This is a genomic window from Sphingomonas sp. UNC305MFCol5.2, from assembly GCF_000712135.1.
In the GTDB taxonomy this organism is placed as follows: Bacteria; Pseudomonadota; Alphaproteobacteria; order Sphingomonadales; family Sphingomonadaceae; genus Sphingomonas.
The window spans coordinates 115,124-226,834 of record NZ_JOOE01000004.1; the positions used below are offsets into that span (position 1 = coordinate 115,124).

Sequence of the window (111,711 nt, forward strand, 5' to 3'; positions counted from 1 at the left end):
AAGATCGGCACGCGGCGGATTTCGCACACCGCACTCTCGGCGCTGATCCTGTTCGCCGCGATCCATCTCGCCATCGCCTTTTCGGGGCACGAGACTCTGTGGACCTTCGCGATCCTGCAGGCGCTGATGATGGCGAGCTTCGGCCTCGCCACCTCGAACTTCTCGGCGATGGCGATGGAGCGGATGGGCGAGATCGCCGGCACCGCCTCGAGCCTGCAGGGCTTCGTCGCGACCCTGGGCGGGGCGCTGATCGGCGCGCAGATCGGCCAGTCGTTCGACGGCACCACCGTGCCGCTCTACATCGGTTTCCTCGTAATGGGCGTGCTCGCCTTCGTCGCGATCGCGATCGCCGAGAAAGGCCGGCTTTTTCGCCCGAGCTGAACGGTTCGTTCCGCGATCACGGAACGGATATGGCATGATTCCCGTTCGACTGGTGATCGGAGGACATTCCCGCGTCCCCGAAGCGAAAGAGGACAGGCAATGGGTGGTCATCAGGTTCCGGCACAGGGTCCCAACGACGACGGCTTCGATGAGGACGGCTATGACGAAAGCCAGCGCGCCGAGATCATCGAGGCGACCAACGACGCACCCAGCGACGGCAACATCCTGACCGACATTCCGATCGACCTCGGCGACGATGGCGACGACGATACCGACACGCTCGACATGATCGACGACGAGCTCGGCGAAGAGGATGACGATGCCGACCAGGACGAAGACGATATCCGTGAGGACGAGATACAGGATGATCTCGACGACGAGGATGTCGATGCGGAGGATCTGGAGGAGGAACTCGACGACGGCGAAGACATCGCGCTCGAACCCTGACGCTGCTTGACGCGGCGACGGCACGAACCCAGCATGCCGCCGGTCAATTGGAGGGTCGTCATGCTGCGGGATACGCGCGTCGATACCTATATCGCCGGCAAGGCCGAATTCGCCCAGCCGATCCTCGCCTGGATGCGTGAGCGCGTCCATGCCGCGTGTCCGGAGGTCGAGGAGTCGATCAAATGGTCGATGCCGGCCTTCACCTACAGGGGCAAGCCGCTGGCCAACATGGCCGCGTTCAAGGCGCATGCGAGCTTCGGCTTCTGGGATCGCCAGGCGCTGGCGACGGGCAAGGAAGGTGAGGCGATGGGCCAGTACGGCCGGATCGAGAGCCTCGACGATTTGCCTTCGGCACAGATATTCGAGGCGCAGGTCCGCGAGGCCGTGGGACGGATCGATGCCGGGCAGAAGCCGGTACGCGCGGTGAGAGCGCCCAGGCCCGAGGCCGAAGTGCCCGCCGAGCTCGCCGAGGCGCTTGCGGGTGACGTAAAGGCGGCGGAGACCTTCGCCGGTTTCCCGCCCGGATGCCGCCGCGAATATTGCGAATGGATCGCCGAGGCCAAGCGCCCCGAGACGAAGGCGAAGCGCGTCGCCGAAGCAGTCGAATGGATGCGCGAAGGCAAGAGGCGCAACTGGAAATACGAGAATTGCTGACGGTCGGAGCGGGCCGTCGCGAACAGGCAGGATCAGAAAACAGCCGCTTGCGCTCCCTTCTTCGAATGATATGTTACATCATCATCAGAAGGAGAGGTGCCATGGTCAAGGCCGCGCGTGTCCCCGAGCCCGTTCCCTTCAGCGCGATCAACGTCACGCCGTTCATCGACGTGATGCTCGTGCTGCTGATCGTGATGATCCTCAGCATTCCGGTCGCCACGCACAAGGTGCCGATCGATCTGCCCGGCCAGCCCGGTCCCGTCAGCGAAGAGCGGCCGCATCAGCTCGCCATCGATCGCGGCGGCGCGCTGTTCTGGGACGGCCGCCGCATCGCCGATGCCGAATTGCCCGGACTGCTGACGGCGATGCAGCGTGATGCCGTGGCGGTGCTTCACATGAACACCGATCCCGAGGCGCGCTACGACCGGTTCGATTCCGTGCTCGCGGTGGTCAAGCGTGCCGGCGTCGATCGGCTCGGCTTTATCGGGAACCGTCCTTTCCCGGACTGAGGAACCGGCGCAGCGGCGGGCGCGTTCGTCGCCCGCCGCTCAACACGGATCCTGTTCATGCGCCTGTCCTTGCCGTTGCTTCTCACGCTTGCCGCCTGCTCTTCCCAACCCGCCGAGAATGTCGCCACGCCCGCTAACGACCTCGCGGCGCTTCCGGACGAAGCGACGCCCTCGGCTCCGCCAGTGGCGACACCCGCTTCGCTCAATCCTCCGGCCCCTGGTGAGCCGGGCGGGCTCGACGACGACAGGACGCCGGTCAGCGAAGCGCCGTTCACCGAGGACAGCGCACAAGGCGCGGCCAATGTCGTGCAGACCTATTATGGGCTGCTCGAACAGGGGAAATACGGTCAGGCGTATCGGCTGTGGGAGCCGGGCGCGGCGGGAATGGACGCCAAGGCCTTCGCGGCGAGCTTCGCCCGCTATTCCGAATATCATGCCAGTATCGGCGCGCCGGGCAGGATCGATGCCGGCGCGGGCCAGCGTTACGTGACGGTGCCGGTGCAAGTCTATGGCCGGCTGAAGCAGGGCGCGCGGCCGTTCAACCTGCGAGGATCGGTGACATTGCACCGTACCGGCGATATCGACGGCGCCACCGCGGAGCAGCGCCGCTGGCGCATCCGCGGTGCCGACATCAAGCCGGGGCTGGGCGAGGCGACGCCTTCGCCGGTGCCGACCGAGGATAATCGCTCGACCGCGCGCTATCGCTGCATGGACGGATCGCGCCTCGTCGCGCGCTTCGATCCCGACAATGACCGCGTCACCGTCTCGCGCGGCGGCAAGGCGCTCGCAACATTGCACGGACAGCGCGTCGCTTCCGGGATTCGCTACACGGCCAAGGGGTACGAACTTCGCGGCAAGGGCGACGACATGACCTTTACGGCACCCGGCCAGCCGCCGATCGCGTGCACGGCCATTCGCTGACCGAGGCTGACCTTCGCCGGTCAGTTGCGCTAAGGGTCGGCCATGACGCCCTACACCACCAGGATCACTGCGGGTCCCGAGGACATCGACATCCTCGGCCATGTCAACAATGCCGTCTGGGTCAAGTGGATCCAGGACGTCGCGGTGGCGCATTGGCACGCGATCGCTGCTCCCGAGCATCATGATGCCTATATCTGGGTCGTGACTCGCCACGAGATCGACTATCGCGGCAGCGTCCTGGAAGGCGAGACGGTGACCGCCGAGACCTGGGTCCCCGAACCGCCGAAGGGTGCGCGGTTCAACCGGTACATGAAGTTCACCGGCGCCGATGGGAAGGTCCGCGTCGAGGCGAAGACGACCTGGGCGATCCTCGACCGCGCCACCGGCCGGCTGGTGCGCGTTCCGCCGGAAGTGGCGGCGCCGTTTCTGGCGTGATCTAATCCTTCCCTGCTGCGCGAGGGAGGATTTTCGATCAGCCGCTGTTCCTGAGCGCCGTCGCGATCGCGTTGATCGAGAGGAGGATGCCCTCGCCGATCCGCGCATCCTCCTCGCCGGCGCGATGGCGCTTGAGCAACTCGATCTGGAGCAGGTTCAACGGCTCGATATAGGGCGTGCGCAGCCGGATCGAGGTCTCGAGGCCCGGATGTTTGTCCAGCAATCGCGTCTGGCGAGTCACCGTCAGCAGGCCGTCATGCGTGGCGTTCCAGCCGTCGCGGATGCGGCCGAAGATGCCGTCGCGCAGGTCCTTGTCCTCGACCAGGGCGGCATAATGCCGGGCCACGTCCATGTCGGACTTGGCGAGCACCATTTCCATGTTCGCCAGCGTCGCGGCGAAGAGCGGCCAACCCGTGGCCATCTCGCGCAGCAGTCCCTTGTCCTCGAACGCCTCGATCGCGGCGCCGACGCCGTACCAGCCGGGCAGCATCACGCGCGCCTGCGCCCAGCTGAACACCCAGGGAATCGCGCGCAGATCCTCGATCGCGTCCGATTTCTTGCGGCTGGCGGGGCGCGAGCCGATCTTGAGCCCCGCGATCTCGGCGATCGGCGTGGCCTGACGGAAGAAGGTGGTGAAACCCTGGGTCTCGTAGACCAGCCCGCGATACGCCTTGAACGCCGTCGCCGAGAGTTCGTCCATCGCCGTCGCGAAGCGTTCGGAGTCGGCGGGAGCGAGCTGCTCGGGCTCGAGGCTGGCGAGCAGAGTTGCCGAGGCCATCGCCTCGAGATTGGTCATCGCGCTCGCCCGCGTGCCGTATTTGGCGGCGATCACTTCGCCCTGCTCGGTGATGCGGATCCGGCCTTGCACCGTTCCCGGCGGCTGGGCGAGGATCGCCGAGAAGCTCGAGCCGCCGCCACGCCCGACCGCGCCGCCGCGGCCGTGGAAGAGCTGCATCGCGAGGTCGGCCTTTTCGAACACCGGCTTCAACGCGGTCGAGCCGCGTGAGAGCTGCCAGGTCGAAGTGAGATACCCGCCGTCCTTGTTCGAATCGGAGTAGCCGATCATCACTTCCTGGTGCCCGCGCTCGGCGGCGATCGCGGCGATTTCGGGAAGGCCAAGCCAGGCTTCCATGATCGCCGGCGCGCCTTCGAGATCGGCGATCGTCTCGAACAGGGGGATCGCCATGATGTGCGCCTGCGGCGCCTCGCCGGGAGTGTAGAGCCCGGCTTCCTTGAGCAGCACATGGACCTCGAGCAGGTCCGACACCGACTGCGCCATCGAGACGATATAATGCGTGATGCATTCGCGCCCATATTTGGCATGCGCTTCGGCCGCGGCCCGGACGATCGCCAGCTCGGACGCGGTCTCCTCCGAATAATCGGCATAGGGACTGGTGATCAGCCGCGGACTTTCCAGCTCGGTGCGGAGCAGCGCCACGCGCGCGTCCTCGTCGAGCGCGGCATAATCGTCACAGACGCCGCCGGCCTTGAGCAACTCGGCGATCACGCGTTCGTGGACCGCGCTGTTCTGGCGCATGTCGAGCGTGGCGAGGTGAAAGCCGAACGTCTCGACCGCGCGGATCAGCCGGCCGAGCGCCCCACCGCTGGCGAGTGGCCCGGCGCCCTCTGCCGCGAGCCCGCGTGCAATGGAGGCGAGCTCCTCGCGCAGTTGGGCAGGTTCGGCATAGGGTTCACCCTGAAGCGGCGCCGGGCGGCCGGGGCGCTTGCCGGTGAGCTTCTCGTGCGTTGCCGATAGTCGCGCATAGATGCCGGTGAGCGCGCGACGATAGGGCTCGTCCTCGCGGCTGCGGCCGGTGTCATGGCTCGCTTCGGCGAGCTTGAGCACTGCCTCGCTGACGCTGGCATGTTCGGTCGAGATCGACAGCTCGGCCCCGAGCGCGTGGACGGCGTCCATATAATAAGCGAGCACCGTCTCGGCCGCGCGGGCGAGCGCGAGCTTCATCGAGTCGGCAGTGACGAACGGGTTGCCGTCGCGGTCGCCGCCGATCCAGCTTCCGGCGCGCAGGAACGAAGGCGCGCGTTCGCCGAGCGCCCGGTCCCAGCGCGCGTAGAGCGCGGGGAGCACCGGCAGGAACACGTCGCGCAGATAGGAGAGTGCGGTCTCGACTTCGTCGGCGACGCCGAGCTTCTCGCGGCGCAGCACCCGCGTCTGCCAGAGCAAGGCGATCTGGCGCAGGATCGCCTCGTCGACCTTGTCGCCGTCCTCGGTCTCCTCGAGCCCGAGATCCTTGAGCGACATCAGCTCGGCGATCCGGTTCTTGTGGTCGATCATCGACTTGCGCCGCACCTCGGTCGGATGCGCGGTCAGCACCGGAGCGACCAGAGCATGACCGAGCAGCGCCATCACTGCGTCATGGCCGATGCCCTGCTCTTTCAGCCGCGCGAGCGCCGAGGCCATGTCGGTGTCCTCTTCGGTCGCGACGCCCTGCCGGTCTTCGGCGAGGTTGGCGAGCATCGAGAAGAGCATGAAGCCGCGGACGAAATCGAGCGTTTCGTCGAGGCTCAGCCGGTCGAGCCCCGAATCGATCGCGCCCGCGCCGGCGACGCCGCGGTGCCGATCGACCGAAGTGGCGCGGATATATTCGATGCGCTTGAACAGCTCTTCGCCGCCATAAGCGCGGATCACGTCGCCGAGGAGCCGACCCAGAAAGCGGATATCGGGGTTGTTTGCGATCGCCAGGCTAGCCATGGCAGCGGTTGCTGCACTGCAAAAGGCGCGCGGTCAACGCCCTCCGGTCATGCCGTCATCGGCCAGCCATTCTTCGATCAGTTCTTCGTCGCCGGACAATTGCCGCGGCGCGGGCATTGCGCCGATCCCGGCGGCGAGACTCTCGGGCGTCACCAGCATCGTCGCGCCCGGTCCGACGACCGTAGCCAGTGCGCGCTGGAAGGGATCGCCCGCTTCCGCATCGCCGGTATCGGCAACCGCGAAGGGGATGCGCGGTGTGACGTGTTCGCCCGGCAGCGTCACGCGGGTCCAGCCGCTGTCGGCGCGCAGCACATAGGCCTGAGGACGCTCGACAACCCCGTCGAACGCGGCGGGCGCCGATCCTATCTGCACGCCGTCGCGCAACACGATCATCCGCCGATCCGCCCCGCTGACGACGATCGTCACCGGTCCGCGCGTCGCGAGGCCGGAGCGCCACCAGGCCGGGCCGGTCACGGGCCGGCTGCGGATGGAGGGCCGCTGACCAACCACCATAACGGTCATCCCCGTCCGCGTCTGCGCGAAGAGCTTCCGGGCGAAATCGTGCGGCAGCCGGATGCAGCCATGCGAGGCGGGATAGCCGGGCAGGTTGCCGGCATGCAGCGCCACGCCGGCCCAGGTCAGCCGCTGCATGAACGGCATCGGCGCGTCGCTGTAGAGATTGGAGCGATGGAAGCTCTTCTTCTGGAGGATCGTGAACACGCCACGCGGCGTGCCATATCCCGGCTTGCCGGTGGAGACGGGAGATGTCGCGACGGGTTCGCCGTCGCGATAGGCGACGAGACGCTGGCTGGCGAGATCCACGACCACCAGCATGGGATCCTCGCTCTTGGCGGGGGCGATTCGCGCCGCGTTTTCGATCGGGGCGGAATCAGTGCCGACCGCGCGTCCGGCCGTGGCGAGCAATATCAGAGCGGCAAGCGACACTGCGCAGAGGGGCCTGAAGTTCAGCAAGGCCGCGTGTTCCCCGACATGGTTAACGCGAGCCTATCAGCGATACCGGGGATGTGGAACCGGCAACGCGGGTTGCGGCCGCGCCGCGAACCCCTAGCTTGGGAAGCGATGACTCCAGCCGCTCCTGTCGCCCGCACGCTCAAGCGCGTCCTGATCGGCCAGGTGCGCGCGGTCTTCAACGATCAGGCGAGAGGCGAGAAGCCGGTCCAGCGCAAGCCCGAGGAAAGCCTGTTCGGGCCCCAATCGGTGGTGTGGCGCGTGCATGGCGACGTCACCACGATGATGGTCGGCGGAGTCGCGGCGTTGCTGCTCCAGATGCTCCACCCCGCCGTGCTCGCCGGCGTCTGGGATCATTCGACCTTTCGCGGCGACATGCTCGGGCGCCTGCGCCGCACCGCGCGGTTCATCGCCGTCACCACTTATGGCTCGGCACAAGAGGCCGAGGCGATGATCGAGAAGGTGCGCGACGTGCACACGCGCGTGAAGGGCAATCTGCCCAACGGGACATTCTATGCGGCGGACGATCCGCGGCTGCTCGCCTGGGTGCACGTGACCGAGGCAGTGAGCTTCCTCGACGCGTGGATCCGCTATGCCGAGCCCGGCATGCCGCTTGCCGACCAGGACCGGTATTTCGCCGATTTCGCGCGGATCGCAGAGGCGCTGGGCGCCGATCCGATCCCGCGCAGCCGCGCCGAAGCCACGGCGCTGATCGACGGGATGCGGCGCGAGCTGGTGGCCGACGCGCGGACGCGCGAAGTGGCGCGGATGGTGCTCGATCAGCCGGCGCCGAGCCTTGCGGTGAAGCCCTTCCAGGCGCTGACCTTCGGCGCGGCGGTGGACCTGCTGCCGGCCTGGGCACGCGCGATGCACGGACTGCACGGGCCGGGATTGGCGACGCCGGCGGTGCGGATGGGCACGCGCAGCGTCGCCGGCGCCCTGCGCTGGGCGTTCGGCCAGGCCCGGCTTTCCGGACAATAAGGCAGGATCGCTGGCACGCTGCGCACGACGACGGGAATCGATTTCACGCCAGGGCCGTTCTGCCGTTGATCGACCAAAAGACCCTCGCTATAGGCCTCGGGTTCGGGGCCCTTTCCGGAGACGTGGGTGAGTGGCTGAAACCAGCGGTTTGCTAAACCGCCGTACGGGGATTACTCGTACCGAGGGTTCGAATCCCTCCGTCTCCGCCAGGGCTTTGCCTCTCTAAATATCCCATAATTCAAATATTTGCCCGCCGGGCAGACCCCGTTGCGGCGACTGGCCCTGCCGCGATTGCGTGGGGCGACCAAGGCTGACCAGACGGCACGGCGTCGGGTCGCCCCCGACGCCGCGCGCGCCGATCAGAAGCGGAACCGCGCGTCGAGGACCGCGCGATCGTCGCGATAGAGCGTGCGGCCGATTCGCCGCTCGATGCCGGCCCCGAACTCGAGCGGGCCGTTGACGAGCCGCAGCCCGCCGCGGACTTCACCCCATGCCGCGTCGCCGTTGAGCATCGGCAGCAACATCGCCGCCTCGGGCGCCGAGGCGAAGCGCACCACCAGCGATCCGCGATCGCCCGCCAGCGTGCGGACATAGTCGCCGGTCAGCTGGGGAACGAGCGTCCAGCTTCCCATCCGCGCCGAACCGGCGACCTGCACCCCGGCCCGGCCTTCGAAGGTCGCGGCGCGCATCCGATCGATCTGCAGCGCCAGCTCTCCGCCCGATTCGCGAAACGGCTTGAACGCATAGGACGAATAGCCGAGCGACACGCGCGGCGTGAGGCTGAGCTGCTTCGCCACCGGCAGGTTGACGCCCATCTCGGCCCGCGCCGCATAGCGGCTGACCCGGGCGTTGCCGGCGAGGCTGTATGCCATGTCGCCGGTGCTCGCCTCGCGCCGCAGCCCGGTGCGGCTCTGCTCGGCCATGCCCAGACCGGCGAGATAGACTCCGCCGCCGAGGCGGTGCGAGCCATAGACGGCGATTTGGGAGACGCGGGTATCGGCCTCGGCGCGATCGACGCCTGGCCGGCTGGTGCCCTCCGAAAAGCCGACTGCGGTGCCCAGGGTCGTATAGGGCGCGACGTCCATCTCCATGCCCATCCCGACATACCAGCTATGCTGGCCATTGGCTTGGCCGGTGACGCCGTAGCTCGATTGTCCGCCGATGAAGCCGCCCGAGATGAACCCTGAGATATTCTCAGGCAGCCGGCCGATGCTCGTGGTGCTCGGCAGCATCGAACGCACCGCACTCGATCGCGCCGCGGATTCGCCGCGATCGAGACCGGTAAGCCCGCCGAGCGCGTCGGGCGTGCCGACGATGCTCAATTGGCCGCCGGTCCGGCCGGTCCCCAGCATCGACAGGCGATCGGTGACTGCGTTGAGCATGATCGTCGACTGCCGCTCCTGCAGCGAACGCGATTCGCCGACGATGCCGGGATTGAGGCCTCTGAGCGTCGATGCCAGCCGGTCGGGCTCCATGAGATCGATCGAACCGTACAGGTTGGACAGGTTCGAATAGCTGCGATCCCGCAGGGCATCGAGAGCGTTGGCGAAAACGCCCACCAACTCGCCGGCATTGCGCAGATAGTCGAAGATCGATCCGGCCTTGAGGTTCACCCGAACCGCATTCGGATCATAGACGACTTCCGCCCTGAGCAGGCCGAGCGTGCTCGCCACATGTGCGAAGGTGCCGTCCACGCCACCGCTGGCGGTGAGGAAGGTGAAGCTTTGGCCGTGCCGCGGCGTCGAGAGCAGGCTGCCGCGATTGAACAGCACGGTGCCGTCGAGCGCCGCGATTCCGGGGTTTAACGCATCACCGGTGACGACGAGCTTGTCCGACGCGGTTCGGCTGAGATCGATGCTGAGCAAAGCCCCCGAGGACAAGATCAGATCGCCTTGGATCGTCAGCGTGCCGATGCCGCTGCCGCCCGGTGCGACCAATGCCTTGCCGATCGTCAGATAGGTCGGATCCACCGTCCCTGAGCCCGACAGAATCCCGGACGCGACCAACGCCTCGCGCGAGCGCAGCAGCCCGTCCACATTGGTCCAGCCCGCCCATTGGGTGAAGTCGGTGAGCACCTGAAGCTGCCCGGTCTTGCGAACGTCGAGCAGGTGTGTGCCGTCCACTGTCAGCCGGTCGATCGTGACGTTGCTACCCAGGCTGGTCGCGCCGATCGCCGAGAGCGTGACGTCGTAATAACGCGCCTTCACGCCGGCGGTCGGGTTGGCCACGACATTGTTGGGCACGAAATTGCGCGTGCCGGGCCCCCCGGGAATGTAGACTGGCGTGCCGTTGCCCGTCGCCGGCGGAGTCGCCTCGGGATCGTCGGCGAGGTCGGTGCAATCGCTCAGGAAGCAGATCGAACCGAATTTCGGCGTGTTGCCGCTCACGCCCAGCGCCGGCGTGTCCGGCAGCCCGTTCACCAGCTCGCCGTTGACGATGATCCCGTAGTTCGGATCCATCGTCTGCACCCAGTGATTGGGGTCGGTCCAGTCGCGGATGCCGGCGCGGTTGCTGGCATAGACATAGCTGTTGTTGGCGACGATCGCATCCCAGAACAGGAACAGCGGCTGATAGAAGCTGTGCGTGCCGTAGGTTGAGAATTTCTGGTTCGCGAAGAAGCGCGACCCGCCCGAGAGGACGCCGACGACCACCGGCTTGTCGAATGCCTGGTCGACGATCAGCGGGCCGCCCGAATCGCCGCCGCCCGTCGTTCCTTCGCGAGGAAGCGCACCGCCGTCGAAGAGGTCGAAGTCGTAATTGCCGGTCGCGGTGTTGAACGCGCCTTCGCCCGCCGGGCTGTCGAAATCGAGCATGTAGAGGCTCTGCGGATTCTCGGCGGGCGCCGGGCCGAACAGCCAGTCGTTGCGATCGTCGAGCGAGCCGAGCACCGAGAGCATGTTCTCGGCGACGCGGCGGCGGAAATCGATTCCCGCCTCGCCGGTCGCGCTGGTGCCGCGGTTGCCATAGCCGGTGACGACTGCGTGGGTTTCCTCGGTCAGCGGCGAGAACAGCATCGTCCAGGTGGGGATGCCCGTGGCCGGCGTGTCGAGCGTCGCCAGCGCGACATCGCCTTCGAGGAAGCTGGCTGCGCTCGGCGTCGTCGAACGCGGATCGTACCAGACCTGCTCGACATTATAGAGTGCGTTGGCGGTGTTGGTGGCATGGCCCGAATTGAGCCAGCTGATCAGCGCCGGCCGGTTGTCCATCTTGAAGCCGACGCTGATCCCGGTGCCGCCGGTTGCCGATCCATAGCTTGCGGCGGGCGCGTCGTTCACGCAGTGCGCGGCAAGGATCACCGTCCGGGGATTGATCAGCGTGCCCGTGCACAGCCCGACGAAACCGCCGCCCTGGTCCACCGTCACCTGGCCGACGCCGGTGATGTCGACGGGATCGAGCACCCCGGTCGGCGGCAGCGTGTTGGGATTGAGATCGTTGCGGACGACGATCCCCGGCGCGTCGATGACGCCGGTCGGTCGAGGAGCTTCCTGCGCGAGGGCGGAGTTCCCCAATGCGAGCGCGCCGAGCGCAGCCGTTCCTTGCAGCACGCGCCGCAGCGCCGTGCGAGCCGGTATCGAAGCCATGTCGTTACTCCCTGTTCGAGAGCGACAGCCCGTGCACGCCAGCCGCCGTCGCTCCCGATCGGGATCGACGAATCCCCACCCGGGATTCGGCAATCCCGGCGACTCGCAATGCGGAGGCTAACAGCGATCGAGAACTTGGGAAGGCCTTGCTTTCATTTTAGTCATCTTTCCCAACTCGGAAGTTTTTACTGCGTATCCATGCAGATATCTTCGTCTATTTTCCGCGGCACGCGTCCGGCGACGGCCTTCCGGCCGCGGCCAAATGGGGCTAAAGACCGCGACCAGCCTTATCTCATGGCCGGGCGGTTTCCGTTCCGGCCAGCACGTCAGCCAGGAGCCGATGGCCACCGCGCAGCCCCCATCCCAGCCCGACGCCAAGCCGAAGCGCGTGCGTCGGCGGCCGCCGCGGCCGCGTTCGCTGCGGTTGCACGGCACGGTGGCGCGCGACCTGGGCATCCGCATCGTTTCTGGCGCGCTCCGGCCCGGCGAGATCCTCGAGGGCGAGATTGCGGCGAGTGTGCAGTTCAACGTCTCACGTACCGCCTATCGCGAAGCGATCCGCATCCTCGCCGCCAAGGGCCTCGTCAATGCGCGCCCCAAGATCGGGACTCAGGTGAGTCCGCGCCGTGAATGGCATCTGCTCGACCCCGACGTGCTGAGCTGGATTTTCGCCGGCGAGCCCGACAAAGGCCTGATCGCCAATCTGTTCGAGCTGCGCCGCATCGTCGAACCCGATGCAGCGCGCCTCGCCGCCACCCGCCGCACCCCCGAGCAACTCATGCGGATGAAGGCAGGGCTCGATGGCGTCGCGGAGCACGGCTTCGCCACCGAGATCGGCCGGCGCTGCGACGAGGAATTTCACTCTGCATTGCTCGAGGCCTCGGCCAACGACTTCATCGTTTCGCTGACCAGCGGCGTCGCCGCGGCGATCGCGATCACCACGGCATTCAAGCAGCACCGGCTGCCCGCGCCGCATGACGCGCTGCCGGTCCACCTCGCAGTGTACGAGGCGATCGAGGCGCAGGACGCCGAGGGCGCACACGACGCGATGGCCCGATTGGTTGATCGCGGCTACTCCGACACGATGGAAGCGCGCGATCCGGACGCCGGCCGCGGGCCGATCGCCGTGTGTTGCTGACGCGTGCGGGATTGAACCGGGGCCTGCGCATGCCTAAGTCGCCCCGGAAGCATTGTTACCGCTAACTTCATTTTGATATCGGGAGAGTTCGCATGGCCCTGACTGGGGAATTGTTCGTCGCTTCGAAGCGCGTGCGTCGGGACGGCCCCGGCTTCAAGGCAGTCGCCGCGGCGACCGGCAGCGAGATCGAGCCGAGCTTCAGCATCGCCACCACCGACGATGTCGAAACCGCCGCTGCCGCCGCCGAGGCCGCCTTCCCGATCTATGCCAATCTGCCGCGCGAGGAGCGCGCCAAGTTTCTCGAGGCGATCGCCGAGGAGATCGAGGCGCTGGGCGACGAACTGGTCGAGCGTGCGATGCAGGAGAGCGGCCTGCCGCAGGCGCGGCTGATCGGCGAGCGCGGCCGCACCGCGGGCCAGCTCCGCCTGTTCGCGAAGGAATTGCGGCTCGGCGATTATCTGCGCGCGCGCATCGATCATGCCATCCCCGATCGCCAGCCCGCGCCCAAGCCCGACCTGCGGCTGCGCATGGTGCCGCTCGGACCGGTCACCGTGTTCGGCGCATCGAACTTCCCGCTCGCCTTCTCGGTCGCGGGCGGCGATACCGCCTCGGCGCTCGCCGCCGGTTGCCCGGTGATCGTCAAGGGTCATTCGGCGCATCCCGGCACTTCGGAACTGGTCGCCGGCGCGATCACCCGCGCCGCCGCCAAGACCGGCATGCCCGAGGGCGTGTTCTCGCTGATCAACGGCGCGGGCAATTCGGTCGGTTCGGCTTTGGTCACCGATCCGCGAATCAAGGCAGTGGGTTTCACCGGCTCGCGCGGCGGCGGCACCGCGCTGATGAAGCTCGCACAGAGCCGTCCGGTGCCGATCCCCGTCTATGCCGAGATGAGCAGCATCAACCCGGTCTTCCTGCTGCCCGGCGCGCTGGCGGCGAAGGCCGAAGCGCTGGGCACCGGCTTCATCGCCTCGCTGACGATGGGCGCGGGCCAGTTCTGCACCAATCCCGGCCTCGTGCTCGCGCTCGAAGGTCCGGATCTCGATCGCTTCGTGACCGCGGCATCGGACGCGATGTGCGGCGCGCCGTCGCAGGTGATGCTCACCCCGGGCATTCACAAGGCCTATGAGAGCGGCGTCGCGCGCTGGGCCTCGGCACCGGCGCTCAAACTGGTCGCACAGGGCCAGGAGCCGAGCGGCCCCACGTCGGGCCGCGGTGCGTTGTTCACGATGACCGGCGCCGATTTCATCGCCGATCCCAGCCATGCCGAAGAAGTATTCGGCGCGGCATCCTTGCTGGTGCGTTGCGCGAGCATCGACGAACTGATTCAGGTCGTCGGACTGCTCGAAGGCCAGCTCACCGCGACGCTGCATTTGACCGACGAGGACACCGCGACCGCGCAGAAGCTGCTGCCCGTGCTCGAGCGGCTCGCGGGCCGTATCCTCGCCAATGGCTGGCCGACCGGCGTCGAAGTGACCGATGCGCAGGTCCATGGCGGGCCGTTCCCGTCGACTTCGGACGGCCGCAGCACTTCGGTGGGCACGCTGGCGATCGATCGCTTCCTGCGTCCGGTGGCGTACCAGGACCTGCCTGCCGCGCTGCTCCCGGCCGAGCTGCGCGACGGCGATGCGGGCATTCCCCGGCGCATCGACGGCAAGCCGACGCTCTGACGTTCGTCCCACCGGCGCAATGTTCGGCCCGCCGGGCGTTGCGCTGGGTTCAAGACGCCCTAGGCTGGGCTCCTCAACCGGGAGGAGCCCAGCTTATGCGTAGCCTGTTGTTGCTCGCAGCATTGACGATCGCCGCGCCAGCCTTTGCGCAGGAAAAGGACGAGGCCGGCGCGCGCGCCGCTGTGAACCATTATCTCGCCGGCCACGCCACCGGCAGCCCCGACGAGTTCCGCGCGGCCTTCCATCCCAAGGCGATGCTCTACTGGAACCGCGACGGTGCCTTCGCCGAGCGGACCAGCGCCGACTATATCGCCGGCGCCCCCGGCAAGCCCGCCGCCGACGAGCCCCAGCGCCGTCGCGCGATCGAGAGCCTTGATGTCACCGGCAATGCCGCGATGGCCAAGGTCGTGCTCGATTATCCGAGCGTGAAGTTCACCGACTATCTCTCGCTGGTGAAGGCAGACGGCGAGTGGCGCATCGTCAACAAGATCTTCAATGTGGAACGGAAGGGGCCGTGAAGGTCGAAAATCGCGCATTGACGATGATCTGATCATCGTCTGAAAGCTGACCTTCGCGGTTCCGGGCGTGGGGGCACGACTTGCCAGCTAGCCAGGGCCGATCCGCAAGGCAGAGCAGGCGATGCGCAATCCGGGACGGATACGAAATCTGACATTGGCCGCAGGGTTGCTGGGGCTGTTGTCGGCAAGCGTTCCGTTCGTCGCCGCCGATCGCGCCGGACAGGGGGCGTGGGTCTTGCTGGGCGGCATGGTGGCGGCGATCGGCCTTGGGACCGCCTTCACGCTGACCTTGAACATGCGGCGGATGCGGAGCCTCAACGTGGGAAAGGGCGTCATTGCCCGCTGGCACGTCGATCCCACGATCTGGTCGCGCTTCGCCGTCGATGACCGCAATGCCGAGCGGGACGGGCGAAAGCTGAACAATGCGATCAGCCTGAGGCACAAGCAGGGAAACGCTGTCGAAGTGATCGTTGGCGATGACTGCCTTCAGGTCGGAGGCGATTTCCATCGAGTACCCCTCGCCGAACTAAAAGGGGTGGGAATGAGCGCCGGCCCGCCGTCGATCCTCGAGCTGCGCTTCGTTACGCCGCGCCCGCAGCAATCCGACATGCACTATGCGTTTCGCTTTCCCGTCGCCATCGATGCGGAAGCCGCCGCACAGGGAGTGATCGATCATTATGATCGCCGCTATCGCGCCAAATACGGGGCACGCTGACCGGCGAAAGCGCGCATTTGGAAGGGCGTTCCCGCCCTATCCAAACGCCCCCGCCACATCCTTCGCGGTCCGGAACCGGAATGCCATGTCGTGGCGATATTCCTGCCCCGGATCGAGCCGCGCCGAGGGGAAGTTGGGCTTGTTGGGGCTGTCGGGGAATTTCTGTGGTTCGAGGCACAATCCGGCGCGCGTGGGGTAAATGCCGCCGCCGGTACCGGGTGCCCCGTTCGCGAGATGGTTGCCGGTGTAGAATTGCACGCCCGGCTCGGTCGAATGCACGTCCATCACCCGGCCCGATTTCGGATCGAACAGGGTCGCGATGCGGCGGATCTTGCCGGCAGTGCCGTCCAGCACGAAATTATGATCATAGCCGCGGCCGAACTTGAGCTGGGTGTCGGCCGCCTCGATATCGCGGCCGACCTGCTTGGCCGTGCGGAAATCGAAGGGCGTGCCTTCGACCGGCTTGAATTCCCCGGTCGGAATCATTGCCGCGTCGGTGGGCGTGATCTGGCTTGCCGGGATCTGCAGCACGTGATCGAGGATCGTCGTCCCGCTGCTTTCGCCCGCGAGATTGAAATAGGCGTGGTGGGTGAGGTTGACGACCGTCGCATGGTCGGTGACCGCGTGGAAGCTGATTGTGAGTCCGCCCGCCTCGATCGCATAGCGCACCTGGACGTGCAGGTTGCCGGGAAAGCCGCGATCCAGATGCGGGCTCAGCAAGGTGAAGATCACCGAATGCGCGTCGCGCACAGCGACTTTCCAGTTCTGAACGTCGAATCCGCCCGGTCCCGAATGCAGGTTGTTCGCGCCGTCATTGGCCGGCAGCCGATATTCGGTTCCGTCGAGGCTGAAGCGCGCGCCGCCGATCCGATTGGCATAGCGCCCCGCAACCACGCCGTAGAAGCGCGGATGCGCCCGATATTCGGCAAGGTCGCGATAGCCGAGCACGACATTGGCGGACTTGCCGTCGCGCCCCGCTACTTCGAGCCGGCGCAAGGTTGCGCCAAGCGTCAAAAGCTCGGCGCGAACCCCGTCGCGGGCGATCACGATCTTCTCGATCGGTGCGTCCTTGCTCATGGCTTCACGCCCGGGCAGATCGAGTTGTTGGGATCGGAGACGATCCGCACATCGGCGATGCTGAGCCCGAACGGGCCGGATGCCTCCAGCACCAGCGGCGCCTTGACCTTGGTCAGATCGATGCCGTTCTGCTGATAGCATTTGAGGAACACCTTGGCGGTGCGCCAGCTGCCGGTCTGGCCGGAAAAGAGGCTGGTCGCGTCGATCGCTCCCTTGTTGACGCCGCCTTCCATCGAAAGCTGCACCTTGCCCGCCGGCGCGCGATCGACGCGGTAGCTGATCTGGAGCGACAGATCGCCATTCGCCTCGCGGCTGAGATCGAGCTCGCTCCCCCCGATCCGTAAGGTCGCGGGGCCGTTCGGCCAGACGAGCTGCTGTGCGCCTTCCTGGGTCTGCGGCCCGTCGACGGTCTTCCGGGTGATCCGGCTGTCGGTCGCGAACGAGAAGGGCGCGGGCGTGACGCCCTTGGCGAAATAGGTGCTGGTGTTGCCGAGCGACGGATCGAGGCCGGCCTCCTCGCTGAGCGCCGGCACCGCGCCGCTTTTGGCATAGGTCAGGCCGTAACCGAGCGCGAACAGCGGATCATAGCCGGGCTTGCCCTTGTTGTTCGCGAACTGCCCTGCGGTCTTCGGCCAGCTGAACGACAGGCGGCCCTTGAAGTCGGTGCGCGGCTTGCCAGCGGCATCGCCGATCAGCACGTCGGCCACGCCGCCGCCTTCGCTGCCCGGCAGCCATGCCGCGACGAAGGCGTCGGAGGCGTTGATTTCGGGATTGGTCCACAGCGGGCGGCCCGAGAGGAACACCGACACCACCGGCACGCCGGCGCTCTTGAGCTTCTTGAGCAATCCCAGCGCCTGCTTGTCGCCGGGCTGGAATTCGAGCGTGCGGATGTCGCCGCGCATCTCGGCATAAGGCTGCTCTCCGAACACGACGATCGCGACATCGGGCCGGGCAGTGAAAGCGCCGTCCTCGGACAGAGTTGCGGTGCCGCCGGCCGCCTCGACGGCCTTCTTCACGCCCGAGAAGATCGTCTCGCCATTGGGGAACAGGTCGTTGCCATTGCCGTCGCCCTGCCAGCTCAGCGTCCAGCCGCCGGTCTGCATTCCCATCGAATCGGCGCCGGGGCCGGTGACGAGCACTCTGGCGCTCGCCTTCACCGGCAGCACGCCATTGTTCTTGAGCAGCACCAGCGACTTGGCGGCCGCCTCGCGCGCGATTGCCCGATGTTCGGGGGCGCCGAGCACGCCGGCTTTGCCCTCGATCGGGCGCGCCGGATCGAACAGCCCGAGCTTGAACTTGACGCGCAGGATACGGCGCACCGCGTCGTCGACGCGCGCCATCGGGATCGTGCCGTCCTTGACGTGTTTCACTGTCGATTCGAACAAGCCCTTCCAGCTGTCCGGCGCCATCGCCATGTCGAGCCCGGCATTGAAGGTCGCGGCGCAATCGGTGTTGGTGCAGCCCGGGATCTGGCCATGGCCGTTCCAATCGCCGACGATGAAGCCCTGAAAGCCCATCTTGCCCTTGAGCACGCCGGTCAGCAGCGACTTGTTGCCGTGCATCTTCTGGCCGTTCCAGCTGTTGTACGACGCCATCACGGTGAGCGTGCCGGCATCGACCGCCGGCGGATAGCCCGCGCTGTGGATCGCGATCAGCTCGTCCTCGCTGACTCGCGTATCGCCCTGGTCGACCCCGTTGAAGGTGCCGCCGTCGCCGAGGAAATGCTTCGCCGACGCGGCGACCTTGCCCTTCTGGATGCGGCCGGTGGTGCCCGGCTCGCCCTGCAGCCCGCGAATCATCTCCCCCGCAAAAGATCGGACGATCGTCGGATCCTCCGAATAGCCTTCATAGCTGCGTCCCCAGCGATCGTCTTGCGGCACTGCGAGCGTCGGTCCGAACGCCCAGTCGGGTCCGGTGGCGGCGGTCTCGGCGGCGGTGGCCGCGCCGATCCGGCGGATCAGCGCGGGGTCGTTCGCGGCACCGAGCCCGATATTGTGCGGGAAGATCGTCGCGCCGATCACGTTGTTGTTGCCGTGGACGGCGTCCACTCCGAAGATCAGCGGGATCGCGACATGGCCGGGATGCGGCGCCATCGCGACGGCGCGGAATGCGCGCGTGGTCGCCACCCAATCGGCCTGCGGCGAGCGGTCATTGCCCGAGAGCGGCGGCGAGTTGCCGCCCGCCAGGATCGAGCCGAGCGGATATTTGCGCAGGTCCTCGGGCTTGATGCTGGCGATGTCGGCCTGGATCATCTGCCCGACCTTCTGCTCGAGCGTCATCTTCGCCAGCAGCGCGGAGACGCGCTTCTCGGTGGCGGGATCGACCAGCCCCTGGCTCGCGGCCTTGGGCCATTTGGCGGGATCGGCGATGGTCGGCCCTCCCGACAACGCTGTCGGCGCCTGTTGCGCAAGAGCCGGCGCGGCCCACAAAATCGTGGTCGCAAGCAACAGCTTCGTTCCAGGCCGCATCTCAACTCCTCCCTATATTCTTTGTGTTAGCGATAACACCGATTCAGCGCCCGAGTCCACGCCCCAACCATCGGGCGGCGGCATCGGGGCTCTGCTTGTCCCTGTCCCGATCGACCAGATAATTGGCCTCGCGCATCTTCTCCACTGGAATCGTGCCGATCAGCGGACGCAAGGCCGCCTGGAACCGCAGGTCCCCGGCGCGGCGCGGGGCGAGCAGCAGGATCGCGTCGTAACCGGGTATCGCGCCCTTCGGATCCTTGAGGACAGCGAGGTGATCGGCGGCGATGCGCCCGTCGGACGAGAAAGCGGGGATCACGTCCGCCTCGCCGCTGGCCAATGCGCGGTACATGAAGGTCGGCTGATACGGGCGCGCGGATTTGAAGTTGAGGCCATAAGCGCGGCGCACCGCCGCCCATTCGGGCCGTTCGAGAAATTCGACGTCGGTGGCGAAATCGAGTTCGCCGGCCTGGGGCGCGAGTTCGCTCAGGCTGGCGATCCCGCGCCGCTTGGCGTCGTCGCCGCGCATCGCAAAGGCATAGGCATTCTCGAAGCCGAGCGATCCGAGCAGAGTCACGCCATGCGTCGCCTTGGCCCAGCCGGCGACCCCGTCGACGATCGCCGCGCGCGGCGGCACGTCGGTGCGCTTCATCTGGTTGGTCCAGATCGTTCCCGAATAATCGACATAGACATCGACATCGTTCGCCGCGAGCGCGCCGAACGCCACTGCCGATCCGAGTCCCTCGCGATAGCGCACCTTGTAGCCCGCCGCCTCGAGCCGGTGCCCGATCAGCCGCGCGAGGATATACTGCTCGGAAAAACCCTTGGCGCCGATCGTGACGGTGCCGCGCGACGCGGGCCATGCCGGCGCCAGCGCGATCGCTGCCGCGGCGAGCAACACGGCGAGACTCGCCCAGACCAAACCGCGCCGCCGCCGCGCGATGCCATATTCGGCCAGTCCGAGCAGTGCGTCGACTGCCAGTGCGAGACCGGCGGCGACGATGCAGCCGGCGAGCACCAAAATCCAGTTCTGGGTCTGAAGCCCCGCGAATATCAAGTCCCCCAGGCTCGGCTGGCCGACGGTGGTCGAAAGCGTCGCCGCGCCGATCGTCCATACCGCGGCGGTGCGGATCCCCGCCATCAGCACCGGCGCGACCAAGGGCGCCTCGACCAGCCAAAGCTTCTGGCCGCGCGTCATCCCCATACCGTCCGCTGCCTCGATCACCGCGGGATCGAGATTGGCGAGCCCGGTCACCCCGTTCCGCAGGATCGGCAGTAGCGCGTAGAGCGACAATGCGAGCAGCGATGGCAAGAACCCCAATGCCGGAATGCCGCCGCCGACCAATGCCGAGAGCCAGAGCAGGATCGGATAGAAGAGCGCGAGCAATGCGAGGCTGGGGATCGTCTGGACGAGACTGGCGAAGCCGAGCGCGATGCGGCCGACGGTCTTGTTGCGTGAAGAAAACACCGCGAGCGGCAGGCTGACGACCAGCCCGAGCAGCAGCGCCGAGAAAGCGAGCAGCAGATGCTGCGCCAGCAGCTCGGGCACGCGCGCGAAGGCGGCGGTCACTTCTCCAGCTCCGCCAGCCGATGCGCCTGTTCGCGCGGCACGGCGACCAATGCGTCGGCAACCGCGCCCGCCTTGCCCGCAAGCAGGTCGCGCGGCGTGGAATCGGCGACGATCCGCCCGGCTTCCATAACCAGCACACGATCGGCGAGCAGCAGTGCTTCCGCCATGTCGTGGGTGACGAGGATCGTGGTGAGCCCCATCCCGTCATGAAGCGCGCGGATCGCCTTGCCGAGTCCGTCGCGGGTCACCGGGTCGAGCGCGCCGAAGGGCTCGTCCATCAGCAGCAGCCCGGGCTTGCACGCGAGCGCGCGGGCGACGCCGACGCGCTGGCGCTGCCCGCCCGAGAGCGCGTCGGGCATGCGCTCCGCCAGCTCCGGCGCAAGCTCGACCAGTTCGAGCAATTCGGCGACGCGGGGGCGTGTATCGTGTTCGCCCGCCAGCTTCAGCCCGATCGCGACATTCTCGCCCACGTTCATGTGCGGGAAGAGTCCGATATTCTGGAAGACATAGCCTATCCGGCGGCGCAGCAGATACGCGGGCTCCGCAGCCACGGGCTCGTCGCCTATCCGCACTTCGCCGTCGCTCGGCTCGATCAGCCGATTGACTGTCTTGAGCAGAGTCGATTTGCCCGAACCCGAGGCGCCGACCAGGGCGACGAAGCTGCCGCCCGCTACCTCCAGCGACACGCCGTCCACGGCCTTCACGCTGCCCGCATAGACCTTACTGACATTTTTGAAGGTAACGCTGCGCGATTGCTCTGGCATCGTCCGCGGTTGTGCGGGATGAAGTCGCAAAGGTCAAAAGAACAGGAGGGGCAGATGGCGGGCGAGAAGGCGATCTTCATCACCGGCGGAGGATCGGGGATCGGCCAGGCAGTCGCAAAGCTGTTCGCGGCGCGCGGCTGGCGCGTCGGGCTGGCCGACGTCAACGCCGCCGGGCTCGAGGCGACCAAAGCGATGCTGCCTCCCGGAATGGCGACAACTTATGTCATGGACGTGCGCGATCGCGACGAGTGGCGCGAGGCGCTTACCGCGTTCGCGGCGACCACCGGCGGACGGATCGACATGCTCTTCAACAATGCCGGCATCGCGGTCGGCGGGCCGTTCGCCAATGCCACCGACGACGAGATCGACCGGATCGTCGGCATCAACCTGGTCGGCGTGATCAACGGCGCGCGCGCCGCATATCCTTTCCTCAAGGCGACGCCGGGATCGAGCCTCGTCAACACCGCTTCCGCCGCGGCGATCTACGGATCGAGCGGCCTCGCGCTCTATGCCGCGGTCAAATTCGGGGTGCGTGGGCTATCCGAGGCGCTGGACGCCGAATGGGCAGCGGACGGGATCAAGGTCCGCGTGGTGATGCCGAGCTTCATCGATACGCCGCTGCTCGACTCGACCGTAGCGGGGACCAACCGCACCGCGCGCGATTCGGTGCGGGCCGCGGGGCTCGAATTCACGCCGATCGAACAAGTCGCCGAGGAAATCTGGGCGGGAATCGAGCGCGACAAGGTGCACGTCATCATCGGCAAGACAGCGCGCCGATTGGCCTTCGCCTCGCGCTGGATGCCGGGCGCGCTCCGTAAGCAGATGCGCCGCGGCGCGATCGCCTAACGGAGCAAGGCGTCGATCGCGTGCGCCATCGCAATGTCGCGCTGCGAAAGCCCGTCGGCATCATGCGTGGTAAGCAATATGTCGACGCGGTTCCACACGTTCGACCATTCGGGATGATGATCGGCCTTTTCGGCGATCAGCGCGACTCGGGTCATGAAGCCGAACGCCTGGTTGAAATCGTCGAAGGTGAAGCGCCGGGTGATCGCGTCGCGGGCTTCGTCATAAGCCCAGTCGGGAATCGCGGCGAGCGATTCGCGCCGGTGTCCCTCGGTCAATCGCACCACCATGATCGCCTCCTTGCCCAGCCTTCGTCCCACCGCCTATGGGTTCGGGCATGAGCGGGCAAGCGCCTTCCCACGCGCCGGATGCGGCAGCGATCGAGGCAATGGCCCGCGATGCACTCGCGCGCATCCCCGAGCCCTTCGCCACGCATCTCGCCGACGTCGTGCTGATCGTCGAGGAATTCGCCGACGACGAGACGCTCGACGCGATGGGGATTGAGGATCCGTTCGATCTGACCGGCCTCTATCACGGGCGTCCGGTCGGCGAGAAATCCCTGTTCGATTCGGGCGGGCTGCCCGATCGCATCCACCTCTATCGCCGCCCGATCCTCGACGAATGGTGCGATACCGGGGTGCCGCTGCAGACGCTGGTGACGCACATCGTCGTGCACGAAGTCGGGCATCATTTCGGACTGTCCGACGACGATATGCACGCGCTGGAAGACGCCGCCGGGTGAGCGGCGGCCTGTCTTTCGCGAATGTCACCTGCATCCGCGGCGGCAACCTGCTGTTCGAAGGGCTGAGCTTCGCACTCGGCCCCTGCGACGCGGCCTTGGTCATCGGCCCCAACGGTACCGGCAAGTCGAGTCTGATCCGTATCGCTGCGGGGTTGCTCCCGCCCGCTGCCGGGCGCGTGGAAGGCGAGGGCGCGCGCGCGCTGCTCGCCGAAACCGCTGCGTTGGATCCCGAACTCGGCCTAGCCGTGGCGCTGCGTTTCTGGGCGCGAATCGACGGGCGCGGGGCGGAAGTCGAAGATGCGCTCGCCGCGGTAGGACTCGGCGAACTCGCGCAAGTGCCGGTGCGGCTGCTGTCGACCGGCCAGCGGCGGCGCGCGGCGCTGGCGCGCGTGGTCGCGAGCGGCGCGCCGGTCTGGCTGCTCGACGAGCCCGCCAACGGGCTCGACGCGGAATCGGTGCGGAGGCTGGAGGCTCTGATCGCCGAACATCGCGCAGGCGGCGGCATCGCCCTGGTCGCGACGCATCTGCCGATCGCGCTGCCGGACGCACAGGAGCTGCGACTGTGAGCGTCTTCGCCGCGATCGTGTGGCGTGAGCTCCGGCGGGCATGGAGCACCGGCGGGCTGCTGATGCCGATCGCCTTCTTCCTGCTCGTCGCGATCCTTTTCCCCTTCGCGATCGGCCCCGACGGCAAGCTGCTGGCCCTGGTCGGCGGCGGGGTGATCTGGGCGGCGGCTCTGCTCGCGGCCTTGCTGCCCGTCGAGCGGTTGGTGACGCCGGACGCGGAGAGCGGCGTGCTCGATCAGTTCGCGGCGCGCGGGCTCTCCGACGCCTTCGTGGCTGCGGCCAAGATGATCGGCCATTGGCTCGGCTTCGCGCCGGCCTTGCTCGCGGCGACGCTGGCGGCGGCGGCACTGCTGCATCTGCCGGTCAGCGCGCTGCTGCCGCTGCTCGCGGGCCTCGCGATTGGCACCCCGGGCCTCGCCGCGCTCGGCATCGCCACTGCCGCTTTGGTCGCGGGATTGCGCGGTGCCGGCGCACTGGCGGGGCTGGTGATGCTGCCCTTCGCCGTGCCCTTGCTCATCTTCGGTGCCGGCGCGACTGGCGATCAGCCGGGCGCCTTCAAGCTGCTCGCGGCGGTGAGCCTGTTGCTGGTGGCGGGCTGCCCGTTCGTCGCCGGGGCAGCGATCCGGATGGGGCGGAGCTAGCGGCTCCAGCGCGCGAAGATCGCGGTCGGCAGCATCAAGCCGCGCGCTTCCTCGCGCACCGTCAGCTCGCCGGCCTCGACCTTGCCTCCGAGATCGCCGAATGATTGCCGGACCAGCTCGCCGATCGCCAGTGCCGACATGCGTACCGCGTAGACGGTGAGGAACAGGAAGCGCGATTCCGCGTCGAGCAGCTTCCTTGTGTCGGCGATCAGGCCCGGCAGGCCTTCCTCGAGCTTCCACACTTCGCCGTTCGGGCCGCGGCCCCATTTGGGGGGATCGAGGATGATCCCGTCATAGCGGCGGCCGCGGCGTACTTCGCGCGCGACGAACTTGCCGGCGTCGTCGATCATCCAGCGGATCGGCAAGTCCTCCATTCCGGACAGAGCGGCATTGGTCTTGCCCTCGGCGACCGACTTCTTCGAGGCGTCGACATGGGTCATCCGCGCGCCCTTGGCGGCCAACGCCAGCGTGCCGACGCCGGTATAGCCGAACAGGTTCATGCACTCGGCTTCGGGCTTGTCGGCGATCTGGGCGCGCATCCAGCTCCACACCGGCGCCATGTCCGGAAAGAAGCCGAGATGGCGGAACGGCGTGGTCTGCGCAGTGAAGCGCGCCTCGTGCCAGGCGAGCGGCCAGCCTTCGCGCGGGATCGGCCTTTGGAATACCCAGCGGCCGCCGCCTTCCTCGTCCGAGCCGGGGAGAAACTCGCCATGCGCGTCCCAATCGGCAGAGGCGGGCGCCCACAAGGCCTGCGGTTCGGGACGAATGAAGCGGTATTTGCCGTAGCGCTCGAGCTTGCGGCCATGGCCGCTGTCGATCAGCCCGTAATCGGTCCAGGGCTCGCCGGTGAGAGTGATGAGGTCCATGCGTGCCCCATTATCGAGGCTGATGGCGCTTGTCGAAACCCCCCGTGCATCACTTCTTCGGCGTCGCGCGCTCGGCGATATAGGCAGTCACTGCCTCGAAGGTGGCCGGGAGCACGTCGTAGCGCTCCTGCCGCTCGTGGAGATCGCCGACCCGCGCCGGAACCGGCGGGCGCAGGCCGGTGGCGCGCTCGACTGCTTCGGCGAACTTGGCGGGGTGCGCGGTGGCGAGCGTCACCACGGGAATCTCGGCCGGCAACTCGGCGCGGCGGGCGGCGGCGAGACCGATCGCGCTATGCGGGTCGAGCACTTCGCCGGCCTCGGTAAAGCTCCAGCGCATCGCCTCGTTCATCGCGTCGGCGTCGATCCGATCGCTGGCGAACAGCGACGCGGCGCCTTCGCGCTGCGCGTTGGTGAGCCGCATCGCGCGTTCGGCTTCGAACCCGCGCATCTGATCGGCGATCGGACCGCCGGCGAGATCGGACAGCAGCCGCTCGAAGTTCGAGCTGACCTGGATGTCCATCGAAGGGGCGGCGGTGGGAGTCACCGTGCCGGTCGAATAATCGCCCGACGAAAGCGCGCGGTGGAGGATGTCGTTGACGTTGGTCGCGACGATCAGCTTCGCGACCGGAAGCCCCATCTTCGCGGCGACATAACCGGCGAACACGTCGCCGAAATTGCCGGTGGGGACTGCGAAGGCGGCTGGCTTGTCGGGCGCGCCGAGCCGGACCGCGGCGTAGAAATAATAGACCACCTGTGCCATCAGCCGCGCCCAGTTGATCGAATTGACCGCAGTCACCTGAAAGCGCCCGGCGAAGTCCGCGTCGTTGAACATCGCCTTCACCAGCGCCTGCGCATCGTCGAAGCTGCCTTCGATCGCGATGTTGTGGACGTTGGGCGCCAGCACCGTCGTCATCTGGCGGCGCTGGACCTCCGAGACGCGGCCCTTTGGGTGGAGCATGAAGATGTCGATGCCCGCACGCCCGGCGACCGCGTCGATCGCGGCGCTGCCGGTGTCGCCCGAAGTGGCGCCGACGATGGTCAGGTGATCGCCGGTACCGGCAAGGAACTTCTCGAACAGCAGCCCGAGCAGCTGGAGCGCGACGTCCTTGAAGGCGAGGGTGGGGCCGTGGAACAGTTCGAGCAGCCAATGCTGGTGGTCGAGCTGGACGAGCGGTGTCACCGCGGCGTGCGCGAAGCGGCCATAGGCCTGGGTGCACAGAGCGCGCAGCTCGTCTTCGCTCAGGTCCGGCCCGACGAACGGCAGCATCACGCGAACCGCGGTCTCGACATAAGAGAGTCCGGCGAGTCCGGCGATCTCGTCGCGGCTCAGGCTCGGCCATGCTTCGGGGACGTAGAGCCCGCCATCGCTCGCCAGTCCGGCGAGCGTGACGTCGCGAAAGCCGAGCAAAGGCGCGGCGCCTCGGGTGCTTTGGTAGCGCATGGCGGCGGGGTTAGCGGCAGGTTCCGGCAGCGGCAAGCCAAGCAAAACTCCCCTCCCTGAAAGGGAGGGGTCGGGGGGTGGGTAGCGTCGCGCGAGGCTCGATGCCCCGCGCGACGCTTGTTCCCCTGGCGAAGGAGGCTCGCTTCGCTCGCCACCCACCCCTAGCCCCTCCCTAAGAGGGAGGGGAAGAAGCCTTCCGGCCGCGCCAGCGCCAGCGCAGCGCGAGCACATAGATCACGCTCGCAACCGCTGCGAACAGGAACCATTGCACGCTGTAGGCGAGATGGTTGTTGGGCACGGAGGACAGGTCCGGCGTGCCGTTTGGTGCGAGGCCGGGCGCCGGCTTGTCCGCCACCAGCATCAGCCGCTTCGGCGTGCGATCGAACAGCGAGGCGAGCATCGAGCGACCGTCGGGAGCGTGGCTGATCGTGCCGCGCACCTCGCCGCCCTTCCACTCGGGTTTGGCCATCGGATCGCGCGTGGTGCCGAGCTGGACCAGCATGCCCGGGCCCTCGGCACCGCCGGTGCGGCATTCGACGATGAAGCGGAACCCGGCATTGCCCGCTCCGGTGAGTTTGCCCGATACCGGCTCGACGCAATAGCCGTGCGCGCGGCGGAACAGCAAAGCGTCGTCGGGCAAAAGCGGGAAGGCGATCTCGGGCTTGGCGGGATTGGCGGCGAGCTGCGCGAGCATCGCCTCTTTCTGCGGCAGGCGGATCATGAGCTGCCACAGCCCCAGCCCGATCATCGCGGCGACGGCCAGCGTGACGATCGCGGTGGGGATGAAGGGAATGCGCCGGATCATGGATCCTCCGCGATCCGGCCTTCGCCGGCGCGGTTGCGATATTCGAGCGCGAGCAGCCAGCCCTTGCCGATGCGCAGGAATCCCACGGTGAGCGCCGCCGTCAGCGGCACCCAAAGCAGGATGTGGATCAGCAGGCCGGGCTCGAACGTGAACTCGACCCAGAGGGCCAATGCCGTGATCAGCGCGCCGATGCCGAGCGTCAGGAACACCACCGGCCCGTCGCCGACATTGAACTGGCAGTAGTCGAGCCCGCAGCCGGGACAGCGATCGGCGAAGGCGACGAAGTTGCGGAACAAGGTCTTCGCGCCGCAGCGCGGACAGCAGCCATGGAGCCCCGAATCGAAAGCGGGACGCTCGCTCACGCCGTGCCGACGCACCATGGATCGGGCTGCATGTCGGTCGGCAGGCTGGCCTCGCCCGGCGCCGGGAAGCGGGCCTTGAACGTGAAAGCTTGCGCGCTCGGGCCGAAGCGATCGAGCAGCCACAGCTTCGACAGGCCCTCTGCCACGGTGGGGAGATGCCCTGCCTCGATCCACCACAATGCCTGATAGGCGCCGTCGAACGGCGCGAACCACTGGCGGCGCTGCGCCATCACCGGCGTGTGCGCGCTGCGATAGACAAAGGCGAACAGCGCGTCGGCATCCTCCCAAACGCTCATATTGGGGATCAGCAACGGATCCGGCGTCGCCTGGATGTCGGTGGCGTTGTTGCCTTCGCCCTGCAATCGCCAGACGAAGCCCGGGCTCGCCTCGGCGAGCGCGTTGACGCGGTCGAGCGCGGCGAAGAAGCCGGCGACCTGCGGGTCATCGGCCGGCGCTGCGAGCCGGCCGATATTGATCTGCGCAAGATGCCAGCGGGCCATGCCTGCCTGTCAGCCGGCGTGGACGGGTGCGCCCCAGCCGCCCCAGACATAGATCGAGGCGAAGAGGAACAGCCACACCACGTCGACGAAGTGCCAGTACCAGGCGGCGGCTTCGAAGCCGAAATGCTGGCGCGGGGTGAAGTGGCCCTTGTAGACGCGGACGAGGTTCACGATCAGGAAGATCGTGCCGACCAGCACGTGGAAGCCGTGGAAGCCGGTCGCCATGAAGAAGGCGCCGCCATAGCTCGATCCGCCCTCGCTCGCGCCCTTGAAGGGGAACGGCGCGTGGACATACTCATATGCCTGGATGGAGCTGAAGAGCAGGCCGAGGATGATCGTCAGCCACAGGCCCTTCTTGACGCCGTCATTCTCGCCGACGCCGAGCAGGCCCCACAGGCCCTTCAGTTCGCCGCCGCGCTGATTGTGGAGCAATGCGTGGTGCGCCCAGGTGACGGTGCAGCCCGAGCAGAGCAGGATCAGCGTGTTGAGCAGCGGGAATTCCCACGCGTTCAGCACTTCCATGCCCTTGGGCGGCCACTGCCCGCCGACCGCCTCGACCGTCGAGGGGAAGAGCGAAAAATCGAACCACGCCCAGAACCAGCCGACGAAGAACATCACTTCGGAGGCGATGAACAGGATCATGCCGTAGCGCAGGTGAAGCTGGACGATCGGCGTGTGATCGCCCTGATGCGCTTCCTTGATCACGTCCGACCACCAGCCGAAAAAGGTGATCAGGATGCCCGCGACGCCGGCGAAGAACACGAGGTTCGCCGACGGCATGCTGTGCATCCACATGATGCCGCCCGATGCGAGCACCAGAGCCGCCATTGCGCCGAAAAGCGGCCAGATGCTGGGCGGAAGGATATGGTATTGATGGTTCTTGGCACCGGCCATCGGCTCGTCCCTGTTCCTTGGTTTGCGGCGTCTCTAGCTTGCAGCTTTACCGGAATCCACCGGGTAAAACGTATAGGAGAGCGTGATCTCCTGAATGTCCTTCGCATCGGGATCGCTCAGCATCGCCGGATCGACATAGAAAATCACCGGCATGCGGACTTCCTCGCCCGGCTGGAGGGTCTGCTGGGTGAAGCAGAAGCACTGGATCTTGGTGAAATATTTGCCCGCCGCCGCGGGAGTCACATTGAACGTCGCGGTGCCGGTGACTGGCTTGTCCGACAGGTTCTTCGCCTTGAAGAACGCCATGTCGCGGCCGCCCACGTCGATCGTGTCGGCGCGGCGCTCCGGCTCGAACTTCCACGGTAATTTGCTGCTGACGTTGCTGTCGAACGCTACCGTCACTTTCTGGCCCGTCGTGCCGGGCGCGCGCAGGCCGCGCTGGGTGGTGCCGTTGAGCCCGGTCGCTTCGCAGAACATCCGGTAGAGCGGGACGCTGGCGAAGCCGACCCCGGTCATCGTGCAGACGCCGAGCCCGGCGAGCAACGCGGTGCGCAGGTTGCGCGTCATGGGCCATAACCTTGCGTGATCTTCACGATCGAGATCGCGAAGACGAGGACGACGAACACTGCGAGCAGCACGCCCATGATCCGCGCACGCGAACGCTGGCGGGCACGGATCAGATTGGTCTGGTCGATATCGCTCATGCAAACCACCTATCGGCGACCAAGGCGCCGAACATCAGGAAAAGATACAGAATCGAATATTTGAACAGCCGCTTCTCGGGCGCCATCGTGTCGTCCGGGACCGAGTTGCGGAAGGTCACCTGCGCGACGAGGCCGAGGAAGATCGCGTTGAGCAGAACCGCCGACCAGCCATAGAGTGCGCCGGTGAGGCCCAACGGCCAGGGCGCGATCGCCGCGGCGACCATCGGCAGCGTGTAGAGCCCGATCTGGGTGCGGGTGGTGCGTTCGCCCGCCACCACCGGCAGCATCGGCACCCCGGCATTGGCGTAATCGGTCTTCACGAACAGAGCGAGCGCCCAGAAATGCGGCGGCGTCCACAGGAAGATCAACGCGAACAGCAAAACCGGCAGCAAGGTCAAATTGCCCGTCGCCGCGGCCCAGCCGATCATCGGCGGGAACGCGCCGGCGGCGCCGCCGATGACGATGTTCTGCGGCGTGCGGCGCTTGAGCCAGATCGTGTAGACGAACACGTAGAACAGGATCGAGACGGCGAGGATCACCGTCGCGGCGAGATTGATCGCGAAATACATCAAGGCGAGGCTGAAACAGGCGAGCCCGACGCCGAAATGCAGCGCCGACTGCCGGTCCATCCGCCCCGCCGGCAGCGGCCGGCCCTGGGTACGCCGCATCTTCGAATCGAGATCGGCTTCGTACCATTGGTTGAGCGCCCCCGCGGCGCCAGCACCCAGCGCGATACACAGGATCGCGGTGAAGCCCAGGATCGGATGGATCGGCGCCGGTGCCGCTAGCATTCCGCAGAGCCCGGTGAACACGACGAGCGTCATCACACGCGGCTTGGTGAGCGCAAGGAAGTCGCGCCAGTCGGCGGGAAGGGTGATGGAGGCGGCGGTGGTGGTCATGACTCGCGAGGCGCTATAAGCCCCGCTTGCAAAAGGCGAAAGGGCCGCGATCTAGGCGCCGGGCTTCGCCAGCACGAGCCTGGCGATCCCGCGGGCGATCTCGCCGGGTACGGCGCCGTTGTTGTTGGTCAGCACGATGATGGCGAGGTTCGCCTCCGGATAGCGCAGATAATAGGAACGAAAGCCGGGCAGGCTGCCGCCATGGTTGATCTCGGCATGGCCGTCGACGGTTTCGAGCCGCCAGCCGAAGCCGTAGGGCGCCGTTTCGCCGCTGGAGAGCTTCGCGGGCGTCCACATCTCCGCGCGCGGCGCGCCGCCGGTGAGGCCGCCCTGGGCCAGCACCTTCTCCCATTTGGCGAGGTCGGCGACGGTCGAGGTGAAGGCGCCGCTGGGGCGAAGCGCCAGATAGGACTGGGCGTTGCGGAAGCGCCCCTCCTCCCAGGCATAGCCGCGCGCGCGATTCGGGATCAGATCGACGAGGCTGGTCGGCCGCGTCGCGTTCATGCCGAGCGGACCGAAGACGCGCTCGGCGAAGAAGGCGGGCCAGGGCTTGCCCGACGTACGGCTGATCACTTCGGCGAGGATGAAATAGCCGAGATTGCTATATTCGAACCGCGTGCCCGCCGGGGCGTTCAGCGGCACGCCATAGGCCGAGCGGATGACGTCGATGTCGCTCTGCACCTTGGCGCCGTCGAATCCCGGCGCCTCGCGGACGAGCCCGCCGGTATGGCTGAGCAGATGGCGGATCGTGATCGCCGACCAGCTGGACGGCGCATCGGGCAGATAGCGCGACACCGGCGCATCGAGCGCGACCTTGCCCTCCTGGACCAGCAGCAGGATTCCTTCGGCGAGGAACTGCTTGCTGAGCGAGCCGATGTTGAACGCGGTGTCGGGGCGGACGGGCAGGTCCTGCTCAAGATCGGCGATGCCGTAGCCCGCCTGGTGGACGACCTTGCCGTCGCGCAGGACGACGAGCGCGACGCCGGGGATGTTCTGCTTGCGCATCGCATCGCGAACCACGCCGTCGGCAGCGGCGGAAAGGCCGGCCTGACTCCTCCCTGTGGTTGGAACCGGACGCACCGGCGTCGCGCCAGCCCCCGGTGCGGCGACCGCGACCAGCGCGGCGATCGAGCTGAGCAATAGGACGCGCATTCTGCCTCCCCCCGGGAGTCCAGCGATCTCATGGAATCGCAGCGCCGAGGCTATCGCGCCGCCTTGTGCCTTACAAGAGCAATACAGCCTGGACCCCAAAGCAAAACGCCCCGGAGTTTCCCCCGGGGCGCCTGCGTCCGCCTTTCGGCAGATGGCTTAGTGGTGATCGCCGCCGTCGATCACCGGCAGCGTCTCGAACTGGTGGAACGGCGGCGGGCTGGACAGCGTCCACTCCAGCGTCGTCGCGCCTTCGCCCCACGGATTGGCTTCCGCCTTCTTGCCGGCGAACAGCGACCAGAGGATGTTGACGAAGAAGATCGCCACGCCCGCGAACATGAGCAGATAACCATAGCTCGCGACCAGGTTCCAATGCGCATAGGCGTCGGGATAGTCCGGATAGCGGCGCGGCATGCCCTGCAGGCCGAGGAAGTGCATCGGGAAGAACATCACGTTCACCCCGATGAAGAACACCCAGAAGTGCAGCTGGCCGAGCAGCTCGTTGTACATCCGACCCGAGATCTTCGGGAACCAGTAATAGAAGCCGGCGAACAGCGAGAACACCGCGCCGAGCGAGAGCACATAGTGGAAGTGCGCGACGACGTAATAGGTGTCCTGCATGTAATCGTCGACGCCGCCGTTCGCGAGCACCACGCCGGTCACGCCGCCGACGGTGAACATGAAGATGAAGCCGAGCGACCAGACCATCGGGGTCTTGAAGCTCAGCGAGCCGCCCCACATCGTCGCGATCCACGAGAAGATCTTCACGCCCGTGGGCACCGCGATCACCATCGTCGCCGCAGTGAAGTACATCTTCACGGTGACGCTGAGGCCGGTGGTGAACATGTGGTGCGCCCAGACGACGAAGCCGACCAGGCCGATCGCGACCATGGCATAGGCCATGCCGAGATAGCCGAACACCGGCTTGCGGCTGAAGGTGGAGACGATCTGGCTGACCATGCCGAAGCCCGGCAGGATCATGATGTACACTTCGGGATGGCCGAAGAACCAGAACAGGTGCTGGTAGAGGATCGGATCGCCGCCGTAGGCGGGATCGTAGAATGCCGTGCCGAAATTGCGGTCGGTCAGCAGCATGGTGATCGCCGCGGCGAGCACGGGAAGCGCCAGCAGCAGCAGGAACGCGGTGATCAGCACCGACCAGACGAACAGCGGCATCTTGTGCAGGGTCATGCCCGGCGCGCGCATGTTGAAGATGGTGGTGATGAAATTGATCGCGCCGAGGATTGAGCTGGCGCCCGCGAGGTGGAGCGACAGGATTGCCATGTCCACCGAGGGCCCGGGCTCGCCATAAGTCGAGAGCGGGGCATAGACCGTCCAGCCGGTGCCCGCGCCGACGCCGACGAACGGCGAGGCGAGCAGCAGCGTGAAGGCCGGGATCAGCAGCCAGAACGAGATGTTGTTCATCCGCGGGAACGCCATGTCGGGCGCCCCGATCATGATCGGTACGAACCAGTTGCCGAAGCCGCCGATCATCGCCGGCATGACCATGAAGAAGACCATGATCAGGCCGTGCGCGGTGATCAGCACGTTCCAGAAGTGGAGCGCGTCGTCGAGCGAATGCCCGCCGCCGTGCAGATAGGTCAGCCAGGTCGGCAGCCACTGAATGCCCGGTTCCGCCAGCTCGAGCCGCATCAGGCCCGAGATGCCGCCGCCGATGATGCCGGCGACGATCGCGAAGATCAGATAGAGCGTGCCGATGTCCTTGTGATTGGTGGACATGAACCAGCGGGCGAAAAAGCCCGGCTTGTGGTCGGCATCGTGATGGTCATGCGCATGATCGGCATGCGCGGCATAGGGAACGGCGGTGTCGGTCATGGTCTCAGTTGCCCGTCGTGTTGCCGGCGGCGGCGTTGTCGGCCGCGGCTTCGTTGGTGGCTGCCGGCTCGGCGGCGTTGGTTTCGGCAGGAGCCGCCTCGTTGCCGGGTGCCGGCGCAGCGGCGGCTCCCTTCGGAGTCGGCATCTTGCCGCCCTTCGATGCGACCCAGCGCGCAAACACTTCGGGGCTCACTGCCTCGACTGCGATCGGCATGTACGCATGGCGCGCGCCGCACAGCTCCGAGCACTGGCCGAAATAGAGGCCCGGCTTCTCGATGACGAAGCTGGTCTCGTTGAGGCGGCCGGGAACGGCGTCGAGCTTGATCCAGAAGGCGGGGACCGCCCAGCTGTGGATCACGTCCTGCGCAGTGGTGATCAGGCGGATCGGCACGCCGACCGGCAGCACGACACGCTGGTCGGTCGCGAGCAGGCGGGGACCGTCGACATCGGTGCGGTAGCGCTGGCCGGCGGGAACGTCGGCCTGCTCCTTGAGCATGTTCGCGGTCAGCTTGATGTCGCCGTGATCGGGATATTCATAGCTCCAGAACCACTGGTTGCCGATCGCCTTGAGCGTCACGGCATTGTCGGGCGCGGGCTTGAACTGCGCGGCGAGCAGCTTGATCGAGGGGACCGCGATCGCGATCAGGATCAGCACCGGCAGCAAGGTCCACACGATCTCGATCGCGGTGTTGTGGCTGGTGCGCGACGGCGTCGGGTTGGCGCCGCGGCGATAGCGGAACATCACCCAAAGCAGCAGGACGAGCACGAACAGCGAGATGATCGTGATCAGCGGCACGAGGATCACGTTGTGGAACCAATGCGCCTCGCGGCCATTGGGCGTGACCTGCTCCTGCAGCCCGAACAGGCTGTCCTGCGGCTGGCCGACCGTCTTGGACGGGCCGAGCAGCGGCTTGCCCGACGCGTCGAGCGTAGGATCGGCGACTGCGGGTGTCGCAGCCGCTGCGGGCGTGGCGGTCGCCTCAGCTGTGGCGGCGGCGGGCGCCGTGGCGTTTGCCGCAGGCGCGGCGGCGGGTTCCTGGGCATGGCCGGGCGCCCCAAGCGCCAGCCCCGCTGCCAGGACAATCGAAGTCAACCCAAGCATGCGCATCTTGTATATTCACCCTGTTCGCGTGGCTGCGCCGTAGGCGAGAGAAAAAAGGAAAAGGACCCGAGTCAGGGGCCTATACCCCGCTCGACCCCATTCTCAACCCTTTTTGCATGGCCGTTGCGGTGGCGGGGTGCCCCCCTTAAGAGTTGCCGCCGCTCGAAGCTGAAGGAGTGCATGGTTTGACCCGAGACGAGATTCTGGAGGAGTTCCGCGCCGCCGACGCGCTGCTCGAGGGTCATTTCATCCTCTCCTCGGGGCTCAGGAGCTCGCGTTATCTGCAGTGCGCACGCGTGCTGATGGATCCGGCACGCGGGAGCCGGCTGGCCGAGGCGCTTGCCGCCCAGATCCCCGCAGAGCTTCGCGCGCAGATCACCGCGGTGGTATCGCCGGCGATGGGCGGCGTGATCGCGGGTCACGAGATGGCGCGCGCGCTGGGTGTCGAGGCGATGTTCGTCGAACGCCCCACCGGCACCTTCGAGCTGCGCCGCGGTTTCCGACTCGAAGCCGGCCAGAAAGTGCTGATGATGGAGGACGTCGTCACCACCGGCCTTTCGTCGCGCGAAGCGATCAGGGCGATCGAGGAAGCCGGCGGCCAGGTGATCGCGATGGCCTCGCTGGTCGATCGCTCGGGCGGCAAGGCGGCATTCGACGTGCCGTTCTTCTCGCTGCTCCAGCTCGACGTCCCCACCTACGAACCCGACGCGCTGCCGCCCGAGCTGGCGGAGATCCCCGCGATCAAGCCCGGGAGTCGTGCGGCGGCATGAGCAAACTTCGCCTCGGCCTCAATATCGATCACGTGGCCACCGTGCGGAACGCGCGCGGTTCGGGCTATCCCGATCCGGTACGCGCGGCCCTGCTCGCCGCCGCGGCGGGCGCTGACGGCATCACCGCGCATCTGCGCGAGGATCGCCGCCACATCACCGACGACGACATCGCCAGGCTCTCCGCCGAGCTGACCGTCCCGCTCAACCTCGAAATGGCGGCGACCGAGGAAATGCTCGCGATCGCGCTGCGCCATCGCCCGCACGCCGTCTGCATCGTCCCCGAGAAGCGCGAGGAGCGCACCACCGAAGGCGGGCTCGACGCGGCGGGGCAGCACAATCACCTCGCGCCGATGGTGGCGAAACTTCGCGACGCCGGTTGCCGCGTGTCGCTGTTCATCGAGCCCGACGAGCGCCAGATCGACGCCGCGCTCCGCCTCGGCGCGCCGGTGGTCGAGCTGCATACCGGCCGCTATTGCGAATTGGCCGAGGACGCCCGCGCCGACGAACTGCGTCGTATCGCCGACGCCGCCGCGCTCGCGGTCAAGGCGGGGCTCGAGCCGCATGCGGGTCACGGCCTGACCTTCGACAATGTCGTCCCGATCGCCGCGATCCCGCAGGTGATGGAACTCAATATCGGCCATTTCCTGATCGGCGAGGCGATCTTCGACGGGCTGGTTCCGGTGGTGCTGCGCATGCGCGCGCTGATGGATTCGGCGCGGTGATCCTCGGCCTTGGCTCCGACCTCTGCAACATCGAGCGCATCCAGTCCTCGCTCGACCGATTCGGCACGCGCTTCGAGCAGCGCGCCTTCACCGAGATCGAGCTGAAAAAGGCCGCCCGCCGGCCGCACAATTATGCCGCGACCTTGGCCAAGCGTTTCGCCGCCAAGGAGGCGTTTTCGAAGGCGGTCGGAACCGGGTTCAAGAACGGCGTGTTCCTCAAGGACATCGGTGTCGTCAATGCGCCTTCGGGGGCGCCGACGCTGGCGTTGACCGGCGGGGCGAAGGCGAGGCTTGACGCCCTCACTCCCGACGGCCACGTGGCGAGGGTGCATCTCACCCTGACCGACGATCATCCCTGGGCCTATGCCATGGTGATGATCGAAGCGATCGCGGTCGGGAAGGACGATACATGACCTTGGTCGCGGATGAGTTGGCGTTGACGCACGAAGAGGGTTTGCACGAGGGCGCGGCCGAAACCCGCCGGGGCACCGACTGGTGGGCCGAATTGCGCGGCATATTCTGGCTGGTGCTGGCCGTGCTCGGCTTCCACAGCCTCGTCGCCAAGCCCTTCTATATCCCGTCCGAATCGATGATGCCGGGGCTGCTGGTGGGCGATCGGCTGGTCGTCACCAAATATCCTTATGGCTACAGCTTCGTCACGCCGACCTTCCACTTGCTGCCCTTCATGTCCGGCCGGCTGTTCGGCAGCCTGCCGAAGCGCGGCGACGTGGTGATCGTGACCCCGCCGGGGACCGAGACCGACTATATCAAGCGCGTGATCGGCTTGCCGGGCGACACGATCGCAGTGCGCGACGGCGTGGTCTATTTGAACGGCAAGGCGATTCCGCGCCGCGCCGCCGGCACCCGCGACGTTCCGGTCGACGCCAACACCCGCTGCGACCCCGACCATTATCGCGATCGGCTGGTCAGCGACGCCAGCGGCAACAAGGTCTGCCGCCTGCCGATCTATCGCGAGACGCTTCCCAATGGCCGGTCGTACGACACGGTCGACCTCGGCTGGAGCCCAGGCGATAATTTCGCCGAGATCCGCGTGCCAAAGGATCGCGTCTTCCTGATGGGCGACAATCGCGACAACAGCGCCGACAGCCGCTTCACGCTTGCACAGAACGGGCTCGGCGGTCCGGTGCCGTGGGAGAATATCGGCGGCCGCGCCGAATTCATCACTTTCTCGCTGGACGGCAGCGCAAGCTGGAATCCGCTGAGCTGGCCTGCCTCGTTCCGCTCGGGCCGTGCCGGCACTTCGCTCCATCCGACGCAGGAAGCCAAATGAGCGCCGAATCGCCGCACAGTGAGGGTATTCGGGTCGTTCAGGAGCCCGGCCCCAACGAGCTGCGCGATCCGATCGTGCGCGCCGAGCTGAAGCGCGCTTCGGTATGGTTCGGGCTGGGTATCGGCGTGGCGCTGATCGTGTTGCTGATCCAGCCGCTGCTGATCATCTTCGGCGGGCTCGTCGTCGCTTCGATGCTGGATGGCGGTGTGCGGCTGCTCGGCCGCGTGCTCCCGATCCCGCGCGGGCTGCGGCTGCTGATCGTCGTCTTGTTCGTGCTCGGCTTCATCGGCAGCGTCTTCTATCTGACCGGGGTCCAGATCGCGCTGCAGGCCGAACAGCTCCGCACCACGCTGGAGGTTCAGGGCAACCGCGTCGTCGAGTGGATATCGAGCCTCGGGCTCATGCCCGGGCGCGCCGACATCACCAGCATGGCGCAACAGGCGCTTGGCTCGATCGGGCGGCTGACCTCCGCGGTGGGATCGGTGCTCGGTGCCGGTGCGAGCCTGTTGATGGTGCTTTCGATCGGCCTGTTCGTCGCAATCGAGCCGCGCATCTATGAGCGCGGGCTGCAATGGATGGTGCCGGTCGCCGCGCGCGACGATTTCTCGGTGACGATCGGCCGGATGGCGCGGATGCTGCGCGTGCTGCTGGCGGGGCGCCTGCTCGGCATGGTGTTCGAAGGCGTGGTGACCTGGATCCTGTTGTCGATCGCCGGCGTGCCGATGGCGCTGTTGCTCGGCATCATCACCGGCATCCTCGCCTTCATCCCCAATATCGGCGCGTTCGTCAGCGGCGTGCTGATGATCTCGGTGGGGTTCAGCGCGGGGACCGACACCGGCTTCTGGGCGATCGCAGTCTATTTCGGCGTGCAGACTTTCGATGGCTATGTGCTGATTCCGCTGGTCGCCAAGAAGACGGTCGATCTGCCGCCCGCGCTAACGCTCTCGGCGCAGATCCTCGCCAGCACCTTGTTCGGTTTCATGGGGCTGGCGCTCGCCGATCCGATCGTCGCGATGATCAAGGTGGCGCTCGAAAGCGAGGCAGAACGCGCCGCGAAGGCGCAAGACAAGGAGCCTCGCGGCTTCCATTGGCGCGTGCGCCACCGCGACACCGTCGCCGCTGCCGCGACGATCGCGGAACCGCCGGGCAACCCCCACTGACCTGAGCCACCGGGGAGATCCCATGCTGCTCCATGACTATTTCCGCTCTTCCGCGGCCTATCGCGTCCGGATCGCACTCAATCTGAAGGGCATCGCGTACGAGCGGCGCGACGTGATGCTGCTCGAGAACCAGCAGCGCAGCCCCGAACATCTCGCGCTGAACCCGCAGGGCTTCGTTCCCGCGCTGGAGGTCGATGGCAAGGTGCTGACCCAGAGCCTCGCGATCATCGACTGGCTTGATGTGCGTTATCCCGAGCCGCGGCTGATCCCTCTCGACCCCGATGCCCGCGCCGCGGCGATGGCGCAGGCGCTGGTGATCGCCGCCGATACCCATCCGCTGAACAATCTCCGGGTGATGCGGCGACTCAAGGCGATGGGCGTCGACGACGATGCGCGCGACGAATGGACGCGCCACTGGATCGCGGAGGGATTCGCTGCATTGGAGGCGATGGCGGGCGAGGGTCCCTTCCTTGGGGGCACTGCGCCCAATATCGCGGACGTCTTTCTGGTCCCCCAGATGTTCAACGCCCGCCGCTTCGCCACCCCGCTCGACGCCTATCCCAAGCTGGTCCGCGCCGATGCGGCGGCGATGGAGCTCGAAGCCTTCGCCGCCGCGCATCCCGACCGCGTGGCGACGAAGTGAATCGCCCTTTCTTAAGCCCCTCCCCTTCAGGGGAGGGGTTGGGGGTGGGGCAATGCCGCGAGCTGCGTCGCCTGAGGACAAGCCCCACCCCAACCTCTCCCCTGAAGGGAAGCGGCTTATTATTGCTGTCGCTCCTGCTCCCTTTCCCCGCCCTCGCCCAGACCGACCCCAACGAAATAATCGTCACCGGCCGCGGCCTCGATGCCCCGCCCGGCGAGGCCGCATATGATGTGGTCACGATTCCCCGCGAGCGGCTGACTTCCACTGCCGGCAATCGGCTCGAGGACGCGCTGCGCGACGCCGCCGGGGTGGCGCAGTTCCGCCGCTCGGACTCGCGCTCGGCGCACCCGACCAGCCAGGGTGTGACGCTGCGCGGACTGGGCGGCAATGCCTCGAGCCGGGCGCTGGTGATGCTCGACGGCGTGCCGCAGGCCGACCCCTTCGGCGGCTGGGTGGCGTTCCCCGCTTATCTGCCCGAGCGGCTTGCGTCGGTGCGTATCACGCGCGGCGGCGGCAGCGGCTATGCCGGGCCGGGGGCGCTCGCCGGCACGATCGACCTGACCAGCGGCACGCCCGCCGATCTTGGTGCGCTCCAGCTCCGCGCCGCTTATGGCAGCCGCGACAGCGTCGATGCGACGGCGGTGGCCTCGGCAATGCTGGGAAGCGGCTTCGTCACGCTTGCCGGACAATATGGCCGGGGCGACGGCTTCGTCCCCGTGGTCGAGGAGGATCGCGGCCCCGCCGATCGCGCCGCGCCGTACGAGCAAGCGAGCCTCGCGCTGCGCGGCGTCGTCGATATGGGCAGCGGCACCGAGCTCCAGGTCAATGTCTCGGGTTTTACCGACCGGCGCGATCGCGGCGTGGATTTCACCCGTATCACCAGCGACGGTGCCGATGCCAGCATCCGGCTGGTCAAGCGCGGCGGCTGGGGCTGGTCGGCGCTCGGCTATGTCCAGACCCGCCAATTCGCGAGCGGTTTCGCCAGCGTCGACGACGCGCGCACCACGGCGACGGCGACGCTCGACCAATATAATGTCCCGGCGACCGGCGTGGGGGGACGCATCGAGATCCAGCCGCCGATCGGCGGCGGCGTGACGCTCCGGCTGGGCGGCGACGTGCGCCATGTCTCGGGCCGCACCCAGGAGCGCTATACGTATGTCGCGGGCGCGCCCACGCGCCGCCGCGTCGCGGGCGGCGAAAGCACTACGATCGGCAGCTTCGCCGATCTGAGCTACGAAGCGGGGGCGCTCACGCTCAATGCCGGCGGGCGGCTCGATCATTGGACGATCGCCGAGGGTTTGCTGATCGAACGCCCGCTCGCCGGCGGGGCCGCGCTCACCGATCTGGCCTTCGCCGATCGCAGCGGTACCGAAGCGACGGGGCGGGTGGGGGTGGCGTTCGCGGCCGGACCCGTGACCTTGCGTGCCGCGGCGTATCGGGGCTGGCGGCTGCCGACGCTCAACGAACTCTATCGCCCGTTCCGCGTCGGCGCCGACGCCACCGCGGCCAATGCCGCGCTCGATCCCGAGCGGCTGACGGGGGCCGAAATGGGGCTCGACTGGCGCCCGGCGCCTTCGCTGACACTACGCGCCACCGGCTATTGGAACCGGCTCGACGATGCGATCACCAATGTCACGCTCGCCAGCGGCCCGGGCACCTTTCCCGGGGTCGGCTTCGTCTCGGCGGCGGGCGTCTATCGCCAGCGCCAGAATCTCGACGCGGTCGAAGCGCGCGGGATCGAGCTCGACGGCAGGTTCGAACGCGGGCCGCTCAGCATCGGCGCCTCCTACGCGTTCGTCGACGCGCGCGTCCGTGCCTCGGGAGTTGCCGCAGCGCTCGACGATCTCCGCCCGGCGCAGACCGCGGCGCATCAGGCCTCGGCGACACTGGCATGGCGGCGCGGTGATCTCGGTGCATCGCTCATTGCCCGGTACACCTCGCCGCAATATGAGGACGACCAGAACAGCCGCGAGCTCGCCGATGCGCTCACTTTCGATGCGGCCGCCGCACTGCCGCTCACGCGAAGCCTGAGCGTGGAGGCGCGCGCCGAGAATCTTGCCGATGCGCGGGTGGAAGCGGGGATCAGCGGCCCAGGCGTAGTCGAGCGGGCGACGCCGCGGACCCTGTGGCTGGGGATGCGCTACCGGATGCGCTGATGCCGTGCTCCGGCGCAGGCCGGAGCACAAATCAGGTGTGACGGGCTACAACCAAGCGATCGAACAACGCCAGATAATCGGCGATCGGATCGCCTGCCGCCACAACCGGGGCCGGGCGCGCGCGTTCAGGATCGAGTAGCTGGTTCAGCGCCGCCACAAGCGCATCAGGGTTTTCGCGGGGAACGACGATCCCCTGCTCCGGCAAGGTAACGATCTCGCGGACGGCAACGCTCGACTCGGTCGAGACGACCGGGGTTCCCACCGACAAGGCTTCGCGGAGTACGCCGGGAACGCCTTCATAATCCGAAGTGAGCGCCGCCACCGCCGCTCCGGCAAGAGCGGGTAGCGGGTCGCCGACGTGGCCGGGCATCCACACTCGCGCCGCAAGGCCGAGCGACGCCATTTGGGCCTCCAGCGCTCCGCGCGCGCTGCCTTCGCCGAGGATCAGGAGCTTGACCTCCTTGTCGGCGATATGCGGGAGCGCGGCGATCAGGCGGTCCCAGCGTTTCTGTGGCTCGAGCCGCCCGACCCCGACGATATAGCGGCCCTCGGGCAGCGTCACTGGCGCGGCATCGGGGCGCGTGGTCGCTGGTGGATTCGCGATGACGCTCACCCGATCGGCCGGCATCCCCATCTCCGTCCTCGCCTCAGCCGCCATCGCCGGCGTCATCGCCACGACATGATCGAGGAAGCGCGGGTGGAGGCGGAGCCAGCGCCGATAGGCCCAGGCGGCGATACGGCTCTGCTCGGGCCGGACCAGTGCGTTGGATATCTTGGCGACGATCGGTGGCGATGCGTGGCCGAGCCGCAGCCGCGCCATCGCCGCGGCTGCGCTATAATGATTGCCCGGACAGAAGATCAGGTCCGGCGCCGTCGCCCGGACATGCCTGGCGAGCGCGAACAGCGCCGAATAACGCGCATCGTCGAGCCGTATCAGCTCGATGCCCGCAGGGATCTCGGCGGCCAGTGGCCCCTCGTCGCTGCCGAGCACCAGGGTCACGCGCCGACCCGCGCGAAGCCAGCCTTCCGCCATGCGCAGCATCGCGCGCTCGACCCCGCCGCCGCGCATGCTTTGGGCGCAGGTGAGGATGTGCTGGGCAGTTTCGGAATAGGTGCGGTGCAACATATGCCCTTGCGGATTGCCACTCTTAGGCCCAAATCGCCCCCGCAATAAACCGCAATCTGCTGTCAATCGGCCATCTCCGCACGGGCGCGCATATCGGGGAGGCGATGCAAGACGCGGAAACAAAGCGAAATTTGTTTTGACGTGTCTGCATCGGAAATGACCCAGTGAACAAACCAGCAGTGGAGGCTTCGGTGAACACCAGCGCTGTCGAAGCCTCCTTGGGGAGCGCGCCGGACCTTGCGGGCCTCGAACCCGTCGAAAAAATCACGCGCCGCTGGCCGATGTTGCTGGGTGGCGCGCTGACGCTGCTGATGATCGGCGCGCTGGCGCATGAATTGTTCGATTCGGGTCTTGCGGGCCTGTCGCGGCGGCTGCCGACCAGCCCGTTCTTCTATCTGGCCTTCGCGCTTTATTATCTCGGCCCGCCGACCTTCGACTATGTGATCTTCAAGCGGCTGTGGAACATCCCGCTCGCCGGCATGGCGGCGCTCCACAAGAAGCGCATCTCGAACGAAGTGCTGGTCGGCTATTCGGGCGAGGCCTATTTCTACGCCTGGGCGCGCCAGCGCACCCAGATGGTCGCGGCGCCTTTCGGCGCGGTCAAGGATGTGACGATCCTGTCGGCGATCGCCGGCAATGCCGTCACGCTGGCGATGATCCTGCTCGCCGCGCCGTTCGGCATGGGCCTGCTCACCCATGTCCAGCAGAACTGGGTATGGGGGTCGATCGCGATCATCGTCGCCACGTCGCTGCCGTTCATGATCTTCTCGCGGCGTGTCTTCTCGCTGCCGCGCGGCACGCTCTGGTGGATCTTCGGCGTCCATTGCGCGCGTATCCTCACCGGATCGACGCTGATCGCCATCGCGTGGCACTTCGCATTGCCCCAGGTATCGGTGGGTTTCTGGCTGCTGATGGCCGCCGGGCGCCTGCTCGTGTGGCGCCTGCCGCTCGTCCCCAACAAGGAAGTCGCCTTCGCGACGATCGCCGGCGTGGTGATCGGGCAGGGCGAGGCGCTGTCGGAGCTGATGGCGCTGATCGCGGCGCTCACTCTGCTCGCTCATGTCGCGCTGATCGCGGGCTTCAGCGCGCACGCCCTGATCACGAGGAACAAGCAATGATCCGCCCCGCTTTTCTCTCCTTTGCACTGGCCGCGCTGGCGCTGCCGGGCAGCGCGCGGGCACAGGATCCGCTCGACGGATCGTGCGCGCACGGCGTCGGCCCCAAGCTCTATGTCAATGTGACCGGGCTCAAGGATCGCGGCGGCCGGCTCAAGCTCGAACTCTATCCGGGCAACGAGGCCGATTTCCTCAAGGACGATCGCACGATCAAGGCGGAGGGCAAGCAGATGCGCCGCATCTGGGCGGCCACGCCCGCCTCCGGGCCGGTCACCTTGTGCATCCGCGCGCCGAGCGCCGGGCAATGGGCGTTGCTGTTCACGCACGACCGCGACGGCAAGAACAAGTTCAACTTCTGGCAGGACGGCGCCGGCTTCCCGAGCAACCAGCGGCTCGGCCGCAGCCGCCCAAAGGTCCGCCAGGCGCTGGTCAACATTCCGCCTGCCGGGGGTCAGATCACGGTGCGCGCGCAATATCTGAAGGGGTTGGGCGGCTTCGGCCCGCTCGACTAGGATTCAGGAGGCGGCAATGCGCATCGTCGACGTCAACGAATTCTACTCGCCCACCGGCGGCGGGGTGCGCACCTATATCGATCGCAAAATCGGCATCATGGCCGATCTGGGCCATGAGCTGACCGTGGTGGCGCCCGCGCTGGAGGACGGCGTCGAGGACCGTCCCGGCGGCGGCCGCATCCGCTGGGTCAAGTCGCCGGCTCTGGTGCTCGATCGCAATTACTGCATCTTCGTCAAGGACGAGCCGGTCTGGGCGGTGCTCGATGAACTCCAGGCCGACATCGTCGAATGCAGCTCGCCCTGGCTGCCTGCCTGGACCGTCGCCAATTGGAAGGGCGATGCGCTCAAGGTGTTCTTCGCGCATGGTGACCAGATCGGCGCCTATCCGCAGCGCTGGCTCGACAGCGTCGCCAGCCCGATCCAGGTCGAGAACGCCTTCGCCTGGTACACGCGCTACATGAACCGCTTCCTCGGCCATTATGACGCGTTCGTCACCAACGGCCCCGCGCTCGCCAAGCGTTTCCGCCGTCGGGGCATGCATGTCGATGCGTCGATGCCGCTCGGGATCGAACGCAGCTGGTTCTCGCCCGATCTGCGCGACGAGAAGCTCCGCGTCGCCCTGCTCGAGCAATGCGGCCTGCCGCCCGAGGGGCATTTGCTGCTCGGGCTCGGGCGGCACCACAAGGAAAAGCGCTGGCCTTTGGTGATCGACGCCGTCGAGGCGGCGGCGACCGACATTCCGGTCGGGCTGATCCTGATCGGCGACGGGCCCGAGCGCCGCCACCTCGAGACTCGCATCGCCGGCAGCCCGCATATCCGTATCTTCCGTCCGGTCTATGATCGCGTTCGCCTCTCGCGGATCATGGCGAGTTGCGACGCGCTGATCCACGGTTCGGATGCCGAACCGTTCGGGCTGGTCGCGTCGGAGGCGCTGGCGTCGGGTCTGCCGCTGATCGGGCCCGATGAGGGCGGATTCGCCGAGCTGGCCGACCCCTTGTTCGCGGAGACCTATGCCGCGCGCGATGCGCTGTCGGCGGCCGATGCGATCCGCCGCATGTTCGCGCGCGAGCCCGCGATCCTGCGCGCCGCTGCGCGTGTCGCCGCGGGCAAGGTGCGCAGCGACCGCGACCACACGGTCGAGCTGATGGCCTATTATGAAGGGCTTCTCGCTGCGAGACGCGGTGGCGCCACCCCCGCCGTGCTGCCCGGCGCGGCATAGACTTCCAGCAGCGACTTGCCGAGCGGGTAGCGCCCGCGCAGCGCGTACTTGCCCTCGCGCAGCCGAGTGATCGTCAGCGCCCGTGATTCGGCGCGTTCGCCGGAAAATGCCGGGCCCATCACGACCACCTCGGGCCGTTTTGCGAAGATTCGCCCGATCTCGGCGAGCTGATCGACGCCGACCGCGCCATTCTCGCGCTCGCGCGACAAATGGCTGGGATACACCCAGGGGCTCAGCGTGCAGCGTCCGGTGTGCGAATAGAGGCTCGTATTGCCCGAATAGACGTACATGCAGCCCGGGCCATGGCCGATCGTCTCGGCCAGCGTCTCGAGCTGCGTGGCATTGCCGCGATGCCAGCTCGCGCTCCACACGGTATATTCGCCGCCCAGCCCGGCGGCGAGCAACAGCAGCGGCGCCACGATCCGTCGCCCGGTCGGATGGCTGCCGAGGAACCCCGCGCAGCACAGGCATGCCGGCAGCATCACCGGCAACGCATAATGGTTGAACCAGGTGCCGAAGACGATCAGCCCGAACACCGACGCGATCAGCCAGCCGAAATAGAGCGCGCGGATCGGATGCTCGCTCTCATGGTTGACCGGCACGTGGCGCGAAAGCCCGCTGACGATCAACAAGGGCGCGAGGATCAGCGCGACCTTGAGGAATGCACCGAGCAGCACGAGCGGGGGATCGCTGTTGCGGTCGAAGATCGAGCCCAGATTGGCATAGAACCACGCGTTGCCATGCCCGATCGCCGCATAGGTGCCCCAGGCGAGCAAGGTCGGCACCATCGCCACTGCGACCAAAGCCGCGCCGAACCGCGCGGTACGGTGCGTCGGACAGCCCAGCCGACGCTCGCGCCACAGCAGCCAGAGGCCGAGGAACATCCCTTCGAACAGCACCGAATATTTGACCTGCATCGCGACGCCGATCAGCGCCATCGCCACGACCGCCTTGCCCTTGCGCAGCCGTTCCGAATCGGCCGAGGCGGTGCAGGGCAAGGCGAGCAGCATCGCGGAGGCAGTGATCAGATTGTAGAAGACCGGCGCCTGCCCGCTCTGGCCGTCGCCGAAGCCGAGCATGAAGAGATAGAGCAAGGCCGCGACCAGCCCGCCTCTGCCCCAGCCGGCATGTCCGGCGAGACGCACGATCACCAGCGCCGTCAGCACCACGCTGGCCAGCGCCATCGCCTGATAGATCCAGAGCCCCGCCACGGGGCCGAACGCCGCCGCGGGAAGATAGATCAGGAACAGCCCGATCGGCTTGCGGTCCCAGATATCGACATAGGGAAGCGCGCCGTCGAGTATCCGCTGCGCGGTGTAGAAATAGAATTCCTCGTCGACGTGCACGACCGGATTGCCGAAGGCGATGGCGCGCACGGCAATCGCAGCCAGCAGCAAGATCGACCAGTTCGGAAATGCCTCGAGGACGGCAGCAAGCGAAGGCAGGCGCGCCGCGCGCACGGCGACGGCGCTGTTGCCCGCCATCAGTTCAGGATACCACGTTCGGAGTCCGGCTTCCGGAACGAGACCATGCTATTTCTGCCTTGTTTGCGACCCACTTAGCTGCTGCTTAGCGAAGGCGGGGTCCGGTGTCACGAACCCGCCAAGTTTTCCGGGCAAGCCTTGCGACGAAAAGGGGTATCCGCGCCATGAACATCGATCGCCGTCGCCTGCTGCTCACCGGCACCTTCGGGCTCGCCGCACTTTCGATCCCCGGTTTCGCGTTCGGCCAGGCCGCGAGCGGGTTCACTCATTCGGTCGCCAGCGGCGAGCCGGGGACCGACACGATGCTGTTGTGGACGCGCTACGTACCCGTCGGCGGCGGTGCGGCCAAGCTGCGCGCCGAAGTCTCCGCCACCGAGGATTTCGCGCGGGTGGTGAACGGCGGCGAGATGATCACCGGGCCGTGGCGCGATCACACCGCCAAGATCACCGTGCAGGGGCTCGCGCCGGCGACGCGCTATTTCTACCGCTTCGTCGCGCCCGATGGCAGCTTTTCCCCGGTGGGCCGGACGCAGACTTTGCCAGAGGGCAATGTCCGCCGTTTCGGCATCGCGGTCTTCTCCTGCACGAACCTGCCGTTCGGCTGGTTCAATGCCTATGGCCATGCCGCGGCGCGCGACGATATCGACCTCTGGGTCCATCTCGGTGATTATCTCTACGAATATGCGAAGGGAGGATATGCGCCCGAGGGTGGCGCAGTGGCGGGGCGCTGGCCCGAACCGGTGACCGAGATGATCCATCTCACCGATTATCGCCTCCGTTATGCCAGCTATCGCAGCGATCCCGATTTGCAGGAGCTGCACCGGCTCAAGCCGATGCTCGTCCAGATGGACGATCACGAATCGGCCAATAACAGCCGCGAGATGAGCGCGCAGAACAACCAGCCCGAATATGAAGGGCTGTGGAGCGATCGCAAGGCGGCGGCGCTGCAGGTGTTCAAGGAATGGATGCCGGTCTCGGAGACGCCGTGGGGCGCCTATGACATTGGCGGCCTCGCGACCCTGTTCCGCACCGAGAGCCGCTTGATCGCGCGCAGCGACGAGCCCGATATCGACGCCTTGTTCAAGGCCGCCAATCCGGCCGCCGCGCTCGCCCAGTTTCGCGACGGGCCGCTGCAGGATCCCGCGCGGACGATGCTGGGAACCGAGCAGGAGGCGTGGCTGGCGCATGCGATGGCGGGTTCGGTACGCAGCGGTCGCAAATGGCAGATCGTCCAGTTCGGCACGATCCTCGGCCAGCAGCGCACCCCTGATCAGGCGATGGAATGGCTCAAGCCCGACGCGCCCGAACGGACCAGAACATGGGTCCGCAACGGTCTGATGGCGAGCAAGGCGGGACTGCCGTCCGATCTCGACAATTGGGGCGGTTTCCCCGCCGCCCGTGCGCGGTTCCTGCGATCGGCGCAGCGGACGGGGGCCAATCTGCTCGTATTGTGCGGCGACAGCCATAATGCCTGGGCGTTCGACCTCGGACAGGACGGCAAGCCCGCCGGGGTCGAGTTCGCCGGACACAGCGTCACTTCGCCGGGCTATGAGAGTGCGACCGGCGCGGATCCCAAGGTGGTCGCCGCCGGGCTGGTTGCCGCCAATCCCGAGCTCAAATGGTGCGACACGAGCCGCCGCGGCTATATGGCGCTGACGCTCACGCCCGAGCGGGCGAGCAACGACTGGGTGTTCGTCGATACGATCCTGACGCGGTCGACCAAGGCGAGCGTCGGCCACACCGCCGTGGTGCAGCCCGGGCGCAATGTGATGGCGTGAGCCCTCCCGTTCAGGGGAGGGGCTAGAGCGTTAGTCCAGCGACTTCGACGCCTGCTCGAACATGTCCTTGCTCAACCCCGGAGTCGCGACGATCCGTTCGAGCTCGGCGCGCATCCGGGCGGCGCGGGCGGCGTCGAAACGCTTCCAGCGGCCAAGCGGCGGGATCAATTTGGCCGCGGTTTGCGGGTTGAGCTTGTCCAATGCGATCAGCTGGTCCGCGACGAAGCGATAGCCGCGGCCCGACGCGTCGTGGAAGGCGCGCTGGTTGACGCTGAACGCGCCGATCAGCGAGCGCGCGCGATTGGGATTGGAGAGCGTGAAGTCGCGGTGCGCGACCAGCCGCTCGACCATTTCCGCGGTGTCCTCGCGCGTCGACAGCGCCTGGGTCTGGAACCATTTGTCGAGGACGAGCCCGTTGCCGGCATAACGCTGGTAGAAGGCGTCGAGCGCCTGCTCGCGCAGCGGCGAATCGCCGTTGACGAGCGTGGTCAGCGCGCCCTGCCGGTCGGTCATGTTATCGGCGCCGCTGAACTGGTCGAACGCCAGCGTGTCGGCATCGGGCGCGCCGCTCGCCGCGATATAGCCGAGCGACACCGTCTTGAGCCGCCGCGCGCCCTTGGCGGCAGGCGAATATTCGAAGCGGTTGGCGAGGCTGCCTTCATAGGCCGCGCGCCATTCGCTCGCGAGTGCAGCGCCGAGGTCCCGGCGCAGCGCCTCGCGGGCGCGGAAGATCGCCTCGGGCTCGACCACCGCCATCTGGTCGCCGATGAAGCTGTCCGAGGGGAGCAGAACCGCCTCGGCGATAAAGGCGCGGTCGAGCCTGGCATCGGTCAGCGTGTTGCGCACCGCCTCGATCACGGCAGTGTGATCGGTGCCTTCGTTGGCCACCGAGGCCACGAGCGTGTCGAGCATCAGTTGCTGCATCGCCTCATAGCGCGCGAACGGATCGTCGTCGTGCGCCGAAAGGAAAGCGAGGTCTTTCGCGGTGCGGTTGGTCTCGACCACCACCGGCGCGGAAAACCCGCGATTGATCGACAGCACTGGCTGTTCGGCGAGATTCTCGAACACCATTTCGTGCGTCTCGTCTTCGAGCAGCACGAGCTGCTCGTCGGACACCGGCTTCCCGCTGATCGCGCCGAACAGCTTGAGCTTCAACGGCAGGACCATCGGCTCCTTGACCGGCTGGCCCGGGGTCGGCGGTACCATCTGGCGCAGCTGCAATCGCGCGCGGCCGCCCTCCTGCGCCAGCGTCGCCGAGACGCGCGGCGTGCCGGCCTGGGTGTACCAGCGGCGGAACCTGGTGAGATCGACCTCGCCGCCCTGCTCCATGCACTGGACGAAATCCTCGCAAGTCGCGGCGGTGCCGTCGAAGCGATCGAAGTACAGATCGGTCGCTGCGCGGAATTTCTTCGCTCCGAGGATCGTCGCCATCATCCGGATGACCTCGGCGCCCTTGTTGTAGATCGTCGCGGTGTAGAAGTTCGAGATCTCCATATATTCGTCGGGGCGCACCGGATGCGCGAGCGGACCGGCATCTTCCGGGAACTGGCTGGCGCGCAAGCCTCGGACATCCTCGATCCTCTTGACTGCGGCGCTGCCCTGATCGGCCGAGAAGCTCTGGTCGCGGAAGACCGTGAAGCCTTCCTTCAGCGAGAGCTGGAACCAGTCGCGGCAAGTGACGCGGTTGCCCGACCAGTTGTGGAAATATTCGTGCGCGACCACCGCGGCGATCGCGTCGTAATCATAGTCGGTGGCGGTGTCGGGATCGGCGAGGATGTAGCGGCTGTTGAAGACGTTCAGCCCCTTATTCTCCATCGCGCCGAAATTGAAATCGTCGACCGCGACGATGTTGAACACGTCGAGATCATATTCGCGGCCATAGACTTTCTCGTCCCACGCCATCGACAGCTTGAGCGCGTGGAGCGCGTGGTCGGTCTTGGGCAGATCAGGCGCGCGCACCCAGATGCCGAGCTGCACCTCGCGGCCCGACATCGTTATGAAGGTGCCGCGATTGGCGACGAGATCGCCCGCCACCAAGGCGAACAGATAGCTCGGCTTGGGAAAGGGATCGTGCCATTCGGCCCAGTGGCGGCCACCTTCCAGATCGCCCTGCGCGATCGGATCGCCGTTCGCCAGCAGCACCGGGAAGCGAACCTTGTCGGCGGTCAGCTTGACCTTGTACTTCGACAGCACGTCGGGGCGATCGGGGAAGAAGGTGATGCGGCGGAAACCCTCGGCCTCACACTGGGTGCAGAGGATCCCGCCCGAGGCATAGAGCCCCTGTAGCTGGGTGTTGCGCTCGGGCGCGATCTCGACTTCGGTCTCGATCTCGTGCGCGGCGCCGGTCAGCGGCACCACGAGGCTGGCGCCGTCCATGCTCCAATCCGAGACCTGGGCGCCATCGACCTTGACGCCGAGCGCAGTCAGCCCGTCGCCATCGAGGCGCAGCGGCCGGTCGTGCGTGCCGTTGCGCTCGACCCGCAAGGTCGTGCGAACGCGCGTCGCCGCGGGATCGAGGTCGAAATCCATCGCGATCTCGGGCACGCGCCAATCGGGCTCGCGATAATCCTCGCGGCGCGTCACTTTGGGCGCCTGGGTTGCGGTCTGAGCGTCTGCCATGATTGCCCGGATATAGGGTCAACCCGCCGCACCGCCACAACAAACTGCCGCTTGCCTATGAGTGGCGCGATGCTACCGATACGGCATTCCAGAGACACCGAGGTTTCTCCCTTATGCTTCGACTGACATCGCCGCTCGGCCTGATCGCGCTCGTCGCCACTTCGGCGATGGCGCAGGAGGCCCCTGCGCCCGCTCCGACCGCCGCCCAGAGCAACGCATTGCTCAATGCCGAGCTTCCCGCCGACCAGGCGGCGCTCAAGAGCCACATCATGTTCCTCGCGTCGGACCAGATGCGCGGCCGTGACGCAGGCAGTGCCGAATATGACATCGCCGCGCAGTACGTCGCGTCGCAATTCTACGAGCAGGGCCTGCGCCCGGCGGGCGACGAAGGCTCGTACCTCCAGAAGGTGCCGCTGATCAGCTACAAGCCCGCCGACAAGGGCAGCATGGCGCTCGCTGCCAAGGGCGGCCAGCCGGTGAGCCTCGTCTTCGGCGAGGATTATCTTCCCGCCGGCAACCCCGACAAGACCGCCTTCCAGCTCACCGCGCCAGTGGTGTTCGTCGGCTACGGCATCTCCGGGCTCGGCCGCGACGACTACAAGGGCGTCGACGTGAAGGGCAAGATCGTCGCCTTTTTCGGCGGCGCGCCGTCGAGCTTCCCGGCCGAGGAGCGCGCGCATTTCAGCAGCCCGGCGTCGAAGGCCGAAATCGCGATGAAGAAGGGCGCGGTCGGCTATATCACGCTCGAATCGCCGCGCGCCGGCCGCGGCAGTTATCCGTTCAAGACGATCGCGGCGAACTGGGACCGCGCGCGCTTCACCTGGGCCGAGGCCGACGGTTCGGGCCATATCCCGACGCCCACCGCCCCCGGTCTCGGCATGCTCAGCACTGCGGGCGCCGCCAAATTGTTCGAAGGCGCGAAGGTCAAGTGGGACGACGTCGCGAAGCTGTCGCAGGACGACGGCGCCACGTTCAAGGCGATACAGCTGCCGAGGACGCTGTCGGTGACGCTCAACACCGCCAATACCGCGATCACCAGCTACAATGTCGCGGGCCTGCTCCCCGGCAGCGATCCGGCGCTCGGCAAGGAAGTCGTCGTGCTCTCGGCGCATCTCGATCACGTCGGTGTCGGCAAGCCCGATGCCAAGGGCGACACGATCTACAACGGCGCGATGGACAATGCCGTCGGCATCGCTTCGCTGATCGAGGAGGCGCGCCGCTTCAAGGCATCGGGCAAGCCGCCGCGCCGTTCGGTGCTGTTCCTCGCGGTCACCGCCGAAGAGAAGGGGCTGATCGGCTCGGATTATTACGCGCACAATCCGACGGTGCCGAAGGCGAACCTGGTCGCCGACGTCAATCTCGACATGCCGATCATCACCTACAAGTTCGAGGACGTGACGCCGTTCGGCGCGGCGCATTCGACTCTGGGCGAGACGGTGGCGCGTGCCGCCGCGCAGATCGGCGTCGGCATGGGCGGCGATCCGCGCCCCGACGAAGCCTTCTTCGTCCGCTCGGACCATTATCGCTTCGTCCAGCAGGGCATCCCCTCGGTCTTCCTGTGGCCGGGCGAAAAGGGTCCGGGCAAGGCTGCGACCGATGCCTTCCTGAGCAGCCATTATCACCAGCCCTCGGACGATCTGGTCCAGCAGCCGGCGATCGATTGGGAATCGGGCGCGCGCTTCGTCGACGTGAACTATCGCATCGCCCGCGAGATCGCCGATGCCGATCAGAAGCCGATGTGGAAGAAGGGCGACTTTTTCGGCACCCTCTTCGGCGGACCGATGGAGAAGTGATGATGCGCAAGTCCCTGATCCTCCTCCCCCTGCTCTTCGCAGCCCCGGCACTTGCGCAGGACCTCACTCACGCCGAGGCGGCGCTCAAGGCGCATGTCGCCTTCCTCGCCTCGGATGCGATGCGCGGGCGCGACACGGGTTCGCCCGAGCTCGCCATCGCCGAGCAATATGTCGCGGCGCAGATGCTCGCGGCGGGGCTCGCGCCGGGCGGGCCGAACGGCACGTGGCTGCAGCCGGTGCCGCTCGTTTCGTTCAGGGGTGCCGATCACGGGACGCTGACGCTCACGCGCGGCACGACGGTGACACCGCTCGAATGGGGCAAGGACTTCGTCGCCCGCTCGAACGCCCGCGAGGCGAAGGTCGCGGTGTCGGGGCCGGTGGTGTTCGCCGGTTACGGCGTGACCGATCGCGCCACCGGCCATGACGATTACAAGGGCCTCGACGTGAAGGGGAAGATCGTCGCGATCCTGCGCGACGCCCCGCAATCGCTGCCCAGCGAAGTGCGCGCGCATCTCAGCCAGCCCGAAGAGCAGGCAAAGAACGCGGCGGAACATGGTGCCTCGGGCGTGATCCTGATCGAGGGCAACACCCGCCACGCGATCTTCCCGTTCGAGGCGAGCGTGGGGTATTGGAACAGCAACGGCATGACCTGGGCCGATCCCGACGGCCGCGCGCACAGCGAGGGGCCGAGCGCCCCTGCCTTCGCGTATGTCGGCATGGTCGGCGCCGAGAAATTGTTCGCCGGTTCGAAGACCAAATGGGCCGATGTCCTCGCCGCCGACAAGGCGGGCAAGAAACTCCCCACCGGCCCGCTCGGCGTCACCGCGGAGGGGACGGCGAACACCGAGATCAAGACGCTCTCCGCCAACAATGTCGTCGGCCTGCTCGAAGGTTCGGATCCGGCGCTCAAGGGCCAATATGTCGTGATCTCGGCGCATCTCGATCATGTCGGCGTCGGCAAGCCCGATGCGAAGGGCGACACGATCTACAACGGCGCGATGGACAATGCCGTCGGCACTGCGTCGATGCTCGAAGTGGCCAGGGCGTTCACGGCATCGGGCAAGCGCCCCCGCCGCTCGATCCTGTTCGTCGCGGTCACCGCTGAGGAGAAGGGGTTGGTCGGCTCCGACTATTTCGCCGCCAACCCGGTTGTGCCCAAGGGCAGCATCGTCGCCGACGTCAATCTCGACATGCCGGTGCTCACCTACAAGTTCGAGGATCTGGTGGTGTACGGCGCCGATCGCACCAGCATCGGCCCGACGGTGGCGGCGGTCGCCAAGGCCGAGGGGCTGGCGCTCACCCCCGATCCCGCACCCGAGCAAGCCAGCTTCGTGCGTTCGGACCATTACAGCTTCGTCCGCGCGGGCATTCCGGCGGTGTCGCTCGAGCCCGGCCCCGCCGGTCCCGGCAAGGCCGCGGTCGAGGAATTCGGCGAGAAACATTATCACCAGCCTTCGGACGAAGTGACCTTGATCGATTTCGGCCAGGGCGTGCGCTTCGTGAAGCTCAATTACGCGATCGCCCGCGCGCTGGCGGATGCCGATCAGCGTCCCTTGTGGAACAAGGGCGATTTCTTCGGAACACTGTACGGAGGCCCCGGCGCGAAGTAGGCGCCGACCAGCCCCTCCCGGCGGGGAGAGCCCTGAGGAGTTTCGATGTTGCGTAGCCTGCTCCTTCTCCCCCTGATCCTGCTGGCGCCGCTCGCCCAGGCGCAGCAGCTTCCGCCCGATCAGGCGGCGCTCGAGGCGCATGTCCGGTTCCTCGCCGCCGACGCGCTGCGCGGGCGCGAGGCGGGGACGCACGAATACGACATCGCCGCGCAATATGTCGCCGCGCAGATGCTCGGTGCCGGATTGAAGCCTGCCGGGGAGGACGGCTGGCTCCAGTCGGTCGGGCTCGTCACCTATCGGCCTGCCGCCAAAGCGAAATGGACGCTCACCCGCGGCGGCGCGGCGATCCCGCTCCAGTTCGGGATCGACTTCGTCAACTCCGGCATCCCGACCACGCCCGATTTCGCGGCGGCGGGACAGGTCGTCTTCGCGGGCTACGGGCTCGTCTATCCCGAGGGCAAGCGTGACGATTATCGAGGGCTCGACGTGCGCGGCAAGATCGTCGCGATCTATGCCGGGGTGCCTGAAGGCCTGCCGGGCGAAGTTGCGGCGCATCTGGGAGACGACGACCAGAAGGCGCGGCTGGCGCAGGCGCGCGGCGCCAAGGCAGTGATCATCGTGGAATCGCTCGAACGGCGCGCCGAATTCCCGCTCGAGGCGATGGCGCCTTATTACGATTATGAGCGCACCACCTGGGTCGGGCCCGATGGCAAGGCGCACATCATCGCGCCCGGCGCGCCGGTGGTCGGCACGGTCGGCCAGGCAGGCGCCGAGAAATTGTTCGCCGGTTCGCGGATCAAATGGCGCGACGTGCTCGCCGCCGATCGCCGCGGCATTCGGATGCCCAGCGGGCCGCTGGTTGGCACGCTCAGGGTAGCGGCCAGCACCCGCGTCGCCACCACGCGCAGCAGCAACGTCGTCGGCGTGCTCGAAGGCTCGGATCCAGCGCTCAGGAACCAATATGTCGTGGTCTCGGCACATCTCGATCATGTCGGGGTGGGCGAGCCCGAAAAGGGCGACGACATCTATAACGGCGCGATGGACAATGCCGCGGGCGTCGCGACGATGCTCGAAGTGGCGCGCGCGTTCGAGGCATCGGGCAAGCGTCCGCGCCGCTCGATCCTGTTCGTCGCGCTGACTGCCGAAGAGAAGGGGCTGGTCGGCTCGGACTATTTCGCCGCGCACCCCGGGGTGCCCGCCGGAGGCACGCTCGTCGCCGACATCAATCTCGACATGCCGATCCTCACCTTCGCGATGCAGGACATGGTCGTGCTGGGCGGCGAACGCTCGAGCCTCGGCGCGACTTATGCGGCGGCGGCTGCCGCGGAGGGACTCAAGGTCGTGCCCGATCCCGCGCCCGAAGAGATGTTCTTCGTCCGCTCGGACCATTACAGCTTCGTCCAGGCGGGTATTCCCGCGGTCTCGGTCGACAGCGGTCCCGGCGGGCCCGGCGAGGCGGCGCAGCGGGACTTCCTCGCCAATCACTACCACAAGCCTTCGGACGACATCACCTTGCCGATCGATTGGGCGGCGGCGGCGAAGTTCACGCGCGTCAACTACGCCGCCGCACGCGCGCTCGCCGATGACGATGCGCGGCCGAGCTGGAACAAAGGCGATTTCTTCGGAGTCCAGTTCGGCGGTTACGGTGCGAAGTGAACACAACCGTCACCCCGGCCGAAGTGCCGGGGTCCACCACGCAACTGGGCGAGAAGCACAGGTCGCTTGCCCTTCCCGCGCGGGTAAATGGACCCCCGCACTTCGGCCCGGGTGACGAGGTGATGAGAGCGCCATGCGCCTCCTGATCTTCGGTCTTGGCTATACCGGAACTGCGCTGGCGCAGCACCTCGCGCAACGTGATTCGCGCATCGCCACAGTCACGCGCGAAGGCCGTGACGACAGCATCGCGTTCGCCGACACCGATCGCGTCGCCTTCGAAATCGCCCACGCCACGCACATCGTCTCTACCGTCGCGCCCGATGAGACCGATCCGATCCTCGCCGCCTACGGCCCGCAGCTTGCCACCGCGCGCGGCTGGCTCGGCTATCTCTCCTCGACCGGAGTCTATGGCGACACGCGCGGCGCGTGGGTGGATGAAACCGCGCCCACCGGCACCGGCCGTCGCGCCGCGCGTGCCGAAGCCGATGCAGCCTGGCTGGCGCTCGGTGCACGCGTGTTCCGGCTGCCCGGCATCTACGGGCCCGGCCGCTCGCCGTTGGAGCGCGCCGCGCGCGGCGAGGCAGCGCGGATCCTAGTGCCCGGCCAGGTCTTCAGCCGCATCCATCTCGCCGACATCCTCTCGGGCATCACGGCGGGTTTCGACGCGCCCCGGGGTGCCTACAACCTCGCCGACGATCTGCCCGCGCCGCAGAGCCACGTCGTCGCCTACGCCTGTGCGCTGCTCGGCATCGCGCCGCCGCCACTGGTGCCGCTCGAAGCCGCGAACCTCAGCCCGCAGGCCCGGGCTTTTTATTCGGAGAACCGCCGCGTCGCGAATGGCAAGGCGAAGCGCGTGCTGCGTTGGCGGCCGCTTTTCCCGGATTACCGGTTGGGCCTGCGCGCCTTGAGCGCCAGCACCAGCCCGACGATCACCAGCACCGCGCCCGACACGGCGAGCAGCGACCAGCGATAGCCTTCGAAGATCGTCGAGAGCAGCATGGCGATCACCGGGATCAGCACGCTGGTATAGGCCGCCTTGGCCGGGCCGATCGTGCGGATCAGCTGGAAATAGATGGTGAAGGCGAGCGCCGAACCGAACACGCCGAGATAGAGCGTCCCCGCGACATAGCCCCAGCGCGGTTCGATCACCGGCGGCCCGACGGTCGCCCACGCCCAGACCGCGTCGATCGCCGCGCCGGTCAGCATCGCCCAGCCGAGCGTCGTCGCCATCGGATAGGCTTTGGCGGTCTTCATCGCCTGCATGACATTGGCGACCGAAGCCGAGAGCACGCCCAACAGGGCGATGCCGATGCCGATCATCGCCTGTTCGGGCCCCGCGTCGCTCAGCCGCGCCTCGTGGAGGAACAGCAAGGCCACCCCGGCCATCGCCACCGCCGATCCGATCAGCAATTGACGTCCCATCAGCTGGCCGAGGAAGATCCGCGCGAGGATCGCGTTGGGCACCAGCAGCAAAGCATAGACGATCGCCACCACGCCCGAGGTGATGTGCTGCTCGGCGCGGTAGACGAAGTTGAAGTTGAGCACGAACTGCGCGAATCCCAAGGCGATCGCGAAGGCCCAGCCGCGCAGGTCGAGCCGCAGCGAATCGCGCCGCAGCAGCGCCCAGCCGAGGATCACGATCCCCGCGATCGTGAAGCGATAGGTTACCGACCAGCTCGGCGGTACCATGGCGAGCTGGTCGCGGATCACGATCCAGGTCGATCCCCAGATCAATGTCACCACGAGGAACGGGAGCAGCACGACGAGGTGCGCCGAGCGCGGTGGAACCGGCTCGACCGGCGGCTCGATGATCGGCGCCTTGTAGGAGGTGAACCGTCTCACAGCTTCGCGATGGCCTCCGCCAGGGGCCGGATCGCGTCCTCGCTCTGGTCCCAGGACGTCACCAGCCGGATTTCGCCGGGTGCCCAGTCGTAGAAATCGAAGCCCAATGCGCGCAGCGACGCGGCCTCGTCTGGACTGGCCTTGAGGAACACTTCATTGGCCTCGACCAGATGGACCAGCCGGTCGCCGGCGGCGTCGGCGAGCAGTCGCGCGCCTGCGTTTGCGGCGCGCGCATTCGCCAGCCACAGATCGCCGTCGAGCATCGCGAGCAGCTGCGCCGCGAGATAGCGGCCCTTGGAGAGCAGCAATCCCGCGCGCTTGCGGCGATAGAGCGTCGCGTCGGCGAGCTCGGGCTTGAAGAAGATCAGTGCCTCGGCGCTCATCCCGCCATTCTTGACGAAGCCGAAGCTCAGCACATCGACGCCCGCCCGCCACGTCACGTCGGCCGGAGCGCAGCCGAGATGCGCCACCGCATTTGCAAAGCGCGCACCGTCCATATGCAAACCAAGCCCGCGCGCCTTTGCCATGTCGCCGATCGCGGCGACCTGATCGGGGGTGTAGACGAGGCCATATTCGCTCGCATTGGTGATCGAGATTGCGTGCGGCTGGACCCAGTGGACGCCGCTCTGGACACGATCCAGCACTGCCATGATGCTTTCCGGCGTGACCTTCGCGCCAATGCCCTCGGCCAGTGCGAGCTTGGCGCCGTGGGTATAGAATTCGGGCGCGCCGCATTCGTCGTTCTGGATATGCGCGTCGCGGTGGCAGACCACGCTGCCGTGCGGCGGGCAGAGCGCGGCGAGCGCCAGCGCATTGGCCGAGGTCCCCGAGGGGACCCAGAGCGCGCGCACCGGCGTGCCGAACAGATCCGAGAAGGCGCCGTCGAGCTGCTGCGACCAGCGATCGCCGTCATAGGCGGTGTCGACTATATTCACCCGGGCCAGTGCCTCCAGCACCTGGTTGCAGACCGGGGCGGCATTGTCGGAGAAGAAGCGCATGCGGCTGCCATCGCGGCCCCCGCGCTTCAGGTCAATTCCCTCTATTCCTCGTTGCGTTCGTCGGTGCCGCGCGGCGGCGGGCCCGGCTGGTCTCCCGGAATCCCTTCATCGTCGGGCGGCATCCGGTCGCGCGAGGGTGCCACCTCGGTCTCGATGCCGGAGCCTTCGACGAAATCACCGACGGCGTTGAACACGTCGTCCAGCGTCATCTCGTTGTCGAGTTCGTCCTCGACCACCGGGGCCGGCGGCAGCGAGACGCCCAATGCGCGGACCATGAAGTCGCGCCATACCCGCGCCGGGATGCCGCTGCCCGACAGGCCCGGGCTCGGCGAATTGTCGTCGTTGCCGATCCACACCGCTGCGACCAGATCGCCGGCATAGCCGATGAACCAGGCGTCGCGATTGTCCTGCGTCGTCCCGGTCTTGCCGAAGGCGGGGATCGACAACGCGGCGCTGCGCCCGGTGCCCGAAGTCACCACCGATCCCAGCAGCGAGCGCATGTCGTCGAGCTCGCCGCTGCGGAAAGGCGTCGCCGAGCCTAGCCGCGCCGCCAGCCAGTCGTCGGCGGATTCGGCGTCGTCGAGCCCGCGCGGGCGCACCGGATAGCTCCCGTTCGCCACTGCGGCATAGGCTGCGGTCAGTTCGAGCAGCGACACCGTCGAGGTGCCCAGCCCGATCGAGACGTCACTGGCGATCGGCGTCGAAATGCCCAGGTCGCGCGCGGCGCGAGTCACCTTGGCCACGCCGATCTCGTTGGTCAGCCGCGCGGCCACCACGTTGCTCGACTTGGCGAAGGCCTGGCGCAGCGTGATCTTGCCGGCATAACGCCCATTGCTGTTGGTCGGCGACCAATCGCCGATCGTCACCGGGGAATCGTCGACGATGCTGTCGGGAGTCATCCCCGAACGCAGCGCCGCCAGATAGACGAACAGCTTGAAGGTCGATCCCGGCTGGCGCCGCGCCTGGGTCGCGCGGTTGAACGGGCTGTCGCGATAACTCCTGCCGCCGACCATCGCGACGACGCGCCCGTCGGGCCGCATCGCCACCAGTGCGATCTGGGTATTCCTCAGGCCGGCCCCACGCACTGCGCGTTCGGCCGCGGCCTGGATGTTGGTCTCCAGCGTGGTCTTGACGGTCTGCTCGGTCGCCACGCCGCCGGCGCGATCGCGTGCCTCGGGGAGCACCCAGTCGGCGAAATAGGTGCCGTTGGGCAGTTCCTTCTCCTTGCTCACCCGGAGCACCGCCGGTCGCACCCGCGCGGCCTCGTCCTTGTCGAGCAGCCCCGCCGCGACCATCGCGCCGATCACCAGTTTCTGCCGCTCGCGCGCGCCCTTGAGGTTCCCCGTCGGCGCCAGCCGGCTCGGCGCCTTGACGAGCCCCGCGAGCAGAGTCGCCTGGCTCAGCGTCAATTGCTCGGGCTCGATGCTGAAATAATGCTGCGCGGCGGCGCGCAGGCCATAGACGTTGTCGCCGAAATAGACGTTCGAGAGATAGCGCGAGAGGATCTCGTCCTTGGTCAGCCACGCCTCGAGCCAGAAGGCGATCATCACTTCGCGCAGTTTCCGCGTCACCGTCCGGTCGGAGGTCAGGAACGCGTTCTTGGCGAGCTGCTGGGTGATCGTGCTGCCGCCCTGCGATCCGCCGCTGCTGGTCGCATTGTGGAGGAAGGCGCGCAGGATGCCGCGCGGATCGACGCCCATATGGCCGAAGAAGCGCCGGTCCTCGATCGCGATGAACGCGCCGGCGACGTGCTTGGGCAATTTGGTGACGTCGACCGGTGCGGCGATGTCCGCCCCGCGCCGCGCGATCGGCTTGCCCTCGGCCGAGAGCAAAGTGATCGACGGCGGTGCCGGCGGCTGGAGCGACTTGGACAAGGGCGCGGTCAGCGCGAGCCAGGCGACCGCGAGCACGAACAACAGGATGAACCCGGCAATGCCCCAGCTCACCCAGCGCCAGCGGAAGCGGAAGCGCCTGGCGGGAACGGGGAGGTTCGGCGTCTCGCCTTCGCCGGAAGGCGGTCCGCCTTCGGGCGGCGGCGGAGGTGGAGGCGTCGCGGCACGCCAGAACGGGTCGGGCGTCAGTCCCGGCAGCGGCGTTGGGGGCGCGACCGGACCAACCTTCACATCCAGCGGGGCGGGATCGGCGCGCGAGGGCCGCCACGCGCGGACCGGTGCCGCCGCCGAGTCCTCGCCGGTTTCAGCAGGTCGCCGTAGCGGAAAGCGGACATCGCCGGAGCCGGGTTCGCGGGCCATCAGGGCCTCTTATCGCCCTCAGGCCATTGGGAAAAGCACAACGCCACGGTGTGTTGTTATTATAAGACAGCTCGCGAGGCAAGTTTGGAAATGTGCAGGTGTTCCCGCCTCAGGCCTCCAGCTCGACATCCCAGTAGAGCCAGTCGCGCCAGGTCTGGTGAAGGTAGTTGGGCGGAAAGCGCCGGCCATGCTCCTGGAGCTGCCAGCTGGTCGGGCGGATCGGCTCGATATGGAGCGGCATCGCGGCCTGTTTCGGGGTGCGCCCGCCCTTTTTGAGGTTGCACGGCGCGCAGGCGGTGGCGACATTCTCCCAGGTGGTGCGCCCGCCCTGGGCCCGGGGGATGACATGGTCGAAGGTGAGGTCGCGCTGGGTCCCGCAATATTGGCAGGAGAACTTGTCGCGGAGGAACAGGTTGAAGCGCGTGAAGGCAGGGAATTGGGAAGGTCTGACATATTGTTTGAGCGCGATGACCGAAGGAAGCTTCAGCCTCGCGCTGGGACTTCGGACCTCGCGTTCATAGAAGGAGACCACGTCGACCCGGTCGAGGAACAATGCCTTGATCGCGGTCTGCCACGGCCACACGCTGAGCGGATAATAGCTCAGCGGCGTGTAATCGGCGTTGAGCACGAGCGCGGGGCAACTGTCCGGATGGCGGATCAGATCGGGATGGTACATGCGCTCCCTCACCCGTTTTGCTCGGTCAGCACTCCCTGGCGGGGAATGGTGACGGGCACATGACAGCATATGCCGCGACTCGCGGTCAAGGGCCGGTTTGATGGTTATCCACACGCGATTCGCGCCGAGCCCGACCGGGCGGCTCCATCTCGGCCACGCATATTCGGCGATCCAAGCGCATGATTTCGCGCGGGCGCAAAGCGGGCGTTTCAGCCTGCGCATCGAGGATATCGACGGCACCCGCAGCCGGCCCGAACATGTCGAGGCGGTGCTCCGCGATCTCGAATGGCTGGGGCTGGCGTGGGACGGGGAGGTGACGTTCCAGTCGCAGCGGCTGGAACTGTATCAGGCTGCGCTCGATCGGCTGAAAGCGATGGATTTGCTCTATCCGTGCTTCTGCACCCGCGCCGATATCGCCGCGAGCCTGTCGGCGCCGCATGGACCCGAGGGCGCGATCTACCCCGGGACCTGCCGGGGACTCGACGCGCCCGACCTGTCGCGACCGCACAGCTGGCGGCTGGATGTGGAGCGCGCCCTGAAATTCCCTCTCCCCTTGTGGGAGAGGGAGCTTTATTGGCACGATGCCTTTGCCGGCTGGATCCGCGCCGATCCGCTGTCGCATGGCGACGTGATCCTCGCACGCAAGGATGCGCCGGCCAGCTATCACCTCGCGGTCACCGTCGACGACGCCGCGCAGGGTATCACCCATATCGTTCGCGGTATGGACCTGTTCGCCGCCACGCATGTCCACCGCCTGCTCCAGGCGCTGCTCGACTTGCCCACTCCCGAATATCGCCACCACCCGCTGTTGCTCGGCCCCGACGGCACGCGCCTCGCCAAGCGCCACGGCGCGCCGAGCCTCGAGGCGATGCGTCTGGCGGGCGAGGACGGGCGCGCGCTCGCCGATCGGCTGCGTCAGGGTTTGCTCCCGGTTGGATTCGCCTCGGCAAAGGCGTAGACCCGCGTCATGACCTTCTTCCTCGCCGTCCTGCTCATCGCCGCCATGCTCGCGGTCGTCTTCGTCCTCATCAAGGGGCTGGTGAACATGGCGCAGACCACCACCAAGGATCTGGAAGGCGAGGGGCCCAGCGATCGCGCGCTCAAGTCGAACAAGCTGATGCAGCAGCGCATCCTGCTACAGGGCGTGGCGATCGCGATCATCGCGTTGCTGCTGCTGATTCTTTCGGCCAAGGGCTGACCGGCACGCCGCTCAACCGTTCAGGATAATCAGGCACCACGCCAGCGCGATCAGCATCAGGCCGATCAGCACCGCCAGTCCAAGGTCGAGCAACCGCGGGCGGCGCATCCCCTTTCAGAGAAATCCGAGGTGCGTCACCGTCGATTGATGGAGCGGATTCTTGAACCTGAGCCCGACCACGCCTTCGCGCGACCAGACCACCGTCGCCGGCATCGGCGAGAGGTGTGCGATCGCCACCCACACTTCGTCACTTTCGTGCAGGCCCCAGGTGAAGACCTTGCAGCCCTCGGCCGAGACGTCGGCGACTTCGCCCTTGATCCGGCGTACTTCGCCGCTCGCGCGGATCGTCGCCGTCAGGGCGGTGGGCGTGCGCGGAGTCGTGCGCCGATCGGCCAGCGCGAAGCGGTCGATGGGTGCGTCGTCGGTTCCGTGATCAATCGGGTTCATGCGGATTTCCCCTGTCTGACGGGATACGCCGTCAGCGGTTTACATGCAGTGCCCAAACGGGGTTAGCGGCGCATAAAATCGCAGCGGGCCGCGGCGCGGAACAGGAAGCCCGACACCAGCCACATGCCGACGAAGAATATCGCGATTCCCACCGGCAGATCCATGCGCGCGATCAGCGCGACCGCGCTCACCAGCAATTGCGCGAAGGCCGTCGCGAACAGCGCACGCGCCATTCCTTCCGCCTGCAGCCGCGCGACAAAGGCGCCAGCGATCGCGATGGCAAGGACGCCGAAGAACGCCAGATTGGCGGGATTGCCCTCGTTGCCGATGATGCCGACGGCAAGGTTGCTCCAGACGATCAGGAACCCCGTCGCGAGCGCGACGCCGACCGCGGCGCGATACGCCGCATTGCCTGTCATCCGCACCACCAGTTCATAGGCCACGCCGACGCTGCCGATCAGCAGAATCGCGAACACGAAGTCGGACAGGGTCCACGCCACTTCGTCGGTGAACCGCATCGCGATCAGCGGCAGCAGGATCAGTGCCACGGCGGTGCCCCAGCCCGCCACGCGCCATAGGTTCACGTGACGATTTACGTCTGCAGTCATGGTTTCGTCTCCGATATTTGATCGGTCGATACCTAGACCGGGCGGGGGTGAGCGGCATGAGCGAGGCGTGAGGATTTCCTGAGCAATGCGCCGGGCTTCCGCACCGGCTGCTCCGGGCGTAGGACAGGCGCGGATGGTAAAGCTCAACAAGATCTACACGCGCACCGGTGACGACGGCACCACGGGGCTGGTCGATGGATCGCGCGTGTCCAAGGCCGATCCGCGCATGGCGGCGATCGGCGATGTCGACGAGGCCAATAGCGCGATCGGCGTGGCGCGCGCGGCGCTGGGTCCCGGCAGCGTCAGCGAAATGCTCGCGCGCATCCAGAACGACCTGTTCGATCTCGGCGCCGATCTCGCCACGCCGGTCGAAATCGAAGGTGCGCTGCGCATCGTGCCGGCGCAGATCGAGTGGCTCGAGGAACGCATCGATCATTTGAACGGCGCGCTCGATCCGCTGACCAGCTTCATCCTCCCCGCCGGCGAGCCGGCCGCGGCGGCGCTCCACCTCGCACGCGCGGTCGTCCGTCGCGCTGAGCGGACAATCGTCGCCGCTGCGGCGCAGAGGGTGTTGTCTCCGGCTACGACCACCTATCTAAATCGCCTGTCCGATCTGCTGTTCGTCGCCGCACGCGCAATGAACCGGAACGGGGCCGGCGACGTTTTATGGGTGCCGGGCGCCTCGCGCTGACGCAGTTTGTTTCGGGTTGACGCTACGGCGTGCCCGACGTACTGGGAACATTATGAGAACGGAGCGCGATGTAAACCCGGCTTCCTCCGCACTCGCGTCGCGTTTCGTCGCGGTTCGGGCGCTCAGCGCCGATCTCGTCGCGCCGCTTTCGGATGCCGATGCGACGATCCAGTCGATGGACGATGCGTCGCCCGCCAAATGGCATCTCGCCCACACGACCTGGTTTTTCGAGACGTTCGTGCTGCGCGATCATGTGCCGGGTTACCGGCTGTTCGACGAACGCTGGCCGTTCCTGTTCAACAGCTATTACGAGGCCGAGGGTGCCCGCCATGCACGGCCGCGCCGGGGGATGCTGTCGCGGCCGTCGCTCGACGAGATCCTGCGCTATCGCGCCGCGGTGGACGCGGCGTTGCTGGCGGCGCTCCCCGATCTTTCCGACGTGGCGCGGACCCTGGTCGATCTCGGCTGCCATCATGAGGAGCAGCACCAGGAACTCCTGCTCACCGACATCCTTCACCATTTCTCGGTAAATCCCCTGGAATCAGCTATTTGGCCCGGGGACCCCAAGGTCCCCGTCGCCTTGCCGGGCCCGATCGCCTGGCTCGAGGGCCGCACCGGCACGGTCGAGATCGGCGCATATGCGCAATCTTCGCAAAGTTTCGCCTTCGATTGCGAAGGCCCGCGCCACACCCAGCTTCTCCACCCGCACGCACTCGCCGACCGCACCGTGACCAACGGCGAATGGGCCGCCTTCATCGCCGATGGCGGTTATCGTGACCCGCGCCACTGGCTGTCCGACGGCTGGGCGTGGGCGCAGGCCGAAGGCGTGGTTGCCCCGCTCTACTGGGAGCAGCGTGACGGCGTCTGGACCCGTTTCGGTCTCGATGGCCGCCGCCCGATCGACTCCGCCGCGCCGGTCACGCATGTCAGCTTTTTCGAGGCCGACGCTTACGCCAGCTGGGCCGGCGCGCGGCTGCCGACCGAATTCGAATGGGAAGCCGCGGCGAGCGGGCATGACCCGTTGTCGGGCAACCAGCTCGATGCGGCGGGGGCCGTGGAGCCGCGTCCGTCGGCGGGCGGCCCCGCTTTCTTCGGCGATGTCTGGGAATGGACCGGCAGCGCCTTTCGTCCCTATCCGGGCTTCCGCGCAGCCGAGGGCGCAGTCGGCGAATATAACGGCAAGTTCATGAGCGGGCAGTTCGTGCTGCGCGGCGGCAGCTGCGCCACGCCGCGCGGGCATGTCCGTGCGAGCTACCGCAACTTCTTCTATCCACACCAGCGCTGGCAGTTCACCGGCGTACGCCTGGCCAAGGATCTGTAGCAATGCTCAAGCAGGAGCCCCAGGACGGCGAGCAGAGTCTCGCCGATCCCAATTTCCGCGCCGATGTGCTGAGCGGCCTTGGCGGGCAGCCGCGCGCGATTCCCGCGCGGTGGTTCTACGATCGCCGCGGTTCGGAGCTGTTCGAGGCGATCACCGATCTCCCCGAATACTATCCCACCCGCACCGAGACTGCGTTGCTGATGCAGATCGGTCCCCAGCTCGGCGCGCTCGCCGCGCCCAATGCCGCGGTGGTCGAGTTCGGGTCGGGTTCCTCGACCAAGACGCCGATCCTGCTCCGCGCGATCGATCCCGCCGCTTATGTGCCGATCGATATCTCGGGCGAGTTCCTGCGCCATTCGGCGGATGCGCTGTCGCAGGCCTTTCCGGGCTTGCCGGTGCACCCCGTAGAGGCCGATTTCCTGCGGCCGGTTCCGCTTCCAGTTCAGGTCGCCCGTCTGCCCAAGCTGGGCTTTTTTCCCGGCTCGACGATCGGCAATATGAATGCCTTCCACGCAGTCGATCTGCTCCGCGCGATGCGCGAATGGCTGGGGGAAGGCGCGCGACTGCTGATCGGGATGGACCGGATCAAGTCGCCCGATATCCTCGTACCCGCTTATGACGACGCGCAGGGCGTCACCGCCGCGTTCAACCTCAATCTGCTCGAGCGGATCAATCGCGAGCTTGCCGGTACGATCTCGGTCGATGCCTTCCGCCACCGCGCGCTCTGGAACGCGGACGCAGCGCGGATCGAGATGCATCTCGAAGCGCAGCGCGACATGGAGTTCACTGTCGACGGCCGTACGTTCGCGATGGATGCGGGTGAGACGATCCACACCGAGAACAGCCACAAATACGGCCCCAATGGCGCTCGCATGCTGCTGCGCGCCGGCGGCTGGACGCCGATCCGCGAATGGACCGATCCGCAGGACTGGTTCGCATTGGTGCTGTGCGAGGCGCAGCCGTTGCGGATGGCGCCCTAACGGGCCGGCACCGCCTCGGCCTTCCAGGTGCGCAGCCAGTTCATCGAGCCGCGGCACTCGCCCATCGCCCGCGCTTCCACCAGCCGGAACATCGCGCCGTCCCAGACATAGGTTTCAGAGGCGCCGCAATCGCCGATCCCGCGGCCCTTTGTATAGCTGCCGAGCTCGGCTTTGGCGGGATCGAAATCCGCGTTGACCAAAGTCGCGATGCCTTCGGCCTCGGTCCAGCCAGGCACCTGATCGAAGCGCGCGACCACCGCCTTGCCCTTCTCGATCACGAAAGGGAGGCTCGAGAAATTATACGCGCCGCTGCCGCACGGGATCAGCGCGAGCGTCTTGCCGCCGCCGAGCGCCCACGTCTCGACCTTCGGCTTCTCGCCCTCGCCGCCTTCATACACCGAATCGCAGTCGGATTGCTTGCCCATCGCGCTGCGCAGCGCCGATGAAAACGCCGCCGGCTTGCCCGTCGGCCGCACGAAGGTCACGCGCGGTGCAGGTGGCACAGGCGACACTGCGCTCGCGGGCTTTGGGCCCTTGGCGACCAGCGCCGTCGTGGTTCCCGCCCGGCCCTGCCCGGCGTCGAAATAGCGCAAAGTCGCCGAAAGGCCCTTGAGCGAAGCCTGGCTCAGCACCTTGCCGCCGCCACGGAGCACCATCGCCTGCCCCTTGAGCATGGCGTCGGCCAATTGCGCGGCCTGCGCTCCGGTCAGGACCAGGCTGGCCGCGGTGAGATTTCCGGTCAGCACCGTCTTCCCGTCGACTTCGATCCGCCAGCTTCCGCGATATTCGGCGTCGGGAGAAATCTCGATCGCCAGCGCCCCCGCCGGCCCGCCCTCGCGGGTGATTGCGATCTGCGGCACATTGTCGAGATTCTCGTCGGCCATCAGCGATGCCGCCTCACAGAATCGCAGATTGTCGCAGGCGACCGCCCAGTCGCCGAACGACTTGACTTCGGAAGGGGCGGGTGCGGTCTGTGCCGCGGCGAGGAGCGCGAGGATCAGCATGGCATCGGTCTAGCCGAAGCGCTTCCACGGCGGTAGGTGGCGCGAAAGGAGACGGGCGATGCAGACCATAGGCGTGATCGGTGCGGGGCAGATGGGCGCGGGGATCGCGCAGGTGTCGGCGCAGGCGGGCTACGCCGTCCTTCTCTCCGACATGGATTTAGCCCGCGCCGAAGCGGGCAAGGCGGGGATCGGCAAACAGCTCGCCCGGCTGGTCGAGAAGGAAAAGATCGCCACCGCCGATGCCGAAGCCGCGCTGGGCCGGATTCAGCCGGTCGCCGATGTCTCCGCCATGGCGCCGTGCGAGCTCGTGATCGAGGCCGCGACCGAGCGCGAGGCGATCAAGCGGACGATCTTCGAGACCGTCGGCAAAATGCTGGGCCCGGACGCGATCCTTGCCAGCAACACCTCGTCGATCCCGATCACGCGGCTCGCGCAAGCCGCACCCGATCCCGCTCGCTTCATGGGCGTCCACTTCTTCAATCCCGTCCCCGTGATGGGCCTGATCGAGCTGATCCGCGGGCTGGCCACGTCGGACGCTACCGTCGCCGCGGTCGAGAAGTTCGGCCAGTCGCTCGGCAAGCGCATCGTCCACGCCAACGACGCGCCCGGCTTCATCGTCAATCGCGTGCTGATGCCGATGCTCAACGAGGCTTGCTTCGCATTGGGCGAGGGCGTCGCGACGATTCCGGACATCGACGCCGCCTGCCAGCTCGGACTCAATCACCCGATGGGCCCGTTCACGCTCGCCGACTTCATCGGGCTCGACACCTGCCTCGAAATCACGCGTGTGCTGTTCGAAGGCACCGGCGATCCCAAGTTCCGCCCTGCGCCGTTGCTGGTGAAGTACGTCGAGGCCGGCTGGTACGGCCGCAAGACCAAACGCGGTTTCTACGATTATACCGGCGCCGAGCCGGTGCCGACACGATGAGCCCCGACGCACTCGTCGCGCTCGGGCGGGTCCTGCTCGCGAGCCTCTTCGTCGTCGGCGGCATCCGCCATTTCTGGATCCTGCCGCCGGTGACCGAGGCGCTGCGCGCCCGCGGCCTGCCGTGGCCGCGCCTCGCGCTGATCGTCGCGTCGCTGTTCGAAGTCGGTGCGGGACTGTTGCTCGCGCTCGGGCTGTTCGTCTTCTGGGCGGCGCTCGGGCTCGTCGGCTTCACGATCGTCGCCGGGCTGCTGCTGCTCAATTTCTGGGATCAGCAGGGCGAGCAGCGCGCCGCCTCGATCATGTCCTGGCGGTCGAACATCGCGCTGATCGGCGGCCTGATCGTCGCAGCGGCGAGCGCCTAGGGCAGCAGCAACCCCGCCAGCGCCGCCGACATCAGGTTCGCGAGGCTCCCCGCGATCAGCGCGCGGATGCCGAGCTTGGCGATCATCGGCCGCTGGTTGGGAGCGAGGCTGCCGGTGGCCGCCATCTGGATCGCGATCGAGCTGAAATTGGCGAAGCCGCAGAGCGCGAAGGTGATGATCGCCACGGTGCGCGGGGCGAGGTCCTTCATCTCGCCCAGCTGGATGAACGCGACGAACTCGTTGAGCACGACCTTGGTGCCGAACAACCCGCCCGCCTGCACCGCCTCGTGCCACGAGATGCCGAGCAGGAACATCACCGGCGCGAAGATCGTGCCGATGATCTTCTGGAAGCTCAGATCGGCGAGCGGCTGCGCCCAGGCGGCGTTGCCGCTGACCTGGACGATCCAGTTGCCGAAGCCGCCGAGCAGCCCGTTGGCGAGCGCCACCAGTGCCACGAAGGCGAGCACCATCGCGCCCACGGCGACTGCGATCTTGACGCCGGTCGAGGCGCCGGTCGCCGCCGCCATGATCAGGTTTGCGGCGCGCTCCTCCTCGAGGTCGTGCTCGGCGACCTTGATCAGTTCGTCCTCGGCAGCGTCGCCCAGCGGCAGCTCGCCGTTCGCCGGGGCGATATCGTCGGGCATGATGATCTTGGCCATCAGCAGTCCGCCCGGCGCCGCCATGAACGATGCGGCGAGCAAATAGGGGAGCGCCTGCGGCCCGAGCAGGCTGGCATAGGCTGCGAGGATCGTCCCCGCGACGCCGGCCATGCCGACGGTCATCACCGCGAAGAGCTGCGAGGGCGTGAGCCGCGCAAGATAGGGCCGGATCACCAACGGCGATTCGCTCTGGCCGACGAAGATGTTGGCGGCGGCGCACAGGGATTCGACCTTGGTCGTCCCCACCACCTTCTCGATCGCGCCACCGATCCAGCGGATCACGAACTGCATCACGCCGAGATGGTAGAGGATCGAAACCAGAGCGGCGAAGAAGATGATCACCGGCAGCGCCGCGATCGCGAAGCTCTGGCCGCCCAATTCGGGCTTGGCCAGCGGGCCGAACAGGAAGCTGGTGCCCGCGCCGGCATAGCCGAGCAGCGCCGAGACCCCGTTCGAGAGCCCGTGCAGTGCCGCCTGTCCCCAACTGGTACGCAGCACGAGCACGGCGACGCCGGCCTGCAGCGCGAACGCCGCGCCGACCACCCGCAACTGGATCCCCCGCTTGTTGCTCGAAAGAAGCCAGGCGATACCGAGGATCGCCACGACGCCGAAAATGCCAATCGGAAACTGATTCATGCCGCTTGCGCGCCCCCCGGGCCGGCCCCGAATTTGGCCAGCGAAAGCGGGAGCATACACGCTGCGCACCGGTGTGCCAGAGGGGGCGGCGCTGCATCTTTCGCAGCTGCTTCTTTCCCGCTAGCGTCCCTGGATGGAAATTCGGCCCAACATCACGCGCTCGCTCTTCTTCCTCTCGATCTTCTACGGCGGCATGGTCTGCATTGCCGGAGTGCTCGGCAACAAGCAGGTGTCGCTAGGGCCGATCTCGCAGCTCGGCAACCTGGTCGGAGTCGGCCCGCTGGCGGTGGAGGCGGGGATTTTCGCCTTCCTGCTGCTCGTCTCGGTGTCGAGCGCCGTCGCCGAGCTCAACGGCCCGGATACCGCGCGCCGGCTGGTGCTCTGGGGCTTCGTTCCGCTGATCACTTCGGTGCTGTTGTCCCTGCTCGTGCTGACGCTGCCCGCCTCGCCCAGCATGGAACCCGATCGGCTTCACGCCTTCGAACTGATGATGTCGGGCACCCCGCGCATCTGGCTCGGCGGGATCGTCGCTTACGGAATCTCGCAGATCCTCAACGTCACGATCTTCAGCGCGCTCAAGCAGGGTGGCGGCAAGCTCCTCTGGCTGCGCGCCGCGATCGCCAGCATGCTCAGCCAGATCGCCGATACTTTGATCTTCATCAGCATCGCCTTTTACGGCGTCTTCCCGATCGGCGAGTTGCTCGTCGGGCAGATGCTCACCAAGGTCGTGCTCAGCCTCGTGCTGGTCCCGCCGCTCATTTATTTCTTCGTCGGGCTCGGCCGTTTCCTCGATGGTCGCCGTTCGCTCTGACGGGCTTGGGCTAACCGCGACTTTGCCCTAAGGGCGCGCCATGACCGATCACGCACCCGATCCCGCGCTGCTCGCCAAGGCCGAGACCCTCACCGAGGCTTTGCCCTATCTCCAGCGTTATGCCGGCGCGACCTTCGTCGTGAAATATGGCGGCCACGCTATGGGCGATCCCGAGCTGGCGCGCGACTTCGCCGAGGACGTCGTGCTGTTGAAGGCTGTCGGGATCAACCCGATCGTCGTCCATGGCGGTGGCCCGCAGATCGGCGCGATGCTCAAGCGGCTCGGAGTCGAATCGCAGTTCGTCGGGGGCTTGCGCGTCACCGATGCCGAGACCGCGCGGATCGCCGAGATGGTCCTGGCGGGTTCGATCAACAAGGAGATCGTTGGCTGGATCGGCCAGGCCGGCGGCAAGGCCGTCGGGATCTCGGGCAAAGACGCCGCCCTGGTCACTGCCGAGAAGGTCCAGGGCCGCGATCCCAATCCGCTGAGCGGGATCGAGCGCCATGTCGATCTCGGCTTCGTCGGCGAGCCGGTCGCGGTCGATCCCTCGATCCTGCGCTCGCTCGCCGCGCAGGGCTTCATTCCGGTGGTCGCGCCGATCGCGCTCGGCGCCGACGGCCACACCTACAACATCAATGCCGATACCATGGCCGGCGCGATCGCCGGGGCGTGCGGCGCCAAGCGCTTCTTCCTGCTCACCGATGTCGCCGGCGTGCTCGACAAATCGGGCGAGCTGATGACCGATCTCGATCCCGCGGGGATCGCCGCGCTCAAGGCTGACGGCACGATTTCGGGTGGCATGATCCCCAAGGTCGAGACCTGCGTTGCCGCGGTCGAGGCGGGAGTCGACGCTGCGGTGATCCTCGACGGGCGGGTGCCCCATGCCATGCTGCTCGAGATCTTTACCCGGCGCGGCGCGGGCACGCTCGTCCACGCCTGAGCAAGGCTTGTCCGCGGGCGCGGCTTTCCTGTATCCAACGCTCAACACGACCCTTCGGAGACGCATTTGACCTCGTTCCTGATCATGCTCCTGCAGATCGTGCAGCTCCTGCTGACGGTCTTCACCTTCATCATCGTCGCGCAGGCGATCCTGTCATGGCTGATCGCGTTCAACGTGATCAACACCCATAACGAATTCGTGCGCGCGCTGTGGAACGGGCTCCAGACGGTCACCGAGCCGGTCTATCGCCCGATTCGGCGCGTCCTCCCCGATTTCGGTGCGCTCGACATCTCGCCTCTGGTCGTGCTGCTCGTCCTCTACATCCTCAACAATTACTTCATCCCCTGGCTGATCGTGCAGATCGCCACCGCAGGCTATGCCGGCTGAGTGCCGGCGTGGCGCCGCGCAGCTGAGGGACTGGAGATTGCCGTACGCGTGACGCCGCGCGCGTCACGCGATGCGTTCGCGGCAGGCACCGACGAACATTTCACTGCGCGGCTGGCGGCGCCGCCGGTCGAAGGCGCGGCGAACGCGGCGCTGGTGCCGCTGGTCGCCAGGGCATTCGGCGTGCCGAAACGGGCAGTGACGCTGATTGCGGGCGACACCGCCCGGCGCAAGCGGCTCGCCATCGCCGGGGACGCGGACGCGCTGGCGAAGATCGCCGCCAGCCTCTATGGAACCGGGCCATGAGCGCAGCACTGATCGACGGCAAGGCATTCGCGGCGGGCCTCCGCGCCCGCGTGGCGGAACGAGTCCCCGCATTTCGCGAGGCGACGGGCCGCGCGCCCGGGCTAGCGGTGGTGCTGGTCGGTGAGGATCCCGCTTCGGCGGTCTATGTCCGGTCCAAGGGCAAGATGACCCGCGAGGCGGGGATGGAAAGCTTCGAGCACAGGCTCCCCGCCGATACTGATCAGGCGACGTTGCTTACTTTGGTCGAGCAGCTCAATGCCGACCCTGCGGTCGACGGCATCCTCGTCCAGCTGCCTTTGCCCAGGCATCTCGACGCCGACGAAGTGCTGCTTCGGATCGATCCCGACAAGGATGTCGACGGCTTCCACCCGGTCAATGCCGGCCGGCTCGCGACCGGGCTGCCGGGGTTCGTGCCGTGCACCCCACTCGGCTGCCTGATGCTGCTCGAGGATCGGCTAGGCGACCTTTCGGGGCTCGATGCCGTGGTCGTCGGCCGCTCGAACATCGTCGGCAAGCCGATGGCCGCCTTGCTGACCGCGAAAAGCTGCACAGTCACGATCGCGCATTCGCGCACGAAGAACCTGCCGCATTATCTCCAGCACGCCGACATCGTCGTCGCCGCGGTTGGCCGCGCGCATTTCGTCAAGGGCGAGTGGCTCAAGCCCGGCGCCACGGTGATCGACGTGGGGATCAACCGAACCGAAAACGGACTCACTGGCGACGTGGATTTCGACAGCGCCGCGAGCGTGGCAGACGCGATCACGCCTGTGCCCGGCGGCGTCGGCCCGATGACGATCGCGGTCCTGCTCCGCAACACCTTGGTGGCGGCACACCGTCGCGAAGGCGTGACGCTCGACGAGGCCGGGATTTGATCCTGCTGGCGCTCGCGGTTCAGGCTGCCGCTCCGCAGACGGCGGTGGAGGCCGAGCACGCGTTCCGCCGCGCAGCGCAGGCCGAGGGGCAATGGACCGCGTTCCGGAAGTTCGCGACCGACGACGCGATCGTGTTCACGCCCCAGCCTGAAAAGGCGCAGGAGGCACTGCCGACCAAGAACCCGCCGATTGCCGTGCAATGGTGGCCGGCGGAGAGCTATATCTCGTGCGACGGCACCACGGCGATCAACACCGGTCCTTGGGTGCGGCCGAAAGGCTCCGGCTATTTCACCACCGTCTGGCACAAGCAGGCTGACGGCGGCTGGAAATGGTCCCTCGACGAGGGCGATGCGCTGAGCACGCCACGCGCGCTTCCGGATAAGCCGCGAGTTCGCACCGCGTCCTGCGCCTCGATCAGCGAACCGACCGCCGATCCCGTGCCGCCTTTGGGCGACAAGGGCGGCGACGGGACGTCGAAGGACGGAACGCTGCGCTGGCACTGGCAGGTCGATCCTGCTGGCGCGCGCGAATTCGATGCATGGATCTGGAACGGCAAGACGTTCGTAACGATCGTTTCGGACAAGGTCGCCGCATCCAAATGATCGAACTCTTCCTCTCCGCCTTCGTCACTTTCTTCGTGGTGATCGATCCGCCCGGCTGCGCGCCGATCTTCGCCGGGCTCACCACCGGCGCCAGTGCGGTGCATCGCCGCGCGATGGCGATCCGTGCGGTGCTCGTCGCCTCGGCGATACTGTTCGGTTTCGCATTGTTCGGCGAAGCGTTGCTTCGCGCGCTCGGCATCAGCCTCAACGCCTTTCGCATCGCCGGCGGGATCATGCTGTTCCTGATCGCGCTCGAAATGGTGTTCGAACGGCGCACCGAGCGCCGCGAGGACCGTGCCGAGAAGGTCAAGGCCACCGAAGTCGCCGACATTTCGACCTTCCCGATGGCGATGCCGATGATCGCCGGGCCCGGTTCGATCGCGTCGGTGATGCTGCTGATGTCGCAGAACGAAGGGATCGAGCGCTCCGCCGTGGTGCTCGCGGCGATGGCGTCGATCCTCGCGCTCACGCTCGTCGCGTTGTTGATCGCCGGGCCGATCATGCGCGTGGTCGGCGCCAAGATCGAGGCGGTGGTGTCGCGGCTGCTCGGCGTGCTGCTCGCCGCGCTCGCCGCGCAGTTCGTGATCGACGGGCTCCGCGCCAGCTTTGGGGCCTAGCGCCGGGGCGGCGCTTTCGGGGCACTGACCGGCGCATCGGGCAGATCGTAGCGGATCCGCCACAGCCGGAACGGCGATTTGGCCGGCAGCGCCACCGGCTCGAGCCAGTTGGGCACCTGCCCGCGATGCAATTGCCCGTAAAAGCCGTTGGGGCTGCGCGAGCGATAGAGCGTGGTCTCGGCCATGTCGGGGCAGATCAGCAGATATTGTGCCTTGTGCCGCGCCGCGATCGGCCGGAAGCCGCTGGCCGGGCCGGTAAACGCGTGGTGAACGTCGAGGATCGCATTGCCGTTGCGGTGATAGGGCCCGGCGACACCGTCATGGTGCGTGATCGTGATCAGACGCGGCCCCATGTCGACATGGCTGAACAGGATCGCCTTGGGGATCGCGTCGAGCGGCCGCAGCGATGTGACCCGCGCGCACGCGGCATTGGCCTGCGCCACCCGGTCGGGGCCGCTCTTGCCGCCTTTGCCTTTGTCTGCGGGCAGCCAGGGCAGAACCAATCCGGCAAAGAGCCCGGAGACGATCAGAAACGCGAATACCGATCCGAACACGCGGACCAGTATCGACGAGCGGCCGAGGAACCATGGCACCACCAGCCATGCCAGCGCCGTTGCGCCGGGAACGCTCAGCATCTGTGCTGCGGGTCCGGCGCGGATCTGCCAGAGCAGCATCGCCGCCGCGAACGCAGTGAACAAGGCGATCGCCGCCCAAGCCACCGCCGCTTCGTTCCGCCGCGCGCACCATGTCGCGACCAATGCGCCGATGATCCCGATCACCGGCAACGCCGCGATCGGGAAGCCGGTCTTGAACGGGTGACGGTAGATCGGCCGTGCTTCACGGACATTGTTGAGCCAGGTCCACGCCAGTTCGTCCGAAACCTGCTCGGGGCGCCCCAGGCATTGCGGGAACAGCAATATGAATCCCGCCACGATCGCGCCGCCCGCCGCCGCGGCCAGCGCGAGCCGCAGCCAGCGATTGTCCGGGTTGAGCAGCGTGAGCGCGAACAACAGGGTTCCCGCCGCGATCATCACCGTCAGCCAGACCGGAGTCAGCGCGTCACAGCGCAGCACCTGGTTGGCATTCGAGGCGAACAGCGCGAAGCCCAATGCGGAGCCGCCTGCGAGGCTGAGGCCATAGACCTGCATCCGCCGCGCATCGTCGCGGTCCCATACCCAGCGCAGCGCGATGATCGCCCCCGCCATCGCGCAATAGGGCAGCATCTCGAGCCCGATCGTCAGCGACAGCGCGCTTGACAGCCCGACGGTGGCGCCGCCCCGTGCTCGGCGGGTATCGGCCAGCCCGGCCACGGTCAGCGCGAGGCAGGCGAGCTGCCAGCCATGATGGTCGATGCGCATCGGCGCATACATCAGCATGGTCGAGGTGCAGCCCATCAGGATGATCAGCGCCAGCGGCCATGCGTGCGGCGCCACCAGCCGGCGGACGGTGAGGCTGAGCCCGGTCATCGTCACCGCCAGCGGGATCAGCGGCGCGAGCCCGCACGCCCATTTCTCCGCCTCGGCCGTGCCGATGAACGGCTTGAGCAGCAGGATCAGCCCCGCGATCGGCAGATCGACGATGCGCGACCAATGGATGTCGAACCCGCCCATCGCCGGATCGAGCCGATACTGGCGCAGATCGTACCAGCCTTGCCCGGCGAGCCAGGCGCGAACCTGCATCAGCCGCATATTGTCGTCGGTGTCGCCGAGCGCGAGCCAATGGATGTTGCCCTGGCGCTGCCACAGATACCAGGCGACCACGCCCAGCCAGAAGACCAGCATCCCCGTCACCCAATGGCGATCGAGTTCCTTGTCGACGCGCAAATCGCTCAGCTTCAAAATCGCTTCCCTCGCTCCGCGCTCCGCATTAGGGCGGCGCCCTGCGCGAGGGCAAGCTAGACTAGTGACGGTATTCCTGCATCGGATGGAATCCTTGATGGCCAGCGGCGTGCTGGGCCAGCTGATCCGCTTCGGCATCGCTGGCGGAATCTCGACCGTGATCTATTCGGCGGTCTATCTGCCGCTCGCATATTTCGTGCTGCCCAAGAGTTGGGCAGTGCTCGCGGTGCCGCCGGCGTTCCTCGTCGCGGTGGTATGCGGCTTCTTTCTCCACAGCTATTGGAGCTTCAAGGGGCACGGCACGCGCGATTCGAGCGGACGCCAGCACTTCAAGTTCTTCGTCGTGCAGGGCTTCGGGCTGCTGCTCAACGCGGTGTTCACCTGGGGGATCACCGGGCCGCTGCACGGTCCGCAATGGCTGCCGCTGGTGCCGATCGTGCTGATCACTCCGTTCGCGACTTTCGCGCTCAACCGCCAATGGGTATTCGGGTAAAATGGATCGTATCGTCTACGAGCGCATGGCCGCGCACGACACCACCCATTGGTGGTACCGAGCCCGCCGCGACATCCTCGCCGATTACCTGACCCGCTGGGGGGGCCTTCCGAAGGACGCCCGCATCCTCGAGATCGGCTGCGGCACGGGCCACAACCTGCCGATGCTGGCGCAGTTCGGCGAGATCGATGCGATCGAGATCGACGAGACCGCGCGCGCCAAGGCCAGCGAGCGGCTCGGCAAGCCGGTCGGCACGTCGCCGCTCCCGGAGCTGGTGGGGGTCGAACCCGGCAGCTACGATCTCGTCGCGGTGCTCGACGTGATCGAGCATGTCGAGGACGATGTCGCAGCGCTCAAGGCGATCACCGCTGCGCTCAAGCCTGGCGGCCGGATCCTGATCACTGTTCCCGCGCACCAATGGATGTGGAGCGCACACGACGTGGTCAACCACCATAAGCGCCGCTATTCCAAAGCGGGCTTCGAGGCGCTGCTGGCGAAGTCGGGGCTGCAGGGCCGCAAGCTCGGCTATTTCAATTCCTTGCTCTTCCCGGTCGCGGTCGCAGCGCGCTTCGCCGGGAAGCTGATGGGCAAGGACGACAGCGACGATTCGCCCCCGCCCAAGCCGCTCAACACCTTGTTCGAAGGCATCTTCCGGCTCGAACGCCACATGGTCGGCCGCGTGCCGCTCCCGCCCGGCCTCTCGCTGATCGCGCTGGCTTCGGTGAAATAAAAATCCTTCCCAGCTGCGCGGGGGGATTTGATTACTCCGGCCCTTCGCTCCGCGCCGTCTGCGGAGAGACGCTGACTTCGCCCGAATCCTCGAAGCGATAGCCGAGCGACGCGTGCCCCAGCACGGGCCCTGCGACATCGGCGACCAGATACAAGGGGCGCCGCTTGGACTCGACATAGAGCCGCCCGAGATACTCCCCGATCATCCCCAGCACGAACATCTGCACCGCGCCGAGCACCACCACGACCAGCATCAACGAGGTCCAGCCGGGGATCGCCCGGCCGAACAGCCAGCCGATCAGGATGTAGAGCACGAGCAGCGCCGACGCGCCGGTCAGCAGCAGCCCGACATGGCTGGCGAAGCGCAGGGGCGCGGTCGAGAAGCCGGTGATCGCGTCGAGCGCGAAGCGGATCATCTTGCCGAGCGGATATTTGCTCTCGCCGGCGTGCCGTTCGTGCCGGTCATAGGGGAAAGGCACTTGCTTGAACCCGATCCACGCCACCATCCCGCGAATGAAGCGCGCCTGTTCGGGGAGCGACAGGAACGCATCGAGCGCGCGCCGGCTCATCAGCCGGAAGTCGCCGGTGTCGAGCGGGATCGGCGTGTCGGTGATCCGGTCGAGCATGCGGTAGAAGAAGGCCGCGGTGATCTTCTTGAAGATCGTCTCGCCGTCGCGCTTGCGCCGCACCGCATAGACCACGTCGGCGCCCTGGCTCTTCATCGCCGCGCGCATGTCGGTCAGCAGTTCGGGCGGATCCTGCAGATCGGCGTCGATGATCAGGATCTCCTCGCCTGCGCACAGATCGAGGCCGGCGGTGAGCGCAAGCTGATGCCCATGGTTGCGCGAGAGATTGATCGCGACCAGCCGCGGATCGCCTTCGGAAAGCCGCTGCATCACTTTCCAGCTCGCGTCGCGCGAGCCGTCGTTGATCAGCACGATCTCGTAATCCTGGCCCACGCTCGCCTGCGCCGCGGCCGAGATGCGCCCGTGGAGCATCTCGAGGCACGCCTCTTCATTGTAGCAGGGGACGACGATGGAAAGCTTGGGCCTCTTCATGACCGGCCGCTGTAACGCCGTGTTGCTCTGGCGTCACATGAAAATCCAAGGGAGTGGAGTTAGACCCGCTCGGCCGAATTCACTGCGTCCGCCGCGCGCAGCGCCGCGAGCAGCCGCATCAGATGCGCGGCGTTGCGGACCTCGAGGTCGATCGTGTTGGTGTGGAACGTCGTGTCGCGATTATCCATCCTGAGCCCCAGGATATTGGCCTTTTGCGCGCCGATCAGCGTCGCCACCGCCCCCAGTGCGCCGGGCTCGTTCTTGAGCGTGACTGCGATCCGCGCGGTGCCGCCCTCGGCCTTGTCGCCCCAGGTCAGGTCGACCCAATCCTCCTCGTCAGTATCGCCGAGGCTCGCGCAATCGATGCGGTGAACCTCGATCGGCTCGCCGGGGCGGCGCACGCCGACGATCCTGTCGCCAGGGACCGGGCGGCAATCCTCGGAGAAATGGAAGGCGACGCCGGGGGTCAGCCCCTTGATCTCGATCGCCTGCGCCTGGGTGGGCAATTCATGTTCGGTGCCTTCGGTCGAGCCGGGCATCACCGCTTCCATCACTTGCGTATCGGTCAGCTTGCGCCGCGCGATCGCCTCCATCAGCACTTCCTCGTCGGAGAGCTTGAGCCGCTTGAGCGCGTCGGTGAGGGCGCTCTCGCCCGGCAGTGTGGGCAAGCGGCGCACAATGTCGTCATAGAGCTTGCGCCCCAGCGCCACGGTCTCGTCGCGCTCCTTGTGGCGGATATGGCGGCGGATCGCGGCGCGGGCCTTGCCGGTGATCGCGAAGTTGAGCCAATTGGCCTGCGGCTCCTGCGCCTTGGAGCGCAAGATCGCGACCTGGTCGCCCTGCTGGATCTCGGTGCGCAGCGGGACGACCTTGCCGTTGACCTTGGCGCCCACCGCCTGATCGCCGAGATCGGTGTGCACGGCATAAGCGAAGTCGATCGGCGTCGCCCCCTTGGGCAGCTGGATCAGCTCGCCCTTGGGCGTGAAAGCGAAGATCCGGTCCTGGTACATCGCCATCCGGGTATGTTCGAGCAGCTCCTCGGGGCTCTCGGCATGCTCCAGGATCTCGATCAGGTCGCGGATCCAGCTCACCTGCGTGTCGGGGCGCACCGAATCCTGCTTGTACGCCCAGTGGGCGGCAAGGCCGAACTCGGCCTGGGCATGCATGTCGCGCGTGCGGATCTGGATTTCGACGCGGGTGTCGCCGGCATGCATGATCGTCGTGTGGAGCGAGCGATAGCCATTGCGCTTGGGCGTCGAGATGTAATCCTTGAACCGCCCCGGCACCATCGGCCAGCGGCGATGGATCACGCCCAGCGCGCGATAGCACTCCTCCTCGGTCTCGACGATCGCGCGGAACGCCATGATGTCGCTGAGCCGCTCGAGCGACACGTGCCGCTCGGACATCTTCTTCCAGATCGAATAAGGATGCTTCTCGCGCCCCGAGATCTCCGCCTCGACACCGCCGCGCGCGAGCAGCAGCTTCAGCCCCGATGCGATCTTGGCGATCCGGTCCTCACCTTCCACCGACAGGCTGTCGAGCCTTTTGGAGATGCTCTCATATGCCTCGGGCTCGAGCTCGCGGAAGGCGAGCGTCTGCATCTCCTTCATGAACTCGTACATGCCGATCCGTTCGGCGAGCGGGGCATAGATGTCCATCGTCTCGCGGGCGATGCGCTTGCGCTTGTCCGGGTTCTTGATGTGGTGGAGCGTGCGCATATTGTGCAGCCGGTCGGCCAGCTTGACCAGCAGCACGCGGATGTCGTCGGACATCGCCAGCAGGAATTTGCGCAGATTCTCCGCGGCGCGCTCGCTCTCGGTCTGCGCCTCGATCTTGGAGAGCTTGGTCACGCCGTCGACCATCCGCGCGACATTGTCGCCGAACAGCCGCTGGATCTCCTCGGGCGTGGCGACCGTATCCTCGATCGTGTCGTGGAGGATGGCGGTGGCGATCGTCTCCGCATCGAGATGCAGGTCGGTCAAAATGCCCGCGACTTCGATCGGATGGCTGAAATAGGGATCGCCGCTGGCGCGCTTCTGGCTGCCATGCGCGTTGACCGAGAACACATAGGCGCGGTTGAGCAGCGCCTCATCGGCTTGGGGGTCGTAGGAGAGGACCCGGTCTACAAGTTCATATTGACGCAACACGGAACCTAGATGGCGTCCCGTGCTGCGGCATTGCAACGAAATAGTTGTTTTGGCCCGCCTTCATCGTTCGGCGCCGGCCTGCTCCCCCACCGGCCACCCAATGGCAGTATATTCCGGGTGGCCGAGTGGGGAGCGGGCGAGCACCGTTCAGATCAACGTGCCTTCGTGTTGCACTTGGCCAGCGCGTCGGCGTCGAAGTCGGCGCCATTGGCGCGAAACGACGAGAGTTGGCCCACTTCGCGGGCGACGAGTTCGCAGACGATATTGTCGCGCGCATTGGCCTTCGAAGCCACGCACACGCCTTCACCGCACTTCCAGATCGTCGAACGCGTGACGAGGCTGGTCTTCTCGGGCGAAGCCACCGGGGTGGCGGCATAATAGCCGCGGGGGGTCTGGGCGAAGCCGGTCGCGGGGGTAAGCGCCAGCGTGGCCGCGGCAGCTGCCGCGACGGCAAGATAACGGTTCATGTTTTCCTCCTGGGGAACCTCTGTTCGCAACATCAGTTGCGAATCAATACCTAATTGACATAGAAGTAAGTTGCAAGCAGAAACTCTTGCTGCGTTGCAATGCGTTATGCCGTTTCCCAGGGTCCGCGATTTGGAGTAAGGTGTTCAGTCATGGGTGGTGCGATCCGAGAGTCGCTGCGCGAGCTGGCGAAAGAGTGCAGCCTTCCGGCGGCACTGGAGGCGATGGGCGAACGCTGGTCGTTTCTGATCCTGCGCGGCTCGTTCAACGGGCTCTATCATTTCGAGGAGTTCCAATCCGAACTCGGCATCGCGCGCAACATCCTTGCCAATCGCCTCGCCCGGCTGGTCGACAAGGGCATTCTCGAGCGGCGCCCGTGCCCCGAGGATCGCCGCAAGATCGAATATCGCCTCACCGACAAGGGCTATGCCCTGCTTCCGACGATGATCGCGCTGCGCCAATGGGGCGAGCGCTGGGAGACGTGCGTGCCTGCCTTCCCGGTGCTGGTCGACACGCGCGACCGCAAGCCGATCGCCCAGGTCACCGTCCAGTCGCACGACGGCCGCGTGCTCCAGAAGGGCGATCTCGTCTGGGCGCTTCCCGAGGATGTCGCCGAAGACGAACCCGAGGCGCGCGCCGCCGAATAGGCGCTTTGTGTACCTGGGTTCGGAAAGCGTGGCTTTGGCGCCACAGTTTCGCCGCCGTTACGATATTTTTCGTTTGCGGTGCAACAAACGAGCCGCTCATCGATTCAGCGTATCACCGATGCCGTGCGTGCCCTGCGTATCCGGGTTGCGGCATCGGGAGTATGCATGTCGCCGCGTGCTGCACCGCAAACAAAATCAGTGCGCCGTTTACCTTTCGTTAACGTGTGGCGTTCATCTTTCGATAACGGTTTTCGACAATTCCGGACGTGGATCGGAGGGTGGCCAGTGTATCGGCGCATCGTCAGTTTTGCCTTGTGTTCCCTGCTCGCCGCCTGCGCGGCACAGCAGCCGCCGACACGTGTCGTGTTGGTCAGCACCGTGCCGGTCGAGGAGCCGCCCGAGTGGCGCAAGTCGATCACCCCTGAGGATGACCTCCGGCTCGAGAGCCTCCGCACCGATTGGGGCAAGCTCCACGCCAAGCTGCCGCCCCGCGTCCGCACCGCGCAGGGCAGACTGGTCGATCCCGGCGCCGGCCTCGACATGCCGTCGCTCAGCCCCGGCTCCTATCGCTGCCGCGTCGTCCGGCTGCGCAGCCCGGCGCGCGGCGCGGCGAGCGCCCGCAGCTCGGCGAACGACTTTTGCTTCGTCTCCGCCACCGAGGAAGGTGTCGCCTTCGTCAAGCAGACCGGCAGCGATCCCGCGGCCGGCTATTTCTACCCCGATGGCAAGCGTTACGTCTTTCTCGGCGCGCGCCAGCGCCGCGCCGGCGAAAATTCGCTCGGCTATGGCAATGAGCCCGCGCGCGACATGGTGGGTATGGTCGAGCGGGTCGGCAGCTTCCGCTGGCGCTTGGCGGTGGCGGGTAGCGATGATCGTCAGCTCGACATCTACGAACTCACCCCCGTCCCCGCCGACCAGCAGCCGCGCGGCTGATCCTCAGCCCGGGCGGCGCTCCTCCTGCTTGCGATAGCTGTCATGGCACGCGCCGCAGGTCTTGCCGACGGCACCCAGCTGCGCCGCGAAGCCGGCGTTGTCGCCCGCTTTGGCGAATTCGGCGAGCTTGTCGGTGGCCGCGGCATAGTCCGCTGCGCGCGCCTCGAACGTCGCCCGGTCGCTCCAGATCGCGGGCAGGGCAGCCGAATTTGCCGCCGTGCTGCCGGCCGGGAACATGCCGGGAAGCGCCTTGGCCCAGCCGGCGAGCGCGCGTGCCGCGAAGGCCTGCGTCTTCACGTCGCCGCCGCTCTTGGCGACCGCGCTCATGCTGCCCATCAATGCTCCGGACATCCGGAATGCCGCCTGGCGTCCCGCGATCACGTCGGTTTTGGCGTCGGGCGCCGCCGCACGGCCGCCTGCCGATGCCGCGACCGATCCCGCCAGCACCAAAGCCGCCGCCGCCAGCCCGATTGTCGTACCCCGCATATCCGTCCTCCCGCTGGTTCGGGCCAAGGCTATCGCGCGACCGGCGCCGCGGCAATCGCCGGCCCAGACTTCTCCGTTTCGGAGACACTTTCGTCCGAAGCGGACCCGAACCGTGCCACCATGCGCGCGTGGCGGAAGGCAGAACTCCTCGGGTAGAATATGCGTGCGAACGCTGCGGCAGCGTGGCCGTTACGCGCGACGCATGGGCCGAATGGAATCTGGAAAGCCAGGCCTGGGTGCTCAGCGAGATATTCGACTTCGCCTTCTGCCACACCTGCCACCGCGAGAGCCGATTGACCGAGCGGACGCCGCGTTAGGTAACATCAAATCCTCCCCCAGAGGGGGAGGATTGAGGTCGCCGCTATTCCTCCACTCCCAATTGCCACAATACGAACGCCATCTCGTCCGCGGCCTCTTTCAGACTCTCCCAGCGGCCCGATTTGCCGCCGTGCCCCGCGCCCATATTGGTCTTGAGCACCAGCACATTGTCGTCGGTCTTGGTCGCGCGCAGCTTGGCAGCCCATTTGGCCGGCTCCCAATAGGTCACCCGCGGATCGTTGAGCCCGCCCGAGATGAACATCGGCGGATAGGCCTGCGGCTTCACATTGTCATAGGGCGAGTAAGAGCGGATCAGCTCGAACGCCTTGGGATCCTCCACCGGATTGCCCCATTCGGGCCATTCGCCAGGAGTCAGCGGCAGTCTCTCGTCGAGCATCGTGTTGAGCACATCGACGAACGGCACGTCCGCCACCACCGCGCCCCACAAATCAGGATCCGAATTGACCACCGCGCCCATCAGCTCGCCGCCGGCGCTCCGTCCGGCGATTGCGATCCCGCCCTGATGCGTGAAGCCCTGCGCGATCAGTCCCTTCGCCACATCGACGAAATCGTTGAAGGTGTTCTCCCGTTTGTCGAGCTTGCCGTCTAGATACCATTGCTGGCCCAGATCGTCGCCGCCGCGGATATGCGCGATCGCGAACGCCATGCCGCGGTCGAGGAACGACATCCGGCTGGTCGAGAAGCCCGGCGGGATCGCATAGCCATAGGCGCCATAGGCATAGAGATAGAGCTTGCCGCTGCCGTCGCGCGGAAAGTCTTTCGGATAGACGATCGAGACCGGCACCTGCGTCCCGTCGCGGGCGGTGATGTTCAGGCGCTCCGTCCGGTATTTCGACGCGTCATAGCCGCTGGGGATCTCCTGGACCTTGAGCGTCGTGATCGCGCCGGTAGCGACGTCATAGTCCTGCACCGTCCCCGGCGTGACCATCGATTCGTAGCTCAGCCGCAGTTTGTCGACGGCATATTCGGGATTGTCGCCCAGCCCCGCGACATAGCTCGCCTCGGGGAATTTGAGCCGCACCGGCGCGATCGCCGGGTCGTAGCGATGCAGCTCGATCTGATCGAGCCCGTCGTCGCGCCCCTCGACGATGAAGAAGTCGGCGAAGCAGTCCACCCCGGTCATGTAGAAATGCTTCGACGGGCCGATCCGCTCGACCCACTCGCCGGGATTGTCGATGCTCGCGGTCACCAGCCGGAATTGCGGATCCACGTCGTTGGTGTGGATGAACAGGGTCCCGTCATGCTCGTCGACATCATATTCGCGGCCCGGCTTGCGCGGGCTCACGCAGAGCAAAGGCGCCGAGGGATCGTCGGCGGGAAGCAGATAGACTTCGCTGGTCACATGGTCGCCGGTCGCGACCACCAGCCATTTGCGCGAGCTGGTCTCGCCCACCGCGACGCGATAGCCCTCATCGGCTTCCTTGAAGAGCTCGACATCGCTCTCGACCGGCTCGCCGAGCCTGTGCCAGCGGGCATTGTCGGTGCGCCAGTTCTCGTTGGCGACGCCGTAGAGGAAGCCCGCGGAATCGGCGGTCCAGACGATCTCGGAGAGCATGCCCGGGATCGTGTCGGGCAGCAGGTCGCCGGTATCGAGGTCCTTGACCCGTACCTCGAACCGCTCCGATCCATTGTCGTCGATTGCGTAGGCGAGATACCGGCCGTCGGGGCTGACGCTGAACGCCCCCAGCCGGAAATATTCCTTGCCCGCGGCCAAAGCCGGCTCGTCGAGGATCAACGCGTCGTCACCGCCCGCCACCGGCTTGCGCCACCAGCGCGGATATTCGCCGCCGGTCTCGAAATCGGTCCAGTAGAGCCAGTCGCCGTCCTTTTGCGGCACGGTCGATTCGTCTTCCTTGATCCGCCCGCGCATCTCCTTGAACAACCGCTCGCTGAGCGGCTTGAGCGGCGCGATCACCTTCTCGAAATAGGCATTCTCTTCCTCGAGATAGGCGAGCACGTCCTTGTCGGTGACTTGCGGGTAATTCGGGTCCTTCAGCCACGCCCAGGGATCGTCGATGCGAACGCCATGGACGGAGAAACTGTGTGGGCGAGTGGCCGCGACGGGCGGCTTGGGAAGATCGGTCATGCTCCGCCTTATCGCGCGGCTCAGGCGAGCGGCAACAATATCTGTCCGGGGCGGCTCGCGCACGCCACGCGGGCCCGGCCCGCGCCCTTCGCCTCGAGGAGCGCGTTTTCCGCGCCGAGGATCGTCGCGTCGATCCCTTCGCCGCCGAAACGGCAGACGCCGGCGGAGAAGGTCAGCGCTTCCCCGTCGAGCACGATCAGCGGGTTGGCGATCAGCCGCCGAGTCACACGGCCGAGCACGCCCGCCGCCTCGTCCTCGGTAGCGCCGCGAAACAGCACTGCGAATTCCTCGCCGTCCCAGCGCGCGACCAGATCGCCGCGGCGCAGCTCGGACGAGAGCCGCCCGGCGAAATCGCGCAGCACGCGGTCGCCCACTTCATGGCCGAACTGGTCGTTGATCTGCCGGAACCGGTCGAGATCGAGCAGCGCGACGGTGCCGCGCCGCTCGGCGGGCAGGAAGTCCTCGATATCCGCCAGGAAGCCGCGACGGTTGCGCGCACCGGTGAGCAGATCCTCCTTCGCCGCGAGATCGAGCTCGCGCATGCGCTGATCGGCGGCGCTCGCCGCGCGGTTGACGCTGGCGAGAAGGTCGCCGATCGGATCCGCGCTCCGTTGCGGCAGCGGCGTCACCGTGGCGCGGCGTTCCTGCGCGACGGGGAGACCCGCCAGCAAACTGCCGATTCCGTGCAGGGCGATTGCCGTACCCACCAGGCTCGCCAGCGCCAGCACCGCAAATTGGCCCGGCGCTACGTCGCCGGTCGCCGCGCTCCAGCCGAGCCAGGCGAGCAGCGGCAGATTCGTCGCCGCGACGCAGATCGCCGCGAGCCGGAACCTGCGGGCGCGCGGAAAGGCGGGCGAGACGGCAAGATAGAAGCGCATGGATTCCTTCGGGCTCGTGGCTGCAGCGCCCCTGTCTCCACCATGGCCGTCAAAATATTCGAAACGGTCAAGCTTAACGCCGGACGAAGCGCGTGCTTGGGCACAGATCGTTTGCCACCGCCGTCACCCCGGACTTGTTCCGGGGTCCACCAAGCCCCACCGGCTGACCTCCAGTCTCTTCCCCAAGACTCGCCTCCCGGTAGACCCCGGAACAAGTCCGGGGTGACGGAAGAGGAGGAGGCCGCTCCGAAGCTGAATGTCGATACGGTCTAGGTCGATCGGCCGCGCGCGGTCACCGGCCAGGTTTCGGCGACCATGTCGCCGTCGAGCACATGATAGAGGTCGTAGAGATTGACCGTCGGATCGCAGTGCGGCGGCATCAGCGTAACCCGCGCGCCGAGGCCGGGCAGGCCCTCGCCCAGCAAGGCGCCGTGTTCGTCGCCGGTAAAGGCGTAGCGGGCTCCTTCCGGTGCGCCGCCGAGCACTACCGGTACGCCGGCATCGGTCGCGAAGGCCTTGAGCCCCGAATCGATCGTCACCATGCCGGGCGTGTTCGCGCTCACTACCGTGGCGTCGACGAACAGCGCCGGCTCGAAGCGCGGCCCGGCGAGCTCGCAATCCAGATATTCGCGATCGAGGAAGACATAGGATCCCACCTGCAGCTCGGTGAACACCCCCAGCGACGCATCGATCGCGAAGGTCCCCGTGCCCCCGCCGGTCACCACCGGAATCGCGAATCCTGCGTCACGCAGCGCAGCCAGCACGCCGCGCAGATAGTCGGTCCGCTCGACGATCGCCGCGCGCCGCTCGGCGAGGTTCTGGATATGTTGGTGCGACCCGCAATAAAATTGCACCCCGCCCAGCTTCAACGTCCCCGTCGCGGCGATCGCCCGCGCCAGCTCGACCGCCGCCGTCGCCGAGGTCACGCCGGTGCGGTGGCTTCCGGGGTCGACGTCGACATACGCTGTCAGCCCGTCCACCGCGCCCAGCGCCTGGGCATTGTCGGGATGGTCCACCACTACCGACAGCGCGATCCGCGCATGGAGCGCCGCTAGTCTTTCGATCGCCTCCGTCGTCACCACCGGCGAAGTGAGGTGGATGTTCGCCACGCCGTCCTCGGCCAGCGCCTCGGCTTCGGCCAGCTTGGCGCAGCAGATCCCCGCCGCGCCCGCGGCAATCTGCCGCCGCGCGATCTCGCCGCTCTTGTGCGTCTTGGCATGCGGCCGCAGCGCGACGCCCTGTGCCTCGGCAAAGCCAGCCATCGCGGCGATGTTGCGCTCCAGCGCCGCGCGATCGAGAAGCAGCGCGGGCGTGGGCAGGTCGCGGCGGGGCAGGGGGAAAAGGTGCATGCCGCCTGATAGCGCGACTTAGCGCTTTCAAAGTAGGATTTCCTCTGCAATTCCGATCGCATGTCCGTTCGTGCTATCCGCAACTGCACGTCGCCCGGTCCGCGCCTCTCCCGTGCGCGCGTATGGACTGGTAAACTTCGTCAACTTGATTGCCCGCGCCGGGCAAGGATGCGCTGAAATGTCCACCTATGCCGATCGCCTCTCCGCCCTTCGCGAACAGCTGAAGCGAGACCGTCTCGACGGCTTCGTCGTGCCGCTCACCGATGAGCATATGTCCGAATATGTCGGCGCCTATGCCCAGCGTCTCGCGTGGCTGACGGGATTCCAGGGCAGTGCAGGCAGCGCGGTGGTGCTCTCCAGCGAAGCCGCGATCTTCACCGACGGGCGCTATACGCTGCAGGTCCGCCAGCAGGTCTCGGCCGACGATTGGCAATATGTCCCGGTTCCGCAGGTGAGCATGGCCGGCTGGCTCGGCGAGCATGCACCCGATGGTGGCCGTATCGGCTATGATCCGTGGCTGCACACGCGCGCCTGGGTGGAAGAAGCGAAGAAGGCCCTCGCCGAGAAAGGCGCCGAGCTGGTCGCGGTCGACACCAATCCGGTCGACGCCGTCTGGCCCGATCGCCCTGCGCCTTCGGACGCGACGCTGGCGGTGCAGGACGATGCCGCCGCCGGGCGTACCTCCGCCGCCAAGCGCGCCGAGATCGCCGAATGGCTCTCCGCGCGGAAAGCCGACGCGGTCGTGCTCTCCGCGCTCGATTCGATCGCCTGGGCGTTCAATATCCGCGGCAACGACGTCAGCCACACGCCCGTCGCTCTGGCCTATGCGATCGTCAATGCCGACGGCACCGCCGACCTGTTCGTCGCGCCTGAGAAGATCACCGACGCCGTCCGCCAGCACCTCGGCAATGCCATCCGGTTGCATGACCGCGCTGCCTTCGCTCCTGCGCTCAAAGGGTTCGCCGGCAAGCGCGTCGCCGTCGATCCCGAGCGCGCGGTCGCCGCGATCTTCGATTCGCTCGATGCCGGCGGCGCGAAGATCCTCAGCCTGCGCGACCCGGTCGTCCTCGCCAAGGCACTCAAGAATCCCGCCGAGATCGCCGGGCACAAGTCGGCGCAGGCCCGCGACGGCGCCGCTCTGGTCCGCTTCCTCAAATGGTTCGAGGAGACCGCACCCGCCGGCCAGCTCACCGAAATGTCGGCGGCTGACAAGCTCCGTGAATTCCGTGACGCGACCGGCGTGCTCAAGGATCTGAGCTTCGACACCATCTCCGCCACTGGCCCCAACGGCGCGATCCCGCACTATAAAGTCACCGCGGAATCGAGCCTGCCGATCGAACGCGGCCAGCTCTACCTCGTCGATTCGGGCGGCCAATATGCCGACGGCACCACCGACGTGACGCGCGTCATGCCGGTCGGCGAACCGAGCCCCGAAATGAAGGACCGCTTCACGCGCGTCCTCAAAGGCCATATCGGCATCGCCACCGCGCTTTTCCCCGAAGGCACCACCGGCGCCCAGCTCGACAGCTTCGCCCGCGCGCCGCTCTGGGAAGTCGGGCTCGATTACGGCCACGGCACCGGCCACGGCGTCGGCGCCTATCTCTCGGTGCACGAAGGCCCGCAGCGAATCGCGCAACCCTTTTATCCCGGCGGCCAGAGCCTCGAGCCGCTGCGTGCCGGCATGTTCCTCTCGAACGAGCCCGGTTATTACAAGGCCGGCGAATACGGCATCCGCATCGAGAATCTCGTCCTCGTCGTGCCCGCTTCGATCGCCGGCGCCGAACAGCCCATGCTCGGTTTCGAGACGCTCACCTTCGCGCCGATCGAGCGTACGCTGATCGCGCCGTCGCTGTTAACCTCTAAGGAACTTCAGTGGCTTAATAGCTATCACGCGCGGGTGCTTGAAGTGGTCGGCCCGCAACTGACTGAGGATGAACGGCAATGGTTGGAAGCGAAGGTCGCGCCAATCGGGTAATGTGGTTCATGGCGGGTGCCGTCACCATGGCGATGTACCTGATGGGTCCATATGCGATCGCGGACAAGGCCTATGACTTCAGCGCGTTCGCCGCGGGCTGGGTGAATTCGCTCTGAGGCGTGGGCTCGGCGTGCTGCGCGCGCGCCTGCGCCTTGCGTTTCCGCAGATTCGCCCTAAGCGCTTCGGCGAGTCGCGCCTTCTTCTCCGCATCGTTCATGGCGACAGTCGATAAACCGGTCTGCTTCGGGTTGACAATCGGTCGGCCCCAAGCACATAGGCCCCTCCCGCCCGGTCCCGGACCGGCGAGTGCTGCCGTAGCTCAGTGGTAGAGCGCATCCTTGGTAAGGCTGAGGTCGTGAGTTCAATCCTCACCGGCAGCACCATTTTTCCTTCTTGCAATGTAGGATAATCTCCGCTTCCCCTGTGGGGGAGCGGTGACGCGCCGGCTGCGCAATATTGTTGCGAGATCCGTTGCGTTTTCGCCAATTGAGTCAATTTAAGCGCCTTGCCAGCGTCTCTCGCATCTTCGATCAGGCGCGGAAGCAAGGAGATTGCCGATGAAGACCCGCGCCGCCGTCGCGTTTGAGGCGAAGAGACCGCTCGAGATCGTCGAGCTCGACCTCGAAGGCCCCAAGGCCGGCGAGGTGCTGGTCGAGATCATGGCGACGGGCATCTGCCACACCGATGCCTATACGCTCGACGGGCTCGACAGCGAGGGGCTGTTCCCCAGCGTCCTCGGCCACGAAGGCGCCGGCATCGTCCGCGAAGTCGGGGCAGGGGTGACCAGCGTGAAGCCCGGCGATCACGTCATCCCGCTCTACACGCCCGAATGCCGCCAATGTAAGTCGTGCCTCAGCGGCAAGACCAATCTCTGCACTGCGATCCGCGCGACTCAGGGCAAGGGGCTGATGCCCGACGGCACCTCGCGCTTCAGTTACAAGGGCCAGGCCATCTTTCATTACATGGGCTGCTCGACCTTCTCGAATTTCACTGTGCTGCCCGAGATCGCCGTCGCGAAGATCCGCGAGGACGCGCCGTTCCAAACAAGCTGCTATATCGGCTGCGGGGTGACCACGGGGGTCGGCGCGGTGGTCAACACCGCCAAGGTCCAGGTCGGCGACAACGTGGTCGTGTTCGGTCTGGGCGGGATTGGGCTCAACGTGCTGCAGGGCGCGAAGATGGCGGGCGCGAACCGGATCATCGGCGTCGACATCAACCCTGACCGCGAGGAATGGGGCCGCAGGTTCGGGATGACCGATTTCATCGACGGGCGCGGCAAATCGCGGGAGGAGACGATCGCCGAGATCCTGACGCTCACCGACGGCGGTGCCGACTATACCTTCGATTGCACCGGCAACACCGAAGTGATGCGGACTGCATTGGAGGCGTGCCATCGCGGCTGGGGCACCAGCATCATCATCGGGGTGGCCGAAGCGGGCAAGGAGATCGGCACGCGCCCGTTCCAGCTCGTCACCGGACGCAACTGGCGTGGTACCGCGTTCGGCGGCGCCAAGGGCCGGACCGACGTGCCGAAGATCGTCGACTGGTACATGAACGGCAAGATCCAGATCGATCCGATGATAACGCACGTGCTCACCCTGGACGAGATCAACAAGGGGTTCGACCTGATGCACGCCGGCGAGAGCATCCGCTCCGTCGTGGTATATTGAGCAAAGGGGGACGGCACATGTTCAGCCATATCATGGTCGGCAGCAACGATATCGCCCGATCCAAGGACTTTTACGACGCGGTGCTCGGCACGCTCGGCGTCGGTGAACCGTTCCGCCATGTGAACGCTACCGGCCAGGTCCGGTTGTTCTACAGGCAGGACGGCGGCAGCTTCGGCATCAGCGAGCCGATCGATGGCGAACCCGCGACCTGCGCCAACGGCGCGACGATCGGCTTCAAGTGCAACTCGCCCGAGCAGGTGGCGGCATTCCATGCGGCGGGTCTCGCCCATGGCGGCACCGCTATCGAGGACCCGCCGGGCGTGCGCGAGGGCGGCTCGCTCGGGCCGATGTACCTCGCCTATCTGCGCGATCCCGATGGCAACAAGCTCTGTGCCCTGTGGCGCGTGCCGGCATGAACGGCGCCGTCAACCTGGCGGAGAAATTCGCGACCTTCACCGAGCATTGGGCACCCCGCCGCGTCGCCAGCTACAACGGCAACGACGTGCGTATCGTGAAGGTGGAAGGCGAGTTCGTCTGGCATGTCCATGACGACACCGACGACTTCTTCCTCGTTATCGACGGCCTGCTCGACATCGAATTGCGCGACCGCACCGTCACGTTGGGGCCGGCCGAGCTCTTCGTCGTCCCGCGCGGAGTCGAGCATCGCCCGGTCGCCCGCCACGGCGAAGTACGGCTGATCAACATCGAACCCGGCGGCACGCACAATCTGGGCGAAGGATCGCCGCAGAGCCCTGTAGTGGACGCTTGATGGAGACGGTCTCCACCAATCGGGCCCATGGCGGCGTGCAGGGCGTGTACCGCCACGCATCGCTGGCCACGGGCACCGACATGACCTTCTCGGTCTATGTCCCGCCGCACGAGGCCGGGGCGAAGCTGCCGGTGCTCTGGTATCTCTCGGGCCTCACTTGCACCCACGCCAATGTCACCGACAAGGGCGAGTATCGCCGGGCCTGCGCCGAGAACGGCGTGATCTTCGTCGTGCCCGACACCTCGCCGCGCGGCGAAGGCGTCGCTGACGATGCCGCTTATGATTTCGGTCAGGGCGCGGGCTTCTATGTCGACGCGACTCAGGCTCCCTGGGCCTCGCATTTCCACATGCGCGCCTATGTCGAGCAGGAGTTGCCCGCGCTGATCGCCGCCGAATTCCCCGCCGACATGGCACGACAGGGCATCACCGGCCATTCGATGGGCGGCCACGGCGCGCTCACCGTTGCGCTCCGCAATCCCGATCGCTTCCGCAGCGTCTCCGCCTTCGCCCCGATCGTCGCGCCCAGCGTCGTGCCATGGGGCGAGAAGGCGCTCGCCGGCTATCTCGGCGAGGATCGCGACGGGTGGCGCCCCTATGATACCTGCGCGCTGATCCTCGACGGCGCGCGCGTACGCGAATTGCTCGTCGATGTCGGCGATGCCGATCCGTTCCTCCACGAACAGCTTCGCCCCGAACTGCTGCGTGCCGCGTGCGATGCCGCGGGCATCCCGCTGACGCTGCGGATCCAGCCGGGCTACGATCACAGCTATTATTTCATCTCCAGCTTCATGGCCGGTCATGTCGCCTGGCATGCCGAACAGCTGCGTACATGAGCCGCTATGATGTCCTGATCGTCGGTGCCGGCCATGCCGGCGCGCAGGCCGCGATCGCGCTTCGCCAGAACAAGTTCGCGGGGTCGATCTGCCTGCTCGGCGACGAGCCCGAGCTGCCTTATGAGCGCCCACCGCTCTCCAAGGAATATCTCGCCGGCGACAAGCCGTTCGAGCGGCTGCTGATCCGCAACGCCGCTTTCTGGCAAGAGCGTGACGTGACGATGCTCGCCGGCCGTTCGGTGACGCGAGTCGATCCGGTCGGCCATAATGTGACCACCACGGATGGCGAGACGATCGGCTATGGCAGCCTGATCTGGGCCGCCGGCGGCAAGCCGCGCCGGCTCGCCTGCGCGGGCGGCGACCTTGTCGGCGTCCACACTGTCCGCACCCGGGCCGATGTCGACCGGATGATCGCCGAGCTTCCGCACGTGCGCCGCGTCGCGGTGATCGGCGGCGGCTATATCGGGCTCGAGGCCGCGGCGGTGCTGACCAAGCTCGGGCGGCAGGTCGTTGTGCTCGAGGCACAGGATCGCGTTCTCGCCCGCGTCGCCGGCGAACCGCTCTCGCGCTTCTTCGAGGACGAGCATCGCGCACACGGTGTCGAGATCCGGCTCGGCGTCACGGTTGAGGCCATTCTCGGCGAAGATCGTGTCACCGGGGTGCAACTGGCCCGCGGCGAAACCGTGCCCGCCGAAATGGCGATCGTGGGCATCGGTATCGATCCCGCGGTCGCACCGCTGCTCGATGCGGGCGCGAACGGTGGAAACGGAGTCGCGATCGACGGCCAATGCCGCACCTCGCTGCCCGATATATTCGCGGTGGGCGATTGCGCGCTCCATGCCAACAATTTCGCCGGCGATCGCCTCATCCGGCTCGAATCGGTCCAGAACGCAAATGATCAGGCGACTGTCGCGGCAAAGACGATCCTCGGGATCGATGCGATTTATGATGCCGTCCCGTGGTTCTGGTCGAACCAGTACGACCTGAAGCTCCAAACCGTCGGCATCTCCGCGGGATATGATAGCACGGTAATGCGTGGCGATCCGGCGGCGCGCAGCTTCTCGCTGATCTATCTCCGCGCCGGACGGGTGATCGCGCTCGACTGCGTCAACGCGACGAAGGATTATGTTCAGGGACGCAAGCTAGTGATCGAGGCCGCGGCGATCGATCCGGCGCGGCTGGCCGATGCGGCCATGCCGCTCAAGGATTTGCCGAGCAGTTGAATAATCGAAAAGTCTCACGCCGGAGTATGAACCAGATGCTGAAGCAGACCCTCGCCGCGCTCGCGCTGCTCTTCGCCCCAGCGGCCCAGGCGCAGGCGGTCAAGGACGCCGATCCCGCTTTGTGGGTAGTGAAGGATGCCGACACCACCATCTATCTCTTCGGCACTGTCCACGTCCTCAAGCCCGGCCTCAGCTGGTTCGACGAGGGCGTGAAGGCGGCGTTCGACAAGAGCGACGAGCTGGTGCTCGAGATGGTCGAGCCCGACACCGCGACGATGCAGGGCCTGATCATGAAGACCGCGCTCAATCCCACAGGGCCGACGCTCACCGAAAAGCTCCCCGCCGACAAGCGCGAAGCCTATGCCAAGGCGATGACCGATGTCGGCGTTCCCGCCGCGGCGCTCGATCGCTTCGATCCCTGGTTCGCCGCAGTGACGCTCAGCCTCGCCGGCTTGCCAAAGCTCGGCTACAATCCCGAGAGCGGCGCCGAGCGCACGCTCAGCGCCGCCGCCAAAGCCGCCAGCAAGCGGATCGTCGGGCTCGAGACTGCGGAGCAGCAGCTCGGCTATTTCGACAATCTGCCCGAGCCGCTCCAGGTCAAGTTCCTCGTCTCAACCGTCGATGATTATCCCAAAATGGCGGCCGAGCTCGACAAGATGATCGCGAGCTGGTCGGCGGGCGATCCCGAAACGCTGGGCAAGACGATGAACGAGGAGCTGGCCGACACGCCCGAGCTCGCCAAGGTGCTGCTGGCCGATCGCAACGCCCGCTGGGCCGATTGGATCGACCAGCGCCTGCAGAAGCCCGGCACCGTTTTCATCGCAGTGGGGGCGGGGCATCTCGCCGGTGCCGAGAGCGTCCAGGCGCAACTCGCGAAGCACAAGCTCACCGTCACGCGCGTCGCCTATTGATGGCGCGTCCGCGACCCTTTGTCGGGCTGCTCGCCGGTGTCGCCGCGGGGCTGGTCGCGTCGGCGGCGATGGCGGTGTTCCAGGCGCAGGCGCAGAAACTGCTGCCCGATCCGGACGAGGACGATCCGGCGACCGTCAAGGCCGCCGATGCGGCGAGCGAGGCGGTGATCGGCGATCCCGTCCCTGAGCCGTATCGCGAGCCGGCGGGGCAGATGGTCCATTATGTCGCCGGCGCGGTGATCGGCGGCATCTATGGCGTCCTCACCGAATATCGGCCCGAAGCGCGTTCGGGCTTCGGCAGTGCCTATGGCATCGCGACGGCGGCGTTGCTCGACGAGGCGGCGATGCCGGCAGCGGGATTGGCGTCCGCGTCGGAGGATACGCCGCTGGCCGTCCATGCCTATGGCGCCGCGTCGCATCTCGTCTACGGCTGGGTGCTCGAAGGCGTCCGCGCGCTGATCGCCGGGCGGCGCTAGAGCAGCAGGTCCTGGTTGGCCGAATTGCGGCCGACCGCCCCGCCGCCGGTGCGGCGGATATGCTCTTGCTGCGCGGTGTGGCGGACATCGACGTCGCGGTCGTTGAGGAACGCCGCGAGCGATTCGTCGTCGATCTCGCTCCACTCCTTGCCGCGATCGGGGCCGTAGCGGACGCGCGGCAGCAACCCCGGCTCCTTCGACCATTGGATCAATTGCTCGACACTGGCTTCGTTGAGCATGTCGCGCAGATGGAACGCAGTCACATAAGCGTCGGGGAAGGCCCGGTGCGCGGGCAGCCCGCGCTCGTGCACCAGCCCTTCGGGCTTGCGCCAGTAACGCAGCATCTGGTTCGAGAAGCCAGGCGAGCTCGGCCAGAGCCGCATCGCGCACTTCCACGTGCAGATCCAGTCGTTGCCGCGAGTCAGCGATGCGGTGCAGAATTGCTGCTCGAAATCCGCACGATGCGCCGCGAGGGCCACGCGCCGCGGCCAGGGATCGAGCACCGGCCGCGCGACGTCATGCCACCACGGGGCGTCGGCGACATCCTCGTCGCGGATATGGTGGACCGCCATGGTCAGCGGCGGGATCTGCCGGCCCGGATTGACCATCCGACTGCCGCCTTCGCCGTGGATCTCCCAGCGGCCGTCGCGCTGCAACGCGACATCCTGCCAGCCGATCTCGCACACGCCATGCGCGGGCGGCGCCTGGCCGGTGGTTTCGAGATCAATGACGCGAATGATGGAAGGGGCGGGTGAGGCCATGCGGCCTAGGTGGGGCTGGAAAGCACGAAATGCCAGCCGAAACTTGCGGTTGCGGGATCAACATCCGATTCGCGGGCGCTCACCGTGCGTCGGAGTTTTGCCGCTCGGCCCGCGCCTTGCATCTCTGCAGCAGATATTCGGCGCGCTCGGACAATTCCTTGGTCGCTTCGATGCTTTCGCGCAGCGCAGCTTGCGCGTCCTCGATTTCGGTGATGTCGTTGATGTCTTGCTCAGTCACAACCCGATCCCACTCGGGCGGATAAACCCTTGATCCAGATCAAGGGTTCCCTCCGCCCGAACGGCTCGCCGCATTTAATGGGCGGCTTGCGGACCGCGTTCGAGGCCGCTTGCGGCGAGCTGGGCGTCGATCATCGCCATCAGCCGATCAAGGCCTTCCTGGCTCTTAGCCTCGGCGCGGGCGACGAGTACGTCCTGCGTATTCGATGCGCGCAGCAGCCACCAGCCGTCGGGGGTGTTGACCCGCGCGCCGTCGGTGCGGTTGACGTCGGCGCCCTCGGCCTCGAGCCGATCGAGCACCTCGTCGATCACTGCGAACTTCCGCGATTCGTCGACCTGGAAGCGCATTTCCGGCGTGTTGATCATCGCCGGCATCTCGTCCTTGATCTGCGTGAGCGACTTGCCGATCACATGGACCGCCTGGATCAGCCGCACCGCGGCATATTGCGCATCGTCGAAGCCGTAATAATTGTGCGCGAAGAAGATGTGGCCGCTCATCTCGCCCGCCAGCGGCGCGCCGGTTTCCTTCATCTTGGTCTTGATCAGGCTGTGGCCGGTCTTCCACATCAGCGGCGTGCCGCCCAGCTCGGCGACGCGGTCATACAGGGCCTGGCTCGCCTTGACGTCCGCGATGATCGTCGCGCCGGGAAGTTCGCGCAGCACAGGTTCGGCCAAAACGGAGAGAAGCTGATCGCCCCAGACGACGCGGCCCTGGCCGTCGATCGCGCCCAGTCGATCGCCGTCGCCGTCGAATGCCAGTCCGAAATCGAGGTTCTTCTCCGCGACAAGCCGCTTCAGGTCGGCGAGGTTCTTCTCGTCGGTAGGATCGGGATGATGGTTAGGGAAATGACCGTCCACTTCGGTGAACAACGTGTGATGCTCACCCGGCAGCAGCTTGACCAGCTTCTCGATCACCGGCCCGGCGGCGCCATTGCCCGTATCCCATCCGACGCGATAGGCGCCGCCGGCATAACCCGCCATCAGGCGCCCGACATAATCGTCAAGGATGTAATAGTCGCTGACGGTCCCTTCGTCGCCGGGCTCGACCGATTCCCAATCGCCTTCGGCGGCTATCCGGCCGAGTTTCTGGATATCCTCACCGAAGAACGGCAGATGCTGGAACACCATCTTGAAGCCGTTGTAATTGCCGGGATTATGGCTGCCGGTTATCTGGATGCCGCCATCCACCTCCAGCGTGGCCTCGGCATAATATAGCATCGGCGTGGGTCCGAGACCGACGCGCACTACGTCGCAGCCCGATGCCGTCAGCCCCTCGACCAAGGCAGCCTCGAGTTCGGGCGACGACACGCGGCCGTCGCGGCCCACCACCACGCGGTGCCCGCCGGCGCGGCGGAGCAGGGTCGCGAAGCCGCGTCCGATCGCGCGTGCGTCGTCGGTGCCAAGTGCCTCCCCCACGATTCCGCGAATGTCATATTCGCGCAGCGAAGTGGGGTCGAAACGGTGCGTCATGATGCCTCCCGGGAAGGTGTTTGCCGGCCTAGGGCCCGAGTACAGGCCCCAAATCTCGAGCACCGCGAAAGTTCAAATGCGGCAGTGCAACAAGATCGAAGCGGTGATCTGTGTCCGCTATGCGCTACGGCGAAGCAACGTGTCGCGCGCGGCGTTGATCCGGCGGGTCAGTTCCTCGGATCCGCCCTTGTCGGGATGTACCGCACTCACCAGCCGGCGATGCGCGCTGCGGATCGCCTCTTCGTCGGCATTGGCACTCACGCCCAGGATCGCGCGCGCCTCATCCTGCGGCATTCTTGGCGCGCGGGGTTTGGGCCGAGGCTTGAGGAACAGATAATAGACTGCCGCGATGATCAGCGCCGCGAGGATCGCCTTGCCCATCAGGCGAACAGCGGCATCGCGACTTCGGGAAGCGCGAGGCCGGCCATCATCTCGCGCAGTTCCTGGCGCGCGGCGACGTGGCTGAGACCCATCTCTCCGAATTCGCGGCTGTCGAGCATCGTCAGCCCCTGCGGGAACAACTCGCGATAGATCACGCGCTCCGACAAACCCGAGATCACGCGGAAGCCGACCCGCTTCGAAAGCTGATCGATCGCCTCCGAGACGCGGCGCATGTTGCGCGCCTCGATATGCTGCATGCGGTTGCGCAGGACGACCCAGTCGATCGTTTCGCCATCGGCCTTGGCGCGGCGTTTGCGCGATTCCCAGATCAGTTCGGAATAGAAGCTGGGTCGCGTCACTTTGTAGGTATCGGGATCGACATGGCCGATCAGGTCGAAATCGACGAAGCTGTCGTTCATCGGCGTGACGAGGGTGTCGGCATTGGTGACGGCGATCCGCGCGAACTTGTCGTCGCGGCCGGGGGTATCGATGACCAGGAAGTCGGCATCGGCGCCGAGATGCTCGAGCGTTTCCGAGAAAAAGTCCATGCTCTCGCCGTCATGCGTCTCGTAGACCGGCGTGGGCAGATCACGGCCGGTGCGTTTTACGGTTGCGAGGCGATTGTCGAGATAGCGGCCCATCGTGCGTTGACGATGGTCGAGATCGAAGCATGCGACCCGCGCGCCCTTGGCGGCCAGCGCGATCGCGGCGTGAACCGCAGTCGTCGACTTGCCGGTGCCGCCCTTCTCATTGGCAAAAACGAGCACGTGCAAGCGCTTAGCTCCGTCGGTCAAGCCCACAACTTCCTTTATTGATCCCGCCGCCCGCGCCCCATAGAAGGCCGCGCTCCTGTCTTATCGAAAGTGTCCAAGCGTGCAAACCGTCCGTCAGCTTGCTCCTCTTCGCTCGGGCGTAGCCGCCTGGCGTGCGGCGGGCGAACGCGTCGCGTTGGTGCCGACCATGGGGGCGCTGCATGACGGGCATATGGCGCTGGTCGAGGCCGCCAAACGGGCTGCCGAGCGCGTCGTCGTGTCGATCTTCGTCAATCCGAAACAGTTCGGACCGAATGAGGACCTCGCCAAATATCCCCGGAAAGAGCTGGCGGATTCGCGGATGCTGGCGGCCGCGGGAGTCGACTTGCTGTGGATGCCGCCGGCGGAGGTCATGTATCCGGAGGGTTTCGCCACCAACATCTCGGTAAGCGGGATCAGCGAGGTGCTCGACGGCGTGCACCGGCCGGGCCATTTCGATGGCGTGGCGACGGTGGTGACCAAGCTGTTCAACCAGGTTCGTCCGGATATCGCATTGTTCGGCGAGAAGGACTGGCAGCAGCTAGCCGTGATCCGGCGGCTGGTCGTGGATCTCGATCTCGACATCGAGATCCACGGCGTTCCAACCCAGCGCGAGGATGACGGACTCGCGCTGTCGTCGCGCAACGCGTATCTGATTCCCGAGGACCGCGCGCGCGCCGTGGCGCTGCCGCGCGCGCTGGGCGTCGCGGAACGTGCGATCGCCAGGGGCGGCGATCCAGAGGCGGCATTGGCGCAGGCGCGCGAGATGCTCGCTGCCGCCGAGTTCGAGATCGATTATGTCACGCTCGCCGATGCCGAGACGCTGGGTGCGCCGATGGAGGGCCGGCCGATGCGCCTGCTCGCCGCCGCGCGGATCGGTGGCACGCGGTTGATCGACAATATCCCGGTGAATACGAACGAATACGGTTAACCTCGTTAACCTTTTGTTTGCCGCTTACCTGCCAATCCTTGCAGCAAGAGGGATCAGCAATAGGGGTAACGGCAATGGGCAACAGCCTCAAGAGCGCGCGTTTCCTGGTAGAGAGCCGTCTTCGTGATGCCGCACGCGGCGACGCCAAGGCCTGTTTCGACCTGGGTATCGTCTATTCGAGCGGCGCGGAGGGGATCGATGTCGATCTCGTCGAAGCGCACAAATGGTTCAACATCGCTGCTGTCTCGGGAAGCGAGCGCGCACAGGAATGCCGCGCCGAAATCTCCGAGGATATGACCGCGCGCGAGATCATCGAAGCGCAGAAGGCCGCCCGCGCCTGGCTGCGCGGGCTCGAGATGCGAGCGGCCTGATTTCACGGCGAAAGCCGTCTCCAATCCTCCCCGCCAGGGGGAGGATTTCTACTTCTTCGCCGCCGCTTTCCTGGGCGCAGCCTTCTTCTTCGGCGCAGCCTTTCTCTTGCCCTTGCCCTTGCCCTTTGCCGGACCCGCTGCGGCGCGTGCGTCGATCAGCTGCGCGGCCTCCTCGAGCGTCAGCTGGTCCTTGTCGATCGACTTGGGCAAGGTCGCGTTGGTCTCGCCGTCGGTGACATAGGCGCCGTAACGCCCTTCCATCAGCTTGATCTCGGCCTCGGTGCGCGGATGCTTGCCGAGCATTTTGAGCGGCTCGCGTGATGCGCCGCGCGCCGGTCGGCCGCCATTGGCCGCGGCTTCGGCGAGCTTCACCACCGCGGCGTTCATGCCGGTTTCGAACACTTCGGCGGTCGACTGGAGCCGGGCATATTTGCCGTCATGCGCCAGATACGGCCCATAGCGCCCGATCGAGGCAGTGATCGGGTTGCCGGTCTCGGGGTGATTGCCGATCGTGCGCGGAAGCTTGAGCAGCTTCAGCGCCCATTCGAGATCAAGATCCACATCCTTGGGGATCGAGGCCCGCGCCGCTTCCTTGCCCTCGCCGAGCTGGATGTACGGTCCGAACCTGCCCGACTTGCGCTCGACATTGAGCCCGGTCTCGGGATCCTGGCCGAGCACCTCGGGTCCGGTGTCCTCGCTGCCCTCGCCGCCGGGCTGGCCGAAGCGGCGAGTGAATTTGCACTCGGGATAGTTCGAGCACGCCACGAACGCGCCGAACTTGCCGCCGCGCAGCGCGAGCCGGCCATTGCCGCAATTGGGGCAGAGCCGGGGATCGCTGCCATCGGCCTTGGCCGGGAAGAGATACGGCTCGAGGAACAGATCGAGCGCGGCAGTGACCTCGCTCGGCTTCTGCTCCATCACTTGCGCCGTGCGCGGCTTGAAGTCCTTCCAGAAGGACTCGAGCACCGCCTGCCATTCGGCGCGGCCGCCGGAGACGTCGTCGAGCTCTTCCTCGAGCCCGGCGGTGAAATCATAGCCGACATATTTCTCGAAGAAACGTTCGAGGAACGCCGTCACCAGCCGTCCGCTCTCCTCGGCGAAGAAGCGGTTCTTCTCGATCTTTACGTAAGCGCGGTCCTTGAGCGTCTGGATGATCGAGGCATAGGTCGACGGGCGGCCGATGCCGAGTTCCTCGAGGCGTTTGACCAAAGATGCTTCCGAGAAGCGCGGCGGCGGCTGGGTGAAATGCTGCTCGGCATTCACTGCCTTCTTGGCCGGAGCGTCGCCAGCGGACATGCGCGGCAGGCGGCGGCTGTCCTCGTCGGCATCCGCGTCGGCCTGTTGGCCAGAGCGGCCAACGGGGTCGTCGCGGCCCTCCTCGTACAATGCGAGATAGCCGGGGAATAGCACGACCTGGCCGGTGGCGCGCAGGCCATGCTGGCCGGTGCCGTCCTCGAGATCGATCGTGGTCCGCTCCATGCGCGCCGACGCCATCTGGCTGGCGAGCGCGCGCTTCCAGATCAGGTCGTAGAGCCGGCCATGGTCGCCCGAGCCCGCCTTGTCCTTCGAGAAGTCGGTCGGGCGAATTGCCTCGTGCGCTTCCTGCGCGTTCTTGGCCTTGGTCTGGTATTGGCGCGGTTTGTCCGGAACATAAGACCCGTCATAGCGTGTCGCGATGGCTTTCCGCGCTTCCTGGATCGCGCCGCCGTCCATCTGGACGCCGTCGGTCCGCATATAGGTGATCGCGCCGTCCTCGTAGAGGCCCTGCGCGATCCGCATCGTGTGGCTGGCCGAGAAGCCAAGCTTGCGGGCCGCCTCCTGCTGGAGGGTCGAGGTGGTGAAGGGCGGCGGCGGGTTGCGCATCGCCGGCTTGGTCTCGACGCTGGAGACCGAGAAGCGGCCCTCCTCGACAGCCTTTTTGGCGGCGAGCGCCGTGCCCTGATCGCCGATCGAGAGCCGGTCGAGCTTGTCGCCCTTGTACTTGACCAGCCGCGCCTGGAACGGGGTGCCATCCTGCTCCATATCGGCGGTGACCGACCAATATTCCTGGGGGGTGAAGCCTTCGATCTCGCGCTCGCGCTCGACGATCAACCGCAGCGCGACCGATTGGACGCGCCCCGCCGACTTGGCGCCGGGCAGCTTGCGCCACAGCACCGGCGAGAGCGTGAAGCCGACGAGATAATCGAGCGCGCGGCGAGCGCGATAGGCATCGATCAGGTCGGTATCGAGCTCGCGCGGCGCCTTCATCGCCTCGAGGATCGCCGGCTTGGTGATCGCGTTGAAGGTCACGCGCTCGACTTCCTTGGGAAGCGCCTTCTTGTTGCGTAAGACTTCCTGGACGTGCCAGCTGATCGCCTCGCCTTCGCGATCAGGGTCGGTCGCGAGGATCAGGCGGTCTGCCTTCTTGGCCTCGTCGGTGATCGCCTTCAGCTGCTTCGACTTGTCCGCATAGGTCTCCCAGTCCATCGCGAACCCCTCATCGGGATTCACCGATCCGTCGCGTGCCGGCAAGTCGCGGACATGGCCGTAGGAAGCGAGGACGCGATAGTCCTTGCCGAGATACTTCTCGATGGTCTTCGCCTTGGCCGGCGATTCTACGATGACAAGCTGCATGGGGGTTAAGCGTTCCTCACGTGTACGCGTGTAAGGTGGGGAGATTGGACCGAGCCCGTCAAGCCGGGGAACGGCGTGCCGGGCGGCAAGTTCTAGCTACATGCTCGATCACACCGGCATTGTCGTCACCGATCTCGCCGAAGCGCGGCGCTTCTACCACGCGATAGCGACGGCGCTGGATTTGACCACCGCCGACAATGGCGAAGGCTCCTTCGTGCTCGGCAAGAGCGCCGGAGAGCCGATCCCCTATCTGTGGATCGGGAGCTTGATTCCCTCTTACTGGATCGAGGGCTCGCGGCCCGGGATCAACCAGACCCATTTCGCCTTCCGCGCCGCGAGCGAGGCGATGGTGCGCGCATTCCACGAAGCCGGGCTCGCGGCCGGCGGACGGGACCACGGCGCACCGGGACCGCGGGAAGGCGTGGAGAATTACTACGGCGCCTTCCTGCTCGATCCCGACGGCAACAACATCGAGGCCTGTTACCGCGGCACCTAGGCTGCCGCTGCCTTCATCCGTGCGCGGATCGCGTCGATGTCGGCGGCGGTGTGGCGTTCGGCGAGGCGGAACTCCTCGGGCCCCGTGCCGCGATTGACCAGCCGGCCGCGCTGCACCGGCTCGCGCACGGCGACTTCCTCGGCCCAGCGGTTGAAATGCCTGTACTCGGCAGTGTTCAGGAACTCGGCCGCGCCGGTATAGCCGTCGCCGCGCGCCACGCCGCCATACCAGGGCCAGACCGCCATGTCGGCGATGGTATAGTCGTCGCCCGCCAGATAACGGTGCTCGGCGAGGTGCGTATCGAGCACGTGGTACTGACGCTTTACTTCCATCGCGTAGCGATTGATCGCATATTCGATCTTGAACGGCGCATAGACGTAGAAATGACCAAAGCCGCCGCCGAGGAACGGCGCCGAGCCCATCTGCCACATCAGCCAGCTCAACGTCGCGGCGCGCTTGGCCGGATCGGTGGGGAGGAAGGCGCCGAACTTCTCGGCGAGATAGATCAGGATCGCGCCGCTCTCGAACACGCGGAGCGCGGGATCGACCGAGCGATCGACCAAAGCGGGGATCTTCGAATTGGGATTGATCGCGACGAAGCCGCTGCCGAACTGGTCGCCCTCGCCGATGTCGATCTTCCACGCGTCATATTCCGCACCCGCATGCCCGGCGGCGAGCAGTTCCTCGAGCAGGATCGTCACCTTCTGGCCGTTGGGCGTACCGAGCGAATAGAGCTGGAGCGGGTGCTCGCCGACGGGCAGCGCCTTGTCGTGCGTCGCGCCCGAGATCGGCCGGTTGATGTTGGCGAACTGGCCGCCGCTGGGCTGTTCCCACGTCCAGACCCTGGGAGGCACATAGCCGGCAGGCTGGTTGCTGGCGGGATCGGGGGCATCGGCCATGTGGAGTCTCCCTGGGAGGACAGTCGTCGCGGCGATGTAGGGCGCCACACGCGACTTGCCAGAGCCGTAACGATGGTTTTGCTTTACCCGACCAAACTCGTTCTGCCGCCGGCGTGACGTTCGAGGCGGCCGGCGAGCTCGAGCTCGAGCAGCACGGTCTGGACGATTGCGGGGCTGAGGCCGCTCTGCCGCACCAGCTCGTCGACGGCGACCGGCACGGGCCCCAGCAGCCCGGTCACCTTGCGCCGGTCGGCATCGCTCGCATCCTCGGGCGGCGGTCCATCGAACTTTCCGGTCGGGGAGCGTACCGCCCGCGAATCGATCGGGCGAATCGCCTCGAGGATATCGTCCACCGACTGCACCAGAGTCGCGCCCTCGCGGATCAGCAGATTGCAGCCCTGGGCGCGCGGGTCGAGGGGCGAGCCGGGGACCGCCATGACCTCGCGCCCCGCCTCGGCGGCGATACGGGCGGTGATCAGCGAGCCCGACCGCGGCGCCGCCTCGACCACCACGGTGCCGAGCGTGAGCCCGGCGATGATGCGGTTGCGCGAGGGGAAGAAGCGCGCGAGCGGCTCGGTGCCCGGCGGTTGCTCGGCGACGAGCAGGCCCTGGCGCGCGACGCGCTCCTGGAGCTCGGCATTTTCGGGCGGGAAGGCGATGTCGATGCCGCTGGCGATCACGCCGACCGTCCCGGCTTCGATCGATCCCATATGCGCGGCGGTATCGATTCCGCGGGCGAGACCCGACACGATCGTCGCGCCGGCCTCGCTCAGGCCGATCGCGAGCTGACGCGCGAAGCGGCACGCCGCGGCCGAGGCATTGCGCGCGCCGACCATCGCGACGCAGGTGCGATCGAGCAAGTCCAGCCTGCCGCGCAGGATCAGCGCGGGCGGGGCGCTCTCCAGCTCCGCGAGCAGCGAGGGATAATCGGGATCGTCGAGGAACAGGTATCGCGCGCCGAGCTTCTCGACCGCGATGATCTCGCGGCGGACGGATACGAGGTCGGCGATCCTCGGGGCGCGTCCGCCGCCGCGCGCAGCGAGCATCGGCAGCGCTTCGAGTGCCCCATCGGCGGTGCCGAAGCGCGCGATGAGCTGACGCCAGGTGATCGGGCCGATATTCGCCGAGCGCAGCAGCCGCAGCCGCGCTTCGCGGCTGTCAGTCACGCTTCTTGCCGATGCGCGGTTCGGTGCCGCTCAACAGCCGGTCGATATTGTCGCGGTGCTTCCACAGCACCACCAGCGCCAGCGCGAGGAACAGCAATACCAGATCGATGCGCGCCCAGAAGGCAGCGCTGACCGGTGCGCTGATCGCGGCGGTGATGCCCGCCAGCGAGGAAATGCGGAGCGCCGCGAGCAGCCCGAGCCATATTGCAGCGTAGACGAGGCCGGAGGGCCAGTGGAGCGCGACGACGATTCCCATCAAGGTCGCGACGCCCTTGCCGCCCCGGAAACGCAGCCAAACCGGGTAACAATGGCCGAAAAAGGCGCCCAGCCCGGCGAGCACCGCCGTCCCGGGCAGCAGCCAGTCGGCGAGCAGCACTGCTGCCGCACCCTTGGCGAGATCGAGCAGCAATGTCGCCGCCGCCAGACCCTTGCGTCCGGTGCGCAGCACGTTGGTGGCGCCGATATTGCCCGAACCGATCTGACGCAGATCGCCGGCGCCAGCCATGCGCGTGAGCAGCACGCCGAACGGAATCGAGCCGAGCAGATAGCCGAGCAGGATCGCGGCAGCAGGAGGCATCCAGATTATTTCGGTCGGCAATGGCTTCCCCCTGACGTGATCAACATAATCGCTGTCCGGCGCGCTGCAACCTCGGCGTGGTTGACGCGCGCCGGGCGGAGCTCCATTCGCCCGGCATGGCCGACAGACGACCGATCCTGTTCTTCGATTCCGGCGTGGGCGGGCTTTCGGTGCTGGCGCCGACCACGAAGCTGCTTCCCCGTGCGCCCCTGGTCTATGTCGCCGATTCGGCTGGATTTCCCTATGGCACCCGCAGCGAGGCCGAGATCGCCGCGCGGGTGCCTGCGTTGCTCGGGCGGCTGGCGGAGCGCTACGATCCGCGGCTGATCGTGATCGCGTGCAACACCGCCTCGACGATCGCGCTACAGCATGTCCGCGCCGCGCTCGACCTGCCGATCGTCGGTACCGTCCCCGCGATCAAGCCGGCCGCCGAACTGAGCCGCACCCGCGTCATCGGCGTGCTCGGCACCGAGGCGACGGTGCGCCAACCTTATGTCGACGATCTCGCCGCCCGCTTCGCGGCCGATTGCACGGTGCTCCGCCACGGCTCCGCCGAGCTGGTCGAGATGGCGGAAGCTGCGCTGGGCGGGGACCCGCCGTCGCAGGCGTCGATTCGCGCCGCACTCGATGGCCTGTTGGCACAGGACCGCGGCGACGCGATCGACGTTATCGTCAATGCCTGCACCCATTTCCCGCTGCTGGAGGACGCGCTCGTCGCCGCCACCGGTGGAAAGATCCGCTTCATCGATGGTGGCCCGGGGATCGCCCGGCGTGTCGCGCATTTGACCGAGGGACAGCAATGGCCGGAGGTGCCTGGCCCCGGCCGCGCCGTCTTCACCGCCGCGAACGCACGGACCGGAAAGCTCGCTCCCGCGCTGGCGCGTTTCGGGCTGACCGAAATCGAGGAACTCTAAGCCTGCGCCGTGCTCATGGTCGCGGGGCTCTGCATCAAGGTGGAATAGCGCTCCGCCAGCTCGAGATGGACTCGCCGCGCGGTCGTGTCGTCTGCACGCGCAGCCCGCTCGCGCTCCTGTCGTTCGCGCCGCTGGTAATATTCCAGGTCGAGGCTGCTCATGTTGCCGTTCATATCGTCGCTCCATAGCGCAAGCGGGAGCACGAACCGTCTCTCTGCCACGGACTTGCTTGATGCCGAGTCGCCCGCGATGTCTGAATTCCTATCATTTCGCCGAGTGCCACGTGCTGATCCGGATCAGGATTCGAGCATTTTCCAATGATTTTAGAACATTTCTATCGCTTTAGCTTCGAAATGGGCATGGCGGCTGCGCATATCCCCCGCGATATTCGCTTGTGCCGGATGGCTGGAAATGCGCAGATTTTGGGGGTAGGGAGCAGGCCCATGCACACGAAGGACAGCCCTGCGCCCGCCATCGACTATTCGCGGGTCTTCAATCAGGCGATCGATCGCCTGCATGCCGAGGGCCGCTACCGCGTGTTCATCGACGTTCTGCGCAACAAGGGCGCCTATCCCAATGCGCGCTGCTTCGCGGGGCATAATGGACCCAAGCCGATCGTCGTGTGGTGCTCGAACGACTATCTGGCGATGGGCCAGCACCCCAAGGTGATCGCCGCGATGGAGGAAGCCCTTCACGACGTCGGCGCCGGATCGGGCGGCACGCGCAACATCGGCGGCAACACCCATTACCATATCGAGCTCGAGCATGAACTGGCCGACCTGCACGGCAAGGAAGGCGCACTGCTGTTCACTTCGGGCTATGTCTCGAACGAAGCGACGCTCTCGACGCTCGCCAGGCTGATGCCCGGCTGCATCGTCTATTCGGACGAATTGAACCACGCGTCCATGATCGCGGGCATCCGCAATTCGGGCTGCGAGAAGCGCGTGTTCCGCCACAACGATCTCGCGCATCTCGAGGAATTGCTCGCCGCCGATGATCCCGGCGCGCCCAAGCTGATCGCGTTCGAGAGCGTCTATTCGATGGACGCCGATATCGCGCCCATCGCCGCGATCTGCGACCTTGCCGACAAATATAACGCGCTGACCTATCTCGACGAAGTCCATGCCGTGGGCATGTACGGCGCGCGGGGCGGCGGCATCTCCGAGCGCGACGGCGTGGCGGAGCGGATCACGATCATCGAGGGGACGCTGGGCAAGGCGTTCGGCGTAATGGGCGGGTATATCGCCGCCGATCAGGTGATCATCGACGTGATCCGCAGCTATGCGCCGGGCTTCATCTTCACGACATCGCTGTCGCCGGTACTGGTCGCGGGGGCGCTGGCGAGCGTGAAGCACCTCAAGGCATCCACCACCGAACGTGAGGGGCAGCAGGAAGCAGCCGCGAAGCTCAAGGCGCTGATGACCGAGGCCGGGCTGCCGGTACTCCCCTCGACCACGCATATCGTGCCGCTGATGGTCGGCGATCCGGTCAAGGCCAAGAAGATCAGCGACGTGCTGCTCGCCGAGTATGGCGTCTACGTCCAGCCGATCAATTATCCGACGGTGCCGCGCGGCACCGAGCGGCTGCGCTTCACCCCCGGCCCCGCGCACGACGAGGCGATGATGCGCGAGCTCACGCAAGCGCTGGTCGAGATATGGGGCCGGCTGGAGCTCCGGCTGGCAGCCTGACACCTTGGCTGCGCATCCGCCCGGCCCCGAACTCACCCACGACCTCTACCTCCATATCCGCGTGATCATCAGCATCGTGCTGGGGATCGCGATCACGCGCGTGCTTTCGGGGCTGGCGAAGTTCGTCCAGCATCCGGGCAAGCTCAAGGTCTATCCGGTTCACCTGCTGTGGGCGCTGATCGTCCTGATCTCGTCGATCCATTTCTGGTGGTGGGAGTTCGGCCTGGCTGCGATCACCAGCTGGCGATTCGAATTGTTCCTGTTCGTCCTGTTCTACGCCTTCCTGTTCGCGCTGATGGCGAACATCCTGTTTCCCGACGAACTCGAGGAATATGCGGGCTATCAGGATTATTTCCAGTCGCGGCGGGGCTGGTTCTTCGGCCTGCTGATCGTGTCGATGCTCACCGACTGGTTCGACAGCGCGATCAAAGGGCATGCCTATCTGGCGAGCTTCGGCATCGAATATCCCGTGCGGATCGTGGCGACCATCGCGCTGGCGCTGACGGCGATGCGCACCCGCAACGCCCGCTTCCACCTTGTCTTCGCGCTGGCCTACCTCGTTTATTATGTCTCGTGGATCATTCGCGTCTATGATCCGGGGCGCGGCTAGGGCCGGCCGAGCACGGCGCTCCACGCATAGCCGCGATATAGAGGGGTGAATTGGAGGGTGAGCCCGCGCGCCTCGGCCACGCGCCTGAGCACGGCAGGCAATTCGCGGCGCGGATAGACGTGGAAGTCGTTGAGCGACTTGAAGTGGAGCCGCTTCACCAGGGCGGGCAGCCGCTCATATTGGCCAAAGTCTACGATGTGGAGCCCGCCGCCCGGCGCGAGGCTCGCCGCGCTCCGCTCGATCGCTTCCTGCCAGGGCGGGATCATCGACAGCGTGTAGCTCATGAAGATCCGGTCGACCTTCTCCATCCCGAACAGTCGCTCGGTATCGAAATTGCCGGCGTCGCCCTGCGCGAGCGTTATCCGATCGGACAGGCCGGTGCGCGCGACCGACTTGCGGGCGGTCTCGAGCATCGCCTCGCTGATATCGAAGCCGTGGAAGCGTGCGTCGGGCCAGGTCTTCGCCGCGACGATGAGATTGCGCGCGGTGCCGCAGCCGACTTCGACCACCGTTCCGCCCGGCGACGGCGCGAGACTGCGGATCAGCTGGTCGCGTCCCAACAGGTAGAATTTGCGCGTGAGGTCGTAGAAGTGGCGATGGAGCGAATAGACATCATCCATCAGCGCCTTTTGTTCGCTTGCCACCGCGGTCATGCGTGCGGCTTCAGCGTCCAGAGGTGCGTCGCGCCATAGACCGACGAGCGATCGCGCCGCGTCCAGTCGTCGCGCTTGGCGGCATCGGCATATTCCCACTGGTCGAGGATCGTCGCGGGAACATGGCCGGCGACCACGTCGGGCGCCGCCGCAGTGCGATAGAGCACGCGCGCGCCGGGTTTGGCGGTGCGCGTGATCTCGCTCCAGA

General features: G+C 66.6%; 115 protein-coding genes and 2 tRNA genes (2 of these 117 only partly in view). 66 read left to right on the top strand and 51 right to left on the bottom strand.

Features of this window, described 5'->3' with window-relative positions; all coding sequences use genetic code 11:
- The 6 genes from BR78_RS0116590 to BR78_RS0116615 all read left to right on the top strand — a co-directional run.
- Positions 1-381 carry the end of a multidrug effflux MFS transporter gene (locus tag BR78_RS0116590; RefSeq protein WP_029937150.1) on the top strand. The gene continues 855 nt to the left of window position 1, outside the view, so only the last 381 of its 1,236 coding nucleotides appear in the window; its start codon lies beyond the left edge, outside the window; the stop codon is at positions 379-381.
- Between the two features lie 99 nt (positions 382-480).
- The gene (locus tag BR78_RS0116595; protein WP_029937151.1) at positions 481-828 is read left to right on the top strand and encodes a hypothetical protein; all 348 of its coding nucleotides are present in this window, start codon (positions 481-483) and stop codon (positions 826-828) included.
- Between the two features lie 60 nt (positions 829-888).
- A complete protein-coding gene (locus BR78_RS0116600; RefSeq protein ID WP_029937152.1) occupies positions 889-1,482 on the top strand; it encodes a YdeI/OmpD-associated family protein in 594 nt (197 codons plus the stop codon).
- Between the two features lie 101 nt (positions 1,483-1,583).
- Positions 1,584-1,991 carry an ExbD/TolR family protein gene (locus BR78_RS0116605; RefSeq protein ID WP_029937153.1) on the top strand — a complete coding sequence of 136 codons (408 nt, stop codon included), beginning with the start codon at positions 1,584-1,586 and terminating at the stop codon, positions 1,989-1,991.
- Between the two features lie 57 nt (positions 1,992-2,048).
- A complete protein-coding gene (locus tag BR78_RS0116610) occupies positions 2,049-2,912 on the top strand; it encodes an MliC family protein (protein WP_081855832.1) in 864 nt (287 codons plus the stop codon).
- A gap of 42 nt (positions 2,913-2,954) precedes the next feature.
- Positions 2,955-3,347 carry an acyl-CoA thioesterase gene (locus BR78_RS0116615; protein ID WP_029937155.1) on the top strand — a complete coding sequence of 131 codons (393 nt, stop codon included), beginning with the start codon at positions 2,955-2,957 and terminating at the stop codon, positions 3,345-3,347.
- Positions 3,348-3,384: 37 nt separating this feature from the next.
- Here the strand turns inward: BR78_RS0116615 and ppc are convergent, their stop codons facing one another.
- Together ppc and BR78_RS0116625 are read right to left on the bottom strand one after the other, a co-directional pair.
- Complete coding sequence (gene ppc / locus BR78_RS0116620; protein WP_029937156.1) at positions 3,385-6,057, bottom strand: phosphoenolpyruvate carboxylase; 2,673 nt, start codon at positions 6,055-6,057, stop codon at positions 3,385-3,387.
- Positions 6,058-6,090: 33 nt separating this feature from the next.
- Complete coding sequence (locus BR78_RS0116625) at positions 6,091-7,002, bottom strand: L,D-transpeptidase family protein (RefSeq protein ID WP_051683391.1); 912 nt, start codon at positions 7,000-7,002, stop codon at positions 6,091-6,093.
- A gap of 135 nt (positions 7,003-7,137) precedes the next feature.
- Between BR78_RS0116625 and BR78_RS0116630 the strand changes: the two genes are divergently transcribed.
- Positions 7,138-8,007: an oxygenase MpaB family protein gene (locus BR78_RS0116630; protein ID WP_029937158.1), complete on the top strand. Its 870-nt coding sequence runs from the start codon at positions 7,138-7,140 to the stop codon at positions 8,005-8,007.
- 116 nt (positions 8,008-8,123) lie between these two features.
- Positions 8,124-8,216 (top strand) — tRNA-Ser (locus BR78_RS0116635).
- A 150-nt stretch (positions 8,217-8,366) separates the two neighbouring features.
- Here the strand turns inward: BR78_RS0116635 and BR78_RS0116640 are convergent.
- The gene (locus BR78_RS0116640; protein WP_029937159.1) at positions 8,367-11,588 is read right to left on the bottom strand and encodes an autotransporter domain-containing protein; all 3,222 of its coding nucleotides are present in this window, start codon (positions 11,586-11,588) and stop codon (positions 8,367-8,369) included.
- A 340-nt stretch (positions 11,589-11,928) separates the two neighbouring features.
- Here BR78_RS0116640 and BR78_RS0116645 point away from each other — a divergent pair, with 340 nt between their 5' ends.
- The 4 genes from BR78_RS0116645 to BR78_RS0116660 all read left to right on the top strand — a co-directional run bounded on the left by BR78_RS0116645 (position 11,929) and on the right by BR78_RS0116660 (position 15,626).
- Positions 11,929-12,726: a FadR/GntR family transcriptional regulator gene (locus BR78_RS0116645; RefSeq protein ID WP_081855855.1), complete on the top strand. Its 798-nt coding sequence runs from the start codon at positions 11,929-11,931 to the stop codon at positions 12,724-12,726.
- A 92-nt stretch (positions 12,727-12,818) separates the two neighbouring features.
- The gene (locus BR78_RS0116650; RefSeq protein WP_029937161.1) at positions 12,819-14,393 is read left to right on the top strand and encodes an aldehyde dehydrogenase (NADP(+)); all 1,575 of its coding nucleotides are present in this window, start codon (positions 12,819-12,821) and stop codon (positions 14,391-14,393) included.
- Positions 14,394-14,488: 95 nt separating this feature from the next.
- A complete protein-coding gene (locus BR78_RS0116655) occupies positions 14,489-14,911 on the top strand; it encodes a nuclear transport factor 2 family protein (protein WP_081855833.1) in 423 nt (140 codons plus the stop codon).
- A gap of 121 nt (positions 14,912-15,032) precedes the next feature.
- A complete protein-coding gene (locus tag BR78_RS0116660; protein ID WP_156022349.1) occupies positions 15,033-15,626 on the top strand; it encodes a hypothetical protein in 594 nt (197 codons plus the stop codon).
- A gap of 36 nt (positions 15,627-15,662) precedes the next feature.
- On the opposite strand, the gene BR78_RS0116665 is transcribed toward BR78_RS0116660, so the two are convergent.
- The 4 genes from BR78_RS0116665 to BR78_RS0116680 are packed head-to-tail and all read right to left on the bottom strand — an operon-like array spanning position 15,663 to position 21,502.
- Positions 15,663-16,703 (bottom strand): aldose epimerase family protein, encoded by a 1,041-nt coding sequence (locus BR78_RS0116665; RefSeq protein ID WP_029937164.1) that lies wholly within the window; start codon positions 16,701-16,703, stop codon positions 15,663-15,665.
- Entirely contained in the window at positions 16,700-19,171 is a 2,472-nt protein-coding gene (locus BR78_RS0116670; RefSeq protein ID WP_029937165.1) for a glycoside hydrolase family 3 protein, read from the bottom strand. Before BR78_RS0116670 ends, BR78_RS0116665 begins: the two co-directional genes overlap by 4 nt.
- A gap of 43 nt (positions 19,172-19,214) precedes the next feature.
- Entirely contained in the window at positions 19,215-20,738 is a 1,524-nt protein-coding gene (locus BR78_RS0116675; RefSeq protein ID WP_029937166.1) for an ABC transporter permease/substrate-binding protein, read from the bottom strand.
- Entirely contained in the window at positions 20,735-21,502 is a 768-nt protein-coding gene (locus BR78_RS0116680; protein WP_029937167.1) for an ATP-binding cassette domain-containing protein, read from the bottom strand. Before BR78_RS0116680 ends, BR78_RS0116675 begins: the two co-directional genes overlap by 4 nt.
- Before the next feature lie 54 nt (positions 21,503-21,556).
- Between BR78_RS0116680 and BR78_RS0116685 the strand changes: the two genes are divergently transcribed.
- Positions 21,557-22,348 (top strand): SDR family oxidoreductase, encoded by a 792-nt coding sequence (locus BR78_RS0116685; protein ID WP_029937168.1) that lies wholly within the window; start codon positions 21,557-21,559, stop codon positions 22,346-22,348.
- On the opposite strand, the gene BR78_RS0116690 is transcribed toward BR78_RS0116685, so the two are convergent.
- Entirely contained in the window at positions 22,345-22,653 is a 309-nt protein-coding gene (locus tag BR78_RS0116690; RefSeq protein WP_269320219.1) for a 4a-hydroxytetrahydrobiopterin dehydratase, read from the bottom strand. The genes BR78_RS0116685 and BR78_RS0116690 overlap by 4 nt on opposite strands.
- A 29-nt stretch (positions 22,654-22,682) precedes the next feature.
- Between BR78_RS0116690 and BR78_RS0116695 the strand changes: the two genes are divergently transcribed.
- The 3 genes from BR78_RS0116695 to BR78_RS0116705 are packed head-to-tail and all read left to right on the top strand — an operon-like array spanning position 22,683 to position 24,294.
- Positions 22,683-23,087 (top strand): metallopeptidase family protein, encoded by a 405-nt coding sequence (locus BR78_RS0116695; RefSeq protein WP_029937170.1) that lies wholly within the window; start codon positions 22,683-22,685, stop codon positions 23,085-23,087.
- The gene (ccmA, locus tag BR78_RS0116700) at positions 23,084-23,653 is read left to right on the top strand and encodes a heme ABC exporter ATP-binding protein CcmA (RefSeq protein ID WP_029937171.1); all 570 of its coding nucleotides are present in this window, start codon (positions 23,084-23,086) and stop codon (positions 23,651-23,653) included. Before BR78_RS0116695 ends, ccmA begins: the two co-directional genes overlap by 4 nt.
- Entirely contained in the window at positions 23,650-24,294 is a 645-nt protein-coding gene (locus BR78_RS0116705) for a heme exporter protein CcmB (protein ID WP_029937172.1), read from the top strand. Before ccmA ends, BR78_RS0116705 begins: the two co-directional genes overlap by 4 nt.
- Here BR78_RS0116705 and BR78_RS0116710 read toward each other — a convergent pair.
- The 12 genes from BR78_RS0116710 to coxB all read right to left on the bottom strand — a co-directional run bounded on the left by BR78_RS0116710 (position 24,291) and on the right by coxB (position 34,858).
- The gene (locus BR78_RS0116710; protein ID WP_029937173.1) at positions 24,291-25,160 is read right to left on the bottom strand and encodes a class I SAM-dependent methyltransferase; all 870 of its coding nucleotides are present in this window, start codon (positions 25,158-25,160) and stop codon (positions 24,291-24,293) included. The two genes, BR78_RS0116705 and BR78_RS0116710, sit on opposite strands and share 4 nt — an antisense overlap.
- 49 nt (positions 25,161-25,209) lie before the next feature.
- Positions 25,210-26,601 carry a threonine synthase gene (gene thrC, locus BR78_RS0116715; RefSeq protein ID WP_029937174.1) on the bottom strand — a complete coding sequence of 464 codons (1,392 nt, stop codon included), beginning with the start codon at positions 26,599-26,601 and terminating at the stop codon, positions 25,210-25,212.
- A gap of 172 nt (positions 26,602-26,773) precedes the next feature.
- Positions 26,774-27,403, bottom strand: a complete 630-nt coding sequence (locus tag BR78_RS0116720; protein WP_029937175.1) for an SURF1 family protein — start codon at positions 27,401-27,403, stop codon at positions 26,774-26,776.
- Positions 27,403-27,786: a DUF983 domain-containing protein gene (locus BR78_RS0116725; RefSeq protein ID WP_051683393.1), complete on the bottom strand. Its 384-nt coding sequence runs from the start codon at positions 27,784-27,786 to the stop codon at positions 27,403-27,405. Before BR78_RS0116725 ends, BR78_RS0116720 begins: the two co-directional genes overlap by 1 nt.
- The gene (locus tag BR78_RS0116730; RefSeq protein ID WP_051683394.1) at positions 27,765-28,268 is read right to left on the bottom strand and encodes a DUF3291 domain-containing protein; all 504 of its coding nucleotides are present in this window, start codon (positions 28,266-28,268) and stop codon (positions 27,765-27,767) included. The genes BR78_RS0116725 and BR78_RS0116730 overlap by 22 nt, the downstream gene beginning before the upstream one ends.
- A 9-nt stretch (positions 28,269-28,277) precedes the next feature.
- Positions 28,278-29,162: a cytochrome c oxidase subunit 3 gene (locus BR78_RS0116735; protein WP_029937178.1), complete on the bottom strand. Its 885-nt coding sequence runs from the start codon at positions 29,160-29,162 to the stop codon at positions 28,278-28,280.
- A gap of 33 nt (positions 29,163-29,195) precedes the next feature.
- Positions 29,196-29,729: a cytochrome c oxidase assembly protein gene (locus BR78_RS0116740; protein ID WP_029937179.1), complete on the bottom strand. Its 534-nt coding sequence runs from the start codon at positions 29,727-29,729 to the stop codon at positions 29,196-29,198.
- Positions 29,726-29,866: a hypothetical protein gene (locus BR78_RS22020; RefSeq protein WP_197021395.1), complete on the bottom strand. Its 141-nt coding sequence runs from the start codon at positions 29,864-29,866 to the stop codon at positions 29,726-29,728. The genes BR78_RS0116740 and BR78_RS22020 overlap by 4 nt, the downstream gene beginning before the upstream one ends.
- On the bottom strand, positions 29,863-30,765 hold the full coding sequence (locus BR78_RS0116750; protein WP_029937180.1) for a heme o synthase: 903 nt from the start codon (positions 30,763-30,765) through the stop codon (positions 29,863-29,865). The genes BR78_RS22020 and BR78_RS0116750 overlap by 4 nt, the downstream gene beginning before the upstream one ends.
- Before the next feature lie 51 nt (positions 30,766-30,816).
- Positions 30,817-31,917, bottom strand: coding sequence for a serine hydrolase domain-containing protein (locus BR78_RS0116755; RefSeq protein WP_025561075.1), 1,101 nt, complete (start codon positions 31,915-31,917; stop codon positions 30,817-30,819).
- Positions 31,918-32,073: 156 nt separating this feature from the next.
- Complete coding sequence (gene ctaD / locus BR78_RS0116760) at positions 32,074-33,750, bottom strand: cytochrome c oxidase subunit I (protein WP_025561076.1); 1,677 nt, start codon at positions 33,748-33,750, stop codon at positions 32,074-32,076.
- Positions 33,751-33,754: 4 nt separating this feature from the next.
- Positions 33,755-34,858 carry a cytochrome c oxidase subunit II gene (coxB, locus tag BR78_RS0116765; protein WP_025561078.1) on the bottom strand — a complete coding sequence of 368 codons (1,104 nt, stop codon included), beginning with the start codon at positions 34,856-34,858 and terminating at the stop codon, positions 33,755-33,757.
- A 179-nt stretch (positions 34,859-35,037) separates the two neighbouring features.
- On the opposite strand from coxB, the gene pyrE reads away from it, so the two are divergent.
- From pyrE to BR78_RS0116800, 7 genes are all read left to right on the top strand, one after another.
- Positions 35,038-35,622 carry an orotate phosphoribosyltransferase gene (gene pyrE, locus BR78_RS0116770; RefSeq protein WP_025561079.1) on the top strand — a complete coding sequence of 195 codons (585 nt, stop codon included), beginning with the start codon at positions 35,038-35,040 and terminating at the stop codon, positions 35,620-35,622.
- The gene (locus BR78_RS0116775; protein ID WP_025561080.1) at positions 35,619-36,344 is read left to right on the top strand and encodes a pyridoxine 5'-phosphate synthase; all 726 of its coding nucleotides are present in this window, start codon (positions 35,619-35,621) and stop codon (positions 36,342-36,344) included. Before pyrE ends, BR78_RS0116775 begins: the two co-directional genes overlap by 4 nt.
- Complete coding sequence (gene acpS / locus BR78_RS0116780; protein WP_025561081.1) at positions 36,341-36,757, top strand: holo-ACP synthase; 417 nt, start codon at positions 36,341-36,343, stop codon at positions 36,755-36,757. The genes BR78_RS0116775 and acpS overlap by 4 nt, the downstream gene beginning before the upstream one ends.
- Entirely contained in the window at positions 36,754-37,635 is an 882-nt protein-coding gene (lepB, locus tag BR78_RS0116785) for a signal peptidase I (RefSeq protein WP_025561082.1), read from the top strand. The genes acpS and lepB overlap by 4 nt, the downstream gene beginning before the upstream one ends.
- Positions 37,632-38,795 carry an AI-2E family transporter gene (locus BR78_RS0116790; protein WP_025561083.1) on the top strand — a complete coding sequence of 388 codons (1,164 nt, stop codon included), beginning with the start codon at positions 37,632-37,634 and terminating at the stop codon, positions 38,793-38,795. Before lepB ends, BR78_RS0116790 begins: the two co-directional genes overlap by 4 nt.
- A 22-nt stretch (positions 38,796-38,817) precedes the next feature.
- A complete protein-coding gene (gene maiA, locus BR78_RS0116795; RefSeq protein ID WP_029937181.1) occupies positions 38,818-39,438 on the top strand; it encodes a maleylacetoacetate isomerase in 621 nt (206 codons plus the stop codon).
- 122 nt (positions 39,439-39,560) lie between these two features.
- Positions 39,561-41,594 (top strand): TonB-dependent receptor, encoded by a 2,034-nt coding sequence (locus BR78_RS0116800; RefSeq protein WP_029937182.1) that lies wholly within the window; start codon positions 39,561-39,563, stop codon positions 41,592-41,594.
- Positions 41,595-41,625: 31 nt separating this feature from the next.
- On the opposite strand, the gene BR78_RS0116805 is transcribed toward BR78_RS0116800, so the two are convergent.
- Positions 41,626-42,720 (bottom strand): glycosyltransferase, encoded by a 1,095-nt coding sequence (locus tag BR78_RS0116805; protein ID WP_029937183.1) that lies wholly within the window; start codon positions 42,718-42,720, stop codon positions 41,626-41,628.
- A gap of 191 nt (positions 42,721-42,911) precedes the next feature.
- Between BR78_RS0116805 and BR78_RS0116810 the strand changes: the two genes are divergently transcribed.
- The 3 genes from BR78_RS0116810 to BR78_RS0116820 are packed head-to-tail and all read left to right on the top strand — an operon-like array spanning position 42,912 to position 45,566.
- Positions 42,912-43,838, top strand: coding sequence for a hypothetical protein (locus tag BR78_RS0116810; RefSeq protein ID WP_029725689.1), 927 nt, complete (start codon positions 42,912-42,914; stop codon positions 43,836-43,838).
- Entirely contained in the window at positions 43,835-44,347 is a 513-nt protein-coding gene (locus tag BR78_RS0116815) for a DUF2141 domain-containing protein (protein WP_025561276.1), read from the top strand. Before BR78_RS0116810 ends, BR78_RS0116815 begins: the two co-directional genes overlap by 4 nt.
- A gap of 16 nt (positions 44,348-44,363) precedes the next feature.
- A complete protein-coding gene (locus tag BR78_RS0116820; RefSeq protein ID WP_029937184.1) occupies positions 44,364-45,566 on the top strand; it encodes a glycosyltransferase in 1,203 nt (400 codons plus the stop codon).
- Here BR78_RS0116820 and BR78_RS0116825 read toward each other — a convergent pair.
- Positions 45,500-47,050, bottom strand: coding sequence for a glycosyltransferase family 39 protein (locus BR78_RS0116825; protein WP_051683395.1), 1,551 nt, complete (start codon positions 47,048-47,050; stop codon positions 45,500-45,502). The genes BR78_RS0116820 and BR78_RS0116825 overlap by 67 nt on opposite strands.
- Positions 47,051-47,214: 164 nt before the next feature.
- Between BR78_RS0116825 and BR78_RS0116830 the strand changes: the two genes are divergently transcribed.
- Positions 47,215-48,828, top strand: coding sequence for an alkaline phosphatase D family protein (locus BR78_RS0116830; RefSeq protein ID WP_029937186.1), 1,614 nt, complete (start codon positions 47,215-47,217; stop codon positions 48,826-48,828).
- 30 nt (positions 48,829-48,858) lie between these two features.
- Here the strand turns inward: BR78_RS0116830 and pepN are convergent, their stop codons facing one another.
- Entirely contained in the window at positions 48,859-51,447 is a 2,589-nt protein-coding gene (gene pepN, locus BR78_RS0116835; RefSeq protein WP_029937187.1) for an aminopeptidase N, read from the bottom strand.
- 113 nt (positions 51,448-51,560) lie between these two features.
- Between pepN and BR78_RS0116840 the strand changes: the two genes are divergently transcribed.
- From BR78_RS0116840 to BR78_RS0116855, 4 genes are all read left to right on the top strand, one after another.
- A complete protein-coding gene (locus BR78_RS0116840; RefSeq protein WP_025561201.1) occupies positions 51,561-53,240 on the top strand; it encodes a M28 family metallopeptidase in 1,680 nt (559 codons plus the stop codon).
- Positions 53,240-54,850 (top strand): M28 family metallopeptidase, encoded by a 1,611-nt coding sequence (locus tag BR78_RS0116845; RefSeq protein ID WP_081855835.1) that lies wholly within the window; start codon positions 53,240-53,242, stop codon positions 54,848-54,850. Before BR78_RS0116840 ends, BR78_RS0116845 begins: the two co-directional genes overlap by 1 nt.
- Before the next feature lie 45 nt (positions 54,851-54,895).
- Positions 54,896-56,506, top strand: coding sequence for a M20/M25/M40 family metallo-hydrolase (locus BR78_RS0116850; RefSeq protein WP_029937189.1), 1,611 nt, complete (start codon positions 54,896-54,898; stop codon positions 56,504-56,506).
- A gap of 133 nt (positions 56,507-56,639) precedes the next feature.
- On the top strand, positions 56,640-57,479 hold the full coding sequence (locus BR78_RS0116855) for an epimerase (RefSeq protein ID WP_029937190.1): 840 nt from the start codon (positions 56,640-56,642) through the stop codon (positions 57,477-57,479).
- Here the strand turns inward: BR78_RS0116855 and BR78_RS0116860 are convergent.
- The 4 genes from BR78_RS0116860 to BR78_RS0116875 form a co-directional block, all read right to left on the bottom strand.
- Positions 57,389-58,348: a DMT family transporter gene (locus BR78_RS0116860; RefSeq protein WP_231478296.1), complete on the bottom strand. Its 960-nt coding sequence runs from the start codon at positions 58,346-58,348 to the stop codon at positions 57,389-57,391. The genes BR78_RS0116855 and BR78_RS0116860 overlap by 91 nt on opposite strands.
- Positions 58,345-59,346, bottom strand: coding sequence for a threonine aldolase family protein (locus BR78_RS0116865; protein ID WP_029937192.1), 1,002 nt, complete (start codon positions 59,344-59,346; stop codon positions 58,345-58,347). Before BR78_RS0116865 ends, BR78_RS0116860 begins: the two co-directional genes overlap by 4 nt.
- Before the next feature lie 41 nt (positions 59,347-59,387).
- Positions 59,388-61,598 carry a transglycosylase domain-containing protein gene (locus BR78_RS0116870; RefSeq protein WP_025560880.1) on the bottom strand — a complete coding sequence of 737 codons (2,211 nt, stop codon included), beginning with the start codon at positions 61,596-61,598 and terminating at the stop codon, positions 59,388-59,390.
- Between the two features lie 109 nt (positions 61,599-61,707).
- Entirely contained in the window at positions 61,708-62,274 is a 567-nt protein-coding gene (locus BR78_RS0116875; RefSeq protein WP_025560879.1) for an HNH endonuclease, read from the bottom strand.
- Between the two features lie 100 nt (positions 62,275-62,374).
- Between BR78_RS0116875 and gluQRS the strand changes: the two genes are divergently transcribed.
- Both gluQRS and BR78_RS0116885 read left to right on the top strand, forming a co-directional pair.
- Positions 62,375-63,232: a tRNA glutamyl-Q(34) synthetase GluQRS gene (gluQRS, locus tag BR78_RS0116880; RefSeq protein ID WP_025560878.1), complete on the top strand. Its 858-nt coding sequence runs from the start codon at positions 62,375-62,377 to the stop codon at positions 63,230-63,232.
- Between the two features lie 9 nt (positions 63,233-63,241).
- The gene (locus BR78_RS0116885) at positions 63,242-63,472 is read left to right on the top strand and encodes a twin transmembrane helix small protein (protein ID WP_025560877.1); all 231 of its coding nucleotides are present in this window, start codon (positions 63,242-63,244) and stop codon (positions 63,470-63,472) included.
- A gap of 114 nt (positions 63,473-63,586) precedes the next feature.
- Here BR78_RS0116885 and BR78_RS0116895 read toward each other — a convergent pair whose 3' ends face one another.
- Together BR78_RS0116895 and BR78_RS0116900 are read right to left on the bottom strand one after the other, a co-directional pair.
- The gene (locus BR78_RS0116895) at positions 63,587-63,919 is read right to left on the bottom strand and encodes a PilZ domain-containing protein (protein ID WP_025560875.1); all 333 of its coding nucleotides are present in this window, start codon (positions 63,917-63,919) and stop codon (positions 63,587-63,589) included.
- Positions 63,920-63,981: 62 nt separating this feature from the next.
- Positions 63,982-64,527, bottom strand: coding sequence for a hypothetical protein (locus tag BR78_RS0116900; RefSeq protein WP_029725462.1), 546 nt, complete (start codon positions 64,525-64,527; stop codon positions 63,982-63,984).
- Between the two features lie 133 nt (positions 64,528-64,660).
- Here BR78_RS0116900 and BR78_RS0116905 point away from each other — a divergent pair, with 133 nt between their 5' ends.
- From BR78_RS0116905 to egtD, 3 genes are read left to right on the top strand one after another with little or no spacing between them, the layout of a single operon-like run.
- Positions 64,661-65,218, top strand: a complete 558-nt coding sequence (locus tag BR78_RS0116905; RefSeq protein ID WP_025560872.1) for a cob(I)yrinic acid a,c-diamide adenosyltransferase — start codon at positions 64,661-64,663, stop codon at positions 65,216-65,218.
- Positions 65,219-65,270: 52 nt separating this feature from the next.
- Positions 65,271-66,539 carry an ergothioneine biosynthesis protein EgtB gene (gene egtB / locus BR78_RS0116910; protein ID WP_025560871.1) on the top strand — a complete coding sequence of 423 codons (1,269 nt, stop codon included), beginning with the start codon at positions 65,271-65,273 and terminating at the stop codon, positions 66,537-66,539.
- Positions 66,540-66,541: 2 nt separating this feature from the next.
- Positions 66,542-67,519, top strand: a complete 978-nt coding sequence (gene egtD / locus BR78_RS0116915) for an L-histidine N(alpha)-methyltransferase (protein ID WP_025560870.1) — start codon at positions 66,542-66,544, stop codon at positions 67,517-67,519.
- Here the strand turns inward: egtD and BR78_RS0116920 are convergent.
- A complete protein-coding gene (locus BR78_RS0116920; protein ID WP_049811567.1) occupies positions 67,516-68,523 on the bottom strand; it encodes a DUF1176 domain-containing protein in 1,008 nt (335 codons plus the stop codon). The two genes, egtD and BR78_RS0116920, sit on opposite strands and share 4 nt — an antisense overlap.
- Positions 68,524-68,581: 58 nt before the next feature.
- Here BR78_RS0116920 and BR78_RS0116925 point away from each other — a divergent pair, with 58 nt between their 5' ends.
- Together BR78_RS0116925 and BR78_RS0116930 are read left to right on the top strand one after the other, a co-directional pair.
- Complete coding sequence (locus BR78_RS0116925; RefSeq protein ID WP_025560869.1) at positions 68,582-69,451, top strand: 3-hydroxyacyl-CoA dehydrogenase NAD-binding domain-containing protein; 870 nt, start codon at positions 68,582-68,584, stop codon at positions 69,449-69,451.
- A complete protein-coding gene (locus tag BR78_RS0116930) occupies positions 69,448-69,813 on the top strand; it encodes a DoxX family protein (RefSeq protein ID WP_025560868.1) in 366 nt (121 codons plus the stop codon). Before BR78_RS0116925 ends, BR78_RS0116930 begins: the two co-directional genes overlap by 4 nt.
- Here BR78_RS0116930 and BR78_RS0116935 read toward each other — a convergent pair.
- Positions 69,810-71,108, bottom strand: coding sequence for a NupC/NupG family nucleoside CNT transporter (locus BR78_RS0116935; protein ID WP_025560867.1), 1,299 nt, complete (start codon positions 71,106-71,108; stop codon positions 69,810-69,812). The genes BR78_RS0116930 and BR78_RS0116935 overlap by 4 nt on opposite strands.
- Positions 71,109-71,241: 133 nt before the next feature.
- Here BR78_RS0116935 and BR78_RS0116940 point away from each other — a divergent pair, with 133 nt between their 5' ends.
- The 7 genes from BR78_RS0116940 (at position 71,242) to BR78_RS0116970 (ending at position 75,640) form a co-directional block, all read left to right on the top strand.
- Entirely contained in the window at positions 71,242-71,919 is a 678-nt protein-coding gene (locus tag BR78_RS0116940) for a queuosine precursor transporter (RefSeq protein WP_025560866.1), read from the top strand.
- A 40-nt stretch (positions 71,920-71,959) separates the two neighbouring features.
- Positions 71,960-72,859, top strand: a complete 900-nt coding sequence (gene argB, locus BR78_RS0116945) for an acetylglutamate kinase (RefSeq protein WP_025560865.1) — start codon at positions 71,960-71,962, stop codon at positions 72,857-72,859.
- Between the two features lie 84 nt (positions 72,860-72,943).
- On the top strand, positions 72,944-73,246 hold the full coding sequence (locus tag BR78_RS0116950) for a YggT family protein (protein ID WP_081855857.1): 303 nt from the start codon (positions 72,944-72,946) through the stop codon (positions 73,244-73,246).
- A complete protein-coding gene (locus BR78_RS0116955; protein WP_029937193.1) occupies positions 73,247-73,549 on the top strand; it encodes a DUF167 domain-containing protein in 303 nt (100 codons plus the stop codon).
- On the top strand, positions 73,546-74,421 hold the full coding sequence (gene folD / locus BR78_RS0116960; RefSeq protein ID WP_029937194.1) for a bifunctional methylenetetrahydrofolate dehydrogenase/methenyltetrahydrofolate cyclohydrolase FolD: 876 nt from the start codon (positions 73,546-73,548) through the stop codon (positions 74,419-74,421). The genes BR78_RS0116955 and folD overlap by 4 nt, the downstream gene beginning before the upstream one ends.
- Complete coding sequence (locus BR78_RS0116965) at positions 74,418-75,023, top strand: hypothetical protein (RefSeq protein ID WP_051683396.1); 606 nt, start codon at positions 74,418-74,420, stop codon at positions 75,021-75,023. Before folD ends, BR78_RS0116965 begins: the two co-directional genes overlap by 4 nt.
- The gene (locus BR78_RS0116970) at positions 75,020-75,640 is read left to right on the top strand and encodes a MarC family protein (protein WP_029937196.1); all 621 of its coding nucleotides are present in this window, start codon (positions 75,020-75,022) and stop codon (positions 75,638-75,640) included. The genes BR78_RS0116965 and BR78_RS0116970 overlap by 4 nt, the downstream gene beginning before the upstream one ends.
- Here the strand turns inward: BR78_RS0116970 and BR78_RS0116975 are convergent.
- Entirely contained in the window at positions 75,637-77,421 is a 1,785-nt protein-coding gene (locus BR78_RS0116975) for an AcrB/AcrD/AcrF family protein (protein ID WP_231478331.1), read from the bottom strand. The genes BR78_RS0116970 and BR78_RS0116975 overlap by 4 nt on opposite strands.
- Positions 77,422-77,563: 142 nt before the next feature.
- On the opposite strand from BR78_RS0116975, the gene BR78_RS0116980 reads away from it, so the two are divergent.
- Positions 77,564-77,971 (top strand): GtrA family protein, encoded by a 408-nt coding sequence (locus BR78_RS0116980; RefSeq protein WP_029937198.1) that lies wholly within the window; start codon positions 77,564-77,566, stop codon positions 77,969-77,971.
- 1 nt (position 77,972) lies between these two features.
- Positions 77,973-78,701 carry a class I SAM-dependent methyltransferase gene (locus BR78_RS0116985; protein WP_029937199.1) on the top strand — a complete coding sequence of 243 codons (729 nt, stop codon included), beginning with the start codon at positions 77,973-77,975 and terminating at the stop codon, positions 78,699-78,701.
- Positions 78,702-78,732: 31 nt separating this feature from the next.
- Here the strand turns inward: BR78_RS0116985 and BR78_RS0116990 are convergent, their stop codons facing one another.
- From BR78_RS0116990 to BR78_RS0117000, 3 genes are all read right to left on the bottom strand, one after another.
- Positions 78,733-79,758 (bottom strand): glycosyltransferase family 2 protein, encoded by a 1,026-nt coding sequence (locus BR78_RS0116990; RefSeq protein WP_029937200.1) that lies wholly within the window; start codon positions 79,756-79,758, stop codon positions 78,733-78,735.
- Between the two features lie 59 nt (positions 79,759-79,817).
- Positions 79,818-81,905 carry a RelA/SpoT family protein gene (locus BR78_RS0116995; RefSeq protein WP_029937201.1) on the bottom strand — a complete coding sequence of 696 codons (2,088 nt, stop codon included), beginning with the start codon at positions 81,903-81,905 and terminating at the stop codon, positions 79,818-79,820.
- Between the two features lie 152 nt (positions 81,906-82,057).
- Complete coding sequence (locus BR78_RS0117000; RefSeq protein ID WP_029937202.1) at positions 82,058-82,372, bottom strand: CC_3452 family protein; 315 nt, start codon at positions 82,370-82,372, stop codon at positions 82,058-82,060.
- A gap of 150 nt (positions 82,373-82,522) precedes the next feature.
- Here BR78_RS0117000 and BR78_RS0117005 point away from each other — a divergent pair, with 150 nt between their 5' ends.
- Both BR78_RS0117005 and BR78_RS0117010 read left to right on the top strand, forming a co-directional pair.
- The gene (locus BR78_RS0117005) at positions 82,523-83,017 is read left to right on the top strand and encodes a winged helix-turn-helix transcriptional regulator (RefSeq protein WP_029937203.1); all 495 of its coding nucleotides are present in this window, start codon (positions 82,523-82,525) and stop codon (positions 83,015-83,017) included.
- A gap of 285 nt (positions 83,018-83,302) precedes the next feature.
- Complete coding sequence (locus BR78_RS0117010) at positions 83,303-83,950, top strand: DUF4893 domain-containing protein (RefSeq protein ID WP_029937204.1); 648 nt, start codon at positions 83,303-83,305, stop codon at positions 83,948-83,950.
- A 3-nt stretch (positions 83,951-83,953) separates the two neighbouring features.
- Here BR78_RS0117010 and BR78_RS0117015 read toward each other — a convergent pair whose 3' ends face one another.
- Positions 83,954-84,436, bottom strand: a complete 483-nt coding sequence (locus BR78_RS0117015) for a c-type cytochrome (protein WP_029937205.1) — start codon at positions 84,434-84,436, stop codon at positions 83,954-83,956.
- Positions 84,437-84,618: 182 nt separating this feature from the next.
- On the opposite strand from BR78_RS0117015, the gene BR78_RS22215 reads away from it, so the two are divergent.
- Positions 84,619-84,753 (top strand): UPF0565 family protein, encoded by a 135-nt coding sequence (locus BR78_RS22215; RefSeq protein ID WP_231478297.1) that lies wholly within the window; start codon positions 84,619-84,621, stop codon positions 84,751-84,753.
- A 44-nt stretch (positions 84,754-84,797) separates the two neighbouring features.
- Here the strand turns inward: BR78_RS22215 and BR78_RS0117025 are convergent, their stop codons facing one another.
- From BR78_RS0117025 to BR78_RS0117035, 3 genes are all read right to left on the bottom strand, one after another.
- Positions 84,798-86,861: a S9 family peptidase gene (locus BR78_RS0117025; RefSeq protein WP_029937207.1), complete on the bottom strand. Its 2,064-nt coding sequence runs from the start codon at positions 86,859-86,861 to the stop codon at positions 84,798-84,800.
- A gap of 20 nt (positions 86,862-86,881) precedes the next feature.
- The gene (locus BR78_RS0117030; protein ID WP_029937208.1) at positions 86,882-87,739 is read right to left on the bottom strand and encodes a GGDEF domain-containing protein; all 858 of its coding nucleotides are present in this window, start codon (positions 87,737-87,739) and stop codon (positions 86,882-86,884) included.
- Positions 87,740-88,008: 269 nt separating this feature from the next.
- Complete coding sequence (locus tag BR78_RS0117035; protein ID WP_029937209.1) at positions 88,009-89,088, bottom strand: alanine racemase; 1,080 nt, start codon at positions 89,086-89,088, stop codon at positions 88,009-88,011.
- A 178-nt stretch (positions 89,089-89,266) separates the two neighbouring features.
- Between BR78_RS0117035 and BR78_RS0117040 the strand changes: the two genes are divergently transcribed.
- The 10 genes from BR78_RS0117040 to BR78_RS0117085 all read left to right on the top strand — a co-directional run bounded on the left by BR78_RS0117040 (position 89,267) and on the right by BR78_RS0117085 (position 96,945).
- Positions 89,267-91,063, top strand: a complete 1,797-nt coding sequence (locus BR78_RS0117040; RefSeq protein ID WP_029937210.1) for an aminopeptidase P family protein — start codon at positions 89,267-89,269, stop codon at positions 91,061-91,063.
- A complete protein-coding gene (locus BR78_RS21825; protein WP_156022351.1) occupies positions 91,030-91,179 on the top strand; it encodes a hypothetical protein in 150 nt (49 codons plus the stop codon). The genes BR78_RS0117040 and BR78_RS21825 overlap by 34 nt, the downstream gene beginning before the upstream one ends.
- Positions 91,180-91,371: 192 nt before the next feature.
- Positions 91,372-91,446 (top strand) — tRNA-Thr (locus BR78_RS0117050).
- A gap of 174 nt (positions 91,447-91,620) precedes the next feature.
- Complete coding sequence (locus BR78_RS0117055; RefSeq protein WP_029937211.1) at positions 91,621-92,733, top strand: S-(hydroxymethyl)glutathione dehydrogenase/class III alcohol dehydrogenase; 1,113 nt, start codon at positions 91,621-91,623, stop codon at positions 92,731-92,733.
- A gap of 17 nt (positions 92,734-92,750) precedes the next feature.
- Positions 92,751-93,149, top strand: coding sequence for a VOC family protein (locus BR78_RS0117060; protein WP_029937212.1), 399 nt, complete (start codon positions 92,751-92,753; stop codon positions 93,147-93,149).
- The gene (locus BR78_RS0117065) at positions 93,146-93,502 is read left to right on the top strand and encodes a cupin domain-containing protein (protein ID WP_029937213.1); all 357 of its coding nucleotides are present in this window, start codon (positions 93,146-93,148) and stop codon (positions 93,500-93,502) included. The genes BR78_RS0117060 and BR78_RS0117065 overlap by 4 nt, the downstream gene beginning before the upstream one ends.
- Positions 93,502-94,335 (top strand): S-formylglutathione hydrolase, encoded by an 834-nt coding sequence (fghA, locus tag BR78_RS0117070; protein WP_029937214.1) that lies wholly within the window; start codon positions 93,502-93,504, stop codon positions 94,333-94,335. Before BR78_RS0117065 ends, fghA begins: the two co-directional genes overlap by 1 nt.
- Positions 94,332-95,558 carry an NAD(P)/FAD-dependent oxidoreductase gene (locus BR78_RS0117075; protein ID WP_025587076.1) on the top strand — a complete coding sequence of 409 codons (1,227 nt, stop codon included), beginning with the start codon at positions 94,332-94,334 and terminating at the stop codon, positions 95,556-95,558. The genes fghA and BR78_RS0117075 overlap by 4 nt, the downstream gene beginning before the upstream one ends.
- 35 nt (positions 95,559-95,593) lie before the next feature.
- Complete coding sequence (locus BR78_RS0117080; RefSeq protein WP_331280254.1) at positions 95,594-96,469, top strand: TraB/GumN family protein; 876 nt, start codon at positions 95,594-95,596, stop codon at positions 96,467-96,469.
- Complete coding sequence (locus BR78_RS0117085; protein ID WP_029727429.1) at positions 96,469-96,945, top strand: DUF1440 domain-containing protein; 477 nt, start codon at positions 96,469-96,471, stop codon at positions 96,943-96,945. The genes BR78_RS0117080 and BR78_RS0117085 overlap by 1 nt, the downstream gene beginning before the upstream one ends.
- Here the strand turns inward: BR78_RS0117085 and BR78_RS0117090 are convergent.
- The 5 genes from BR78_RS0117090 to BR78_RS0117110 all read right to left on the bottom strand — a co-directional run bounded on the left by BR78_RS0117090 (position 96,942) and on the right by BR78_RS0117110 (position 100,567).
- Positions 96,942-97,706 (bottom strand): exonuclease domain-containing protein, encoded by a 765-nt coding sequence (locus BR78_RS0117090; RefSeq protein WP_025587082.1) that lies wholly within the window; start codon positions 97,704-97,706, stop codon positions 96,942-96,944. The genes BR78_RS0117085 and BR78_RS0117090 overlap by 4 nt on opposite strands.
- A gap of 79 nt (positions 97,707-97,785) precedes the next feature.
- A complete protein-coding gene (locus BR78_RS21830; protein ID WP_156022352.1) occupies positions 97,786-97,944 on the bottom strand; it encodes a hypothetical protein in 159 nt (52 codons plus the stop codon).
- Positions 97,945-98,018: 74 nt separating this feature from the next.
- Positions 98,019-99,413, bottom strand: a complete 1,395-nt coding sequence (pgmG, locus tag BR78_RS0117100) for a phosphoglucomutase/phosphomannomutase PgmG (protein ID WP_025587084.1) — start codon at positions 99,411-99,413, stop codon at positions 98,019-98,021.
- A gap of 117 nt (positions 99,414-99,530) precedes the next feature.
- Positions 99,531-99,794: a J domain-containing protein gene (locus BR78_RS0117105; RefSeq protein ID WP_025587086.1), complete on the bottom strand. Its 264-nt coding sequence runs from the start codon at positions 99,792-99,794 to the stop codon at positions 99,531-99,533.
- Positions 99,794-100,567, bottom strand: coding sequence for a division plane positioning ATPase MipZ (locus BR78_RS0117110; RefSeq protein WP_025587088.1), 774 nt, complete (start codon positions 100,565-100,567; stop codon positions 99,794-99,796). The genes BR78_RS0117105 and BR78_RS0117110 overlap by 1 nt, the downstream gene beginning before the upstream one ends.
- Before the next feature lie 100 nt (positions 100,568-100,667).
- Between BR78_RS0117110 and panC the strand changes: the two genes are divergently transcribed.
- Positions 100,668-101,516: a pantoate--beta-alanine ligase gene (panC, locus tag BR78_RS0117115; RefSeq protein WP_029937215.1), complete on the top strand. Its 849-nt coding sequence runs from the start codon at positions 100,668-100,670 to the stop codon at positions 101,514-101,516.
- 74 nt (positions 101,517-101,590) lie between these two features.
- A complete protein-coding gene (locus tag BR78_RS0117120; RefSeq protein WP_029727427.1) occupies positions 101,591-101,887 on the top strand; it encodes a sel1 repeat family protein in 297 nt (98 codons plus the stop codon).
- A 48-nt stretch (positions 101,888-101,935) separates the two neighbouring features.
- Here BR78_RS0117120 and topA read toward each other — a convergent pair whose 3' ends face one another.
- On the bottom strand, positions 101,936-104,500 hold the full coding sequence (gene topA / locus BR78_RS0117125; protein ID WP_029727426.1) for a type I DNA topoisomerase: 2,565 nt from the start codon (positions 104,498-104,500) through the stop codon (positions 101,936-101,938).
- A gap of 100 nt (positions 104,501-104,600) precedes the next feature.
- On the opposite strand from topA, the gene BR78_RS0117130 reads away from it, so the two are divergent.
- Positions 104,601-104,996 (top strand): VOC family protein, encoded by a 396-nt coding sequence (locus tag BR78_RS0117130; RefSeq protein WP_025587072.1) that lies wholly within the window; start codon positions 104,601-104,603, stop codon positions 104,994-104,996.
- On the opposite strand, the gene yghU is transcribed toward BR78_RS0117130, so the two are convergent.
- The 3 genes from yghU to plsY form a co-directional block, all read right to left on the bottom strand.
- Positions 104,993-105,895, bottom strand: coding sequence for a glutathione-dependent disulfide-bond oxidoreductase (gene yghU, locus BR78_RS0117135; RefSeq protein ID WP_025587070.1), 903 nt, complete (start codon positions 105,893-105,895; stop codon positions 104,993-104,995). The genes BR78_RS0117130 and yghU overlap by 4 nt on opposite strands.
- Positions 105,896-105,978: 83 nt before the next feature.
- Complete coding sequence (gene dprA, locus BR78_RS0117140) at positions 105,979-107,061, bottom strand: DNA-processing protein DprA (RefSeq protein WP_025587069.1); 1,083 nt, start codon at positions 107,059-107,061, stop codon at positions 105,979-105,981.
- Entirely contained in the window at positions 107,054-107,638 is a 585-nt protein-coding gene (plsY, locus tag BR78_RS0117145; RefSeq protein ID WP_025587067.1) for a glycerol-3-phosphate 1-O-acyltransferase PlsY, read from the bottom strand. The genes dprA and plsY overlap by 8 nt, the downstream gene beginning before the upstream one ends.
- A 116-nt stretch (positions 107,639-107,754) precedes the next feature.
- Between plsY and murI the strand changes: the two genes are divergently transcribed.
- Positions 107,755-108,552: a glutamate racemase gene (murI, locus tag BR78_RS0117150; RefSeq protein WP_025587065.1), complete on the top strand. Its 798-nt coding sequence runs from the start codon at positions 107,755-107,757 to the stop codon at positions 108,550-108,552.
- Here the strand turns inward: murI and BR78_RS21835 are convergent.
- Positions 108,549-108,773, bottom strand: a complete 225-nt coding sequence (locus BR78_RS21835) for a hypothetical protein (protein WP_231478298.1) — start codon at positions 108,771-108,773, stop codon at positions 108,549-108,551. The two genes, murI and BR78_RS21835, sit on opposite strands and share 4 nt — an antisense overlap.
- 222 nt (positions 108,774-108,995) lie before the next feature.
- Here BR78_RS21835 and hemA point away from each other — a divergent pair, with 222 nt between their 5' ends.
- Complete coding sequence (hemA, locus tag BR78_RS0117160) at positions 108,996-110,240, top strand: 5-aminolevulinate synthase (RefSeq protein ID WP_029727424.1); 1,245 nt, start codon at positions 108,996-108,998, stop codon at positions 110,238-110,240.
- 4 nt (positions 110,241-110,244) lie between these two features.
- Entirely contained in the window at positions 110,245-110,850 is a 606-nt protein-coding gene (locus tag BR78_RS0117165; RefSeq protein WP_025587061.1) for a hypothetical protein, read from the top strand.
- Here BR78_RS0117165 and BR78_RS0117170 read toward each other — a convergent pair.
- Together BR78_RS0117170 and BR78_RS0117175 are read right to left on the bottom strand one after the other, a co-directional pair.
- The gene (locus tag BR78_RS0117170) at positions 110,847-111,503 is read right to left on the bottom strand and encodes a class I SAM-dependent methyltransferase (RefSeq protein ID WP_025587060.1); all 657 of its coding nucleotides are present in this window, start codon (positions 111,501-111,503) and stop codon (positions 110,847-110,849) included. The two genes, BR78_RS0117165 and BR78_RS0117170, sit on opposite strands and share 4 nt — an antisense overlap.
- On the bottom strand, positions 111,500-111,711 hold the end of the coding sequence (locus BR78_RS0117175; RefSeq protein WP_025587058.1) for a DUF3419 family protein. Its footprint extends 1,033 nt past the window's final position; the window shows 212 of its 1,245 coding nt (coding positions 1,034-1,245); its start codon lies off the right edge, out of view; the stop codon is at positions 111,500-111,502. The genes BR78_RS0117170 and BR78_RS0117175 overlap by 4 nt, the downstream gene beginning before the upstream one ends.

Coding starts and splice junctions, on each gene's coding strand:
- BR78_RS0116595 (WP_029937151.1), top strand. CDS start 481: ATGGGTGGTCATCAGGTTCCGGCACAGGGTCCCAACGACGACGGCTTC.
- BR78_RS0116600 (WP_029937152.1), top strand. CDS start 889: ATGCTGCGGGATACGCGCGTCGATACCTATATCGCCGGCAAGGCCGAA.
- BR78_RS0116605 (WP_029937153.1), top strand. CDS start 1,584: ATGGTCAAGGCCGCGCGTGTCCCCGAGCCCGTTCCCTTCAGCGCGATC.
- BR78_RS0116610 (WP_081855832.1), top strand. CDS start 2,049: ATGCGCCTGTCCTTGCCGTTGCTTCTCACGCTTGCCGCCTGCTCTTCC.
- BR78_RS0116615 (WP_029937155.1), top strand. CDS start 2,955: ATGACGCCCTACACCACCAGGATCACTGCGGGTCCCGAGGACATCGAC.
- ppc (WP_029937156.1), bottom strand. CDS start 6,057: ATGGCTAGCCTGGCGATCGCAAACAACCCCGATATCCGCTTTCTGGGT.
- BR78_RS0116630 (WP_029937158.1), top strand. CDS start 7,138: ATGACTCCAGCCGCTCCTGTCGCCCGCACGCTCAAGCGCGTCCTGATC.
- BR78_RS0116640 (WP_029937159.1), bottom strand. CDS start 11,588: ATGGCTTCGATACCGGCTCGCACGGCGCTGCGGCGCGTGCTGCAAGGA.
- BR78_RS0116645 (WP_081855855.1), top strand. CDS start 11,929: ATGGCCACCGCGCAGCCCCCATCCCAGCCCGACGCCAAGCCGAAGCGC.
- BR78_RS0116650 (WP_029937161.1), top strand. CDS start 12,819: ATGGCCCTGACTGGGGAATTGTTCGTCGCTTCGAAGCGCGTGCGTCGG.
- BR78_RS0116655 (WP_081855833.1), top strand. CDS start 14,489: ATGCGTAGCCTGTTGTTGCTCGCAGCATTGACGATCGCCGCGCCAGCC.
- BR78_RS0116660 (WP_156022349.1), top strand. CDS start 15,033: ATGCGCAATCCGGGACGGATACGAAATCTGACATTGGCCGCAGGGTTG.
- BR78_RS0116665 (WP_029937164.1), bottom strand. CDS start 16,703: ATGAGCAAGGACGCACCGATCGAGAAGATCGTGATCGCCCGCGACGGG.
- BR78_RS0116670 (WP_029937165.1), bottom strand. CDS start 19,171: ATGCGGCCTGGAACGAAGCTGTTGCTTGCGACCACGATTTTGTGGGCC.
- BR78_RS0116680 (WP_029937167.1), bottom strand. CDS start 21,502: ATGCCAGAGCAATCGCGCAGCGTTACCTTCAAAAATGTCAGTAAGGTC.
- BR78_RS0116685 (WP_029937168.1), top strand. CDS start 21,557: ATGGCGGGCGAGAAGGCGATCTTCATCACCGGCGGAGGATCGGGGATC.
- BR78_RS0116695 (WP_029937170.1), top strand. CDS start 22,683: ATGAGCGGGCAAGCGCCTTCCCACGCGCCGGATGCGGCAGCGATCGAG.
- BR78_RS0116710 (WP_029937173.1), bottom strand. CDS start 25,160: ATGGACCTCATCACTCTCACCGGCGAGCCCTGGACCGATTACGGGCTG.
- thrC (WP_029937174.1), bottom strand. CDS start 26,601: ATGCGCTACCAAAGCACCCGAGGCGCCGCGCCTTTGCTCGGCTTTCGC.
- BR78_RS0116725 (WP_051683393.1), bottom strand. CDS start 27,786: ATGGTGCGTCGGCACGGCGTGAGCGAGCGTCCCGCTTTCGATTCGGGG.
- BR78_RS0116730 (WP_051683394.1), bottom strand. CDS start 28,268: ATGGCCCGCTGGCATCTTGCGCAGATCAATATCGGCCGGCTCGCAGCG.
- BR78_RS0116735 (WP_029937178.1), bottom strand. CDS start 29,162: ATGGCCGGTGCCAAGAACCATCAATACCATATCCTTCCGCCCAGCATC.
- BR78_RS0116740 (WP_029937179.1), bottom strand. CDS start 29,729: ATGACGCGCAACCTGCGCACCGCGTTGCTCGCCGGGCTCGGCGTCTGC.
- BR78_RS22020 (WP_197021395.1), bottom strand. CDS start 29,866: ATGAGCGATATCGACCAGACCAATCTGATCCGTGCCCGCCAGCGTTCG.
- BR78_RS0116750 (WP_029937180.1), bottom strand. CDS start 30,765: ATGACCACCACCGCCGCCTCCATCACCCTTCCCGCCGACTGGCGCGAC.
- BR78_RS0116755 (WP_025561075.1), bottom strand. CDS start 31,917: ATGCGCGTCCTATTGCTCAGCTCGATCGCCGCGCTGGTCGCGGTCGCC.
- ctaD (WP_025561076.1), bottom strand. CDS start 33,750: ATGACCGACACCGCCGTTCCCTATGCCGCGCATGCCGATCATGCGCAT.
- coxB (WP_025561078.1), bottom strand. CDS start 34,858: ATGCGCATGCTTGGGTTGACTTCGATTGTCCTGGCAGCGGGGCTGGCG.
- BR78_RS0116775 (WP_025561080.1), top strand. CDS start 35,619: ATGAGCAAACTTCGCCTCGGCCTCAATATCGATCACGTGGCCACCGTG.
- lepB (WP_025561082.1), top strand. CDS start 36,754: ATGACCTTGGTCGCGGATGAGTTGGCGTTGACGCACGAAGAGGGTTTG.
- BR78_RS0116790 (WP_025561083.1), top strand. CDS start 37,632: ATGAGCGCCGAATCGCCGCACAGTGAGGGTATTCGGGTCGTTCAGGAG.
- maiA (WP_029937181.1), top strand. CDS start 38,818: ATGCTGCTCCATGACTATTTCCGCTCTTCCGCGGCCTATCGCGTCCGG.
- BR78_RS0116805 (WP_029937183.1), bottom strand. CDS start 42,720: ATGTTGCACCGCACCTATTCCGAAACTGCCCAGCACATCCTCACCTGC.
- BR78_RS0116815 (WP_025561276.1), top strand. CDS start 43,835: ATGATCCGCCCCGCTTTTCTCTCCTTTGCACTGGCCGCGCTGGCGCTG.
- BR78_RS0116820 (WP_029937184.1), top strand. CDS start 44,364: ATGCGCATCGTCGACGTCAACGAATTCTACTCGCCCACCGGCGGCGGG.
- BR78_RS0116825 (WP_051683395.1), bottom strand. CDS start 47,050: ATGGCGGGCAACAGCGCCGTCGCCGTGCGCGCGGCGCGCCTGCCTTCG.
- BR78_RS0116830 (WP_029937186.1), top strand. CDS start 47,215: ATGAACATCGATCGCCGTCGCCTGCTGCTCACCGGCACCTTCGGGCTC.
- pepN (WP_029937187.1), bottom strand. CDS start 51,447: ATGGCAGACGCTCAGACCGCAACCCAGGCGCCCAAAGTGACGCGCCGC.
- BR78_RS0116840 (WP_025561201.1), top strand. CDS start 51,561: ATGCTTCGACTGACATCGCCGCTCGGCCTGATCGCGCTCGTCGCCACT.
- BR78_RS0116845 (WP_081855835.1), top strand. CDS start 53,240: ATGATGCGCAAGTCCCTGATCCTCCTCCCCCTGCTCTTCGCAGCCCCG.
- BR78_RS0116850 (WP_029937189.1), top strand. CDS start 54,896: ATGTTGCGTAGCCTGCTCCTTCTCCCCCTGATCCTGCTGGCGCCGCTC.
- BR78_RS0116855 (WP_029937190.1), top strand. CDS start 56,640: ATGCGCCTCCTGATCTTCGGTCTTGGCTATACCGGAACTGCGCTGGCG.
- BR78_RS0116865 (WP_029937192.1), bottom strand. CDS start 59,346: ATGCGCTTCTTCTCCGACAATGCCGCCCCGGTCTGCAACCAGGTGCTG.
- BR78_RS0116870 (WP_025560880.1), bottom strand. CDS start 61,598: ATGGCCCGCGAACCCGGCTCCGGCGATGTCCGCTTTCCGCTACGGCGA.
- BR78_RS0116875 (WP_025560879.1), bottom strand. CDS start 62,274: ATGTACCATCCCGATCTGATCCGCCATCCGGACAGTTGCCCCGCGCTC.
- gluQRS (WP_025560878.1), top strand. CDS start 62,375: ATGGTTATCCACACGCGATTCGCGCCGAGCCCGACCGGGCGGCTCCAT.
- BR78_RS0116885 (WP_025560877.1), top strand. CDS start 63,242: ATGACCTTCTTCCTCGCCGTCCTGCTCATCGCCGCCATGCTCGCGGTC.
- BR78_RS0116895 (WP_025560875.1), bottom strand. CDS start 63,919: ATGAACCCGATTGATCACGGAACCGACGACGCACCCATCGACCGCTTC.
- BR78_RS0116900 (WP_029725462.1), bottom strand. CDS start 64,527: ATGACTGCAGACGTAAATCGTCACGTGAACCTATGGCGCGTGGCGGGC.
- BR78_RS0116905 (WP_025560872.1), top strand. CDS start 64,661: ATGGTAAAGCTCAACAAGATCTACACGCGCACCGGTGACGACGGCACC.
- egtB (WP_025560871.1), top strand. CDS start 65,271: ATGAGAACGGAGCGCGATGTAAACCCGGCTTCCTCCGCACTCGCGTCG.
- egtD (WP_025560870.1), top strand. CDS start 66,542: ATGCTCAAGCAGGAGCCCCAGGACGGCGAGCAGAGTCTCGCCGATCCC.
- BR78_RS0116920 (WP_049811567.1), bottom strand. CDS start 68,523: ATGCTGATCCTCGCGCTCCTCGCCGCGGCACAGACCGCACCCGCCCCT.
- BR78_RS0116925 (WP_025560869.1), top strand. CDS start 68,582: ATGCAGACCATAGGCGTGATCGGTGCGGGGCAGATGGGCGCGGGGATC.
- BR78_RS0116930 (WP_025560868.1), top strand. CDS start 69,448: ATGAGCCCCGACGCACTCGTCGCGCTCGGGCGGGTCCTGCTCGCGAGC.
- BR78_RS0116935 (WP_025560867.1), bottom strand. CDS start 71,108: ATGAATCAGTTTCCGATTGGCATTTTCGGCGTCGTGGCGATCCTCGGT.
- BR78_RS0116940 (WP_025560866.1), top strand. CDS start 71,242: ATGGAAATTCGGCCCAACATCACGCGCTCGCTCTTCTTCCTCTCGATC.
- argB (WP_025560865.1), top strand. CDS start 71,960: ATGACCGATCACGCACCCGATCCCGCGCTGCTCGCCAAGGCCGAGACC.
- BR78_RS0116950 (WP_081855857.1), top strand. CDS start 72,944: ATGCTCCTGCAGATCGTGCAGCTCCTGCTGACGGTCTTCACCTTCATC.
- folD (WP_029937194.1), top strand. CDS start 73,546: ATGAGCGCAGCACTGATCGACGGCAAGGCATTCGCGGCGGGCCTCCGC.
- BR78_RS0116970 (WP_029937196.1), top strand. CDS start 75,020: ATGATCGAACTCTTCCTCTCCGCCTTCGTCACTTTCTTCGTGGTGATC.
- BR78_RS0116975 (WP_231478331.1), bottom strand. CDS start 77,421: ATGCTGGTCTTCTGGCTGGGCGTGGTCGCCTGGTATCTGTGGCAGCGC.
- BR78_RS0116980 (WP_029937198.1), top strand. CDS start 77,564: ATGGAATCCTTGATGGCCAGCGGCGTGCTGGGCCAGCTGATCCGCTTC.
- BR78_RS0116985 (WP_029937199.1), top strand. CDS start 77,973: ATGGATCGTATCGTCTACGAGCGCATGGCCGCGCACGACACCACCCAT.
- BR78_RS0116990 (WP_029937200.1), bottom strand. CDS start 79,758: ATGAAGAGGCCCAAGCTTTCCATCGTCGTCCCCTGCTACAATGAAGAG.
- BR78_RS0117000 (WP_029937202.1), bottom strand. CDS start 82,372: ATGAACCGTTATCTTGCCGTCGCGGCAGCTGCCGCGGCCACGCTGGCG.
- BR78_RS0117005 (WP_029937203.1), top strand. CDS start 82,523: ATGGGTGGTGCGATCCGAGAGTCGCTGCGCGAGCTGGCGAAAGAGTGC.
- BR78_RS0117015 (WP_029937205.1), bottom strand. CDS start 84,436: ATGCGGGGTACGACAATCGGGCTGGCGGCGGCGGCTTTGGTGCTGGCG.
- BR78_RS0117025 (WP_029937207.1), bottom strand. CDS start 86,861: ATGACCGATCTTCCCAAGCCGCCCGTCGCGGCCACTCGCCCACACAGT.
- BR78_RS0117030 (WP_029937208.1), bottom strand. CDS start 87,739: ATGCGCTTCTATCTTGCCGTCTCGCCCGCCTTTCCGCGCGCCCGCAGG.
- BR78_RS0117035 (WP_029937209.1), bottom strand. CDS start 89,088: ATGCACCTTTTCCCCCTGCCCCGCCGCGACCTGCCCACGCCCGCGCTG.
- BR78_RS0117040 (WP_029937210.1), top strand. CDS start 89,267: ATGTCCACCTATGCCGATCGCCTCTCCGCCCTTCGCGAACAGCTGAAG.
- BR78_RS21825 (WP_156022351.1), top strand. CDS start 91,030: ATGGTTGGAAGCGAAGGTCGCGCCAATCGGGTAATGTGGTTCATGGCG.
- BR78_RS0117055 (WP_029937211.1), top strand. CDS start 91,621: ATGAAGACCCGCGCCGCCGTCGCGTTTGAGGCGAAGAGACCGCTCGAG.
- BR78_RS0117060 (WP_029937212.1), top strand. CDS start 92,751: ATGTTCAGCCATATCATGGTCGGCAGCAACGATATCGCCCGATCCAAG.
- BR78_RS0117065 (WP_029937213.1), top strand. CDS start 93,146: ATGAACGGCGCCGTCAACCTGGCGGAGAAATTCGCGACCTTCACCGAG.
- fghA (WP_029937214.1), top strand. CDS start 93,502: ATGGAGACGGTCTCCACCAATCGGGCCCATGGCGGCGTGCAGGGCGTG.
- BR78_RS0117075 (WP_025587076.1), top strand. CDS start 94,332: ATGAGCCGCTATGATGTCCTGATCGTCGGTGCCGGCCATGCCGGCGCG.
- BR78_RS0117080 (WP_331280254.1), top strand. CDS start 95,594: ATGCTGAAGCAGACCCTCGCCGCGCTCGCGCTGCTCTTCGCCCCAGCG.
- BR78_RS0117085 (WP_029727429.1), top strand. CDS start 96,469: ATGGCGCGTCCGCGACCCTTTGTCGGGCTGCTCGCCGGTGTCGCCGCG.
- BR78_RS0117090 (WP_025587082.1), bottom strand. CDS start 97,706: ATGGCCTCACCCGCCCCTTCCATCATTCGCGTCATTGATCTCGAAACC.
- pgmG (WP_025587084.1), bottom strand. CDS start 99,413: ATGACGCACCGTTTCGACCCCACTTCGCTGCGCGAATATGACATTCGC.
- BR78_RS0117105 (WP_025587086.1), bottom strand. CDS start 99,794: ATGGGCAAGGCGATCCTCGCGGCGCTGATCATCGCGGCAGTCTATTAT.
- BR78_RS0117120 (WP_029727427.1), top strand. CDS start 101,591: ATGGGCAACAGCCTCAAGAGCGCGCGTTTCCTGGTAGAGAGCCGTCTT.
- topA (WP_029727426.1), bottom strand. CDS start 104,500: ATGCAGCTTGTCATCGTAGAATCGCCGGCCAAGGCGAAGACCATCGAG.
- BR78_RS0117130 (WP_025587072.1), top strand. CDS start 104,601: ATGCTCGATCACACCGGCATTGTCGTCACCGATCTCGCCGAAGCGCGG.
- yghU (WP_025587070.1), bottom strand. CDS start 105,895: ATGGCCGATGCCCCCGATCCCGCCAGCAACCAGCCTGCCGGCTATGTG.
- plsY (WP_025587067.1), bottom strand. CDS start 107,638: ATGCCTCCTGCTGCCGCGATCCTGCTCGGCTATCTGCTCGGCTCGATT.
- murI (WP_025587065.1), top strand. CDS start 107,755: ATGGCCGACAGACGACCGATCCTGTTCTTCGATTCCGGCGTGGGCGGG.
- hemA (WP_029727424.1), top strand. CDS start 108,996: ATGCACACGAAGGACAGCCCTGCGCCCGCCATCGACTATTCGCGGGTC.
- BR78_RS0117170 (WP_025587060.1), bottom strand. CDS start 111,503: ATGACCGCGGTGGCAAGCGAACAAAAGGCGCTGATGGATGATGTCTAT.